Origin of the sequence: Bordetella genomosp. 6 (assembly GCF_002119705.1) — a bacterium.
Taxonomy (GTDB): domain Bacteria; phylum Pseudomonadota; class Gammaproteobacteria; order Burkholderiales; family Burkholderiaceae_B; genus Bordetella; species Bordetella bronchiseptica_F.
The window spans coordinates 282,076-392,541 of record NZ_CP021107.1 but is presented as its reverse complement, the minus strand read 5'-3'; the positions used below and the strand labels follow the sequence as shown (position 1 = coordinate 392,541).

110 protein-coding genes (1 of these 110 only partly in view) are annotated in these 110,466 nt (G+C 69.5%); 54 read left to right on the top strand and 56 right to left on the bottom strand.

Annotation, left to right across the window (positions count from 1 at the left end; translation table 11 throughout):
• Window positions 1-96 precede the first annotated feature (96 nt).
• Both CAL11_RS01895 and CAL11_RS01890 read right to left on the bottom strand, forming a co-directional pair.
• Complete coding sequence (locus CAL11_RS01895; RefSeq protein WP_086091999.1) at window positions 97-1,605, bottom strand: DUF1254 domain-containing protein; 1,509 nt, start codon at window positions 1,603-1,605, stop codon at window positions 97-99.
• A 296-nt stretch (window positions 1,606-1,901) separates the two neighbouring features.
• Window positions 1,902-2,678, bottom strand: coding sequence for an enoyl-CoA hydratase (locus CAL11_RS01890; protein WP_033459762.1), 777 nt, complete (start codon window positions 2,676-2,678; stop codon window positions 1,902-1,904).
• 34 nt (window positions 2,679-2,712) lie between these two features.
• Between CAL11_RS01890 and CAL11_RS01885 the strand changes: the two genes are divergently transcribed.
• On the top strand, window positions 2,713-4,485 hold the full coding sequence (locus tag CAL11_RS01885) for a M61 family metallopeptidase (RefSeq protein ID WP_086091998.1): 1,773 nt from the start codon (window positions 2,713-2,715) through the stop codon (window positions 4,483-4,485).
• A 1-nt stretch (window position 4,486) separates the two neighbouring features.
• Here the strand turns inward: CAL11_RS01885 and CAL11_RS01880 are convergent, their stop codons facing one another.
• Entirely contained in the window at window positions 4,487-5,389 is a 903-nt protein-coding gene (locus CAL11_RS01880) for an NAD(P)/FAD-dependent oxidoreductase (RefSeq protein ID WP_086091997.1), read from the bottom strand.
• A gap of 124 nt (window positions 5,390-5,513) precedes the next feature.
• On the opposite strand from CAL11_RS01880, the gene folB reads away from it, so the two are divergent.
• On the top strand, window positions 5,514-5,873 hold the full coding sequence (gene folB / locus CAL11_RS01875; protein WP_033459768.1) for a dihydroneopterin aldolase: 360 nt from the start codon (window positions 5,514-5,516) through the stop codon (window positions 5,871-5,873).
• A gap of 31 nt (window positions 5,874-5,904) precedes the next feature.
• Window positions 5,905-6,867, top strand: a complete 963-nt coding sequence (gene ttcA / locus CAL11_RS01870; RefSeq protein WP_086091996.1) for a tRNA 2-thiocytidine(32) synthetase TtcA — start codon at window positions 5,905-5,907, stop codon at window positions 6,865-6,867.
• Window positions 6,868-6,879: 12 nt separating this feature from the next.
• Here the strand turns inward: ttcA and CAL11_RS01865 are convergent, their stop codons facing one another.
• The 5 genes from CAL11_RS01865 to apaG are packed head-to-tail and all read right to left on the bottom strand — an operon-like array spanning window position 6,880 to window position 11,584.
• Entirely contained in the window at window positions 6,880-7,848 is a 969-nt protein-coding gene (locus CAL11_RS01865; protein WP_086091995.1) for a D-2-hydroxyacid dehydrogenase family protein, read from the bottom strand.
• A 27-nt stretch (window positions 7,849-7,875) separates the two neighbouring features.
• Entirely contained in the window at window positions 7,876-8,715 is an 840-nt protein-coding gene (dsbC, locus tag CAL11_RS01860) for a thiol:disulfide interchange protein DsbC (RefSeq protein WP_086091994.1), read from the bottom strand.
• Window positions 8,712-9,881, bottom strand: a complete 1,170-nt coding sequence (locus tag CAL11_RS01855) for a UbiH/UbiF family hydroxylase (RefSeq protein WP_086091993.1) — start codon at window positions 9,879-9,881, stop codon at window positions 8,712-8,714. Before CAL11_RS01855 ends, dsbC begins: the two co-directional genes overlap by 4 nt.
• Complete coding sequence (gene mltA / locus CAL11_RS01850) at window positions 9,878-11,167, bottom strand: murein transglycosylase A (RefSeq protein WP_086091992.1); 1,290 nt, start codon at window positions 11,165-11,167, stop codon at window positions 9,878-9,880. The genes CAL11_RS01855 and mltA overlap by 4 nt, the downstream gene beginning before the upstream one ends.
• Before the next feature lie 42 nt (window positions 11,168-11,209).
• Window positions 11,210-11,584 carry a Co2+/Mg2+ efflux protein ApaG gene (apaG, locus tag CAL11_RS01845; protein ID WP_003815381.1) on the bottom strand — a complete coding sequence of 125 codons (375 nt, stop codon included), beginning with the start codon at window positions 11,582-11,584 and terminating at the stop codon, window positions 11,210-11,212.
• Window positions 11,585-11,698: 114 nt separating this feature from the next.
• On the opposite strand from apaG, the gene rpe reads away from it, so the two are divergent.
• The 6 genes from rpe to trpC all read left to right on the top strand — a co-directional run bounded on the left by rpe (window position 11,699) and on the right by trpC (window position 17,377).
• Window positions 11,699-12,427: a ribulose-phosphate 3-epimerase gene (gene rpe, locus CAL11_RS01840; protein ID WP_033463452.1), complete on the top strand. Its 729-nt coding sequence runs from the start codon at window positions 11,699-11,701 to the stop codon at window positions 12,425-12,427.
• Window positions 12,428-12,434: 7 nt separating this feature from the next.
• The gene (locus CAL11_RS01835; protein ID WP_033463454.1) at window positions 12,435-13,139 is read left to right on the top strand and encodes a phosphoglycolate phosphatase; all 705 of its coding nucleotides are present in this window, start codon (window positions 12,435-12,437) and stop codon (window positions 13,137-13,139) included.
• Window positions 13,140-13,402: 263 nt separating this feature from the next.
• The gene (gene trpE / locus CAL11_RS01830; protein ID WP_033463456.1) at window positions 13,403-14,923 is read left to right on the top strand and encodes an anthranilate synthase component I; all 1,521 of its coding nucleotides are present in this window, start codon (window positions 13,403-13,405) and stop codon (window positions 14,921-14,923) included.
• Between the two features lie 55 nt (window positions 14,924-14,978).
• On the top strand, window positions 14,979-15,542 hold the full coding sequence (locus CAL11_RS01825) for an aminodeoxychorismate/anthranilate synthase component II (RefSeq protein WP_003815390.1): 564 nt from the start codon (window positions 14,979-14,981) through the stop codon (window positions 15,540-15,542).
• Between the two features lie 18 nt (window positions 15,543-15,560).
• Window positions 15,561-16,592, top strand: a complete 1,032-nt coding sequence (trpD, locus tag CAL11_RS01820; protein ID WP_086091991.1) for an anthranilate phosphoribosyltransferase — start codon at window positions 15,561-15,563, stop codon at window positions 16,590-16,592.
• Window positions 16,589-17,377, top strand: a complete 789-nt coding sequence (gene trpC / locus CAL11_RS01815; protein ID WP_033463460.1) for an indole-3-glycerol phosphate synthase TrpC — start codon at window positions 16,589-16,591, stop codon at window positions 17,375-17,377. The genes trpD and trpC overlap by 4 nt, the downstream gene beginning before the upstream one ends.
• Before the next feature lie 16 nt (window positions 17,378-17,393).
• On the opposite strand, the gene CAL11_RS24455 is transcribed toward trpC, so the two are convergent.
• From CAL11_RS24455 to CAL11_RS01800, 4 genes are read right to left on the bottom strand one after another with little or no spacing between them, the layout of a single operon-like run.
• The gene (locus CAL11_RS24455; protein WP_167382429.1) at window positions 17,394-17,546 is read right to left on the bottom strand and encodes a hypothetical protein; all 153 of its coding nucleotides are present in this window, start codon (window positions 17,544-17,546) and stop codon (window positions 17,394-17,396) included.
• Window positions 17,543-18,307: an SDR family oxidoreductase gene (locus CAL11_RS01810; RefSeq protein ID WP_033463462.1), complete on the bottom strand. Its 765-nt coding sequence runs from the start codon at window positions 18,305-18,307 to the stop codon at window positions 17,543-17,545. Before CAL11_RS01810 ends, CAL11_RS24455 begins: the two co-directional genes overlap by 4 nt.
• 36 nt (window positions 18,308-18,343) lie before the next feature.
• Window positions 18,344-18,973, bottom strand: a complete 630-nt coding sequence (locus tag CAL11_RS01805) for a 2-hydroxychromene-2-carboxylate isomerase (RefSeq protein WP_086091990.1) — start codon at window positions 18,971-18,973, stop codon at window positions 18,344-18,346.
• Window positions 18,970-19,236, bottom strand: a complete 267-nt coding sequence (locus tag CAL11_RS01800) for a DUF2917 domain-containing protein (protein WP_086091989.1) — start codon at window positions 19,234-19,236, stop codon at window positions 18,970-18,972. The genes CAL11_RS01805 and CAL11_RS01800 overlap by 4 nt, the downstream gene beginning before the upstream one ends.
• Before the next feature lie 129 nt (window positions 19,237-19,365).
• Here CAL11_RS01800 and CAL11_RS01795 point away from each other — a divergent pair, with 129 nt between their 5' ends.
• From CAL11_RS01795 to CAL11_RS01780, 4 genes are all read left to right on the top strand, one after another.
• Entirely contained in the window at window positions 19,366-20,295 is a 930-nt protein-coding gene (locus CAL11_RS01795) for a LysR substrate-binding domain-containing protein (RefSeq protein WP_086091988.1), read from the top strand.
• A gap of 40 nt (window positions 20,296-20,335) precedes the next feature.
• Complete coding sequence (locus CAL11_RS01790; protein ID WP_080705660.1) at window positions 20,336-21,322, top strand: MBL fold metallo-hydrolase; 987 nt, start codon at window positions 20,336-20,338, stop codon at window positions 21,320-21,322.
• A 149-nt stretch (window positions 21,323-21,471) separates the two neighbouring features.
• Window positions 21,472-22,890 (top strand): DUF1254 domain-containing protein, encoded by a 1,419-nt coding sequence (locus tag CAL11_RS01785; RefSeq protein ID WP_086091987.1) that lies wholly within the window; start codon window positions 21,472-21,474, stop codon window positions 22,888-22,890.
• A gap of 67 nt (window positions 22,891-22,957) precedes the next feature.
• Window positions 22,958-23,473 (top strand): acyl-CoA thioesterase, encoded by a 516-nt coding sequence (locus CAL11_RS01780; RefSeq protein WP_033463472.1) that lies wholly within the window; start codon window positions 22,958-22,960, stop codon window positions 23,471-23,473.
• Here the strand turns inward: CAL11_RS01780 and CAL11_RS01775 are convergent.
• The 9 genes from CAL11_RS01775 to CAL11_RS01735 form a co-directional block, all read right to left on the bottom strand.
• Complete coding sequence (locus tag CAL11_RS01775; protein WP_086091986.1) at window positions 23,470-24,471, bottom strand: sterol desaturase family protein; 1,002 nt, start codon at window positions 24,469-24,471, stop codon at window positions 23,470-23,472. The two genes, CAL11_RS01780 and CAL11_RS01775, sit on opposite strands and share 4 nt — an antisense overlap.
• A gap of 2 nt (window positions 24,472-24,473) precedes the next feature.
• Entirely contained in the window at window positions 24,474-25,280 is an 807-nt protein-coding gene (locus tag CAL11_RS01770; protein WP_167382428.1) for a polysaccharide deacetylase family protein, read from the bottom strand.
• The gene (locus CAL11_RS01765) at window positions 25,264-26,253 is read right to left on the bottom strand and encodes a beta-propeller fold lactonase family protein (protein WP_086091985.1); all 990 of its coding nucleotides are present in this window, start codon (window positions 26,251-26,253) and stop codon (window positions 25,264-25,266) included. Before CAL11_RS01765 ends, CAL11_RS01770 begins: the two co-directional genes overlap by 17 nt.
• Before the next feature lie 192 nt (window positions 26,254-26,445).
• The gene (locus CAL11_RS01760; protein WP_033463478.1) at window positions 26,446-27,186 is read right to left on the bottom strand and encodes an ABC transporter substrate-binding protein; all 741 of its coding nucleotides are present in this window, start codon (window positions 27,184-27,186) and stop codon (window positions 26,446-26,448) included.
• 237 nt (window positions 27,187-27,423) lie between these two features.
• Complete coding sequence (locus CAL11_RS01755; RefSeq protein WP_086091984.1) at window positions 27,424-28,434, bottom strand: 2Fe-2S iron-sulfur cluster-binding protein; 1,011 nt, start codon at window positions 28,432-28,434, stop codon at window positions 27,424-27,426.
• 18 nt (window positions 28,435-28,452) lie between these two features.
• Window positions 28,453-28,932: a GlcG/HbpS family heme-binding protein gene (locus CAL11_RS01750; RefSeq protein WP_086091983.1), complete on the bottom strand. Its 480-nt coding sequence runs from the start codon at window positions 28,930-28,932 to the stop codon at window positions 28,453-28,455.
• A 24-nt stretch (window positions 28,933-28,956) separates the two neighbouring features.
• Window positions 28,957-30,417: an aldehyde dehydrogenase family protein gene (locus tag CAL11_RS01745; protein ID WP_086091982.1), complete on the bottom strand. Its 1,461-nt coding sequence runs from the start codon at window positions 30,415-30,417 to the stop codon at window positions 28,957-28,959.
• Window positions 30,418-30,461: 44 nt separating this feature from the next.
• Window positions 30,462-31,193 carry a TenA family transcriptional regulator gene (locus CAL11_RS01740; protein WP_033463486.1) on the bottom strand — a complete coding sequence of 244 codons (732 nt, stop codon included), beginning with the start codon at window positions 31,191-31,193 and terminating at the stop codon, window positions 30,462-30,464.
• A 121-nt stretch (window positions 31,194-31,314) separates the two neighbouring features.
• The gene (locus tag CAL11_RS01735; protein ID WP_033463488.1) at window positions 31,315-32,823 is read right to left on the bottom strand and encodes a hypothetical protein; all 1,509 of its coding nucleotides are present in this window, start codon (window positions 32,821-32,823) and stop codon (window positions 31,315-31,317) included.
• 240 nt (window positions 32,824-33,063) lie between these two features.
• Between CAL11_RS01735 and CAL11_RS01730 the strand changes: the two genes are divergently transcribed.
• Window positions 33,064-33,807 (top strand): sulfite exporter TauE/SafE family protein, encoded by a 744-nt coding sequence (locus tag CAL11_RS01730; RefSeq protein WP_086091981.1) that lies wholly within the window; start codon window positions 33,064-33,066, stop codon window positions 33,805-33,807.
• Window positions 33,808-33,894: 87 nt separating this feature from the next.
• Entirely contained in the window at window positions 33,895-34,617 is a 723-nt protein-coding gene (locus CAL11_RS01725; protein WP_068927371.1) for a GntR family transcriptional regulator, read from the top strand.
• Window positions 34,618-34,625: 8 nt separating this feature from the next.
• On the opposite strand, the gene CAL11_RS01720 is transcribed toward CAL11_RS01725, so the two are convergent.
• From CAL11_RS01720 to CAL11_RS01705, 4 genes are read right to left on the bottom strand one after another with little or no spacing between them, the layout of a single operon-like run.
• Window positions 34,626-35,558: an ornithine cyclodeaminase family protein gene (locus CAL11_RS01720; protein WP_086091980.1), complete on the bottom strand. Its 933-nt coding sequence runs from the start codon at window positions 35,556-35,558 to the stop codon at window positions 34,626-34,628.
• Between the two features lie 10 nt (window positions 35,559-35,568).
• The gene (locus CAL11_RS01715) at window positions 35,569-35,874 is read right to left on the bottom strand and encodes a 2Fe-2S iron-sulfur cluster-binding protein (protein ID WP_003815425.1); all 306 of its coding nucleotides are present in this window, start codon (window positions 35,872-35,874) and stop codon (window positions 35,569-35,571) included.
• Between the two features lie 18 nt (window positions 35,875-35,892).
• On the bottom strand, window positions 35,893-36,192 hold the full coding sequence (locus CAL11_RS01710) for a hypothetical protein (RefSeq protein WP_004567880.1): 300 nt from the start codon (window positions 36,190-36,192) through the stop codon (window positions 35,893-35,895).
• Between the two features lies 1 nt (window position 36,193).
• On the bottom strand, window positions 36,194-36,511 hold the full coding sequence (locus CAL11_RS01705) for a 2Fe-2S iron-sulfur cluster-binding protein (RefSeq protein WP_033463498.1): 318 nt from the start codon (window positions 36,509-36,511) through the stop codon (window positions 36,194-36,196).
• A gap of 335 nt (window positions 36,512-36,846) precedes the next feature.
• Between CAL11_RS01705 and CAL11_RS01700 the strand changes: the two genes are divergently transcribed.
• From CAL11_RS01700 to CAL11_RS01665, 8 genes are all read left to right on the top strand, one after another.
• Window positions 36,847-37,017: a hypothetical protein gene (locus tag CAL11_RS01700; protein WP_244172899.1), complete on the top strand. Its 171-nt coding sequence runs from the start codon at window positions 36,847-36,849 to the stop codon at window positions 37,015-37,017.
• A 174-nt stretch (window positions 37,018-37,191) separates the two neighbouring features.
• Window positions 37,192-37,701: a sigma-70 family RNA polymerase sigma factor gene (locus tag CAL11_RS01695; protein WP_033463502.1), complete on the top strand. Its 510-nt coding sequence runs from the start codon at window positions 37,192-37,194 to the stop codon at window positions 37,699-37,701.
• 35 nt (window positions 37,702-37,736) lie between these two features.
• Window positions 37,737-38,654: a DUF4880 domain-containing protein gene (locus CAL11_RS01690; RefSeq protein ID WP_086094495.1), complete on the top strand. Its 918-nt coding sequence runs from the start codon at window positions 37,737-37,739 to the stop codon at window positions 38,652-38,654.
• 132 nt (window positions 38,655-38,786) lie between these two features.
• Entirely contained in the window at window positions 38,787-41,402 is a 2,616-nt protein-coding gene (locus CAL11_RS01685) for a TonB-dependent receptor (RefSeq protein ID WP_086091979.1), read from the top strand.
• 57 nt (window positions 41,403-41,459) lie between these two features.
• The gene (locus CAL11_RS01680) at window positions 41,460-42,506 is read left to right on the top strand and encodes a hemin-degrading factor (RefSeq protein WP_086091978.1); all 1,047 of its coding nucleotides are present in this window, start codon (window positions 41,460-41,462) and stop codon (window positions 42,504-42,506) included.
• On the top strand, window positions 42,503-43,366 hold the full coding sequence (locus CAL11_RS01675; protein ID WP_086091977.1) for a heme/hemin ABC transporter substrate-binding protein: 864 nt from the start codon (window positions 42,503-42,505) through the stop codon (window positions 43,364-43,366). Before CAL11_RS01680 ends, CAL11_RS01675 begins: the two co-directional genes overlap by 4 nt.
• 43 nt (window positions 43,367-43,409) lie before the next feature.
• Window positions 43,410-44,354 carry a FecCD family ABC transporter permease gene (locus CAL11_RS01670; RefSeq protein WP_086094494.1) on the top strand — a complete coding sequence of 315 codons (945 nt, stop codon included), beginning with the start codon at window positions 43,410-43,412 and terminating at the stop codon, window positions 44,352-44,354.
• A gap of 14 nt (window positions 44,355-44,368) precedes the next feature.
• Complete coding sequence (locus CAL11_RS01665; protein WP_086091976.1) at window positions 44,369-45,157, top strand: heme ABC transporter ATP-binding protein; 789 nt, start codon at window positions 44,369-44,371, stop codon at window positions 45,155-45,157.
• A gap of 3 nt (window positions 45,158-45,160) precedes the next feature.
• Here the strand turns inward: CAL11_RS01665 and CAL11_RS01660 are convergent, their stop codons facing one another.
• On the bottom strand, window positions 45,161-45,661 hold the full coding sequence (locus CAL11_RS01660; RefSeq protein WP_033468396.1) for a DUF523 domain-containing protein: 501 nt from the start codon (window positions 45,659-45,661) through the stop codon (window positions 45,161-45,163).
• A gap of 144 nt (window positions 45,662-45,805) precedes the next feature.
• Here CAL11_RS01660 and CAL11_RS01655 point away from each other — a divergent pair, with 144 nt between their 5' ends.
• The 4 genes from CAL11_RS01655 (at window position 45,806) to CAL11_RS01640 (ending at window position 49,035) form a co-directional block, all read left to right on the top strand.
• Window positions 45,806-46,528, top strand: a complete 723-nt coding sequence (locus CAL11_RS01655) for a 2OG-Fe(II) oxygenase (protein ID WP_033468398.1) — start codon at window positions 45,806-45,808, stop codon at window positions 46,526-46,528.
• 11 nt (window positions 46,529-46,539) lie between these two features.
• Window positions 46,540-47,190, top strand: coding sequence for a DNA oxidative demethylase AlkB (gene alkB, locus CAL11_RS01650; RefSeq protein WP_086091975.1), 651 nt, complete (start codon window positions 46,540-46,542; stop codon window positions 47,188-47,190).
• A gap of 20 nt (window positions 47,191-47,210) precedes the next feature.
• Window positions 47,211-47,798, top strand: a complete 588-nt coding sequence (locus CAL11_RS01645; RefSeq protein WP_086091974.1) for a methylated-DNA--[protein]-cysteine S-methyltransferase — start codon at window positions 47,211-47,213, stop codon at window positions 47,796-47,798.
• A 94-nt stretch (window positions 47,799-47,892) separates the two neighbouring features.
• Window positions 47,893-49,035: a GGDEF domain-containing protein gene (locus CAL11_RS01640; protein WP_086091973.1), complete on the top strand. Its 1,143-nt coding sequence runs from the start codon at window positions 47,893-47,895 to the stop codon at window positions 49,033-49,035.
• A gap of 12 nt (window positions 49,036-49,047) precedes the next feature.
• Here CAL11_RS01640 and CAL11_RS01635 read toward each other — a convergent pair whose 3' ends face one another.
• The 3 genes from CAL11_RS01635 to CAL11_RS01625 all read right to left on the bottom strand — a co-directional run bounded on the left by CAL11_RS01635 (window position 49,048) and on the right by CAL11_RS01625 (window position 52,261).
• A complete protein-coding gene (locus CAL11_RS01635) occupies window positions 49,048-49,878 on the bottom strand; it encodes a DUF2950 family protein (protein WP_086091972.1) in 831 nt (276 codons plus the stop codon).
• The gene (locus CAL11_RS01630) at window positions 49,875-51,194 is read right to left on the bottom strand and encodes a DUF3300 domain-containing protein (protein WP_086091971.1); all 1,320 of its coding nucleotides are present in this window, start codon (window positions 51,192-51,194) and stop codon (window positions 49,875-49,877) included. The genes CAL11_RS01635 and CAL11_RS01630 overlap by 4 nt, the downstream gene beginning before the upstream one ends.
• A 110-nt stretch (window positions 51,195-51,304) precedes the next feature.
• A complete protein-coding gene (locus CAL11_RS01625; RefSeq protein WP_086091970.1) occupies window positions 51,305-52,261 on the bottom strand; it encodes a LysR family transcriptional regulator in 957 nt (318 codons plus the stop codon).
• A gap of 104 nt (window positions 52,262-52,365) precedes the next feature.
• Here CAL11_RS01625 and CAL11_RS01620 point away from each other — a divergent pair, with 104 nt between their 5' ends.
• Together CAL11_RS01620 and CAL11_RS01615 are read left to right on the top strand one after the other, a co-directional pair.
• Entirely contained in the window at window positions 52,366-53,361 is a 996-nt protein-coding gene (locus CAL11_RS01620; RefSeq protein WP_086091969.1) for a tripartite tricarboxylate transporter substrate binding protein, read from the top strand.
• Window positions 53,362-53,373: 12 nt separating this feature from the next.
• Window positions 53,374-54,258, top strand: coding sequence for an MBL fold metallo-hydrolase (locus CAL11_RS01615; protein WP_086091968.1), 885 nt, complete (start codon window positions 53,374-53,376; stop codon window positions 54,256-54,258).
• Between the two features lie 61 nt (window positions 54,259-54,319).
• Here the strand turns inward: CAL11_RS01615 and CAL11_RS01610 are convergent, their stop codons facing one another.
• Entirely contained in the window at window positions 54,320-55,396 is a 1,077-nt protein-coding gene (locus CAL11_RS01610; protein ID WP_086094493.1) for a serine hydrolase domain-containing protein, read from the bottom strand.
• A 5-nt stretch (window positions 55,397-55,401) separates the two neighbouring features.
• Window positions 55,402-56,598 carry a pyridoxal-phosphate-dependent aminotransferase family protein gene (locus CAL11_RS01605; protein WP_086091967.1) on the bottom strand — a complete coding sequence of 399 codons (1,197 nt, stop codon included), beginning with the start codon at window positions 56,596-56,598 and terminating at the stop codon, window positions 55,402-55,404.
• Between the two features lie 198 nt (window positions 56,599-56,796).
• Here CAL11_RS01605 and CAL11_RS01600 point away from each other — a divergent pair, with 198 nt between their 5' ends.
• The 8 genes from CAL11_RS01600 to CAL11_RS01565 all read left to right on the top strand — a co-directional run bounded on the left by CAL11_RS01600 (window position 56,797) and on the right by CAL11_RS01565 (window position 64,643).
• Window positions 56,797-57,519, top strand: a complete 723-nt coding sequence (locus CAL11_RS01600; RefSeq protein WP_086091966.1) for a GntR family transcriptional regulator — start codon at window positions 56,797-56,799, stop codon at window positions 57,517-57,519.
• Between the two features lie 107 nt (window positions 57,520-57,626).
• On the top strand, window positions 57,627-58,223 hold the full coding sequence (locus tag CAL11_RS01595) for a helix-turn-helix domain-containing protein (RefSeq protein ID WP_086091965.1): 597 nt from the start codon (window positions 57,627-57,629) through the stop codon (window positions 58,221-58,223).
• Between the two features lie 41 nt (window positions 58,224-58,264).
• Window positions 58,265-59,317, top strand: coding sequence for an ABC transporter substrate-binding protein (locus tag CAL11_RS01590; RefSeq protein WP_157668838.1), 1,053 nt, complete (start codon window positions 58,265-58,267; stop codon window positions 59,315-59,317).
• Between the two features lie 13 nt (window positions 59,318-59,330).
• Window positions 59,331-60,404 (top strand): ABC transporter ATP-binding protein, encoded by a 1,074-nt coding sequence (locus CAL11_RS01585; protein WP_086091963.1) that lies wholly within the window; start codon window positions 59,331-59,333, stop codon window positions 60,402-60,404.
• A gap of 14 nt (window positions 60,405-60,418) precedes the next feature.
• On the top strand, window positions 60,419-61,264 hold the full coding sequence (locus tag CAL11_RS01580; protein WP_086091962.1) for an ABC transporter permease: 846 nt from the start codon (window positions 60,419-60,421) through the stop codon (window positions 61,262-61,264).
• The gene (locus CAL11_RS01575; protein WP_050458231.1) at window positions 61,261-62,088 is read left to right on the top strand and encodes an ABC transporter permease; all 828 of its coding nucleotides are present in this window, start codon (window positions 61,261-61,263) and stop codon (window positions 62,086-62,088) included. Before CAL11_RS01580 ends, CAL11_RS01575 begins: the two co-directional genes overlap by 4 nt.
• The gene (locus tag CAL11_RS01570; RefSeq protein WP_086091961.1) at window positions 62,085-63,302 is read left to right on the top strand and encodes an aminotransferase class I/II-fold pyridoxal phosphate-dependent enzyme; all 1,218 of its coding nucleotides are present in this window, start codon (window positions 62,085-62,087) and stop codon (window positions 63,300-63,302) included. The genes CAL11_RS01575 and CAL11_RS01570 overlap by 4 nt, the downstream gene beginning before the upstream one ends.
• Before the next feature lie 21 nt (window positions 63,303-63,323).
• Window positions 63,324-64,643, top strand: a complete 1,320-nt coding sequence (locus CAL11_RS01565) for an NAD(P)/FAD-dependent oxidoreductase (RefSeq protein ID WP_086091960.1) — start codon at window positions 63,324-63,326, stop codon at window positions 64,641-64,643.
• A gap of 90 nt (window positions 64,644-64,733) precedes the next feature.
• Here the strand turns inward: CAL11_RS01565 and CAL11_RS01560 are convergent, their stop codons facing one another.
• On the bottom strand, window positions 64,734-65,279 hold the full coding sequence (locus CAL11_RS01560; RefSeq protein WP_086091959.1) for a DUF2244 domain-containing protein: 546 nt from the start codon (window positions 65,277-65,279) through the stop codon (window positions 64,734-64,736).
• 23 nt (window positions 65,280-65,302) lie between these two features.
• Complete coding sequence (gene ctaD / locus CAL11_RS01555; protein ID WP_086091958.1) at window positions 65,303-66,898, bottom strand: cytochrome c oxidase subunit I; 1,596 nt, start codon at window positions 66,896-66,898, stop codon at window positions 65,303-65,305.
• A gap of 360 nt (window positions 66,899-67,258) precedes the next feature.
• On the opposite strand from ctaD, the gene CAL11_RS01550 reads away from it, so the two are divergent.
• Entirely contained in the window at window positions 67,259-68,224 is a 966-nt protein-coding gene (locus CAL11_RS01550) for a Bug family tripartite tricarboxylate transporter substrate binding protein (protein WP_033468452.1), read from the top strand.
• A 15-nt stretch (window positions 68,225-68,239) separates the two neighbouring features.
• Here CAL11_RS01550 and CAL11_RS01545 read toward each other — a convergent pair whose 3' ends face one another.
• Window positions 68,240-69,184, bottom strand: coding sequence for a LysR family transcriptional regulator (locus CAL11_RS01545; RefSeq protein WP_086091957.1), 945 nt, complete (start codon window positions 69,182-69,184; stop codon window positions 68,240-68,242).
• Between the two features lie 229 nt (window positions 69,185-69,413).
• On the opposite strand from CAL11_RS01545, the gene CAL11_RS01540 reads away from it, so the two are divergent.
• From CAL11_RS01540 to CAL11_RS01530, 3 genes are read left to right on the top strand one after another with little or no spacing between them, the layout of a single operon-like run.
• Complete coding sequence (locus CAL11_RS01540; RefSeq protein ID WP_086091956.1) at window positions 69,414-70,121, top strand: haloacid dehalogenase type II; 708 nt, start codon at window positions 69,414-69,416, stop codon at window positions 70,119-70,121.
• A 2-nt stretch (window positions 70,122-70,123) separates the two neighbouring features.
• Complete coding sequence (locus CAL11_RS01535; RefSeq protein WP_086091955.1) at window positions 70,124-71,332, top strand: CaiB/BaiF CoA transferase family protein; 1,209 nt, start codon at window positions 70,124-70,126, stop codon at window positions 71,330-71,332.
• Window positions 71,333-71,344: 12 nt separating this feature from the next.
• The gene (locus CAL11_RS01530) at window positions 71,345-71,800 is read left to right on the top strand and encodes a PaaI family thioesterase (protein WP_086091954.1); all 456 of its coding nucleotides are present in this window, start codon (window positions 71,345-71,347) and stop codon (window positions 71,798-71,800) included.
• 11 nt (window positions 71,801-71,811) lie between these two features.
• On the opposite strand, the gene CAL11_RS01525 is transcribed toward CAL11_RS01530, so the two are convergent.
• The 3 genes from CAL11_RS01525 to CAL11_RS01515 are packed head-to-tail and all read right to left on the bottom strand — an operon-like array spanning window position 71,812 to window position 75,645.
• Window positions 71,812-72,786: a Bug family tripartite tricarboxylate transporter substrate binding protein gene (locus tag CAL11_RS01525; RefSeq protein ID WP_086091953.1), complete on the bottom strand. Its 975-nt coding sequence runs from the start codon at window positions 72,784-72,786 to the stop codon at window positions 71,812-71,814.
• A 40-nt stretch (window positions 72,787-72,826) separates the two neighbouring features.
• Window positions 72,827-74,593 carry an acyclic terpene utilization AtuA family protein gene (locus CAL11_RS01520; protein WP_347876363.1) on the bottom strand — a complete coding sequence of 589 codons (1,767 nt, stop codon included), beginning with the start codon at window positions 74,591-74,593 and terminating at the stop codon, window positions 72,827-72,829.
• The gene (locus CAL11_RS01515) at window positions 74,590-75,645 is read right to left on the bottom strand and encodes a Bug family tripartite tricarboxylate transporter substrate binding protein (RefSeq protein ID WP_086094492.1); all 1,056 of its coding nucleotides are present in this window, start codon (window positions 75,643-75,645) and stop codon (window positions 74,590-74,592) included. The genes CAL11_RS01520 and CAL11_RS01515 overlap by 4 nt, the downstream gene beginning before the upstream one ends.
• A 111-nt stretch (window positions 75,646-75,756) precedes the next feature.
• Between CAL11_RS01515 and CAL11_RS01510 the strand changes: the two genes are divergently transcribed.
• Entirely contained in the window at window positions 75,757-76,752 is a 996-nt protein-coding gene (locus CAL11_RS01510) for a LysR family transcriptional regulator (protein WP_086091951.1), read from the top strand.
• A 90-nt stretch (window positions 76,753-76,842) separates the two neighbouring features.
• Here the strand turns inward: CAL11_RS01510 and CAL11_RS01505 are convergent, their stop codons facing one another.
• The gene (locus CAL11_RS01505; protein WP_244172897.1) at window positions 76,843-77,904 is read right to left on the bottom strand and encodes an Ldh family oxidoreductase; all 1,062 of its coding nucleotides are present in this window, start codon (window positions 77,902-77,904) and stop codon (window positions 76,843-76,845) included.
• 117 nt (window positions 77,905-78,021) lie between these two features.
• On the opposite strand from CAL11_RS01505, the gene CAL11_RS01500 reads away from it, so the two are divergent.
• The 5 genes from CAL11_RS01500 (at window position 78,022) to CAL11_RS01480 (ending at window position 82,217) form a co-directional block, all read left to right on the top strand.
• Window positions 78,022-78,714: a FadR/GntR family transcriptional regulator gene (locus CAL11_RS01500; protein WP_230590509.1), complete on the top strand. Its 693-nt coding sequence runs from the start codon at window positions 78,022-78,024 to the stop codon at window positions 78,712-78,714.
• 108 nt (window positions 78,715-78,822) lie between these two features.
• Entirely contained in the window at window positions 78,823-79,608 is a 786-nt protein-coding gene (locus tag CAL11_RS01495) for an SDR family oxidoreductase (protein ID WP_086091949.1), read from the top strand.
• Window positions 79,609-79,653: 45 nt separating this feature from the next.
• A complete protein-coding gene (locus tag CAL11_RS01490; protein WP_086091948.1) occupies window positions 79,654-80,817 on the top strand; it encodes a mandelate racemase/muconate lactonizing enzyme family protein in 1,164 nt (387 codons plus the stop codon).
• The gene (locus CAL11_RS01485) at window positions 80,814-81,182 is read left to right on the top strand and encodes a cupin domain-containing protein (RefSeq protein ID WP_033468489.1); all 369 of its coding nucleotides are present in this window, start codon (window positions 80,814-80,816) and stop codon (window positions 81,180-81,182) included. Before CAL11_RS01490 ends, CAL11_RS01485 begins: the two co-directional genes overlap by 4 nt.
• Window positions 81,183-81,239: 57 nt before the next feature.
• Window positions 81,240-82,217, top strand: a complete 978-nt coding sequence (locus CAL11_RS01480; protein ID WP_086091947.1) for a Bug family tripartite tricarboxylate transporter substrate binding protein — start codon at window positions 81,240-81,242, stop codon at window positions 82,215-82,217.
• 94 nt (window positions 82,218-82,311) lie between these two features.
• Here CAL11_RS01480 and CAL11_RS01475 read toward each other — a convergent pair whose 3' ends face one another.
• Window positions 82,312-83,118, bottom strand: a complete 807-nt coding sequence (locus tag CAL11_RS01475) for an IclR family transcriptional regulator (protein ID WP_086091946.1) — start codon at window positions 83,116-83,118, stop codon at window positions 82,312-82,314.
• 129 nt (window positions 83,119-83,247) lie between these two features.
• Here CAL11_RS01475 and CAL11_RS01470 point away from each other — a divergent pair, with 129 nt between their 5' ends.
• From CAL11_RS01470 to CAL11_RS01460, 3 genes are all read left to right on the top strand, one after another.
• Window positions 83,248-85,005: an FAD-dependent oxidoreductase gene (locus CAL11_RS01470; protein WP_086091945.1), complete on the top strand. Its 1,758-nt coding sequence runs from the start codon at window positions 83,248-83,250 to the stop codon at window positions 85,003-85,005.
• 75 nt (window positions 85,006-85,080) lie between these two features.
• Window positions 85,081-86,040: a Bug family tripartite tricarboxylate transporter substrate binding protein gene (locus CAL11_RS01465; RefSeq protein WP_086091944.1), complete on the top strand. Its 960-nt coding sequence runs from the start codon at window positions 85,081-85,083 to the stop codon at window positions 86,038-86,040.
• 47 nt (window positions 86,041-86,087) lie between these two features.
• Complete coding sequence (locus CAL11_RS01460) at window positions 86,088-86,933, top strand: amidohydrolase family protein (protein WP_003815505.1); 846 nt, start codon at window positions 86,088-86,090, stop codon at window positions 86,931-86,933.
• 55 nt (window positions 86,934-86,988) lie between these two features.
• On the opposite strand, the gene CAL11_RS01455 is transcribed toward CAL11_RS01460, so the two are convergent.
• The 17 genes from CAL11_RS01455 to CAL11_RS01375 form a co-directional block, all read right to left on the bottom strand.
• Complete coding sequence (locus CAL11_RS01455; RefSeq protein WP_233500469.1) at window positions 86,989-87,603, bottom strand: TetR/AcrR family transcriptional regulator; 615 nt, start codon at window positions 87,601-87,603, stop codon at window positions 86,989-86,991.
• 81 nt (window positions 87,604-87,684) lie between these two features.
• Window positions 87,685-89,094, bottom strand: a complete 1,410-nt coding sequence (lpdA, locus tag CAL11_RS01450) for a dihydrolipoyl dehydrogenase (protein ID WP_033468505.1) — start codon at window positions 89,092-89,094, stop codon at window positions 87,685-87,687.
• Window positions 89,095-89,110: 16 nt separating this feature from the next.
• Window positions 89,111-89,851 (bottom strand): ABC transporter ATP-binding protein, encoded by a 741-nt coding sequence (locus CAL11_RS01445; RefSeq protein ID WP_033468508.1) that lies wholly within the window; start codon window positions 89,849-89,851, stop codon window positions 89,111-89,113.
• Window positions 89,844-91,658, bottom strand: a complete 1,815-nt coding sequence (locus CAL11_RS01440) for a branched-chain amino acid ABC transporter ATP-binding protein/permease (protein WP_167382425.1) — start codon at window positions 91,656-91,658, stop codon at window positions 89,844-89,846. Before CAL11_RS01440 ends, CAL11_RS01445 begins: the two co-directional genes overlap by 8 nt.
• A gap of 5 nt (window positions 91,659-91,663) precedes the next feature.
• Entirely contained in the window at window positions 91,664-92,548 is an 885-nt protein-coding gene (locus tag CAL11_RS01435; RefSeq protein ID WP_086091942.1) for a branched-chain amino acid ABC transporter permease, read from the bottom strand.
• 69 nt (window positions 92,549-92,617) lie between these two features.
• Complete coding sequence (locus CAL11_RS01430; RefSeq protein ID WP_033468512.1) at window positions 92,618-93,826, bottom strand: ABC transporter substrate-binding protein; 1,209 nt, start codon at window positions 93,824-93,826, stop codon at window positions 92,618-92,620.
• A gap of 74 nt (window positions 93,827-93,900) precedes the next feature.
• Complete coding sequence (locus CAL11_RS01425; RefSeq protein WP_086091941.1) at window positions 93,901-95,298, bottom strand: MmgE/PrpD family protein; 1,398 nt, start codon at window positions 95,296-95,298, stop codon at window positions 93,901-93,903.
• A 20-nt stretch (window positions 95,299-95,318) separates the two neighbouring features.
• Window positions 95,319-96,812 carry an AMP-binding protein gene (locus tag CAL11_RS01420; protein WP_086091940.1) on the bottom strand — a complete coding sequence of 498 codons (1,494 nt, stop codon included), beginning with the start codon at window positions 96,810-96,812 and terminating at the stop codon, window positions 95,319-95,321.
• A gap of 79 nt (window positions 96,813-96,891) precedes the next feature.
• Window positions 96,892-98,067 carry an acyl-CoA dehydrogenase family protein gene (locus tag CAL11_RS01415; RefSeq protein ID WP_086091939.1) on the bottom strand — a complete coding sequence of 392 codons (1,176 nt, stop codon included), beginning with the start codon at window positions 98,065-98,067 and terminating at the stop codon, window positions 96,892-96,894.
• 5 nt (window positions 98,068-98,072) lie between these two features.
• Entirely contained in the window at window positions 98,073-99,323 is a 1,251-nt protein-coding gene (locus tag CAL11_RS01410) for a dihydrolipoamide acetyltransferase family protein (protein ID WP_086091938.1), read from the bottom strand.
• Window positions 99,324-99,326: 3 nt separating this feature from the next.
• The gene (locus tag CAL11_RS01405; RefSeq protein WP_086094491.1) at window positions 99,327-100,112 is read right to left on the bottom strand and encodes an enoyl-CoA hydratase/isomerase family protein; all 786 of its coding nucleotides are present in this window, start codon (window positions 100,110-100,112) and stop codon (window positions 99,327-99,329) included.
• A gap of 14 nt (window positions 100,113-100,126) precedes the next feature.
• Window positions 100,127-101,101 carry an alpha-ketoacid dehydrogenase subunit beta gene (locus CAL11_RS01400; protein WP_086091937.1) on the bottom strand — a complete coding sequence of 325 codons (975 nt, stop codon included), beginning with the start codon at window positions 101,099-101,101 and terminating at the stop codon, window positions 100,127-100,129.
• 1 nt (window position 101,102) lies between these two features.
• The gene (locus CAL11_RS01395) at window positions 101,103-102,074 is read right to left on the bottom strand and encodes a thiamine pyrophosphate-dependent dehydrogenase E1 component subunit alpha (RefSeq protein ID WP_033460973.1); all 972 of its coding nucleotides are present in this window, start codon (window positions 102,072-102,074) and stop codon (window positions 101,103-101,105) included.
• A 274-nt stretch (window positions 102,075-102,348) separates the two neighbouring features.
• Window positions 102,349-103,134: an IclR family transcriptional regulator gene (locus tag CAL11_RS01390; protein ID WP_086091936.1), complete on the bottom strand. Its 786-nt coding sequence runs from the start codon at window positions 103,132-103,134 to the stop codon at window positions 102,349-102,351.
• Window positions 103,135-103,210: 76 nt separating this feature from the next.
• The gene (locus tag CAL11_RS01385) at window positions 103,211-103,987 is read right to left on the bottom strand and encodes an enoyl-CoA hydratase/isomerase family protein (protein ID WP_086091935.1); all 777 of its coding nucleotides are present in this window, start codon (window positions 103,985-103,987) and stop codon (window positions 103,211-103,213) included.
• Window positions 103,984-106,116, bottom strand: coding sequence for an acetate--CoA ligase family protein (locus CAL11_RS01380; RefSeq protein WP_086091934.1), 2,133 nt, complete (start codon window positions 106,114-106,116; stop codon window positions 103,984-103,986). Before CAL11_RS01380 ends, CAL11_RS01385 begins: the two co-directional genes overlap by 4 nt.
• Before the next feature lies 1 nt (window position 106,117).
• Window positions 106,118-107,110: a tripartite tricarboxylate transporter substrate binding protein gene (locus tag CAL11_RS01375; RefSeq protein WP_086091933.1), complete on the bottom strand. Its 993-nt coding sequence runs from the start codon at window positions 107,108-107,110 to the stop codon at window positions 106,118-106,120.
• A 244-nt stretch (window positions 107,111-107,354) separates the two neighbouring features.
• Here CAL11_RS01375 and CAL11_RS01370 point away from each other — a divergent pair, with 244 nt between their 5' ends.
• The 4 genes in view from CAL11_RS01370 to CAL11_RS01355 are tightly spaced (at most 1 nt apart) and all read left to right on the top strand, a layout consistent with a single transcriptional unit that may run on beyond the window.
• Window positions 107,355-108,503, top strand: a complete 1,149-nt coding sequence (locus tag CAL11_RS01370) for an acyl-CoA dehydrogenase family protein (RefSeq protein WP_086091932.1) — start codon at window positions 107,355-107,357, stop codon at window positions 108,501-108,503.
• Complete coding sequence (locus CAL11_RS01365; protein ID WP_086091931.1) at window positions 108,500-109,312, top strand: enoyl-CoA hydratase/isomerase family protein; 813 nt, start codon at window positions 108,500-108,502, stop codon at window positions 109,310-109,312. The genes CAL11_RS01370 and CAL11_RS01365 overlap by 4 nt, the downstream gene beginning before the upstream one ends.
• Window positions 109,309-110,463, top strand: coding sequence for a thiolase family protein (locus tag CAL11_RS01360; RefSeq protein WP_086091930.1), 1,155 nt, complete (start codon window positions 109,309-109,311; stop codon window positions 110,461-110,463). The genes CAL11_RS01365 and CAL11_RS01360 overlap by 4 nt, the downstream gene beginning before the upstream one ends.
• A gap of 1 nt (window position 110,464) precedes the next feature.
• Window positions 110,465-110,466, top strand: a 2-nt sliver of a protein-coding gene (locus tag CAL11_RS01355; RefSeq protein WP_086091929.1) for a Zn-ribbon domain-containing OB-fold protein. The gene runs 400 nt beyond the window's last position; just 2 of its 402 coding nucleotides fall inside the window; its start codon straddles the right edge of the window (only 2 of its three bases are visible, at window positions 110,465-110,466); its stop codon lies beyond the right edge, outside the window.

Sequence of the window (110,466 nt, the reverse complement as noted above, 5' to 3'; positions counted from 1 at the left end):
ATAGCGTGATTTTTTAGGGGTCGCCAAATGAAAACGGCCCCCGCCGCCAAGTCGGAAACGGGGGCCGATCGGCGCCGCGGCGCCGGCGCCACAGACTCAGTCCTCGCGCACGGGCGGCGGCGCCCAGTGGCCGTCGAGCGCGATGTCGCGCGGCCAGTACAGGCGCAGGTTCAGCATGAAGTCGCCCTGGCGCGGCGCCGGCAGCCAGTTCGCCTGCCGCGTCTTGCGCGGCGGATCGCGCTGGATGTAGATATCCAGCGAGCCGTCGGCGTTGTAGACCAGCGGGTCGGTGCTGCGCAGCGCATAGCGGTCGATCGGGTTGTCCGCCAGCCCCTGGCGCGCGTCGTACAGGATCAGCGACCAGAAGGCATTGGCCGGCGGCAGCTGGTCCTTGTCGAAGTGCAGCACGTAGTCTTCGTCGCTGCGCAGCGCCTTGCCGCGCGCATCGACGGCCGTCACCGGGTAGAGCACGTCCTCGGGCGGATTGGCGCCCAGCCCCACGTAGGCCACCGCGGCGCGGCGCAGGTAGTCCGTGCCATAGGTGCCGATGCCGTGCAGCGCCGTGTTCCAGCCATTGGCCTGGGTGCCCAGGCGGCCGGCCGCGTCGGCGATGCGGCGCCCCGCCAGCGGCTGCGTCTCGATCAGCGCCTGCTGCACCGCCGGGTCGAGCCGCGCGAACGCATTGGGCTGGTCGCCCAGCCCAAGCCTGCGCAGGCGGTCGAGCATGGGATAGTCGTTGGCATGCGGCGGGTTGCTGCGCAGCAGATCGGCGAACAGGTTGAAGTAGCTGGCCGCGTCCATCGCCGCCACCTGTTCGGCCGGCGATTGCTGGGCGCTCCAGGCCGGATTGACCGTGGCGCTGCCCGTCATGCGGAAAGGCTTGCCCCACTGGGCCAGCGGCGTGACGGTCAGGGCGGCCTGGAACTGGTTGACGTTCTGGTAGTCGTCCGGCCCGCCCGTCTGCACGCGCGCGATCATCCAGCCCGAGCCGGTCGGGCTGCGCACCATGTCCACGCCGGGCGGCAGCGCGCCCTGCCAGTACGGCCCGACGATCGCGAAGGTCTGCGCGCCGCCGCCCGTCGTGCGGGTTCCGCGCGAGGCGTAGGCGTCAGTCCACATGTCGAGCAGCGACAGCAGGTAATAGCGTTCGCCGGCGGCCGGCACCTGCACGATCAGCGGCTCGCGCGATACGTCGTACCAGAGGCTGGACGACAGCGTGTCGGTGCTGGGCCAGGCCACATCCGTGGCGCGCGGATCGGGAAAGGCAGTGCGGTGGCCGAACTGGTTCATCGGCGCGCGTCCGGCGATGGGCGTCTGCACGTTGGTCGAGGCGCGCCGCGTCATTTCCATCAGCACCATCGGATAGGCGTAGACGTAGGCGTCGATGGCGGTGTCGCGCAATTGCTCGGCGGTCATCGCCGGCGCCTGGGCGGCGACGCCCTGGGCCGCATAGGGCGTTTCGGAAACCAGCCTGAGCGTGGACGTGGGCGCGCGGGCCGGCGCCTGGGCCTGAGCCTGGGCGGCGCCCGCCAGCCCGACGCCGATTACGCTGGCCGCCAGCGCGAGCTGCCAGCGCCGTCGCGGAAATCTTGCACATGTACGCATGAAGGGCTCCTTGCTTGTTGTTGGACAATGAGCCGCCGTCCCCGGCCGTGGCACGCCGCGCATGGCGCGAGGCGCCCGACGTTGCCGGACACGACACTCCGGACCTGCCGTCATTCCAGGATAGGCCCGCACAATGCAACAAAGTGCAATGCAAGCGTTTCAACGGGCAACCCGCGTAACGCCGCCGGGTCGCGCGCGTCCGCCACGCGCGCCAATGGAAACGCCGCGCAGGCGCGCGGCGTCGGCAATCGGGCGGGTCACGCAAGGTAACCGGATGCGACCGGTCCGGCGCGGGCCTACCTGTGCTTGAAGCCGGGCTTGCGCTTCTCGGTGAACGCCGCCATGCCCTCTTTCTGGTCTTCGGTGGCGAACAGCGAGTGGAACACGCGGCGCTCGAACAGCAGCCCGTCGTTGAGCGGCACTTCGTATGCGCGGTTGATGCACTCCTTGGCCATCATGGCCGACGGCAGCGACATCGAGGCGATGACGGTGGCCGCGTCGAGCGCCTCGTCCGCCAGCCTGTCGGCCGGCACCACGCGCGATACCAGGCCGGCGCGCTCGGCCTCCGCGGCATCCATCATGCGCGCCGTCAGCGCCAGGTCCATGGCCTTGGCCTTGCCCACCGCGCGCGGCAGGCGCTGCGTGCCGCCGGCGCCGGGAATCACGCCCAGCTTGATCTCGGGCTGGCCGAAGCGGGCCGAGTCGGCGGCGATGATGATGTCGCACATCATGGCCAGTTCGCAACCGCCGCCCAGCGCATAGCCGGCCACCGCGGCGACCACGGGCTTGCGTACGCGCTTGAGGGTTTCCCAGTTGCGGGTGATGTAGTCGCTGCGGTAGACGTCCATATAGGACCAGTCTTTCATGGCGCCGATATCCGCGCCCGCGGCGAAGGCTTTCTCGCTGCCGGTGATGACGATCGCGCCAATGCCGTCGTCGGCGTCGAACGCCAGCAAGGCCGCGCCCAGTTCCTCCATCAACTGGTCGTTCAGTGCATTCAATGCCTTGGGCCGGTTCAGCGTCAGCCACCCCACGCGGCCCCGGGTTTCGACCAGCACAAACGACTCGCTCATTGATTGCCTCCTGTCAGAGTATGAAATGTAAGATATGCGCATGAACGACACACCCGTAATTTACCGCCTGGAACCCCATGACCCGGCCGGACACCGCTACCGGATAACCCTAACCGTGGCCGACCCCGCGCCCGAAGGGCAGCGCCTGGCCTTGCCGGCATGGATTCCCGGCAGCTACCTGATACGCGATTTCTCCCGCCAGATCGAGACGCTGGCCGCGCGCGCCGGCGGCAGGCCGGTGGCGGTAAGCAAGGTCGACAACCACACCTGGCAGGTGGCGCCGTGCAGCGGCCCGCTGCAGGTCGACTATACGGTGTATGCGTGGGATCTCTCGGTGCGCGGCGCGCACCTGGACGAAAGCCACGGCTTTTTCAACGGCACCAGCGTGTTCCTGCGCGTGGACGGGCAGGAACACGCGCCCTGCATTCTCGAGCTGGCCCCGCCGCGCGGCATCGAAGGCTGGAAGGTCTACACCAGCCTGCCCGAGGCGCGGGGCCTGCCGGGCGCGGCCCGCCGCCATGGCTTCGGCCGCTATCGCGCGCCCGACTACGACGCGCTGATCGACCACCCGGTCGAGATGGGCACGCCGCAGGTCATCAGCTTCCAGGCGCACGGCGCCGAGCACGAGCTGGTATTCACCGGTGTGGCGCCGCGGCTGGACCTGGCGCGCATCGCCGCCGACGTGCAACGCATCTGCGAGACGCAGATCGCCTTCTTCGAACCGCGCAGCAAGCAGGCGCCCTTCCTGGACAGCGCCAGCCGCTACGTGTTCATGACCATGGTCACGGGCGACGGCTACGGCGGCCTGGAGCATCGCGCCAGCACCGCCCTGATGGCCTCGCGCAAGGATCTGCCGGTACTGGGCCAGCACGGCCAGGGCGACGGCTATCGCGGCTTTCTCGGCCTGGTCAGCCACGAGTACTTCCATACCTGGAACGTCAAGCGCATCAAGCCGGCCGCGTTCGCGCCGTACGACCTGGCACGGCCCGATCTGACGCGGCTGCTATGGGTGTTCGAGGGCTTCACGTCGTACTACGACGATCTGCTGCTGCTGCGCTCGCAGACCATCACCCGCAACGACTACCTGCGCCTGCTGGGCAAGACCATTTCGGGCGTGGCGCGCGCGCCGGGCCGCCACAAGCAATCGGTCGCGGAAAGTTCGTTCGACGCCTGGACGCGCTATTACAAGCAGGACGAGAACTCCCCCAACGCGCTGGCCAGCTACTACACCAAGGGTTCGCTGGTCGCGCTGGGCCTGGACCTGCTGATCCGCCGCGACAGCGGCGGCGTCCATTCGCTCGACGACGTGATGCGCCTGCTGTGGCGGCGCTACGGCCGCGATTTCTACCGCGGCCGCCCGCAGGGCCTGGCCGAGGATGCCCTGCCGGCGCTGATCCGCGAGGCCACCGGCGTGGATGCGCGGCGCTTCATCGCGCGCCATGCCCATGGCACGGCCGACGTGCCGCTGGCCGAGATGCTGGCGCCGCACGGCATCAGCCTGACCTGGCAGGCCGGCGCCAATATCCCGACGCTGGACGTGCGCACGCGCAAACAGGGCGAAACCCTGGCGCTGGCCACCGTGTACGAGGGCGGCGCGGCCCACAAGGGCGGCCTGTCGGCGGGCGATGTGCTGGTGGCCATCGACGGCCTGCGCGTCGATGCGCCGGCCGGCCTGGACGTGCTGCTGTCGCAGTACCGGCCCGGCGAACGGGTGACGGTGCACGTGTTCCGGCGCGATGAACTGCGCAGCTTCCAGGTGCGCCTGGCCGCGCCGGCGCCGCTGGACTGCGTGCTGGCGGCGGCCTGACTCAGCGCGGCGGCGCCGGACGCTCCCAGCGGCGCTGGATGGCCTTGGCCGCCACCACGCCGTCGGCCAGCGAGGTGACCACGCAGGGATGCATGCGGTGGGCCACCTCGCCAATCGCGTAGACGTCGGGCAGGCTGGTCTGGGCCGTGGCGAAATCGGTGCGCAGGTAGCCGCGCGAATCGCGCTCGAGATTCAGGCTGTCGGCAAAGGCGGCCTGCGGCTCCCAGCCATAGAACACCAGGATGAGGTCATAGGGCCGCCCGTCGACGGTGCGCGCGGCCGGATCGACGCGATACGGCCCCACCCGCACGCCGTCGACGCCGGCGCGCGCCACCCACTGCTGCTGGGCGCGCACCGTGCGCGCGTACAGGTCGACCCGACGCGCCCCGCGGTTGCGCACGTAGACGAAATTCTCGAAGGCATTGTCGCCCCCGCCCAGCACCGCGACCGACAGGCCGGCGTAGTCCTGGGCCACGATGGGCGAGCCCGGCCCGATCAGCACGCCCGGCCAGCGGGCCTGCTGCGGATGGCCGGGCAGGCCGCGCGCGCGCACGCCGGAGGCGATCACCAGCGACTTGCCGTAGACGGCGTCGCGCCCATCGCCGCCCAGCCGCACCTCCACCCCGCCCTTGCAGGGGCGCACGGCGGTTGCCGGCGCGCCCAGGCGCACCGGCACGCCGGCGGCCGCGACACTGGCGGCGATATTGGCCGCCGCCTGCTGCCCGGTCACATTGGGCAGCACGGCGATCCAGTCGTCGGTAAACGGATTGTCGTTGCCCAGGCCGCCCAGGCGCTCGCCGGCCTCGACCAGCAAGGGCGCCAATCCGAGGCGGGCCAGCCAGATCGCGCAGGACGCGCCGGCCGGCCCACCGCCTACAATTACCGCATCGTAGAACTGCCGCATTCCGTATTTTTCCTCCGGCGCCCTGCCTGGCGGACGCCTGTCGCCATGGCCGGATTGTAGTCAGGCCCGGCCGTCCACTCGCGCGCCGCCTTACAATCCCGCATCCGTCTTCCCCACTGCCATCATGCCTACACGCCGCATATTCATTTCCGGGCTGGCCCTGGACGCCCGCATCGGCATTCTCGAACACGAGCGCCGCGCCACCCAGCCGCTGCATATCGACGCCGAGTTCGACGTCGACATCATGCGCAACGTGGACGACCACGACATCCAGAGCGTGCTCGACTACCGGCGGCTGCGCGAGGCCATCGTCGAGGAATGCACGCAGGCCCACGTCAACCTGATCGAGACGCTGACCGAACAGGTCGCCGCGCGCCTGCTGGCGGATTTCGACGAGATCCGCTCGCTGCGCCTGCGCATTAGCAAGCCCATGGCCTTCTCGGATTGCGCGGCGGTCGGCGTGGAAATACAGATCAGCCGCTAACGCCAGGCAGGCCACCGGACATCGCTACGCCATGACACCCACCGCATCCCCCACCGCCGCGCGCACGCCCGCCGAGGAAAAGGCGCGCTTCGAAGGCAACAAGCTGGCCAAGCGCCTGGCCCGCGAAACCACCCGCGCGATCGCCGACTACAACATGATCGAGGCCGGCGACAAGGTCATGGTCTGCCTGTCCGGCGGCAAGGACTCGTACGCGCTGCTGGACATCCTGCTCAGCCTGCAGAAGCGCGCGCCGTTCGCCTTCGAGATCGTCGCGGTCAACCTGGACCAGAAGCAACCGGGCTTTCCGCCCGAGATCCTGCCCGATTACCTGCGCGGGCTGGGCGTACCGTTCCATATCGAGACGCAGGACACCTATTCGATCGTCACGCGCGTCATCCCGGAAGGCAAGACCATGTGCTCGCTGTGCTCACGCCTGCGCCGCGGCATCCTGTACCGGGTGGCCAGCGAGCTGGGCGCGACCAAGATCGCGCTGGGCCATCACCGCGACGACATCCTGGGCACCTTCTTCCTGAACCTGTTCTACGGCGGCAAGGCCAAGGGCATGCCGCCCAAGCTGGTCTCCGACGATGGACGCCACACGGTGATCCGGCCGCTGGCCTACGTGCCCGAAAGCGACCTGATCGCCTATGCGCAATTCAAGCAATTCCCGATCATCCCCTGCAACCTGTGCGGCTCGCAGGAAAACCTCAAGCGCAAGGAAGTCGGGCGGATGATCCAGGAATGGGACCGCAAGCATCCCGGCCGCTCGTGGAATGTCTTCAATGCGCTCTCGCGCGTGGTGCCCTCGCACCTGATGGACCGCGACCTGTTCGACTTCGCCGGCCTCAAGCCCACGGGCGTGGCCGATGCCGGCGGCGACACCGCCTTCGACCATATCGATCCCGAACCCGACGCGGCGGGCCCGGGCTGCGCCAGCGACACACCGGCCGGCCAGGCCGACGGCATGGCCGAACAGCGCGTGGTGTTCCGCTAGGACGCCAAGGGCTCAGCCCCGGGCGCCGCCCAGCACGTGCACCGGCGCGCCGGCGGCCCAGCCGCGCACGGCCTCCAGCGCATTGGCATAGAACGCCTGGAAGTTCTCCGCGCTCACATAACCCAGGTGCGGCGTCAGCAGCACGTTGTCGAGCGTGCGCCAGGGGTCGGTGGGCGGCAGCGGCTCGCTCTCGTAGACATCCAGCCCGGCGCCGGCCAGCCGGCCCTTGCGCAGGGCATCGAGCAGCGCGGCCTGGTCGACCAGGCCGGCGCGCGAAGTATTGACCAGGTAGGCGCTGGGCTTCATGGCCGCCAGCGCGGCCGCGTCGACGATATGGCGGGTGCTCTCGCCCAAGATCAGGTGCAGGCTGACCACGTCGGCGGTGGAAAACAGGGTGTGCTTGTCCACCCGCGTCGCGCCGGCCTGGGCGGCGCGCTCATCGGTGAGATTGGGGCTCCAGGCCACCACCTCCATGCCGAACGCGCGCCCCACCTGCGCCACCGCGCTGCCCAGCTTGCCCAGGCCCAGCACGCCCAGCCGCCTGCCTGCCAGCGGCTGCGGCATGCCGGTCTGCCACAGGCCGCGGCGCATGGCGGCATCTTCCTGCGGCAGGCGCTTGAACAGCGCCAGGATGTGGGCCCAGGCCAGCTCGGCCGTGGCGGCGCCGGCCTCGGCGCTGCCGGGCGCGCCACACACCAGGATGCCGCCCGCGGCGCAGGCCTGCATGTCGATGGCGTTGTTGCGCATGCCGGTCGTCACCAGCAGCCGCAGCGCGGGCAGCGCCTGGATCAGTTCGGCCGGAAACGGCGTGCGCTCGCGCATCGCCACGATGACATCGAAAGGCTGCAAGGCCACGGCGCGCGCGGCCCCCGCGGGCAGCGCGTCGCGAAATACCTGCACGCGCGCCTGGGCGCCCAGCGTGGTCCAGTCGGCATAGCGCTCGGCCACGCCGTGGTAGTCGTCCAGTATCGCAATATGCATCCCAGCCTCCCTGGCGCCGCCGGCAGCCTACAGGCGCGCTTCGAGTTCGTCGCGCGGCAGCGCGCCGCTGACGCGGCCGCCGCTCTTGAAGAAAATCGCGGGCGTGCCGCGCACCATCAGCTGGCGGCCCAGCGCCAGCCATTGTTCGACCGGCGCATCGCATTCGGCGGTGGGCGGACGCTGACCGCGCACCATCCAGTCTTTCCAGACCTTGGCGGGATCCGAGGCACACCAGATGTCGCGCACCTTGGTCGTCGAGTCCGGCGAGAGGATCGGATACAGGAAGGTGTAGACCGTGACGTTGTCCATGTCCTCCAGCGTGCGGTGCAATTGCTTGCAATAGCCGCAGTTCGGATCCTCGAATACGGCCATGACGCGCGAACCGTCGCCCTTGACCTGCTTGACCGCCAGTTCCAGCGGCAGCTCCTCGAATGGGACGCTGGACAGTTTTTCCTGGCGTTCGCGCGTGACATCGCGCCGGGTCAGGGCATCGATGAGCGGCCCCTCCATGACCCAGGTGACCTTTTCATCGGTGTACAGCAAATCCGTTCCGATCTGCACCTCGAACAGCCCGTACGGGGTGCGTCGCACCGCCGTCACGTCGAACCCCTCGAAGCGCTGCGCGAACCGCTCCTTGACCGCATCGGCCTGCGGATCGGGCGCCTGCACCGAACGGGTGGAATACACCTTGTCGCCCGGCTTGGCGGGCGCGCTCCCGGTGGTCGAGTAGACCTTGTCCGGCGTACCCGAGGCGGCCTGGCCGGCACCATCCTGCGCCAGGGCGCCCGCGCTCCACACCGCGGCGGCGGCGCACCAGACTGTCATCCGGAAATTCATACCTGCTCCTGAAAACGGCGGCCCGCTCAATTGCGCGAGGCCCCTTCGATGAGTTGCCGCTTGAGAAACGGCACGGCATCCACCCATTGCATGCCCGCATTGCGCAGCCAGGCCAGCGGCGCGCCGCGCGCGCCGAACAGGCGGTGCAGGCCGTCGGTGGCCATGCGCATGGCCAGCACGGGCTCGGCGCGGGCGCGCTGGTAGCGCCGCAATACCCGTAGATCGCCCGGACCGCGAAAGGGTTCCCGGCCGCCGACCGCGCGGGCCAGCGCCTCGACGTCGCCCAGGCCCAGGTTCAGCCCCTGGCCAGCCAACGGATGCAGCCGGTGCGCGGCGTCGCCGGCCAGCGCGATGCCGGGCGCCACCATCTGGGCGCGCTCCAGCGTAAGCGGGAAACCCAGCAGCGGGCTGCGTACCCGCAGCCGCCCCAGCCGCCCCTGCGACGCGAAAGCCAGCAGGCGCTCCAGCTCGGCCGCGCGGGCGGCCGGCTCCATGGCCTGCAGGGCCTGCGCCTGGGGAGTACGCATCGACCACACCATGGAGACCTGTGGCCCGTCGGCGGTATCCGGCATGGGCAGCAGGGCCAGCACGCCGTCGTCGCGAAACCATTGGAACGCCGTGCCGTGGTGGGCGCGCTCGGCGTCCAGGTGCGTCACCAGGCCGGTGTCGTCATATGGGGTGGCGTCATGCCGCAGGCCGGCCGCCTTGCGCAGCGGCGAGGCCGCGCCGTCGGCGCCGACGAACAGCTCGGCGCGCAGGCGCTGGCCGCCATCGGTCTCGACCTCGCCGGCACGCCAGCCGACGCAGCGTTCGGCGATCCAGGGGATGCCGAACATCTGCACCGCCTGCATCAGCACCCGTTCGATCTCGCCGGATTCGACGATCCAGGCCAATTGCGGCTGCGCCGCCTGCCAGGCGTTCAGGCGCACCAGGCCATCGCCGTCGCCATGGATTTCCATGGCCTGCACCGGTGTCAGGCGGGCCGCCGGCATGGCGTCCCACACGCCCAGCCCGGCCAGGAATTGCTGGCTGGCGGGCGAAATCGCATAGACGCGCGGATGATAGCGATCGGGCTCGGCCGCCGGCACCGGGGCGCGCGGCGCCAGTACCGTCACCCGCTGCCCGCGGCGCGCCAGCGCCAGGGCGCTGGCCAGGCCGACGATGCCGGCGCCGCAAATCACGATCTGGTGTTTCATCGCGCCGACGGCTCCCCGGCCTGCTTGGGCCACAGCAGCCACATCTGGCCGCGCTGCTTCATGCGCCCGGCCTGCTGGCCGGCTTCCTCGCCATAGCCCCAATAGAAGTCGGCGCGCGCCGCGCCGCGGATGGCCGTGCCGGTGTCCTGCGCGAACACGGTGCGCTGCAGGGGCCGGTCGGAGGCCGGCAGCGTGGTCGACAGGTAGACCGGCGTGCCCAGCGGCACGAAACCGGCATCGACCGCGATCGAGCGCTGCGGCGCCAGCGGAATGCCATAGGCGCCCTTGGGCCCTTGCTCGGGATCGACCACCGCCTCTTCGCGGAAGAAAACCACCGCCGGGTTGGCGTTGAGCATTTCCTGCACGCGGGCCGGATTGCGCTGCGCCCAGGCGCGGATGTTCTGCATCGATGCCTGGTCGGCGCGCAGCTCGCCCTTGTCGATGAGCCAGCGGCCGATGGAAGCATAGGGCTGGCCGTTGTGGTCGGCGTACGCGACGCGGATCGTGGTGCCGCGGTCGGGGCCGTCGGTCAGCTGCACCCGGCCCGAGCCCTGGACCTGCAGGAAGAAATTGTCGACCGGATCGTCCACCCAGACGATGACCGGCGGCTTGCGGTCGCCGGCCTCGATGGCGGCACGCGTGTCGTACGGCACGACCCGGCGGCCGTCGAGGCGGCCGCGCACGCGCTTGCCGGTCAGGTCGGGATAGACCGAACCCAGGTCGACGACCAGCAGATCGGCCGGCACGGCATACAGCGGCCACTGGTAGCGGCCGCCCTGGCGCCGCGAGCCGCGCACCAGCGGCTCGTAGTAGCCGGTGACGGTATTGGTGGCGGGCCGGCCGTCGGCGCCGGCGATGCGCCAGGGCTGCAGCCAGGTTTGCAGGAAGCGCCGCACCGCCGCGCTGTCGCCGGCGGCCGGCGCCCTGGACGGGTCGGCCGCCGCCGCGCACACGGGCTGCCAGGCGCGCGGCGTGGCGCGCGCCGGCGCCGCCAGGTTGCCGCTGGTCGGCCGCATCAGGCCCTTGCAATTGCGCAGGAACAGCGGCCACCAGCGCGACAGGTCGTCGCTCTCCCAGCTGGGCAGCTCGGTCCAGGCGGCGCGCTGGTAACGCCCGGCCAGCGCGCGCGGCGGCGTATCGGACAGCGCCGACAGCGGCGGCACGACCAGCGGGCCTTCGGCCGCCGGCGGCACGCCGCCGGGCGCCGTCTCGGGAGGGACCTGCGATGGGGTCGTGCACGCCGCCAGCAATACGGACAGCAGGGACAGACAGAGAAGTCGCTTCATGGAATGCGGATCGGAAAATCACCGTGCCGGGAGGAGCCCGGCTCAGTGCAGTGTACGCGGCATGGCCAGCAGGAACTCCGCGATCGGCACCTCGAACGGAATGCCGTTTTCGCCCACGCAATGGTAGGTGCCCCGCATCGTGCCGATGGGAGTCGGAAGCGGACAGCCGCTGGTGTATTCGAAGGTTTCGCCCGGCGCCAGCAGCGGTTGCTGGCCCACCACGCCGAGGCCGCGCACTTCCTGCACGCGCTCCTCGCCGTCGGTGATGATCCAGTGGCGGCTGATAACCTGGGCCGGGTGCGAACCGGTGTTGGTAATGCGCACCGTGTAGGCAAACACGTATTGCTGCTGACTGGGATCGGACTGCTCCGGCACATAACGCGGGGTCACGGATACGGTCAGATCATAGGGTTTCACAGGCCTTTCCCGGTTCGACACATGGAAGGCGCCCGCAGGCGCGCACGAGGTTGACGCGGCTGGCCGGCGCCGGAAAAACCGGTACGCCGCGCCAAGCTGCAATAATTGCACATTATGCCCCCGGAAATCGCGAACATCATGTCCACCCAGCCGGCCTCCACCCGCATCGCCCCCAGCATTCTATCCGCCGACTTCGCCCGCCTGGGCGAAGAGGTGCGCAACGTCGTCGCCGCGGGCGCCGACTGGATTCACTTCGACGTGATGGACAACCATTACGTGCCCAACCTGACCATCGGCCCGATGGTCTGCGCCGCGATCCGTCCCCATGTGCAGGCGCCGATCGACGTGCACCTGATGGTCGAGCCGGTCGACGAAATCGTGCCGCAATTCGCCAAGGCCGGCGCCAATATCATCACCTTCCATCCGGAAGCCTCGCGCCACGTCGACCGCACCCTGGCCCTGATCCGCGACCATGGCTGCAAGGCCGGCCTGGTGTTCAACCCGGCCACGCCGCTGCACTACATGGATTATGTGATGGACAAGCTGGACGTGGTGCTGCTGATGTCGGTGAACCCCGGCTTCGGCGGGCAGGCGTTCATCCCGGCCACGCTGGCCAAGCTGCGCGATGCGCGCGCGCGCATCGACCGCTGGCGCGCGGCCGGCGGCCAGCCCATCCTGCTGGAGGTCGACGGCGGGGTCAAGGTCGACAATATCGCCGAGATCCGCGCCGCCGGCGCGGACACCTTCGTGGCGGGCTCGGCCATTTTCGGCAAGCCCGACTACGCCCAGGTCATCGGCCAGCTGCGCGCCGAAATCGCGCGCGGCGAAACCATCGCTGTGTGAGGCCGCCATGCAGACCATCAACGCCGTACTGCTCGACCTCGACGGCACTCTGCTCGATTCGGTGCCCGATCTGGCCATCGCGGCCAATGCCATGCGCCGCGACCTGGGCATGGCCCAGCTGCCCGAAGCGCTGGTCGCGACCTTCGTCGGCAAGGGCGTGGACAACCTGGTGCGCCGCGCCCTGGCCGGCAGCCTGGACGGCGAGGCGCCCGACGAAGCGCTGTTCGCGCGCGGGCGCCTGTCGTTCTTCAAGCACTACCATGCGGTCAATGGCGAGCACGCCACCGTGTTCGATGGGGTGAAGGCCGGCCTGGCGGCGATGCGCGAACAGGGCCTGCCGCTGGCGGTGGTCACCAACAAGCCGACCGAGTTCACCCTGCCCCTGCTCGAACGCACCGGCCTGGCGGGGTTTTTCCGCGTGGTGGTGTGCGGCGACACCTGCGCGCGGCGCAAGCCCGATCCCGACCCGGTGCTGCATGCCTGCGACCGCCTCGGCGTGGCGCCGGCCCAGGCGGTCACCATCGGCGACTCGGTCAACGACGCCCTGGCCGGCCGCAGGGCCGGCACCGCGGTGCTGGCGGTGCCTTACGGCTACAACGAAGGAATGGACGTGCGTTCCCTGGATGTCGATGGTATAGTTGACACGCTTGTCGAAGCGGCCCACTGGATTTCCCAGCGCAACGCCAAGCCGCAGCGCGCCGCCACGGCCTGAACGCCCGCCCGGTACGCCCGTCGCCACCCAACCAGACACTGCCAGCTACATGAACGCTCGCCCCTCGAACCAAATGCGCAACGCCTCGTGGCGTTGGTGGCGTTTGTCTTCCGGGTGGCGATGATTCCCTTCCCGGCCCTGGACGTATCCATCGCCTAGAGCCGAAGCTGTGAAGTGCAGCGCCAAGCCCGGAACCCGTCACTGGACCGGGCTTTTTGCTGCATGCCCGGTCCGTACCAGAAAAACGCCGTACGAGACCCGACATGACTGAACTTGAATTCAAAGCGCTGGCCGCCCAAGGCTACAACCGCATTCCGCTGGTCGCGGAAACCTACGCCGACCTCGACACGCCGCTGGCCATCTACCTCAAGCTGGCCCACAGCGGCCCGCAAGGCGGCCGCATGAGCTGCCTGATGGAGTCGGTGGTGGGCGGCGAGCGCTTTGGCCGCTACTCGTTCATCGGCCTGCCGGCGCGCACCGTCATCCGCGCCAGCGGCTCGACCACCGAGGTGCTGCACGACGGCCACGTCACCGAAACCCACGAAGGCGACCCGCTGGCGTTCATCGAGGCGTACCAGGCCCGCTTCAAGGTGGCGCTGCGCCCCGGCATGCCGCGTTTCTGCGGCGGCCTGGCCGGGTACTTCGGCTACGACACCGTGCGCCACATCGAACAGCGCCTGGGCCCGGCGGTCAAGCCGTTTCCCGACGGCATGGAGGAAGGCACGCCCGACATCATGCTGCTGCATGTCGACGAGCTGGTCATCGTCGACAACCTGGCCGGCCGCACCTACCTGATGGTGTACGCCGACCCGGCCCGGCCCGAGGCCTACAGCCGCGCCCAGCAGCGCCTGCTGGAGCTGCGCGCGCGGCTGCGCCGCCCGGTCGAGATCCCGTACAGCCACGCCAGCATGCAGACCGAAGAACGGCGCGACTTCCAGAAGGCCGACTACCTGGCCGCGGTGGCGCGCGCCAAGGAATACATCGCCGCCGGCGACGTCATGCAGGTGCAGGTCGGCCAGGTCATCGCCAAGCCGTTTCGCGACGCGCCGCTGTCGCTGTACCGCGCGCTGCGTTCGCTGAACCCCTCGCCCTACATGTATTTCTGGAACTTCGGCGATTTCCAGGTGGTCGGCGCCTCGCCGGAAATCCTGGTGCGCCAGGAACAGATCGACGACCAGGGCGAAACCCGCTCGCAGATCACCATCCGGCCGCTGGCCGGCACCCGCAAGCGCGGCGGCACGCCGGAGGAAGACCTGGCGCTGGCCGCCGAACTGCAGGCCGATCCCAAGGAGCGCGCCGAACACGTGATGCTGATCGACCTGGCGCGCAACGACGTCGGCCGCGTGGCGGAAATCGGCTCGGTGCGCGTCAGCGACACCATGGTCATCGAGCGCTATTCGCATGTCATGCACCTGGTCTCCAACGTGGCGGGCAAGCTGCTGCCCGGCATGAGCAGCATGGACGTGCTGCGCGCCGCCTTCCCGGCCGGCACGCTGACCGGCGCCCCCAAGGTGCGGGCCATGGAAATCATCGACGAACTCGAGCCGGTGCGCCGCGGCATCTACGGCGGCGCCGCCGGCTACCTGAGCTACGGCGGCGAGATGGACGTGGCCATCGCCATCCGCACCGGGGTGATCAAGAACGGCACGCTGTACGTACAGGCGGCCGCGGGCATCGTGGCCGACTCCAGCCCCGAGGCCGAATGGGCCGAGACCGAGGCCAAGGCGCGCGCCGTGCTGCGCGCGGCCGAGCAGGTCCAGCACGGCCTGGACGAACCCATCTGAGACCACCCATTGCGCAGACCTACGCCAGGCCGCGAGCCTGGCCGGAGAACCGAACATGCTATTGATGATCGACAACTACGATTCCTTCACCTACAACCTGGTGCAGTATTTCGGCGAGCTGGGCGAAGAGGTGCGCGTGGCGCGCAACGACCAGATCACGCTGGACGAGATCGCCGCGATGCGGCCGGACCGCATCTGCGTCTCGCCCGGTCCCTGCTCGCCGGCCGAGGCGGGCATTTCGGTGCCGGTGATCCAGGCCTTCGCCGGCAAGCTGCCCATCCTGGGCGTGTGCCTGGGCCACCAGGCCATCGGCGCGGCCTACGGCGGCGACATCGTGCGGGCGCAGCAGATCATGCACGGCAAGACCATCGCCATCACGCACACGGGCACGGACATCTTCACCGGACTGCCCTCGCCCTGCACCGTCATCCGCTACAACTCGCTGACCATCGACCCGGCCACCCTGCCGGACTGCCTGGAGGTGACCGCGACCGCGCCCGATGGCGACATCATGGGCGTGCGCCACAAGACCCTGCCGCTGTACGGAGTACAGTTCCATCCCGAGTCCGTGCTGAGCGAGCACGGCCATGCGCTGATGCGCAACTTCCTGACCCGCTGAACCCCTAGGAGCATCGCCATGACCATTTCCGCCGCCGAAGCGCTGACCCGCTGCATCGAACACCGCGAGATCTTCCACGACGAAATGCTGCACCTGATGCGCCTGCTGATGCGCGGCGAGCTGTCGCCGCAGATCGCCAGCGCGCTGCTGATGGGGCTGCGCGTCAAGAAGGAAACCGTGGGCGAGATCACCGCCGCCGCGCAAGTGATGCGCGAATTCGCCACCCCTGTCGTCACGCCCAATCCGCAGGACCTGCTGGACATGTGCGGCACCGGCGGCGACGGCAGCCATACCTTCAACATTTCCACCACCGCCATGTTCGTGGCCGCCGCGGCCGGCGTGCCGATCGCCAAGCACGGCAACCGCAGCGCGTCCTCGTCGTCGGGCAGCGCCGACGTGCTGGAGGCCCTGGGCGCGAACCTGCAGCTCACGCCCGAGGAAGTGGCCGAGTGCGTGGCCGCCACCGGCATCGGCTTCATGTTCGCGCCGGCCCACCATGGCGCCATGAAGAACGTCGCGGCGGTGCGCAAGGAACTGGGGGTGCGCACCATCTTCAACATCCTGGGGCCGCTGACCAACCCCGCCGGCGCCGCCAACCAGCTGATGGGCGTGTTCCACCCCGACCTGGTGGGCATCCAGGTGCGGGTGCTGGAGCGCCTGGGTTCGCGCCACGTGCTGGTGGTGCACGGCAAGGACGGCATGGACGAAGCCTCGCTTGGCGCGGCGACCATGGTGGGCGAACTCAAAGACGGCATCGTACGCGAGTATGAGATCCATCCAGAGGATTACGGGCTATCCATGATGTCCAACCGTGGCATCAAGGTGTCCAATCGCGAGGAGTCTCGCGCACTTGTCATCGAAGCGTTGGATAATGTCGATGGCGTGGCCCGCGACATCGTGGCCCTGAATGCGGGCCTGGCCATCTACGCCGGCAACAAGGCGGATTCCATCCCCGAAGCGTTGGCCCTGGCATTTGAAACGATTTCTAACGGCTCGGCCCGCGCCAAGCTGGAAGAATTCTGCGCATATACCCGGAAATTCCAGAAATGAACGATATTCTTGCGAAAATCCTCGCCGTCAAGGCCGAGGAAGTGGCTACCGCACGGCAGATGCGCAGCGAAGCCGAATTGCTGCGCGAGGCCCAGGCGCGCCAGGATGTGCGCGGCTTTGCCCAGGCCATCGAGGACAAGATCGGCCAGGGCAAGGCAGGCGTCATCGCGGAAATCAAGAAAGCCTCGCCCTCCAAGGGCGTGCTGCGCGAAAACTTCGACCCGGCCGAAATCGCGGCCTCCTATGCCATGCACGGCGCGGCCTGCCTGTCGGTGCTGACCGACGTGCAGTTCTTCCAGGGCTCGCACGACAACCTGCGCCGCGCGCGCGCGGCCTGCTCGCTGCCCGTGCTGCGCAAGGATTTCATCGTCGATCCCTACCAGATCATTTCGGCGCGCGCCATGGGCGCGGACTGCGTGCTGCTCATCGTCGCGGCGCTGGCGCCGGCGCAGCTGCGCGACCTGGAGTCCCTGGCCATCGACCTGGGCATGGACGTGCTGGTGGAAGTGCACGACGCCAAGGAACTGGACGCCGCGCTGGCGCTGCGCACCCCGCTCATCGGCATCAACAACCGCAACCTGCGCACCTTCGAGACCACGCTGCAGACGACGCTGGACCTGCTGCCGATGATCCCGGCCGGCAAGCGCGTGGTCACCGAAAGCGGCATCCTCAAGCCCGAGGATGTCAGGCTGATGCGCGAGCACGACGTGCAGGCCTTCCTCGTCGGCGAGGCCTTCATGCGCGCCGACGACCCCGGCGTCGAACTGGCGCGGCTGGTGGCCTGAGCCGCCGCGCCCGGCCTCAGTTGCCGCGGGCCGGCGCCGGCGCGCCGCCCGCCTCTTCCTTGCGATGCCAGTGAAACGCGACGCGCCGGATGCGCGCGGCGCGGAACTGGACTTGCGAACGGCCGCCCGGCATGGGCGCGCCGCGCTGGGCACTGCTGCTGTTTTTCATTTGCCGCCTGAAACCTCGATGAACGACCCGGTCGTGTAGCCGGCCTCATCGGAACAAAACCACATCACCGCGCCTGCCACTTCCTCCACGGTGCCGCCGCGCCGCAGCGGAATGCCGTCCTTGAGCCGGTCGACGCGGCCCGGCTCGCCGCCGCTGGCGTGCATGTCGGTGTAGATGGTGCCCGGACGCACCGCGTTGACGCGGATCTCGTCGGCGGCCACCTCGCGCGACAGGCCGATGGTCAGCGTATCCAGCGCGCCCTTGGAGGCGGCGTAATCGACATACTCGCCCGGCGAGCCCAGCCGCGCGGCCACCGAAGAGACGTTGACGATGGCGCCGCCGCGCCCGCCATGGCGCGGCGCCATGCGGCGCACGGCTTCGCGGCAACAGACGAAGGCGCCCACCACGTTGGTGGCGAGTATGCGCGTGATGCGGGCCGCGTCCATCTCCTCGACCCGCATCTGCGCCTCGAGGATGCCGGCGTTGTTGACCAGCGCGTCGACCCGGCCCAGTTCTCGGTCGACGGTTTCGAACAGCCGCACGACCTGGGCCTCGTCGGCCACGTCGGCGGGCACCGCCAGGGCCCGCCCGCCCTCGTCGCGGATGGCCTGCACCACCTGCTCGGCGGCGTCGCCGCGCGACCGATAGTTGACGCAGACGGCATAGCCGCGGCGCGCCGCCAGCAGCGCCACGGCGGCGCCGATGCCGCGCGCCGCGCCCGTGACGATCATGACTTTGTTGGGAGACAGATGGTCGATCATGCGAGGGTTCTCCTTCGGCATGGAAAGCGGATGGGATCAGGCGTCGGCCGGCTGCGGGCGGACGGCCCAGGCCAGCGCGTCTTCGAGCCGGTCGTTGCCCCAGAACATCTCGCCATCGACCATGAAGGTCGGCGCGCCGAAAATGCCCAGCGCGCGGGCCCGATCGACCTGCTTGCGCAATGCCTCCTTGGTGGACTCCTGGCGCGCCTGCGCGATCAGCGCATCGGCGTCCAGGTCCTGGACCCGCAGCAGGTCGCGCACCACCTCCTCGGACTGGATCTCGCGGTCCTCAGCGAAATTGGCGCGAAACACGTTCAGGCAGAAATCGACGCCCCATTGCTGGCCCTGGCCCAGCAGCGCGATCCGCGCGGGCAGCACGCCCATGCGCGGAAACACCGCCGGGCGGCTGTACGGCACGCCGTACTTGTCGGCCAGGCGGGCAATGTCGCGCATCATGTACGCGCCCTTGCCCGGAAACAGCCGGAACGGCGAATCGTTCCATCCCTGCGCCTGGAAGATCGGCCCCAGCAGGAAAGGCCGCAGCGCCAGGCGCACGCCCGCCTCGCGCGCCAGCCCGCCTACCCTGGCCATGGCCAGGTAGCTGTAGGGACTGGCGAAGTCGAACCACATCTCGACGGGGGATGCGCTGGGCTGTGGGGCGTTCATCGGTCTGGCTCCGTGGAAGAAATTAGCGCGACCTGCCCATACGGCAGGCCGCTGAGTACGACGTCGTGATCGCTCTGCACCACCACCGAAGCGCCCGGCGCCAGGATGCTGTCCTGCGCGCAGCGGTACTCCGACAGCCACACCGTGCCCGACAGGCAGGCAATGCGCAGGCCGGCGGCGCGCCTCAACAGCATAGTCGAGCCGGCGCCGAGCGCAAATGACATTCCTTCTGTGCAAGAGAGTTCGATGCTGGGGCAAACCATGTCCGATACTCCGCGGCTCCGGGCAAAGCTGGAAAGAAGCGGTAAAAACCGCCGCCGTCATGCTATTTGACGCCCGCCGCGGTATATTGCTCAAGCGACTTCTACGCGGCTTTCGCATGAGCAACAGTCATGTCATTACCCTTGGCCAAACTTCCCCCGCTGGACCTGGTGCGCGGCTTCGTGGCGGTGGGCCGGCGCATGAGCATCACCCTGGCCGCGCAAGACCTGCACCTCACCCAGTCGGCCGTCAGCCGCCAGGTCCGCGCCCTCGAGGCGCACCTGGGCGTGGCGCTGCTGTCGCGCGGGTTCCGCTCGGTCTCGTTCACCTCCGAAGGCGCGCAGCTGTTCCGCACGGCCGACCGCTGGCTGATCGAACTGGGCGAACTGGCCGCGCAATGGCGCGCGCCCGAGCGGCGCACGCCCGTCACGGTGACGTCCACCATTGGCGTGGCGTCGCTGTGGCTGTTGCCGCGCCTGGGCCAGTTCCAGGAAGCGCACCCCAGCATCGACGTGCGCGTGGCGGCCGACAACCGCGTGCTGGACCTGGACCGCGAACAGGTCGATATCGCCATCCGCTACTGCCCGCGCGAGGCCGCGCCCGAAGGCGCGGCGTGGATGTTCGGCGAGACCGTCGTTCCGGTCGCCCATCCCGCGCTGAGCGTGGCCCGCCTGGATGCCGCGGCGCTGGCCGGCCAGGTGCTGCTGGAATTCGACGATCCCACCCGGCCATGGCTGCAATGGGCCGAATGGCTGGGCGCGCAGGGCCTTGGGCGGGCGCGCCCCAAGGGTATGCTGCGCTTCAACCAGTACGACCAGATCGTGCACGCGGCGCTGGCCGGCCACGGCATCGCGCTGGGCCGGCTGGCGCTGATCGCGCCCATGCTGGCCGACGGAAGGCTGGTGCCGCTGGGCGCCCAGCAGGCCAGCGCGGCGCAGTTGGGCTATTGGCTGGTCGTCAATGCGCGGCGCCCTTCGGCCGACGTCGGGACCGTGGCGCACTGGCTGCGGAAGCAGGCCGGCCAGACGGCGCGCGACCTGCCCGTATCCGCGCTATCCTGACACCCCCGGCGTCCCCGCCCTACTTTCTTCGGAGATTCCCATGTCGACCCCGGTCCGCCTCCTTCGCCGCCTCGCCCTGGCCGCCGCGCTGACCGCCGCCGGCGCGCAGCCCGCCCTGGCCACCGCCCCGGTGCTTACCGAGCAGGCTCCCGGCTTCCACCGCATGCAAGTCGGCGACTATGTCGTCACCGCCCTGTACGACGGCTATGTCGACCTGGATCCCAAGCTGCTCAAGGGCGCCAGCGCCCAGGATATCCAGACGCTGCTGGCCAGCATGTTCGCGTACCGCGCCAGCGGCATGCAGACGGCCGTCAACGGCTACCTGGTCCACACCGGCAAGCAGCTGGTACTGGTGGATACCGGCGCGGGCGCCTGCTTCGGCCCCACGCTGGGACGCCTGGACGCCAACCTGCGGGCGGCCGGCTACCGCGCGGACCAGGTAGACCTGGTGCTGCTGACCCACCTGCATCCGGACCACGCCTGCGGCCTGCTCGACGCCCAGGGCGGCAGGCTGTTCCCCAACGCCGACGTGTACGCGGCCCGCGCCGAAGCCGACTTCTGGCTGAGCGCGGCGGCCGCCGCGCAAGCCCCCGCCGATGCGCAGCCTTTCTTCAAGATGGCGCGCGACTCGGTGGCGCCCTACCAGGCCGAAGGCCGCTTCCTGACCTACGCCAATGGCGATGCGCTGCCGGCCGGCATCCAGGTCGTGCCCAGCCCTGGCCACACGCCGGGCCACACCTCGTACCTGTTCGAGTCGTCGCAGCACAGCCTGCTGGTCTGGGGCGATATCGTGCACAACCATGCGGTGCAGCTGGCCCGTCCGGAAGTCGCGCTCGAGTTCGACGTGGATGGCGCGCAGGCCGTGACCACCCGCAAGAAGATCTTCGCCGACGCGGCGCGCGACCGCCTGTGGGTGGCCGGCGCCCATATGCCGTTTCCGGGCCTGGGCCACGTCAACGTGGACGGCCAGGGCTACGCCTGGGTGCCGGCCGAGTACGGCCCGCTGCGCACGCCGCCCCGGCCCTGAGGCCAGCCCTAGCGGCGGATTAGGCGGCCGGAACTTCGCCTGTTCGGCGCTTGGGCCGCGGCGCGCCGCTGCTACGATGGCCGCCTTGTCCATCGTCCGCGCGGCGCGCCTCCACCGTACGGCGCCGCGCCGCCCTCGTGGAGCACCGCATGCGCCGCAACCGATTCCTGGCCGCCCTGCTGGCGGCCGCCAGCCTGCTGGCCACCGCGCCGGCGCACGGCCAGCCCGCGCCCGCCGCCGTCCTCGCCAGCGATGAGGCGCAGCGCATCGCGCTCGATGCCTATGTGTATTTCTACCCCCTGGTCGTGATGGACCTGAGCCGGCGCCAGGACACCGGCGGCAAGGGCCCCGGCCGCGCCCCCGCCAACACCTTCGCGCACGAGCGCCGCCTGCCGCAGGCCGACTTCCGCCGCCTGCCCCGGCCCAACTTCGACATGCTGCGCTCGTCGGCCTGGCTGGACCTGTCGACCGGCCCGGTCGTGATTTCGACGCCGGACACCCATGGCCGCCTGTACACGCTGTCGGTGCTGGACATGTGGACCGACGTATTCGCGGTGCTGGGCAAGCGCACCACCGGCACGACGCGCGGCAACCACGCCATCGTGCCGCCGGGATGGACGGGCGCGCTCCCGCGCGGCATGCACCGGATCGACGCCCCCACCGCGCAGGTCCGGGCCCAGCTGTACGTGCAGACCGGAGGCTCGTCCGAATACCCGGGCGTGCACGCCGTGCAGGACGGCTTCATCCTGACCCCGCTGGCCGAATGGAACCAGCAGGCGCAGTCGGTGCGACTGCGCTCCGATCCGGAGCTCGACGCGCTCACGCCGGCGCAGCGGCAAGTGGAAGGCATGAACGCCGAAGACTACTTCGGCTATGCCGCGGAACTGCTGCGCAAGCATGCGCCGCACGCCACCGACCAGCCGATGCTGGCGCGGCTGCGCCGCCTGGGGATCGTGCCGGGCCAGCAACTGGCCTTCGCCCGCCTGCCCAACACCGTCCAGCAGGCGTTGCGCCACGCCGTGCGCAACGGCCCCCAGGCCCTGCGCGACAGCCTGCCGGCGACGGGATCGCTGGCCAATGGCTGGCAGGCCAATGCGGACGGCATCGGGGCCTACGGCAATGCCTACCTGCGCCGCGCCATCACGGCGCAGACCCGCCTGGGCGCCGGCCTGCCGGAAGACGTAACGGCCATGCTGCTGCTGGCCGACGCCGCCGGCCGCCCGCTCGAGGGCGGGCAGCGCTACGTGCTGCGTTTCGAGGCCGACCAGCTGCCACCCGCCGGCGCGCTGTGGTCGCTGAGCGCATACGACGCCCAGGGCTACCCGGTGGGCAACGGTTTCAACCGCTACGCGCTGGGCGACCGCGACCCGGTGCGCTACAACCCGGACGGATCGCTGGAGCTGTACCTGCAGCGCGACCCGCCCGGCCCCGACGACCAGGCCAACTGGCTGCCCACCGGCGAAGGCGCGCCCGGCGTGATCCTGCGCATCTACCTGCCGCACGCCAGCGTGCTCGCCGGCCGCTGGACGCCGCCGGCGGCGCGCCGCGTCGAGGCGGCGGACGACTAGCCGCCGCCACACCGCGGGCGCCCCGGGCCTGAGATAATGGGATGTTTGCAACACACCCGGCCTTGCCATGGAAGACGCCTTCAGCCACCAATTGTCGATGACCATCCTGATGACGCCGGATATGGCGAACTTCTCGGGCAATGTGCACGGCGGCACCATTCTCAAGTACCTGGACCAGGTCGCCTATGCCTGTGCGAGCCGCTATGCGGGCCAGTATGTGGTCACGCTGTCGGTAGACCAGGTGGTCTTTCGCGAGCCCATCCATGTCGGCGAACTGGTGACCTTCCTCGCCTCGGTCAACTACACCGGCCGCACCTCGATGGAAATCGGCATCAAGGTGGTCACCGAGGATATCCGCCGCAAGCTGGTGCGCCATACCAATAGCTGCTACTTCACGATGGTGGCGGTCGACGACAACGGCCAGCCCACCGCCGTGCCGTCGCTGGAGCTGCGCAGCCTGGAAGAGAAGCAGCGTTTCGAGGCGGCCAAGCAGCGCCGCCTGCTGCGCCAGGAAATGGAAAAGCGCCACCACGCCATCAAGAAGCAGGCCCACGACGACCCGCACCCGGACACCACGCCCTAAGGCGTCTCAGGCCTGGCGTCGCGCGGCACCGGCGCCGGCGTATCGGCATGTCCGGCCATGCGCCGCAGGCCCAGCCACTGCTGCGCCCAGAAGCCGCGCCCGTAATCGCGCCCGCCGGCCTGCGGCAGCTGGTCGTGGATGCCCGTCGGCCCGTAGTCGCCGTCAAAGCGCGCCGTGCCGAACAGCAGGTCCCATAGCGGGAACAGGGCGGCGAAGTTGCAGCCCCCGGTGGGACCGGGCTCCGAGGCATCGTACGCGATGGAATGGTGCCGGCGATGAAAGCGCGGATCGACCAGCAGGCGCTGCCCCAGCGCACCGAAGCTGAGCCGCACGTTGGCGTGCGACAGGCTTTCGGCCAGCTGCGTGATCGCCACCACCGCCACGAACTGCGCGGGCGGGACGCCCACCAGCTGCGACACCAGCACGATGACGGCAGCGCGCAGGAAGTCGTCCAGCAGGTGGTTGCGGTTGTCGCTCCACATCGTCATCTGCCGCTGGCTGTGGTGCACGGCATGCAGCGCCCACAGCCAGCGCACGCGATGCTGGGCGCGATGCCAGGCGTAGTCGACGGCATCGAAGACCAGCAGATACAGGACCAGGCTGACCCAGGCCAGGTCGGTCACGCCGGGCCATATCTGGTCGAGGTGCCAGGTCGCCAGGCCCCAGGTGTGCATCTGGCCGAACAGGGCATCCCAGAGCGGATCGATGGTGAAGAACAGCGCCAGGCGGAACAGCCCCAGGCGATGCACCAGGGTGTAGAGCACGTCCACCGCCACCTGGCCGCGATCGCGCAGGGGCTCGACCGGCCGCCAGCGCTGCAGCGGCCCGAACACCGCGATCAGCACCAGCAGCTGCAACAGGCCCACCAGCAGCCACATCGTCGCGTCATAGGCGTCCTCGGTGAAGCTGGCCAGCCCGAGGTGGAACAGCGCCGGCTGCACCAGGGCCTCGAACAGCCATTGCTGGCATTGCGAGAACCATTGCGTCAAGGTGTCCATGGTCAGCGATGCGAGGCAATCCATGGCCGGTAGGCCGGATGGGTATCGAGCGTGGCGAAGCAGAACCCCTTGGCTTGCAGCCCGGTGATCAGCGGCTCCAGCACGGCGGGCGCCCAGGGATCCTTGCGCGACCAGATGCCCAGGTGCGCCAACAGGATATCGCCGGGACGGATATTTTGCAGCGCCTGGCGCAGCAGCGCCGCGTTGGAGTATTTGTCGCTGGGCAGTTCGTCGCCCAGGAAGCCCGCCGGCGCCCAGCCCACATGCGCGTAGCCGCAGGCGCGCGCGGCCCGCAGCAGCGCCGGCGAGGTCTTGCCGCCGGGCGCGCGAAACAGCGGCAGCATGGCCGCGCCCGCCATCTCGCGCAGGCGCCGCGCCGGCTGCCGCAGCGCTTCGCAGTACTGCGCCGCGCTCCAGTCCTGGCTCACGCCGGCCCGTGGGCCGGCGCTGGGCCGCACGCGGAACCCCCCATCGGGCAGGTCGCGCTGCCAATACGCGTGGTCGTAGGTGTGGGAGGCGAACACATGCCCTTCGGCGGCCCGGGCGCGCCACCACGCGGCCCATTGCCCGTCCAGGCTGCCGCCGCCATCCAGCGTGCGCTCGTTGGCCAGGAAAAAGGTGACGCGCACGCCATGGCGCGCCAGCACCTCGGCCACCAGATCGGCCACGCCCATGTGCCCGGTATCGAAAGTCAGGTACACCGGCCTGGCGCAGGCCGCGGCCGGCTCGCCGGCGGCAGGGGCCGTGCTGGCGGCCACCGCGCCAAGCGCGGCGGCCAGCCCGCCCAGGATGCTAGCGCGCCGCCGCATGGCCGAGCGTCCACACACCGTGCGGCGATCTGCCGACACGCACCTGCTGGCTCACCTTTTTGGTCTCCAGGTCTATCACCGTCAGCTTGCCTGCCCAGCGCGAGGTCACCAGCAGCGTCTTGCCGTCGGCCAGCACATCCATGCAGTCGGGGCCGCCCGGCGCCGGATAGCTGTCCACCACTTCCAGCGTCTGCATATCGATGCGGCTGATGGTGTTGGCGGCCCGGTTGCTGACGAACAGGTGGCGGCCGTCGCCCTGGGCGCGGAACGCGTGCGCGCCGGCGCCGGTCTTGATGCGCTTGAGCAGCCGCGCCGGACTGGCGGTCAGGTCATAGGCCTCGACGTAGCTGTCGCCTGTCAGCGCCACCAGCAGGGTCCTGTCGTCGCCGGTGACGAACACGTCGGCGGGCGTCTTGCCGACCGGGATGGTCCACAGCGGCGCCTGCGTGCCCAGGTCGATGGCGACCAGCTGGTCGCTGTCCTGCAACGTCACATAGGCGACGCGGCTGCCGCTGTCGATGGCGATATGGCTGGGCGTCTTGCCGGCCGGGATGCGGCGGGCCAGTTTCAGGTCGAAACCCTCGGGCCGCCGCTCCCAGCTGTAGATATCGATATGGTCGAGCCGGTTGGCCGCCGTGACGAACCACTTCATGTCCGGCGAGAAACGCAGATGGTAGGGATCGACGATGCCGGTCAGCGTGTGCTGCACCGCGCCGGTACGCGGGTCCAGCAGCGTGATGGTGTCGCTCATGGCGTTGGCCACCATCAGGGACTGCTCGTCCGGCGTCAGGTACAGGTGATGCGGTTCCTTGCCGGTCGGCACGCGGCGCATTTCGGCATAGGTCTGCGAATCGATGATGCTGACATCCGCATTGAGCGAATTGAGCACGAAAATCGGCGTCGCCGTCGCCGAGACACAGCAGGCCAACCCTGCGCCGGCGAGGGCGCAACGGACCATATGCAGGGGGTTCAAGATCGCTCGACCGCAAAAAGAATAATCGACGGGGCACGACCGGCTGCATCGTCAGGCGGTCCGGCGATATTGTGGCATAGCGGCATGCCGAAAAGCGCGCCGCCACGGGCCGCGCCGGCAAACCCCGCCGCTTGTTGCGGGCCGGCAACAGCGCGGCCGGCGCCGCCCCATTTTCCGGCCTGGCCAGGCGCCTCAGCCGTCCCGGCCGGGCGGCGCCACGGAAGCGCCCTGGATGCCATGGCGCGCCAGCGCCTGGGCCACGAACCCATTGCTCTTCATGCTCTCGACGAAGGCATCCAGGCAGGCGGCGGCCGCTTCGCCGCGCGCCTTGGGCAGGCCCATGGCCTGCCTGATCACCATGAAGCGTCCCGGCAGCAGCCGCACGCCGCCCACGCGCCGCGCATCGGCCTGCAACTGCTGCCTGACGCCGGCCGCCACGTCCAGCCGCCGGGCCAGGAAGGTGTCGACCACCGCCTGCGAGCTGGCCGCGCGCACGATCTCGGCATGCTGCAAGGCGCGCGTCAGGTGCAGGTCATAGGCGCTGCCCTTGCCGACGGTGACGCGCGTGCCGGCGCGGTCGACGTCTTCGTTGGCCCGCAGCGGGGAGTCGTCGCGCACCAGGTACGCCCCTTCGATCAAGACATACGGGCTGGTGAAGGCAATATCCGCGCCGCGCGCCGGATCGATGGCGAAAAAACCGATGTCGGCCTCTTCCCGGCTGACGGCATCGACCGACTGCCCGGCCGTGTCGAACACCCGCAGCTCGATGCCGGCGTTCAGGCGCCGGGCGAATTCCCGCGCCAGGTCGACCGACACGCCGACGGCCTGGCCCGCCGCATCGGTGCCGGCCAGGATGGGATTGCCCAGGTTGATGGCGGCGCGCAGCTTGCCGGCGGGCAGGAAAGCCGGGCGCAATTCGGGGTCGATCATCATGGCGGCGCTCGCAGGACGGGGCCGCGCCGCCAGGGCGCGGCCGGATTCGGGTCGAACGCCTATTCTATCTACTCGGGTGCCTGTCCCCGTAGGGGGACAGGCACCCGAAACTTCTGGCTGCCTCGTATGGGGACAGGCGCCCGCAAACTTCTGGCTGCCTGCCCCGCAGGAATCCAGGTGTCTGTCCCCACTGGGACAGGCCCCCCGGGCGCCCCACGGCCCCCCGGCGCCCGCCCCTCAGGCCGCGGCCGCCAGCGGATGCTGGAAGGTGAAGCTGTCGGCGTACAGATGGTCCAGGCTGGCGCCGCGCTCGGCGAAACGGCGCCTGGCCTGCGCGATCATGGTCGGCGACCCGCACAGGTACAGCGCGTGCTCGGAAAGGTCGTCGAAGTCCTGCAGCACCGCATCCTGCACATAGCCGCTGCGACCCAGCCAGCCGGCATCGGGGCGCGACAGCACCGGCACGAAATCGAACTCGTACAGCCGGCCCTGCCATGACGCGATGGTGTCGCGCAGGTACAGGTCGGCCTCGGTGCGCATGCCCCAGTACAGGCTTACCGGCGGGCAGTCGTCGTCATCCAGCAGGGATTCCAGCATGGCCTTGATCGGCGCCAGCCCGGTGCCGGTGGCCACCATCACCAGCGGCCGGTAATCCTGCTCGTGGTAGCAGAAGGTGCCCAGCGGCGCTTCGATCTCCAGCGGCGCGCCCGCCTGCGCGGCGGCCAGCCAGCGGTCGGTGAACCGCCCGCCGGCAATGCGGCGCACGTGGAAATCCAGCCGTCCGTGGCGCGGATCGGACGCCATCGAGAAGCTGCGCGTCTGCCCGTCGGGCAGCACGATATTCATGTATTGCCCGGCGCGGTAGTCCGGCCATTGTTCGGGATCGACGTCCAGCGCCAGGTGCGTCACATCGCTGCACAGCGGCGCGATGTGCGCCACGCGGGCGGCGATGCGGCGCGGCTCGGCGAAGGCCGGCCCGCTGGCCACGCTGATCGCCAGGTCGGAGCAGGCGCGTGCCTGGCATACCAGGGCGTAGCCGCATGCCGCTTCCTCCTCGCTCAGCGCCATGGGCTGCTCTTCGTATTCGACCCGGCCCTCCAGCAGCTTGACGCGGCACGTGCCGCAGCCGCCGAAGGTGCATTCGTGCGCCATCCGGACGTTGGCGCGCGTGGCGGCATCCAGCACCGACTCGCCGGGCTCGGCGCTGAACTGCTCGCCGGTTTCCATCAGATGAATGCGATAAGCCATGGCGGTTCCGTCGTGCGCCTACTTCTTGATGTCGGCGGCGACCATCACCTTCATGCCGCGCTCGGCCAGCATGTCGGCCAGCGCCTGCAGCGCCGCCACGCCGGCCTTGGTGTCCTGCTCGCCATTGCCGCCGCTCAGGCCGACGCCGCCTATGACCTCGTCATCGACCACGATGGGAAACCCACCCACGAACACGGCGAACTTGCCCTCGAAGCTCCACTGGATGCCGAAGGCTTCGTTGCCCGGCAAGGCCGGGCCGTTGGGCGGCGTGTTGAAAAGGTGGGTCGAGCGCTTGTGGCCGGCGGCGGTGAACGCCTTGTTCCAGGCAATCTGCGGGCCGGTGATGCGCGCGCCGTCCATGCGCTCGAGCGCGATGGGGTAGCCGCCGTCGTCGACGATGCAGATCGACTCCAGCACGCCGATCTCCTGCGACTTGGCAATCGCGGCCTGGATCATGACGCGTGCTTCTTCCAATTCCAATCGATAGATCTGTTTCATGTCGTCCCTTCAAACGTATGGGTTTCAGCCGGCGCGATAGACCGTCTTGATCTGCGTGTAGAACTCCAGCCCGATGCGGCCCGACTCGCGGAACGTCGAGGTGCTGGAGCGCTTCAGGCCGCCGAACGGCGCATTGATCAGGTTGCCCGTGGTGGTGCGGTTGATCTTCACCGTGCCGGCCTGGATATCGCGCGCGAAACGGTGCGCGTACTGCGCATTGGTGGTGGCGATGGCCGCGGCCAGGCCGTATTCGGTGTCGTTGGCCTTGGCGATGGCGTCTTCATAGCCATTGACCTCGATCAGCGCGATGACCGGCCCGAAGATCTCCTCGCGGGCGATGCGCATCTGCTGCGTGACATCGGTAAAGACCGCCGGGGTGAGGTAGTAGCCGCGCTCGTAGCCCGGGCCATCCAGCCGCTCGCCGCCACACAGCAGCCGCGCCTCCTGCTTGCCCACCTCGATGTAGCGCATCACCGAATCGAGCTGCTTGGCGGTGGCCAGCGGACCCAGGTCGAAACTGCCTTCCAGGCTGTTGCCCACTTTCAGGGTCTTGACCTTGGCCAGCAGCTTCTCGGTGAAGGCCGCCTTGACCGGCGCGTCCACCAGCACGCGGCTGGTTCCCGTGCAGGCCTGGCCGCTGAGCGAAAAACCGCCCTTGACGACCAGGTCCACCGCGCGGTCCAGGTCGGCGTCGGCCATGACGATCAACGGGTTCTTGCCGCCCAGCTCCATTTGGGTGCGGGTGGTCATGTCCACCGAGCGGTGGATCTGCTCGCCCGCCGCGGTCGAGCCTGTGAACGACACCGCCCGCACCTGCGGCGCCTGGGTGATCGCCGCGCCGATGGCCGAGGCGCTGCCGGTCACCAGGTTCAGCACCCCGGGCGGCAAGCCCGCCTGCTCGAACGCCTCGACCAGGCGCAGGCCGGACAACGGCGCGTCCGACGACGGCTTGAACACCACGGTATTGCCGGTGATGAGCGCCGGGGCGATCTTGCGCGCCGGGATCGACACCGGGAAGTTCCACGGCGAGATCACCGTCACCACGCCCAGCGGCTCGCGCTGGCTGTACACGACCATGTCCGGATCGTCGTTGACGAAGGTTTCGCCGGTGAACGACTGGCCCTCGGCCGCGTAGAAGCGGATGGTCTGCGCCGAGCGCAGGACTTCGTCCTTGGCCAGGTTCAGCGCCTTGCCTTCCTCGCGCGTGAGCTCGCGGCCGAACTGCTCGGCATGCGCCTCCAGGTAGTCGGCGGCGCGTTGCATCAGCGCGACGCGCTTGGACACGGCCAGGTTGCGCCAGCCGTCGAAGGCCGCCTGCGCGGCGGCCACCGCCGCGGCCGCATCCTCGGCCTGCGAGGCCTGGAAGCGCCCCACGATGTCGTCGGTGTCGGCCGGGTTCACGTTGGGGTAGGTCTTGCCCGCGGCGCAGGCGACCCATTGCCCGCCGATATAGTTCTTGAACTCGTGGTTCCGTAGATCTTCCACATCAGACCTTTCAGGTTGCGGGCGCCGCCTCCCGGCGGCGCGGTTCAGGCGGCCAGCTTCAGCTTGTCCAGCGACAGCTCGTGCTGCACATAGTCGGTGTACAGGGCGGTGGTGTAGAGCAGCCGCATCTGCGCGCCGACTTCGCAGATCCGCAGGCAGCGTTGCTGCAGCTCGGGCGTGTTAGCGTGCTCGAGCACGATCTGATAGCCGCGCTCGCCGTGGATCTCGTCCGAGACGATGTGCAGATCGAAGAACTCGACTTCCTCATCGGTGAAGCCGTACTTCTCGCGCAGCGTGGGCGTCTGCTTGCGATAGATCGACGGCACCTGCGACTCCAGGCCCACCACCAGGCCGGCCACCGCCACGATGGGGTCCTCGCGCATGGCGACGGCATAGCACCAGCTCTGCAGGCCGCGCGTGGTGGGCGACATGTTGTCGGGGCTGACCACGCGTTCGCGCGTGGTGCCGCAGGCTTCGGCGAAGCGGATCAGCAGGTCGGTGTGGCGGTCGCCGCCGATTTCCTCTTCATACATATTGGCCAGCAGGAAATCCTTGGCCTCGGTATAGGCGTCGGGCGTACGGCCGTAGATGTAGGCCAGGTAGTCGGCGAACGGGCCGACATAGTGATAGTGGTTCTCGGCCCAGCGCGCCAGGTGTTCGCGGCTGAGCTGGCCGCTGGCCCAGGCGATGCTGAACGGCGATGCGTTGGCGCTCTTGCCCTTGATGGCGTTTTCCAACGCGCTGCGGAATTCTTCTCGGCTCATCAAATCCGACATGGTCTGCTCCTTTGTAGATAGCGCTGGCGCAAAGCGCGCTGGCGAGAATGTTTGGATATTGTATACTGTAAGCACTAAATAAAAGCCCGGGAAAACCCGCATTCCCGGGCCCGCCGCCGCTTCAGGACCAGATCACGATGGCGGCAATCGTGGAAGCGCTCAGGGCCAGCAGTACCGGCAGCATCAGGGCGCGCACCATGTCGAGCACGTGCACGCGGGCAAAGCCGGCCACCGCGATCAGCGATGACCAGGCGATCAGCGTCCCGCCGCCGGTCCATACGGCGCCCATCTGGCCCACCGCGGCCAGGGTCGCCGGGTCGATGCCCACCACGGGGCCCAGGGCGCCGGACAGGGTGCCGGTCAGCGGCAGGCCGGCAAAACCCGAGCCGTCGATGCCGGTCACCATGCCCACCAGCAGCACGCCGAAGGCGACCAGGTAGTGGTTTTCGGGAATCAGGTGCTGGGCGGCGCTGATCAGGTCGAACAGCAGGCCCGGCGCATGCCCGGATTCCAGCCCCAGGATGGGCGCGGCGGTCTCGGCCGCGCCGATGAAGAAGAAACCGGCGATCGGCAGCACCGAGCCCATGGCGCGAAACGCGAACACGAAGCCGTCGGTGACGTGCTCGGGGCAGACGTCGAGCATGCGGCGCGGACCTTCGGCCGCCAGCGTGGCCAGCATCATCAGCATGAACGCCACCCCGCCCACCAGCGCGGCCGCGTCGCCGCCGCGCAGCGCCGGCAGGCCGGGCACCAGCCGCGGCAAGGCCATCAGCGCGATCACGCCCAGGAAAGCGATAGGCGTGATCAGCGCAAAAGCGCGCGACCAACCGGCCAGGCGCGCATCGGCCCCGCCCTTGACCGGCTGGCTGGCGCCACGCGCCAGCTCGGCCTTGTCGAACGAGCCCGAACCCTCGATGCGCGCGAGTTCGCCGTCCTGCGCGCGCGCCTGCCAGGCCGCCAGCAGCGCCGTATCGCCCGGCACGATGTGCTTGCGCATGAAAAGGTAGGTCATCACCAGGGCGATCGCGCCCGTGATGACCGATAGCACCAGTGCCCGGTCGGCCACCACCGCGGCGCTCACCGCCGCGCCCGCCGCCTTGGCGCTGATCCCCGGGGCCACGCCGATGACGTAGTCGGACGACAGGGCCATGCCCTGCCCGGCGATGGCGATCGCCATCGCGCCCGCCAGCGGCGGCAGGCCCGCCGCCACCGCCGCCGGCAGCAGGATGGCGCACACCAGCGGCACCGCCGGCGTCGGCCAGAAGAACAGCGACAGGCCATAGGTACAGCCGGCCAGGATCAGGAACGAGGCATGCCCGTTGGTCATGACGCGGCGCAAGGGTTGCACCATGCGCACGTCGGCCTGCAGCACCTTCAGCGCATTGAGCAGCGCCGTCATGAAGGTGATCACCAGGAAAATATTGAACAGTTCCTTGGCCGCCACGAAGCTGGCGGTGAAAATCCCCACCAGCGCCTGGATCGGGCTGCCCGTGAAAGCCAGCACGACCAGAAACGTGCCCAGCACCGACGGAACCACGACATTGGCCCGCAGGACCATCGTGAGAATGATGGCCACCACACTGAGCAGGTACACCCAATGGGCGGCGCCCAGCACGACATCAGACTGCATACCGCTTCCCCTTGTTCACGCACGGGCTGAAGCCCGCGCTCAAACTGTATACTATATTTAATTTGATTTTGATCAAAGCGGAAAGCCGGAAAACCTAGGGAATACCATAGCGGCCTGACGACGCCTGGCGCTGCCCTGGCGCCATTTCCTGAGGGATAACCCGCGAAAATCGCCATATCGGTTTGCTGGCGACACGCCTCGTCGCTATGATTGCATATCGTATACCAACAAACCTCAACCATGCCCTGGCTTGCCTACGCCCCCGACCCCTGGATGTTTGCCGCCATGGCTGCCACGGTTTTCGTTGCCGCGGTGGCGCAAGGCATAGGCGGCGTGGGCTTCGCCATGCTGGCCGCGCCGGTGGCGGGGATTTTCTTTCCGCAACTGGCGCCCGGCCCCCTGCTGACCCTGGGCGGCTTCGTGTCGCTGCTGACCGCCCTGCGCGAACGGGCGGCCATCGACTGGGCCACGGTCGGCTATACGCTGCTCGGACGGTTCGCCGGCACCCTGGTGGCGGTCTATGCCCTGACCCGCTTCGCCCCGCAGCTGCTCTCGGTGCTGTTCGCCGTGTCCATCCTGGCCGCGGTGGCCATCAGCGTGGCTGGCGTACGCATCAGCGCATCGCCCGCCCAGATGTCGGGGGCCGGCCTGGCCTCCGGCGTCATGGGCACCATTACCTCGGTCGGCGCGCCGCCGCTGGCCATCATGATGCAGCACGCGGCGCCGCCGCGCCTGCGCGCCACGCTGGGGCTGATCCTGTTCATCGGGGCGTCCTTCTCGCTGACCATGCTGTCGCTGGCCGACCGCTACGGCATCAACGAATTCCTGCTCAGCGTCGGCCTGCTGCCGTTCCTGCTGCTCGGTTTCTCCTGCTCCAGCCGCCTGAAGGAGCGCATGCGGCCGGCCACCGTGCGCCGCATCCTGCTGGGCATCTGCGCCATCGGCGCGCTGGTCGTGCTGGCGCGCGCCGCGCTGGGCGCCTGAGGGCGCGGCCGGGCCGTTTGCACGAACGGTGTAGCGGAGTAATACAATGGACACTGTATTCACTGTCCAATCTGCTCGCACACCGCCATGGCACTTCCTGGTTCCAGCACGTATCCGCTCGACGCCGGCCATTCCGCCCCTTCGCTGAAAATCGGCGAGCAGCACACGCCCTTGTTCGCCGTCATCCGCGACAAATTGCGCGAACGCATTCTCAGCGGTGAATTCACGCCCGGCGACCGGCTGATCGAAGGCCGTCTCTCCGACGACATGGGCGTGTCGCGCATCCCGGTGCGCGAAGCCCTGCGCGCCCTGGCCGCCGAAGGCCTGGTGACGATCGAGCCGCGCCGCGGCGCGTCGGTGGCGGTGCTGTCCGAAGCCATCGCCTACGACATGGTCGAAGTCCGTGCCACGCTCGAAGGCCTGAATGCCAAGCTGGCCGCGCAACGCCGCGACGACGCCACCGTGACGCGCCTGCGCAAGTTCCTCGACGATGGAACCGAAGCGGCGCGCAGCGACGACCTGCAGCAATTCCTGGCGCTCAATTCGCAGTTCCACGAAATGCTGGCCACCATCGCCGGCAACGTGGTGCTTACCGACCTGATGCGCTCGCTGCGCGATCGCACCGCCCTGCTGTTCGCGCCCAGCAACATGCGGCGCGCCAAGCAGAACTGGGACGAACACGCGCAGATCCTCAATGCCGTCATTGCCGGCAACGGCGAGCTGGCCTCGCTGCTGGCCACCCAGCACGTCCACAATGCGGCGCGCGCCTACACCGAGGCGCAGCAACAGAACCAGCCCTCGGCGGCCTGAGCGCCGTCCTAGGGCGCCGGCCAGCCTCGCTCGGCGGCCAGGCGGCGGTAGGCGTACCCCGCCAGGGCCACGTCCTCCAGCCCCACGCCCACCGACTTGTAGATCACGATATCTTCATCGGCCTGGCGCACCGCCGTCCGCCCGGCCAGCACATCGGCCAGTTCGACCACTTTGGCGTCCAGGCCCGTATCCGGCGCGGCCAGCACCAGGTCGCCGGCCTCCGGAAGCGTCTGCTCGCGCCACTCCACCACGACCGCGCGCGCACGGCGCAACGCCTCGTCGTCCAGTTCGCGCGTGTGCGGCAGGCTGGATCCGATCGCCCCCACGAACGCGCCCGCGCGCAGCGCCCGCCCGGCAAACAGCGGCGTGGTCGAACGCGACGCGGTCACCACGATGTCGGCCTGCGCGGCAATCTCGGCGGGCGCGGCCATGCGCACCGGAACGCCGCAGCGCTGGCCGATGCGCTCCAATACCTCGGGCGGCGCATAGGGATCATTGACCAGGATCGCCTCCAGGGCAAAGCGCGCGCTCAACTGCGCCGCATGCTCGACGCCCTGGGTACCGGCGCCGAACAGCCCCAGCACGCTGGAACGCGGACGGGCCAGCGCGCCGGCGGCCAGCACCGTGCAGGCGGCGGTGCGCTTGCGCGTCAACGCGCCCGCGTCGCAGGTGGCTAGCGGCCGGCCATCGGCGGCGGAGAACAGCAGGATCACGAACTGGAACTGCCCCTTGATCGTGGTGTACACCTTGGCGCCCGCCACGCCCTGGCCGGGAATCACCGCGCCCAGGGTCGACAGCTTCACGCCGCCAGCCTCGGTGCGCACGCGCCGCTGCATGGCGGCCGAGCCCCGGCCGAAGTCCAGGAACGCGGCGTGCAGCACCTCCTGCGCGGCCTGCGCGGTGACCGCGTCCTCGATCATCCTGTCGTCGATATGCAGCATGCGCGCTCCCTCAGACGGGCTTGGGTTTCTGCCACGACACCTTGATGTCGCCGTTGACGAACGTCTGGCACGCCATACGGTAGCCGCGCTCGAAGTCTTCCGGCGTCAGGTGCCGGCGCTCCTTGGGCTTGATGGCGTCGGTATGCTCCAGCCCCGACTCGATCAGGCACTTGCAGGTCCCGCACAGCCCGCCGCCGCACTTGAAGGGGATGCCGCCCTGCTCCTTGAGCGAGACGCGCAGCAGGTTGCTGTTCTCGGGCGCGGTGACGACCTTGCCGCCGTTGGTGATGAAAGTGATTTCGACCATGGTGTTCACGAATGGATTGTCGGCGGCTCAGGCGTCGCGCCGAACCAGTTCGGCCTGCATGCTGCCAAAGCGCGTCAGATCGGTGAGCGCGTCGCGCGCGCCCTGCAGCGATTCGAATTTCTCCAGGAACTTGGAAGGCACATGGTTGACCACCGCGCCCGGCCCTTCCTCGACGATGGCGACCTTGGCCTCGCCGCGCAGGGCGGCGATCTGGTAGATGGCCTTGCGCTGCCCGTAGAACAGGTAGTCGTACTCCTCCACCACCTCGAACTCGGGGCCCGCCTCGGTATGGAACTGGCCCGGCTTGTTGGTCAGGATCACGTACATGTCAGGCTCCGCCGCCGGCCGGGGCCGCCGCGTCCTGGCGCAGCTCGATATCGTGGGTAATCCACAGCTGGCAGGCCAGGCGGTAGCCCTGGGCCAGCCGGTCGCCCAGCTGCTTTTTCTCTTTCCAGTTCGGCTCGGGCAGGTGCTCGGCCCCGGCCAGGATGCGGCACGCGCAGGTGGCGCATTTGCCCATTCCGCACTGGTAGCGCAGGTTCGGGTAGGGAAACTGCTTGATCCCGGCGCGCACCACCAGATTGGTGTTGTCCTTCACCTCGTCGGTGAAGGTCTCGTCGCCCTTGTGGAATACAACGATAGGCATGGCTGGTTCGCGCTCACAATGTCCTGGAATGCCGGGCCGCCGTGGGCAACCCCGCTCGTACCGGCGCCGATATCTCGGCGACCGTTGTGAACATTGTATACCGTATGCAGTTTGTGCCGACCTAGGGAATTCACCGATAGGCGCACGGTGCCGCATCGCAAGCCTGCAAATCGCGCCAATTGCTTGATTGGCCTATCGAATCGCGCATATGCGGCGCAAAAATCCGCCCGATTGTTGTGCAGATCATGGCAGGGCTGCGTTAAAACGGTATTCGATGTACAATTGCTTGGTAGATAAAGCAATAGGTACTAACCATGAAATCCGTTACACCTCGTATGCAGCACGCCCGTATCGGCCAGCAATTGCTGCCGCACTTTGCCCAGCGCGCCGAACTGCGCCGCACGATCCCGCTGTTTCCGTTCACGCTGGCCGAACTGCTGGCCCCGCTGCGCCGCAAGACCCCCGGCAACCCCGGCTCCGACGAGCCCGCGCTCGACGCCCGCTGAACGCCGCGCCGGCCTGGCCCGGCGCCGTCGCCCATTTTCCTGGCATGACCTGGCCCGCGCCGCTTCCCGGCCGCGGGCTGCCGGCGCTGGCGCGCCGGCAGGCACGGGTTGCATGCGCGTGGTTTTTATCTAGAATGATAGTGGTTTGCATTATCATCCTCGCGCCCGCCTACCGTGCCCGTTACCTCCCTCGCCCCCCAGGACGCCGTCCACGCGCTGTACCGCGAACATCACGGCTGGCTGCAAAGCTGGCTGCGCAAGAAGCTGAATGACGCCTACGATGCCGCCGACCTGGCGCAGGACACCTTCGTGCGCGTGCTGCGTCACCGCGCCGAACTCGCCACGCTGCGCGAGCCTCGCGCCTACCTGCTGACCATCGCCGGCCGGCTGGTCGTCAACCACTACCGGCGCCGCTCGCTCGAACGGGCCTACCTGGAGGCCCTGGCCAGCCTGCCGCCGGCGCACGCTCCCTCGCCCGAACAACGCGCCCTGATCCTGGAAGCCCTGGACCAGATCGATGCGTTTCTCCACGGCCTGGCCCCGAAGGTGCGCCAGGCGTTCCTGCTGGCCCAGCTGGAACGCCTGCCATACGCGGACATCGCCCGACGCCTGCAGGTATCGGTGCGCACCGTGCAGCGCTACATCGCGCAGGGCTACGAGCAATGCATCCTGCTGGCCCCCTGAATCCGCCCGGAGACGACGCGCCGATCGAGCGCCGGGTGGCGCGCGAGGCCGCCCGCTGGCTCATGCGGCTGGACTCCGGCCAGGCCAGCGCCGACGAAATCCAGGCCTGCGACCATTGGCGCGCCAGCCACGCCGAGCACGAACGCGCCTGGCAGCGGGCTCGCCGGCTGACGAGCATGTTCGACCGCATCCCGCCGGCCGTGGGCCGGGCCGCCCTGGGCCGCGCGCAAGACCGCCGCACGATGCTGAAATCCCTGGTCGCGCTGCTGGTCGCGCCGCCGGCCGCCTGGGCCGCGCTGCGGGGCGCCCAGGCCGGCGGCTGGCTGGCCGACCTGCGCACCGGCACCGGCGAAACCCGCACGGTGGCATTGGACCCGCACACGCAGTTGCGCCTGAATACCGGCACCGCCGTCAGCGTGGACGACGGCCCCGGCATGCTCAGCCTGCGCCTGCACCGCGGCGAAATCTACCTCGAAGCCGGCCGCCCCTGCCGGGTGCTGACCCGCGGCGGCATGATCCGCACCGAGGCGGCGCACCTGTGGCTGCGCCAGGACGACGCCGACGGCCTGCTCGGCGTGGTGGCCGGGCTGGCCTTCTGGCGAGGCGCCGACAATCTTGTCCGCCCCGTCGCGGCCGGACAGCGCATCGCCTGGCGCGACGGCGCGCTGCAGGGCGCGGCGCAAACGCTGGATGGCTCGCCGGACTGGCTGCGCGGCGTGCTGCGCGCCGATGCCATGCGCCTGGACCGCTTCCTGCGCGAACTGGGTCGCTACCGGCCGGGCGCGCTGCGCTGCGACCCCGAGGTGGCCGGCCTGCGTATCTCCGGGGTGTTCCAGGTGGCCCACACGGACGACATCCTGCGCGCCCTGCCGGCGCTGCTGCCGGTGCAACTGTCCTACGTAACCCCGTACTGGGTCACCGTCGGCCCCCGGGCCGCCGGCGCGGCGACGTAATGAGGCGGCCCGCCATGACCGAGGAACGCCCCTCGACAAAAAAACTTCCCGTTTCCTGTCCGGTTTCGACGCGCCGGTGGTCATCGACAGCACAAGCACGCTCGTGCCTGCTCTCGATGGGAAAGGAAGATCATGGTTTACGCTTGCGACCAGGGCGCCCGCGGCGCCCGCCCCGCGCCGCCAAGGCGCCCCCACACGGCACTGGCCATGCGCGGCGCGCTGGCCGCATGCGCGCTGGCCGGCACGCTGGCGGCCGCTTCGGCCGCCGCGCAGCCGGCGACGGCGGCCTCCGCATCGGCGGACGCGCGCGCCTGGCACATCGAAGCCGGCCCCCTGGGCGAGGTCCTGGCGCGCTTTGCCAGCCAGGCCGGCATTACCCTGCTGTACGACCCCGCCGCGGTAAGCGGCCGCGCCAGCGCCGGCCTGCAAGGCGTGTACTCGGTGCCCGACGGGCTGGCGCGCCTGCTCGACGGCAGCGGCCTGGGCGCGCGCCAGCGCGGCGCCGGCACCTACGTCCTGCAGGCGCTGCCCGCCGGCCCGGTGGCGCAACTGGCGCCGGTCACCGTCGAGGCTGACGCCGTGCGCGCCGATCCCGCCTGGGCCCGCACCGCCACGCGCCGCGAGCTCGACGCGCGCCAGGTGCTCGACTGGAGCGACATCGGCAAGCGCGTCGATCCCGGCGTCAACTACAACCGCCGCACCCGGAGCATCAACATCCGCGGCCTGGACGAAAACCGCGTGGTCACGCGCATCGACGGCATCCGCCTGCCCTGGCTCGACGACGGCGCGCGCGGCATCCAGGGCGGACTGAACGCGGTGGACTTCAACACCCTGTCGCGCCTGGACGTGGTGCGCGGCGCCGACTCCAGCGCGGCCGGCTCCGGCGCGCTGGGCGGCCTGGCCGACCTGCGCACGCTCGAACCCACCGACCTGCTGCGCGACGGGCGCCGGTTCGGCGCGCTGGCCAAGTCCGACTATGACTCGGCCGACAGCAGCTGGGGCCTGAACGCCGCCCTGGCCGGACAGGTCCACGACGACACCAGCTGGCTGCTGCAGGCGGGCACCCGCAATGGCCACGACCTGGACAACCGCGCCGACACCGGCGGCTACGGCAGCAAGCGCAGCCGGCCCAGCCCCGAGGACTACGCGCAGAACAACTTCCTGTTCAAGCTGCAGCAGCGCCTCGAAGGCGGCCATCGCCTCGGCCTGACCGGCGAATACTTCAAGCGCCGCGCCGACCTCGACCAGATGTACCAGCAGGGCGCCGGCACCAGCTACCACTACGGCGCCAACCGCACCCACGAGGAAACCACGCGCAAGCGCGTCTCGCTGGACTACCAGTACAACGCCCCGCGGGCCGGCGCCGCGATCGACAGCGCGCGGGCCATGGTGTACTGGCAGCGGCTGCGGCTGGACAACTCGCAGGACGCCCGCCGCACGCGCGACGGACGCGCCTACGCCCGCCCCGGCGATCCATACTTCTATGGCTATCCCAGCGGCCCCTATGGGCGCAGCAACTCGATCCAGGAATCGATCTTCGGCGTCAACGGCGAGCTCTCCAGCCGCTTCGAAGGCGTGGTGTCGCAGCGCGTGACCATAGGCGGCGAGTGGTACGGCAACCGCACCGAGCAGTACTCGGACGGCTACGACAACTGCCCCGCCATCCCGCCCGGCACGCCGGCGCCGATGGGGCCGCGCCTGTGCGACATGCTGCATACCAACCAGGCCGACATGCCCCGCGTCAAGGGCAGCCAGTGGGCCCTCTGGGCGCAGGACGAAATCGCCTTCGCCGACGGCCGCTACACCCTGACCCCTTCGCTGCGCTACGACCATTACGAACAGAAGCCCCAGCAAGGCGGCGGCTACCAGAACAACCCCAACGCCGGCGCGCTGCCGCCGCCGTCGTCGGGAGGCCGCTTCTCGCCCAAGCTGCTGGGCACCTGGAAGGCGCGCGAGGCGTTGACGCTGTATGCGCAATACGGCTTCGGCTACCGGGCGCCGTCGGCCACCGAGCTCTACACCAACTACGGCGGCCCGGGAACCTACCTGCGCGTGGGCAATCCCTCTTTGAAGCCCGAGACCAGCAAGGGCTGGGAACTGGGCGCCCGCCTGGGCGACGACCAACTGGGAGGCGCCGTATCGCTGTTCGACAACCGCTACCAGAACTTCATCGACAAGAGCGTGCCGCTGGGCAAGAGCTCGCCGCAATGGCAGCCGGCCTGGGACGGCCAGTACCCGCTGGGCGTGACCGGGGTGGTCAACCGGGCGCGCGTGCGCATCTATGGCGCCGAAGCCTCGGCGCACTGGCGGTTCGCCCCCAACTGGCGCACCTGGGGCTCGCTGGCCTGGGCCGTGGGCAAGGACGAAAACACCGGCCAGTACCTGAATTCGGTGCCGCCGCTCAAGGCCATCCTGGGCCTGGGCTACCAGCGCGACGCATGGGGCATCGACGCCATGCTGACGGCCGCCACGCGCCGCGACGACGTGCAGTACCCCGAGGCCTCCGCCGGCACGCCCCACGCCGATTTCCAGGCCCCGGGCTACGGCGTGGTGGACCTGTCGGCCTACTGGCGGCCGGCCGCCGTCAAGGGCCTGCAGCTGCAGGCGGGCGTATTCAACCTGTTCGACAAGAAATACTGGGAAGCCATCAACGTGCCCACGGCGGGCGCCATCGCGATTCCGCGACCGGTAGACTGGTACACCGAGCCAGGCCGCAGCGTGCGCGTATCGTTGACCTACCAGTATTGAACCCGGCGCGCGGCGGCCGCCGGGCCGCCGCGCCAGAACCATACCCTGGAGAATGCAATGACCGAACCGACCTTTGCCACCCGCGCCGCGGCGCTGCGCCAGCGCAACGACGAGCTGGCCGCCAGCCAGCCCGGCCAGCGCGCCCGCAACCTGGCCCAGGCGCTCGGCGTCTCGGAAGCCGAATGGGTCGCGGCGGGCTGCAACGGCGCGCGCGTCACCGCGCTGCGCGGCAAGCCGCAAGCCATCTTCCGCGACCTGGGCGAGCTGGGCGAAGTCATGGCCCTCACCCGCAACGACTGGTGCGTGCATGAACGGCACGGCCGCTACCAGGACATCCAGGCCGAAGGGCCGGTGGGCCTGGTGCTGGGGCCGGACATCGACCTGCGCGTGTTCTTCAACTGTTGGGCCAGCGCCTGGGCCGTCGAACAGGACGGTCACACCAGCCTGCAGTTCTTCGACGGCGCGGGCGTGGCGGTGCACAAGGTCTACCGCACCGAGGCTACCGATGGCGCGGCCTGGGAAGCGCTGGTCGCGCGCTACGCGGGCGAGCCCGAATGGCCCGAGCCGCAGCCCTATCCGCCCGCCGACGAAGCCGCCGCCGTGGACGACCCGGCCGCGTTGCGGCGCGGCTGGCTGGCCATGCAGGACACGCACGAGTTCTTCCCGCTGCTGCGCAGGCTCAAGGTGGCGCGGCTGGCGGCCCTGAAGGCCGCCGGCGCCGACCTGGCGCAACAGGTGCCGGCCGCGACGGTCGAGCACATGCTGACGCGGGCCGCGGCCAGCGGCCTGTCCATCATGTGCTTCGTGGGCAACCGCGGCATGATCCAGATCCATACCGGCCCGGTCGAGAACCTGCGCCGCACCGGCCCCTGGTACAACGTGCTGGATCCGCGCTTCAACCTGCACCTGAACACCGAGACCATCGATTCGGCCTGGGTGGTCAGCAAACCCACCAGCGACGGCTGGGTCACCTCGCTGGAGCTGTACACGGCCGGCGGCGAGCTGATCGTGCAGTTCTTCGGCGAACGCAAGCCCGGCAAGCCCGAGCTGGCCGCCTGGCGCCAACTGCTGTCTGGCCTGTGCGGCCAGCCGCTGGCCCAGTGAGGCAGGCCATGAAGCGCCTGCTGGCATGGCTGTTGGCAATGGCCTGCGCCGGGGCCGCCGCGCAGGCCGCGCCGGCGCAGCGCGTCGTCACGCTGGGCGGCACCGTCACCGAAATCGTCTATGCGCTGGGACAGGGCGGCCGCCTGGTCGGCGACGACCTGTCCAGCCTGTATCCGCCGGAGGCCACGCGGCTGCCGCGCATCGGCTACTACCGGGCCGTGCCGGTCGAGGGGGTGCTGGCGCTCGAGCCCGATCTGGTGCTGGCCTCCGAACAGGCTGGCCCGCCCGAGGCCATCGCGCGCCTGAAAGCGGTGGGCGTCCCCGTCGCCATCGTGTCCGACGGCGCGTCGCTCCCGTCGCTGCACGCGCGCATACGCGCCATCGCCCAGGCACTGGATGCCGTCCCCGAGGGCGAGCGCCTGGCCGCCCGGCTCGACGCCGAGCTGGCCCGGGCCGAGGCGCTGCCGGCCTCGGGCGCGCGCGCGCTGCTGCTGATGAACCGCACCGGCACGCCCCTGGGCGCCGGGCGCGACACCGCGGCGGACCTGCTGCTGCGCCTGTCGGGGCTGGCCAACGCGCTGGCCGGCCAGCAAGGCTACAAGCCGCTGTCGGCCGAAGCGCTCGGGGCGCTGGCGCCCGAGGTCATCGTGGTGACCGCGGCCTCGCTGGCGGCATCGGGCGGCCTGGAGAAACTACGCGCGCAACCCGGAATCGCCGCCACGCCCGCCGCGCAACGCCAGTGCATCGTGGTGATGGACGACCTGCTGGCGCTGGGAACCGGCCCGCGCCTGCCGCAGGCGATCCGCCAACTCAAGGAGACGCCTTGTGTCGCTGGCCACGGCACCCCGCCCGCCCGCTAGCCGGCGCCATCCGGTCGCGCTGCTGCTGGCGCTGGGCGCAGCCTTGCTGGCGGTGGCCATTCTCGCCGCCGCCAGCGGCGCGGTGCATATCCCGCTGGCCGACCTGGCGCGCCTGGTCGGCGGCGACAGCACGCCGCGGGATGCGCTGTGGCGCAACGTGCTGTTCGACATCCGCCTGCCGCGCGTGCTGTTCGCGGCCACGGCGGGCGCGGCGCTGGCGATCTGCGGCGCGGCCATGCAGGCGCTGTTTCGCAATCCGCTGGCCGAGCCCGGGCTGGTAGGCATTTCGGCCGGCGGCGCGATGGGCGCGGTGCTGGCCATCGTGCTGACTTCCGGCGGCTTCGCCATCACGGCGCCCGCGGCCTTCGCCGGCAGCCTGCTGGCAACCGGCTGCGCCTACGTGCTGGGACGCCGCGCGCACGGCGTGGCGGGCCTCCTGCTGGCCGGCATCGCCATCAACACGGTGGCCGGCAGCGTGATCGGCCTGCTGACTTTCATGGCCTCGGACGCGCAGCTGCGCGACCTCACGTTCTGGAGCATGGGCAGCCTGGCCGGCGCGCGCTGGTCGCTGCTGGCGTTTCTGGCGCCCTGGACCCTGCTGTGGTCGTGGTGGCTGATGCGCCAGTGGCGCGCCATGAACGCCCTGCTGCTGGGCGAGCGCGAGGCGCACCACCTCGGTTTCGCGCTGCGCTCGGTACGGCGGCGGCTGGTGCTGGCCACCGCGCTGATCGTCGGCCCCCTGGTGGCGGCCACCGGCGGCATCGGCTTCGTCGGCCTGGTGGTGCCCCACCTGATACGCATGACGCTGGGCGCCGATCACCGCTGGCTGCTGCCGGCCTCGACGCTGGCCGGCGCCCTGGCCCTGACGCTGGCGGACTGGCTGGCGCGGGTGGTGATCGTGCCGGCGGAACTGCCCATCGGGCTGGTCACCAGCCTGGTGGGCGGCCCCTTCTTCCTGTGGCTGCTGGCGCGCGGCCGCCGTCTCTGAACGCAGCAACGCCCATGACCCTGCAAGCCCGCAATCTGACCCTGGCGCGTGGCGGCGCCCCCATCCTCGCCGACGTCTCGCTGACGCTGGCGCCCGGCGCGCTGGTGGGCCTGCTGGGCGCCAACGGCGCCGGCAAGTCCACCCTGCTGGCGGCGCTGGCCGGCGAACTGGCGCCACGCTCGGGCCAGGTCTTCCTGGGCGATACGGACCTGGCGGCTTTCAATGCGCGGCAGCTGGCGCGCCGCCGCGCCGTGCTGCCGCAGAAGCCCTCGCTGTCGTTCGACCTGGGCGTCAGCAACGTGGTCGGCATGGGCGCCTATCCGTTTCCGGAACTGGATCCGGCTGCCGTGCGCCAATTGGTGCGCGACGCGCTGGAGCAGGCGGGCGTGACCCATCTGGCGCAACGGCGCTATCCGCAGCTCTCCGGCGGCGAGCAGCAGCGCGTGCAATTCGCGCGCGTGCTGGCGCAATGCCATGCCATGCGCGCACCCGGCCAGACCCGCTACCTCATGCTGGACGAGCCCATTTCCAACCTGGACCCCAGGCACCAGATGGAATTGCTGGCCACGGCGCGCGCGCTGGCCCACGAGGCCGGCATGGGGGTGCTGGTGATCGTGCACGACATCAACCAGGCGGCGCGCTGGTGCGACACGCTGGCGCTGCTGGCCGACGGCCGGCTGGCCGCACTGGGGCCGCCCGACGAAGTGCTGACGCCGGACAACATGCGGCGCATCTACGGCATCGAGACCGACGTGCTGGCGCATCCCACCCTGCCCGGCCGCCTGCTGGTGCTAGCGCGCTGAACCTCAGGCGCCGGTTTCGAGCTGGCTCAGCCAGGCCTGGGCGGCGTCGAGCTCATGCTCGCTGAACACGCGCACGCCGGCGCGCGTCAGGCAGGCCGCCGTCACGCCTTCGCGCGCGATACGCGCGCCGCTGAAACTGCCATCGTATGTGAACCCGCTGCCGCACGACGGGCTGCCTTCCTTGAGCACGGCGACGCGGATGCCACGCTCGCGCACCAGCGCCAGCGCCTGCCGCGCACCCTCGACGAAGGCCGCGCTGACGTCGACGCCCGAGGCCTCGCGCACCTGCGCCAGACCGTCCAGCACCGCGGCGCCCCCGGCGCCGGCGGCGATTTCCGCCGGCGGGCGCGGCGTGGGCAGCCCGCCGGCGACTTCCGGGCAAACCGCCACCACGCGCCGCTCGGCCTGCCAGCGCGCCAGCACCGGATGTCCGGTGGCGGCATCGCGTCCGTCGTAGCGCACCGGCCGGCCCAGCAGGCAGGCACTGACCAAGACCCATTGCATCGCTGCTCTCCCGGCGCCCGGCGGGCGCCACTGCCGCTAATGTAGCGCTGTGGCGCCGCCTGCGGCGCGGACACGAGGGTGCGGCCGAATTCGACCGCAAGCCGCGGGAGGCCGGCGCGCCCGCGCGGCGCTAGACTGGCCGATATGGATACTTGCCCAGACACGGTGCAGGCGCGCATCGGCGCGCTGGACTGGCCTGCCCTGCAAGCCGCGCTCGATGCGCGCGGCGCCGCCGTCGCGCACGGCCTGCTGGACGCGCGCGAGTGCGGCGAACTGGCCTCCCTGTACACACAGCCGCGGCTGTTCCGCAGCCGCATCGTCATGGCCCGGCACGGCTTCGGCCGCGGCGAGTACCAGTATTTCGCCTATCCGCTGCCGCCGCTGGTGGCGCAGCTGCGCACCGCGTTCTATCCGCGGCTGGCGGCCGTGGCCAATCGCTGGAATGCGGCGCTGCGCGACCCCGTGCGCTATCCGGCGCGGCACGCCGACTGGCTGCACACCTGCCACCAGGCCGGCCAGACGCGCCCCACGCCGCTGCTGCTGAAGTATGGCCCGGGCGATTACAACTGCCTGCACCAGGACCTGTACGGCGAACGGGTTTTCCCCTTGCAAGTCGCCATCCTGCTGTCCCAGCCAGGCCGCGACTTCGACGGCGGCGAGTTCGTGATGACCGAGCAGCGCGCCGGGCACGCGGCGCGCGCCGAGGTCATGCCGCTGACGCAGGGCGACGCGCTGGTCTTCGCGGTCAACCGGCGGCCGGCGCAAGGCGCGCGCGGGCCGGTGCAGGCCAGCCTGCGCCATGGGGTAAGCGCACTGCGGGCCGGCCAACGCTATACGATAGGCATCATCTTCCACGACGCCACCTGAGACGCAGCGCCATGCAAGCCGACCTCTTCGACGCCGAGCAGACCGGCATCCGCACGCGCCTGGGCGAGCAGGCGTGGGTGTTGCGCGGCTTCGCCCTGCCCTGGCTGGACGCCTTGCTGCCCGCCCTGCGCGCGATCGTCGCGCAGGCGCCGCTGCGCCATATGGTCACGCCGGGCGGTTTCACCATGTCGGTGGCGCTGACCAATTGCGGCGCGCTGGGCTGGACCACCGACGCGCACGGCTACCGCTACCGGCCCGACGATCCGCAGACCGGCCTGCCCTGGCCGCCGATGCCGCGGGTGTTCGCGCAACTGGCGCGCGAGGCGGCGGCGCAAGCGGGGTTTGCCGGCTTCGATCCCGACGCCTGCCTGATCAACCGCTATGCGCCCGGCGCGCGCATGTCGCTGCACCAGGACAAGAACGAGCGCGACTTCGGCGCGCCCATCGTGTCGGTGTCGCTGGGCCTGCCCGCCATGTTCCTGTTCGGCGGCGCGCGGCGCGACGAACGCCCGGCGCGCGTGCCGCTGCTGCACGGCGACGTGGCCGTGTGGGGCGGCGTGGACCGGCTGCGCTACCACGGCGTGATGCCGTTGGCCGACGGCGAGCACGCGCTGCTGGGCCGCCAGCGCATCAACTTCACGCTGCGGCGCGCCGGCGCCTGAATTCGGCCGCAAGCGCCGGGATGCGCGGCGCGCGCGCGCCGCCTACAGTCAAGGCGCCATCAAACCAGGAGCGCATCATGCAATTCTTTCAGGCCCAACTCGAATCGCCCCTCGGCGCCCTGAGCCTGGTCACCGACGACCGGCAACAGGTGCGCGCGCTGGAGTTCGCCGACTCGCCGCAGCGCCTGCGGCGGCTGCTGCACCTGCACTACGGGACATACACCCTGCGCGAGGCGCCGGCCCCGGCGGCGATCGCCGCGGCGCTGGCGCGCTATTTCTCGGGACAGTGCGACGCGCTGGACGGCGTTGCCACCGCCACCGGCGGCAGCGCGCTGCAGCGGCGCGTATGGCAGGCGCTGCGCCAGATTCCGGCCGGCGCGGTCACCAGCTACGGCGCGCTGGCGCGGCAACTGGGACATGACGACCGCCAGGCCGCGCGCGCCATCGGCGGCGCCAACGCGGCCAACCCCATCGCCATCATCGTGCCCTGCCACCGTGTCATCGGCAAGGATGGCGCGCTCAAGGGCTACGCCTGGGGGCTGGAGCGCAAGCGCTGGCTGCTGGCGCACGAGAACGCCGCGGCGGCGCGGCCGGACAGCGCCGGCTGAGCCGTTCGCAACGCCGGCAACGGCGCCATATACAAGCGGGCAAGGACGTTGTACCGTCGCGAAACTTCCTCTCGCGCACCCAGGCGCCCGCCGCATGTACCGCACCGACCGCCTCTACAGCCCCCCTGCCTGGCCTGTGACTCGCTGGCTGGCCGATCCCGGACGGAACGTGCCGGACGATATCCGCCAGGCGCTGCTCGCAGGCCTGTTCGGCACGATTTCCATCTTCGTGGGCGGCGTGCTCAACAGCGTGCTGGTGGCGCTGATCATCGCCATCCGCCTGCCTCAGGCGCCGTTCATCGCCTGGCTCGCGTTCGAGCTGGCCTGCTGCCTGGCGCGCGCGGCCGTGCTGGTGTCGGCGCGCCGCGCCGCCGCGGCCGGCCGGCCCACCCATACCGACGCCTATATCGCGTTGACCGTGCTGTGGGCGTGCAGCGTGGGCTACGGCACGCTCATCAGCGTGGCCAGCGGCGACTGGGTCGCGGCGATCCTGGCCTGCCTGTCCGCCGCCGCCATGGTGGGCGGCATCTGTTTCCGCAATTTCAGCGCGCCGCGCCTGACCGCGCTGATGATCTGCGTGAGCCTGGGGCCTTGCACCACCCTGCCCTGGTTCACCGGCGAGCACAGCCTGTGGATCGTCAGCGTGCAACTGCCGCTCTACCTGGCCAGCATGACGGTGGCGGCCTACCGCTTCAATCGCATGCTGGTGGCGACCATGCAGGCCGAGCGCGACAGCGACCGGCTGGCGCGCTGCGACGCGCTGACCGGGCTGCTCAATCGCTTCGGGCTGGGCTTCGCGCTGGAACGCGCCGTGGCGGCGACGCGCCGCGACGGCAACGAGTTCGCCCTGCTGTACCTGGACCTCGACGGGTTCAAGGCGGTCAATGACACCCACGGCCATGCCGCCGGCGACCGCCTGCTGCGGGACGTGGCGGCGCGGCTGACGGAGCTCGCGCCGGCCGACGCGACGATCGCGCGCATCGGCGGCGACGAGTTCGTGCTGCTGGTGCGGGATTGCGACGAGGGCTGCGCCACCGCGCTGGGCGATCGCATCGTGGCGCGGATCTGCGAGCCTTACGACCTGGGAACGCCGCGCCCGGTCCACATCGGCGGCAGCGCGGGCATCGCGCTGGTGCCCCGCCATGGCCAGGAAATGACGGACATCCTCAAGGCGGCCGACCGGGCGCTGTACCTGGCCAAGTCGGCCGGCAAGTCGCGCACGGCGCTGGCCGCCTGAACGGCCAGGCTGCTACTGCGCGACCGGCTGCCAGCCGGCCAGGTCGGCGCGCATGCCCACCGCGCCCGCGCCGCCCAGGTCGCGCTGCAGCACCTGGCCGCTGGCATCGGCGGCAAAGGTGTACACGCCGCTGCGCCGGTATCGGGCCGGCCAGGCCACCACGCGGAAATCCTTGCCGTCGGGCGACGCCTCCACCCGGAACCGGTAGCCGGCATACGCCTGGTCGAGCGGCGTGTCCGCGCCCATGGCCAGGGCGTCGGGCCCGAAGGGCGGCGCGTCGGCCTGCCCGGCCGCCGGCCAGTACAGGCCGTCGCGATGCTCGGGCCGGCTGACCAGCCGGCTTGCGTAGCGCCCCTGTCCCGGGCCCTGCGCATAGCGCGCCTGCGCCTGCGCCAGCTGCCGCACGCCGTCGATGGCGGCCAGTTCGTTGCGCCCGATGGTGCGCCGGCGCATTTCGGCCACGCCCGCCTGCAGGTCGAAGCGCCATTGGCCCTGGCCGCCGCGCGCCATCGGAACCGGAAAGGTCCAGCCCGACTGCCCCACCGCCAGCCAGGCGCGGCGATCGCCCTCGCTCTGGATGTCGTGGCGGTCGGCCCAGGCGGCCAGGAAACGGTAGACCGCCTGCGTGTGATCGCCGGGCGGGAACACCTGGCGGTAATTGGCGCCCAGCACGCGGGCCAGCGCCGCGTCGTCGGACGTGGCGATGGCGTCGACCAGCGCATCGCCGGCGGCCTGGGCCGTGGGGTAAGGCGCCTGGGCCATGGCCGCGCCGGCGGCTGCCCAGGTCAGCGCCAGAGCGCCCAGGGCGCGCCGGACCATCGAAGGATTGTTGTGCATGCTCATCTCCGGCCGTGACCGAAATGGTGGGCGCCGCCGCCCATGCCGCCGCGGCCGCCAAAGCCGCCGCGCTGCTGCGCGAAGTCGCCGCGCTGGGTCTGCTGGCGCATGCGCGCGCCATCGCCGGCGTCGTGCAGCGCCGGCGTGCGGTTGAATTGCTCGGCCCGCTGTCGCGCCGCCGCCTGGTCGGCGCGTTGGCGCTGCATGCCGTCCGCGTGGGCCGGATTGTGCTGGCCTGCCTGGCGCTGTCCGGCGCCCGCCTGGCCCGGCCGGCTGGCCTGCGGCCGCGCGTCGCGCCCTGCCGCCCCGGCACGCTCGCCGCCATGCCCTGGGCCGCCGTAGCCGGCAATGGCATGGCCCGTATGCCCCTCGAACGCCTGCGCGGCGCGCTGCCGCTCGGCGTCGATCGCCCCCCCGCCCGCGCGCTGGCCGGCCTGCGCGCGGCGCTGCTGGCCGGCCTGGCGCTGCGCATCGAAGCGCTGGCGGCTGGCGCTGTCGGCGTACGGCGCGCTGCCGCGATTGGCGGCGTTGTGCTGCCAATCGACCCGCGTGTTGCTGGTGTCGATGCGGTGGTTGATGTTGACGTTGTTGTAGCGATTGACGTCGATATCGACGTCATTGTGGCCCCAGTTGAAACCGCCCCACATGGAATCGACCGCCGCCACGCCCAGGCCGAAGCCGATGCCGCCGATCAGGGCGGTCGCGAAGGCCGAACCGGGCGGCGGCGGATAGTAATAGGGCGGATAGGCCGGGTACGGCCAGGTGCCGTACACCACCGCAGGGTTGTAGCTGGGCACGTAGACCACCTGCGGATCGGCCGGCTCGACCACCACGACGGTCTTGCCGGCGCTTTCGGTGGTGGTGACTTTCTGCTGCTTGTTGCTGGTCAGCGTGCCGGCCTTCCTGGCCTCGGCGCGCAGCCGCTGCACGGAATTCATGACATCGTCGGGCTGCGCCAGGAAGGCATCGCCCAGCGACTTGACCCATTGCGGCTGGCGCCCCATCAGATCCATGACCGATGGAAACGCCACCAGCGACTTGACGCTGGGATCCCAGGACTGGTCCTCGGCGGCCTTGACGGCGGCGTCGCCCGAATCCTTGGGATGATCGGCGGACCATTTGGCCGCGGCGGCCACGTCGTCGGGATAGGTGGCGGCCATCAGCACCTGCGACAGCAGCGAATCCGGATACAGGGCCACCGGCGCCAGCAACTGGTCGAGCCGGGCGTTGTCCAGCTTGGCCTGCGCCTGCGCCTGCGCCGGCCCGGCCCAGATCACCCCCAGACACAGCAGACTCACAAGCAGATAGCGCAATCGCAACATATCCAACTCCCAGGAGTGTGCCCATCGGACAGCCGGCAGCCCACGGTCTGTGGCGGCGCCGTTTGCCAGCGTAACGGCTGGCGCGCAATTTGAGAAGCGGCGCGTGGCGCTCAGGCGTAGGCCGCCACCCGCGCAATGCAGCGATGCAACACATCGCGCACCACCCGGTTCATGGCCAGCGTGCGGCGTTCGGCCAGCACGATCAGGCCCACGGTCGGCATGCGGAACGGGACGGGGAACGCCATGCAGCGCACGCCGCCCCAGCGTTCGAGCTCCTGCCCGATATCGAGGGGCAGCAAGCCCAGCGACGCCATGTTGCTGCTGATGGCCGAATGGACCAGGCGCGCCGAGGTGGTTTCGATGCGCGCCACCGGCGCGACGGCATTGCGGCTGACGAAGGCCTCGACGAACGCCATGCGCGTCGGGCTGGACGCCGGCGGCAGCACCCACGGGTGGCCGTGCAGCGACGCCAGCGTCAGGCTGGCGCGCCGCTCGTACAGCGCCTCGCTCATCACGATCGACGCGGTCTGCGAGAACAGGCCCTCCTGCGCCAGCGTATCGGCGCCGGCGTCCGCCGAAAGCCGCCCGATCACGATGTCGAGCTCCTGGCGCCGCAGGGCCAGCACCAGCTGGTCAGTGGCGCCTTCGAAGGTGCTCACCGACATGCGCAACGGCTCGCCCGTGAGGGTCTTGAGCACTTCCTGCATCAGGGCGTTGGACACGAACGGGATGACTCCCAGGCGCAGGTGGGCGCCGCGCCCCTCCTCGAACGCGCGCAGCTCGCTGTGCAGCGCGCCGGCGTCGGCCATCAGCAGGTCCACGCGCGCCAGGACGTGCCGGCCCACCGCCGTGGGCGCCAGCCGCGCGCCCCGTTCGCGCGAGAACACCTGGGCGCCCAGCTCCGCCTCGATATCGCGCAAGGTGCGGCTGAGCGCCGGCTGCGTGAGCCCGCGCCGTTCGGCCACGGCGGTCAGCGAACGCGCCGCGGCGATCTCGCGCAGCAACTGCAGGTCGCGAAACCGCAGCCGGGCAAACGGCACCGGGTCGCTATGGGCAAGATCGTGCATTGCGGGTAAACCCTGGGCTTTACATAACAAAAATGGTATCACTTCAAACGCTTGAATCACACGAAAATCATGCAACTCAGCAAAACCACCATACGGGGAATGCCATGCAGCATGTAAACAGACCTTCGCGGCTCAGGGGCGCGATGGCCATCATCACCACCGCGTTCGCGCTGGCCGGCGTCGTGGCGCAGGCCGGCGCCGCGCCGTCCGACCAGCCGCTGCGCATCGTCGTGCCCTACGCGCCCGGCGGCACCGGCGACGTCATCGCCAGGCTGGTCGCAAAGAAACTGGGCGAGCAATCCGCGCAGGCCATCGTGGTCGAGAACAAGCCCGGCGCGGCCGGGTCGATCGGCGCGTCGACCGTGGCCCGCGCGGCGGCCGACGGCAATACCCTGCTGCTCGGCTACACGTCCGAGATGGTCATCAACCCCATCGTGCAGAAAGGCGTGAGCTACGACGTGGCGCGCGACTTCGCGCCCGTGGCGATGGCCGGCTCGACGCCGCTGCTGCTGGTGGCCAACCCGGCGGTCGGCGCCAGCTCGATCGCCGAACTGGTCGCGCTGGCCAAGGCCCGGCCCAACCGCCTTTCGTATGCCTCGGCAGGCCCCGGCAGCCCGGCCCATATCGCCGGCGCGCTGCTGGCGCGCGAGGCGGGCATCCAGCTGCTGCACGTCCCGTACAAGGGCGGCAGCCAGGCGGTCACCGATACGGTGGGCGGCGTGGTCAGCATCTACTTCTCGGGCATGCCGCCGGCGGTGCCATTCGTCAAGAACGGCAAGCTGACCGCGCTGGGCGTCACCGCCCGCCAGCCCAGCCCCGCCTTGCCGGAGGTGCCGGCGCTGGCCGCGCGGGACTACCCGCGGCTGGACCTGGCGGGCTGGTTCGGCTTTTTCGCGCCGCGCGACGTGCCGGCGCCGGTCCAGGCCGCGCTGCACGAGCGCATCACCGCGGCCCTGGCCTCCGACGACATCAGGCAGGCGCTGGCCAGGCAAGGCGTGGAAACCAAGCCGATGAGCGCGCAGGCCTTCGGCGATTTCGTGGCCGCCGAGCAGAAGAAGTACGCGCGCTTCATCGACGAACTCGGCATCGCGGCCGAATAACGAGGAACCAGCATGAATCTGTGGTTACTGGGCACCGGAACGCCCACGCCGTCGCTGCGGCGCATGTGTTCGGGCTATCTCGTGCGCGTCGGTGACGAATACCTGGTCTTCGACCACGGTTTCGGCGCGCACCATCGCATGCTCGAACTGGGCGTGCGCGCCACCCAGGTCTCGCACGCCTTCTTCAGCCACCACCATTACGATCACATGGGCGATTATCCGCGCCTGCTGCTCACCCGCTGGGACCAGGGCGTGGGCAGGATCGACGACATGGACGTCTACGGACCGCCGCCGCTGAAGCTGATCACCGAGCGCCTGATCGGCGACGACGGCGCCTTCGGCCCGGACCTGATCTCGCGCACCGAGAACCAGTGCAGCATCGACGTGTACCAGGCGCGCGGCGGCACGGGCAGGCGCGCCCGCCCGCAGCCTCGCCTGCACGAGCTGGCCGCGGACGCGGTGGTGCGCACGCCGGGCTGGACCGTGCGCGTGGCGCCCGTGAACCATTTCGCGCCGCACCTGGTGTCGTATGGCTACCGCCTGGACGCGGACGGCCAATCCTTCGTCTATTCCGGCGATACCGGCCCCAGCCGCGCGCTGCGCGAGCTGGCCCAGGATTGCGACGTCCTCGTCCATATGTGCCACTACGTCTCGGGCACCGCCCCAAGCAAGACCTTCGCCGCGTTCACGATGGGGCACCGCGAACTGGCCGAGCTGGCCGCCGAGGCCAACGTGCGCAACCTGGTCATCTCGCACGTGACAGAACAGTTCGACCACCCCGGCATGCGCGAGCGGATCGTGCGCGAAGTCGGGGAGATCTACCGGGGCAATATCTTCTTCGGCGAGGACGGCATGGAGATTCCGTTCGCCGGCCCGCGCCAGACCCGGCTGGATTGAACCGGCGCGCCTGGCGCGCGGACCGGCATCATCGCTTTCCCGGGTGGTCCACCGCGCGCGCCTAGCCGGCCCGATGGGCGTCGACCGCCGCCAGGATCCTGCCGAACAGCGCGTCCGCGTAGGCTGCGTCCAGCCAGCGCACGATGACCACCATGCGCCGCTCGGGCTCGACCCAGGTGAACGAGCTGCCCGCGCCGATGCCGAAGAAGCTGGACGCCGGCACGCTGGGAAACACCTGCCGTTCGTGGTTGAGCCAGATCAGGTAGCCGTAGTAAGGCGCGATATCGCAGGGCGTGCGCATCGCCTGGATCCAGGCCGGCGAGAGCACCTGCCGGCCATCGGCCGCGCGGCCTTCGTCGAGCAGCATGCGGCCGATCAGCGCCTGGTCGCGCGCACTGATCGACATGCCGCCGCCCCAGTGCGTGCCGCCCGGCACCGACGGCATGCGCACGCCGTCGATCTCCACCCAGGCATTGTCGTAGCCCACCCACTGCCAGTCCTCGCTGGCGCCCAGCGGCCGCGTGACCGCCTCGCGAAACACCTCGGGCAGGGGCCGGCGAAACAGGTGCAACAGCGCATATGACAGCTGGTTGATGCGTACGTCGTTGTATTCCCAGTAGGTGCCGGGCTCTTGCAGCGGCCGCGCGTCGCCCTTCCTGCCGTCGGGCGGGATGCCGAAGGCCACCGCCCGGTAGCGGTCGGCCTGGTCGGGCACGCCGAAGCGCTCGCCCTCCCATTCGCTGGTCTGCTGCAGCAAATGGCGCCAGGTGATGCGCGCATTGCGCCCGGCGTCGAAGCCGATGCCCGGCACGCGCCGGCCCACCGGCTCGTCCACGTCCGGCAGCAGCCCGCGGTCGTGCGCCACGCCGGCCAGGATGGACAGGTACAGCTTGGCCACGCTGAAGGTCAGGTCGGCGCGCTCGGGCTCGCCCCACGACGCCAGCGTCCGGCCGTCGACCACGACCACGCCCGAGACCGGGCCGCGATCGTGCACCGGACCCAGCAGGCGGTTCCAGGGCGGCGGATCCTCGAGATGCACGCCGAAGTTGCCCTGGGCGCTGCGGTCCCAGGCGGTTTCGTGGTCGTTGGCGAACTGGATCGCCTGTTGCATGAGGGGGTTCATCGCTATCCTTTCGATGCGGTTCAGACCGGCTGCCCGGCCGGGGTCTGGGCCAGGAACGCCATGGCGGCCTGCACGCCGCCGGCGCGGTGCGGCACGCCCGCGGCCGCCAGGCCCATCTCGACGCCGGCCAGCGTGCCGCACAGCATCAAGTCGTTGAAATAACCCAGGTGGCCGATGCGGAATACGCGGTCGGCCAGCTTGCCCAGGCCCTGCCCCAGCGAGATATCGAAGCGCTCCAGCGCCCGCTGGCGGAATGCATCGGCGCTATGGCCGCCCGGCATCAGTACCGCCGTGAGCGCCGGGCTGCATTGCGCCGGATCCAGGCACAGCAGCTCCAGCTCCCAGGCGGCCACCGCCAGCCGCGTCGCGTGCGCGTGGCGGCGATGGCGCGCGTAGACCTGCGGCAGCCCTTCCTCGCGCAGCATCGCCAGCGCTTCGTGCAAGCCATAAAGCAGGTTGGTGGCGGGCGTGTACGGAAAGTAGCCGCGCTCGTTGGCCGCCAGCATCTCGCGCCAGTCCCAGTACGAACGCGGCAGGCGGGCCTGCCCGGCGGCGGCCAGCGCACGCGGGCCGATGGCGTTGAACGACAGCCCGGGCGGCAGCATCAGGCCTTTCTGCGAGCCGGCCACGGTTACGTCCACGCCCCATTCGTCGTGGCGATAATCGATCGAGCCGAGCGAGGAAATCGTATCGACCATCAGCAAGGCGGGATGCCCGGCCTGGTCGATGGCCGCGCGCACCGCCGCGATGTCGCTGGTGACGCCGGTGGAGGTTTCGTTGTGCACCACGCACACGGCCTTGATGCGGTGTTGCGCGTCCTGCGCCAGCCTGGCGCCGATGGCCTGCGGGTCGGCCGGATGGCGCCAGTCGCTTTCCAGGCAATCGACCTCCAGGCCCAGGCGGCCGGCCAGCCGGCGCCACAGGCTGGCGAAATGGCCCGTCTCGGCCATCAGCACGGTATCGCCCGGCGACAGCGTATTGACCAATGCGGCCTCCCAGGCGCCGGTGCCGGACGCGGGAAAGATGAGCACCGGCGAGTCGGTGCGAAACACGTGCTTCAGCCCGGCCAGCACCGCCAGCCCCAACTGGCCGAACGCGGGGCCGCGATGGTCGATGGTGGGCTGGTCGATGGCGCGCAGCACGCGATCCGGCACGTTGGTGGGACCGGGAATCTGCAGGAAGTGACGACCGGACGGATGCGGGTTCAGGGCAAGCATGCAAGGCCTCGCATTGGATTATTGGTATACCAACTCAAGCCGCGACGCGGGCGGGCGATACAGGCCCGGCCATCCCGCGCCGGGCTCATGCCACTCTAGCCTATTGAATCGGCACGATGACCTAGGGTATTCACGCATGATCGGGGCGCGATCGACCCACGTATAGTCGCAGGCAGATTTCCGAAATCCGGTATACCAATGAGCCTCGAAGCCAGCCTGATGCCCTCCGGCAACGCCTGCGCCGGCGCCACGAGCAGCGGCACCCTGCCCGCCACCGTGGCCGCTCGCCTGCGCGAACGCATCATCCAGGGTGATTTCCCGCCCGGCGCGCGGCTCAACGAACGCGCGCTGTGCGACCAGCTCGGCGTGTCGCGCACGCCGCTGCGCGAGGCGCTGCGCGCGCTGGCGGCCGAGGGCCTGGTGCGCATCGAACCGAAACGCGGCGCCCAGGTGGTGGCCCTGTCCGCCGCCGATGTCCGCGAAGCCTTCGAAGTCATCGGCGGGCTGGAGGAAATGTCGTGCCGCCTGGCCTGCGCGCGCGCCACCGACCAGGAGATCGCCGAGATCCGCGCGCTGACCTACGAGATGATGGCCAGCCACGCGCGGCGCGACCTGCCGTCGTACTTCCGCACCAACCGCGCCATCCACGAGCGCATCGGCCTGGCCGCGCACAACGCCCTGCTCAAGCAGCTGTACGACGCGCAGAACGCGCGCATCCAGAACCTGCGCTTCGTTTCCAACGAAGACCGCCACAAGTGGGACCAGGCGATGCGCGAGCACATGGCGATGGCCGACGCCCTGCAGGCGCGCGACGCCGAACGGCTGGCCGACCTCATGCGCGGCCACCTGCGGCGCAAATGCGAGGCGGCGCTGCGCAGCCTGGCGGGGTCCGCACCGGACATGGCCACGGAAGATTTTTAGGATTATTTTTTAGAATTATGAAGTTAGCGCCGTCCCAGGGTTATTACCACTAGCGAGCCGGTTGGCTGGGCAGGCAGAATTTTCAGAATTTTGAAAATTCGACCACGATGACCGACGCTCTCAGCACCGCCAGCATCAACGCCGACGACCTCGCCCTGGGCGTACGCCTGCGCGAAACACGCAAGCGCCTGGGCATCACCATGCAGGAGCTGGCGGCGCGTTCCGACCTGTCGCTGGGCACGCTCAGCAACATCGAGCGCGGCATCAACTCGCCATCGGTGCGCACCCTGCGCACCATCTGCCAGGCCATGGGCATCGACGGCGCCGAGCTGTTCTTCAACGGCCCGCAACACGAAGACGCCAGCGGCATGGTGGTGCGCGAAGCGGCGCGCAAGCGCCTGAACTTCCGCGACCAGCGGGTCACGAAATACCGCATCACGCCGCCGACCTGCGAGCACATGGAAGGCTACCTGCTGGAACTGGGCGCGCAGGGCGGATCGGGCGAGGAGTTCTATTCCTCGCCCGGCGAAAAAATCCTGCACGTCATCACCGGCAAGTTCCAGGTCGATGTAGAGGGCAACTCGTTCCAGCTCAGCGCCGGCGACACCTTCGGCTGCCGCCGCAACGTGCTGCACCGATGGCGCAACGGCTGGGACAGACCCACCACCGTATTGCTGATCAACAACTCGCATTTCTACGTCTGACGGCGCGCCGCGCCGCCGGACCGGACACAGGGGGAACAACGATGAAACCAGCAAGCAAGCATTGTTTCGCGCGCGCGATGGTCGCCGCGCTGGCCTGCGCCGCGGGCGGCGCCTGGGCCGCCGACAAGGGGCCGCTGACGGTGGCCGTCTACGGCGGCATCGGCGAGAAAACGATTACCGAATGCGTGATCAAGCCGTTCACCGCGGCCACGGGCGTGAAAGTGATCACCGATCCCGGCGCCTCGGCGCTGACCATGACCAAGCTGAACCAGCAGAAATCCGCGCCGGTCATCGACGTGGCGTGGATGGACGGCGGCATCTCCGAGCTGGCCTGGAAGGCGGGCCTGCTCGAACCGCTGGACCCGGCCCGCATGCCCAACCTCGAGAACGCCATCCCGCAGGCCAGGTACCAGGACGACGGCAAGATCTACGCCGCCAGCACCGGCTACTACGCGCTGGGCATCCTGTACAACACCGAGCTGGTCAAGACGCCGCCGACCAGCTGGAAAGACCTCTGGAAGGACGAGTACGCCGACCTGGTGGCCCTGCCCTCGCCGGACAACGCCATGGGTATTCCGCTGCTGGCGCACCTGGCCAAGCTGTATGGCGGCGGGCTGGACAACCCCGCGCCGGCCATCGAGCAGATCCGCAAGCTGAAGGTCGCGGCGTTCTGGAACAGCTCCGGCACCGCCACCAACATGTTCCAGAACGAGGAAATCGCCGTCAGCCCGCACTTCTCGACCAGCGCCTGGACGCTGATCAAGAACGGCCAGCCGCTGAAATACGTGGCGCCGTCCGATGGCGCGGTGGCCAACGATATCCGCGTGCACCTGGTGCACGGCACGCCGCGCCGCGAACTGGCCGAGCAATTCATCAACGGCATCTTCACGCAGGAAACCGCCAGCTGCCTGGCGCGCACCTTCTACGCCGGCCCGTACGTCAAGGACGTCAAGCTGCCCCCCGACGTGGCCCAGTACATGCCGTGGGGCGCGCAAGGGACGATCGACGACGTGGTGATCCCCGACTGGCTGGCGCTGAACGCCAGGCGCGAAGCGCTGACCGACGCCTGGAACAAGAACATCGGCCGCCGTTGAGCCGCGACGCACCATGACCGACTCCATCCTGAGCATCCGCGCCCTGACGCGCCGCTACGGCGCCGTCACGGCCCTGGACAACATCAACCTGGACGTGGCGCAGGGCGAGTTTCTCGCCTTGCTGGGCCCCAGCGGCTGCGGCAAGACCACGCTGCTGCGCTGCATCGCCGGTTTCGCGCAGCCCAGCAGCGGCGAGGTGCTGATCGAGTCGCGCGCCGTGCAGGGCGTGCCGGCGCACCGCCGGCCCGTCAATACCGTGTTCCAGAACTACGCGCTGTTTCCGCACATGACGGTGGCCGCCAACGTGGCCTACGGGCTGCAGCGCGCCGGCGTGGGCAAGGCCGAGACCGCCACGCGCGTGGCCGAGATGCTGGAACTTGTGGGCCTGCCCGACCACGGCGCGCGCTACCCGGCGCAATTGTCCGGCGGCCAGCAGCAGCGCGTGGCGCTGGCGCGCGCCATCGTGAACCGCCCCAAGGTGCTGCTGCTCGACGAACCCCTGGGCGCGCTGGACCTCAAGCTGCGCAAGCACATGCAGATCGAGCTCAAGCGCCTGCAGGAACAGCTGGGCATCACCTTCGTATTCGTCACGCACGACCAGGAAGAAGCGCTGGTCATGGCCAACCGCATCGCCGTGATGAACGCCGGCCGCATCGAGCAGATCGGCACCGGCGCCGACATCTATCGCACGCCCGCCAGCCTGTTCGTGGCGGACTTCATCGGCGAGGCCAACCTGATCGACGTGCGGGCCCACGCCGACGGCGCGCTCACCCTGGGCGCCGACGGCCAGCCGGTCGGCGTGTTGCCGCAGGCCGCGCAACCGGGGCGCTACCGCCTGCTGGCGCGCCCCGAGCAACTGGCCTTCCTGGGCCCGGACAGCGCCGCGCCGGCGCTTGCGTTCGACGCCACCGTGACGCGCACGATCTTCGTGGGCGACGCCTTGCGCGTGTACGCCAGGCTGGCCGACGCCAGCGAGGTCGCGATCAAGCTGCCCGACGGGCCGCGGCAGCGCGCGCCGCACAGCGGCGCGCAGGTCCGGGTGGGCTGGTTCGGCCAGTCGCCCACGCTGTTCGCGGCCGCGGCCTGAGGCGGAGCGGGCATATGCATCTGAGCCGTCTACACATCTTCTGCCTGTTGCTGATTCCGGTCACCTGCCTGTTCGCCTTTTGCGTGGTCCCGCTGGGCGTGGCGGGGCTGTCCAGCTTCGTGTCGGACACCGGGCAGTTCAGCCTGCAGACGTACTGGGAAATCCTGTCGACCGACATTTACCGCTCGACGCTGTGGGCCACCCTGCTCATCTCCGCGGTGGTGACCGCCATCGCGTTGCCGTTCGGTTTCCTGATCGCCTACTACACCGTCATGGTGGTGCGCGGCAGGCTGACCCGGCGGCTGATCTACATCGCCGTCATACTGCCGCTGTTCACCAGCAACATCGTGCGCGCGTTCGGCTTCATGGTGCTGCTGGGACGCAACGGCTTCGTCAACAACACCCTGCTGTGGCTGGGCGTCATCGACAAGCCGCTGCGCATTCTCTACTCGGACGTCGCCGTCGTCATCGGCCTGACCTATATCTTCGTGCCCTTCATGGTGCTGTCCATCGCCAGCGCCCTGCAAGGCATCGACCGTTCGCTGCTGCAGGCGTCTTCCGACCTGGGCGGCGGCCCCTGGGCCACGTTCCGCAAGGTGGTGCTGCCGCTGAGCCTGCCGGGCGTGCTGGCCGGCAGCGTGATCGTGTTCACTTTGAGCGTGAGCGCATTCGTCACCCCCAGCGTCATGCTGGGCGGGCGCGGCAAGGTCATGTCCATGCTGATCTACGAGCAGTACGTGTCGTTCATGAATTTCCCGTTCGGCGCCGCCCTGGCCATCACCCTGATGTTCGCCGCGTTCGTCGTCGTCGCGCTGTACTCGTACGTGTTCGAGCGCAAGCTGCAATGGAGCCGCACATGACCCCCGCCCGACCGGCCGCCCGCCTGCATCCGGGCAAGTGCCTGCTGCACGCCGCCGCGTGGATCGCCATCACCTACATGATGGTGCCCCTGGCGGTGATCATCGCCACCTCGTTCAACGAATCCAACCGCCTGGCGTTCCCGCCGCAAGGCTTCTCGCTGAAGTGGTACACCGCGTTCCTGAGCGACCCGACCTACATCGACTCCATCCTCAACAGCACCCAGCTGGCGCTGGGCGCCACCGTCATCGCCCTGGTGCTGGGCACGGCCGCGGCGCTGGCGATGGCGCGCGGCCAGTTCCCCGGCCGCTCCGCCTTGCTGACCCTGCTGATGTCGCCGCTGGTGCTGCCCAATATCGTCATCGGCGCGGCGCTGCTGCAGTTCGCCTCGATGCTGGGTTTCGCGCGCACCTTCACCAGCCTGCTGGCCGGCCACGTCATCCTGGTGCTGCCGTATGTGGTCAGGCTGGTGCTGTCGTCCTTCTCGGGCCTGAACCGCTCGCTGGAGGAAGCCAGCCAGGACCTGGGCGCTTCGCCATTCTCGACCTTCTTTCGCATCACGCTGCCGCAGATCAAGCCCGGCATCGTATCGGGCGGCCTGTTCGCCTTCGTGGTGTCATGGGTGAACGTGGAGCTGAGCATCTTCAACACCAGCCCGCAGCTCAGCCTGCTGCCGGTCAAGATCCTCAACTACGTCGAGTACACCGTGGATCCGCTGATCGCCGCGGTATCGGCCTCGACCATCTACGTCGCCATCGTGATGGTGCTGCTGATCGACGCCTTCATCGGCATCGACAAGTTCGCCAACGCCAGGGCCGAGTCATGAGCGCGGCCGGAGAAACGGGCATGGCGCGCATCGAGGCGCTGGCCGCGGGCTTTTCCGAACGGATGGCCCACGGCGCCATGGTGCTGTATGCCGGCATGAACCTGCCCAGCCCGCGCGCGGCGGCCTTGCTGGGCCTGCCGCTGGGCGCCATGCCGGCCATGGGCCAGGGCGCCGTGCGCGAGCAGCCCGGCGTGCAGGACATCGTCGAACTGGAGAACGTGGCCGAACAGGCCGCCTGCCGCGTCTTCCAGGGCGGCTGGGCCGAGGTCCGGCTGCAAAGCGGCACGCTGGCCAATCTGGCCGTCTACGCCGCGGCGTGCCGGCCCGGCGACCTGATCGCCATCACGCCGCGCCGCGCCGGCGGCCACGTCAGCCACCAGGAGCGGGGCGCGCCCTCGATCCTGGGCCTGCGCACCGTCGAACTGCCCTTTCTCGACGCGCAGCAGTGCCTGGACGACGCCGCCAGCGCCGCGTTGATACGCCGCGAACGGCCGCGACTGGTCATGCTGGGCGCCAGCTATGTGCCACGCGCCTTCGATTTCCCGGCCATCGCGCAGGCGGTGCGCGAGGCCGGCGCGCTGCTGGCCTACGACATCGCGCACGTCGCCGGCCTGGTGGCCGGCGGCGCCTTCCCCAATCCCCTGGCGGCCGGCGCGGACCTGCTGACCGCCTCGACCTACAAATCCCTGGCCGGGCCGCCGGGCGGCCTGATCGTCGGGCGCGCCGACGCCGCGCCATGGCAGGCGCGCGTGCGCGAAGCCGTGTTCCCGCGCATGACCGCCAACTACGACGCCGCGCGCGTGGCCGCGCTGGGCGTGAGCCTGCTGGAGTGCGAGCGGCACGCGGCCGGCTACGCCCGCGCCATGCTGTCCAATGCCCGCGCGCTGGCCGCAGCGCTGCGCGAGCGCGGCCTGCCGGTGCTGCCCACGCAGACCCATCACCTGGCCATCCCGCTGGCCGACGCCGACGCGCGCTCGCACGAGCTGGCTCGCGCCGGCATCGTCTGCGGCGCCATCTCGGTGGCCGGCCAGCATGCGCCGCGCGCCTTGCGGCTGGGCACGCAGCTACTGACCCGACGCGGCTTCGAAGCCGCCGACATGGCGCAAGTGGCCGACCTGCTGGCGCGCGCGCTGTCCGGCGAAGCGCCGGCCGACGCGCTGCGCGCCGAGGTCGCGGCCTTCATGCAGCGCCGCGCCACCCTGGCCTATTGCTAGCCGCTTTCATCCCGAGGCCCCATGAAGAACGCAGGCATCTTCCACCCCGACTTCATCAACGAACCCTATTGGTGGCGCGCCTTCCGGCCCGGCGCCGTGGCGGGCGATGACCCGCCGGCCAGCTGCGACGTCGCCATCGTGGGCGGGGGCTACACCGGCCTGGCCATGGCGCTGGAGTTGCGCCGCCAGGGGCGCACCGTCGCGGTCCTGGAGGCCGGCGATCTGGGCCAGGGCGCGAGCACGCGCAACGGCGGCGGCGTCAGCGGCGGCGTGAACGTGGGCAAGAGCCTGAGCGGACGCAAGATCCACTACGAACCCGAGATGCAGCGCGCCATCCTGGGCGACGCCGCCCAGGCCTATAGCTACATCGAACGCTTCATCGCCGAAGAAGGCATAGATTGCCACTGGAAGCGCACCGGCCGCTTCATCGGCGCCTGGACGCCGGCGCATTACGAAGCGCAGGCGCGCACGGTCGAAGCGCTGAACTCCGGCGCGGCGTCCGGTTCGTATATGGTGCCGCGCGAACGCCTGCGCGAGGAAATCGCCAACGATCTCTACTACGGCGGCCAAGTGGTCGAGCGCTCGGCCTTCCTGCACCCCGCGCTGCTCTACCAGGGCGTGCTGCGCGCCTGCCAGCGCGAAGGCGCCGCCGTCTGCGCCCAGGCCGCGGTGCGGCAGATGCGCCGCGACGGCCAGGGCTGGGTCGTCGACACCGCCAAGGGCCCGGTGCGGGCGAAGCAGGTAGCCATCGCCACCAACGGCTATACCGGCGACCTGACCCCGCAGTTCAAGCGCCGCGTGATTCCCATCGCCAGCCACATCATCGTCACCGAGCCGCTGCCGCCCGGGCTGGCCGAGCGCATCCTGCCCACCAACCGGATGATCAACGACACCTTGCGCATCCGCAGCTACTATCGCCTGACGCCCGACGGCACGCGGGTGCTGTTCGGCGGGCGCGGCAAGTTCGGCCAGGCGGACGTGCGCGGCAACAGCGAGGTGCTGTACCGCGCCATGCTGCAGCGCCTGCCGGACCTGGCCGGCATCCGCATCGAGCACGCCTGGTCGGGCAACGTGGCGTTCACCTTCGACGGCATCGCCCACATGGGCGAGCGCGACGGCCTGTATTACGCCATGGGGTGCAATGGCAGCGGCGTGGCGCTGCTGTCATACCTGGGCTACCAGACCGCCCGCAAGATGGTCCAGGCGGACGGCTACGCGTGCGCGTTCGACCGCGCCATGCCGGGCAACCCGCTGTATCGCGGCAACCCCTGGTTCCTGTCGTCCATCGGCCCGTGGTTCCGCCTGCGCGACCGCATCGACCGCGCGCTGGTACGCGACTGAGGGATACAAGGCACGCCATGCCGCAGGCGCCAGCCGCCCCCTCTTGCCGCAAGCGCCAGCCCCGCGCATCGGGGCGGGGCCGCCTTGCGCTCATTCGAACAGCGTGTCGGCCGCGCCCAGGCGCGGCGCCCTGGATGGGCCCGTGCCCAGCGCCTGGCGTATGTCGGTCTCGAACGCACAGGTCCGGCGCCGGTCCAGGTAGCGCGCCAGCCGCACCTGGCGGCGGCCGCAATGCAGCCAGAGCGACTCGTCCGCGGCCGACCAGGCGCGGTGGCGGATGACCCGCGCGCGGCCGCGGTCGAATACATGGCGCGACACCTGTTCGCCGTCGTGGACCTCGACGACCAGCGTGCCGTCGGCCCGCAGCTCGATATCCTCGCCATCGCGCGCGTGGCGCGCGAAATGCCAGCCGGCAAACGCGATGAACGCCAGCTCGACCACGCACCAGGCGGTGATCGCCCACAATCCGTAGGCCGCGCCCGCCAGGCCCACCAGCACGGCGATGGCCGCCATGATGCCCATGCCGGCCATGAACTGGGCCGGCGCCACGCTGCTGCGCCGCAGGCTCCAGCGACAGGGCGCGGCGCCCGGCGCGCCGGCCTGCGGCAAGAGAGGATGCGAAAGCGTGTTGCTCATGGCCTGACCGCGCGGTCCGGATCCTACTTGACCTCGGGCGGCGTCACGAACGTATGGTGCGGCGCGGGCGACGGCACGGTCCATTCCAACCCCTCGGCGCCCTCCCACGGCCTGGCGGTGGCCGCCTCGCCCTTGCCGCGGTAGCAACGCAGCGCCGCCCAGACGAAGATGAACTGCGACAGGCCGAACCATATCGCCCCGATGGTGGCCACCTGGTGGAAGGTGGTGAACTGCGCGGCATAGTCGGCGTAGCGGCGCGGCATGCCGGCCAGGCCCAGGAAGTGCATCGGGAAGAAGGTCACGTTGAACGAAATCATGGTGGACCAGAAGTGCAGCTTGCCCAGCTTCTCGTCGTACATGCGCCCGGTCCACTTGGGCAGCCAGTAATACGCGCCGGAGAACAGCGCGAACAGCGAGCCCGCCACCAGCACGTAGTGGAAGTGCGCCACCACGTAGTAGGTGTCGTGCACCTGGATATCGATCGGCGCCACCGCGAGGATGAGGCCGGTGAAGCCGCCGACCGTGAACACGAAGATGAAGCCCACCGCGAACAGCATCGGCGTCTCGAAGCTGAGCGAGCCGCGCCACATGGTGGCCACCCAGTTGAACACCTTCACCCCCGTCGGGATCGAGATCAGCATGGTGGCGTACATGAAGAACAGCTGGCCGACCACCGGCATGCCCGTGGTGAACATATGGTGCGCCCATACCAGGAACGACAGCACCGCGATCGACGCCGTGGCGTACACCATGGATGCATAGCCGAACAGCTTCTTGCGCGAGAACGCCGGCACCACGGCCGATACGATGCCGAAGGCCGGCAGGATCATGATGTAGACCTCGGGATGCCCGAAGAACCAGAACACGTGCTGGTACATCACCGGGTCGCCGCCGGCCGCCGCGTTGAAGAAACCGGTGCCGAAGTGGCGATCGGCCAGCAGCATGGTGATGCCGGCCGCCAGCACCGGCATCACGGCCAGCAGCAGGAACGCGGTGATCAGCCAGGTCCAGCAGAACAGCGGCATCTTCATCAGCGTCATGCCGGGCGCGCGCATGTTGAGGATGGTCACCATGATGTTGATCGCGCCCATGATGGACGAGGCGCCCATGATGTGCACCGCGAAGATGGTCAGGTCCATGCCCGGCCCCATCTGCAGCGACAGCGGCGCGTACAGCGTCCAGCCGGCGGCGGTGGCGCCGCCGTCGACCCAGAACGAACTGATCAGCAGCACCGAGGCCACCGGCAGCAGCCAGAAGCTGAAGTTGTTCATGCGCGCGAACGCCATGTCGGAGGCGCCGATCTGCAAGGGGATCATCCAGTTGGCGAAACCCACGAACGCCGGCATGATGGCCCCGAAAATCATGATCAGGCCGTGCATGGTGGTGAACTGGTTGAACAGTTCGGGGCGGAAGAACTGCAGGCCCGGCTCGAACAGCTCGGTGCGCACGGCCAGCGCCAGCACGCCGCCCACCATGAGCATCACCAGCGAGAAGATCAGGTACATCGTCCCGATGTCCTTGTGGTTGGTCGCGAACAGCCATCGTCGCCACCCGCTGGGCGCGGCGTGATGGTCGGCGTGGCCGGCCGAAGGGCTGTGATCGTGGACAATGGTACTCATGTCGCGCCTCCGGAAACATGGCGGCGCCACCGGCCGGGCATATGCTGCCGTGCCCGCCGCCAGGGTGGCGGCCGGGAGCCCGATCGGCTCCAGCGCTCAGTTGTACGCCTTATGGCGCCGCCACGCCACCGCAGGCACACCGCCAGCATGGTCTTTGATGCGGCCCCATAAGAGATGTCGCGCGGCCGCGCCGCGTCATTGACGCGGTCAATATATCCATACCAACTATCCATTAGTCGTATCTGCGCCGGCTACCTACCATTTTGTCAGGCCCGCCCGGACCGCCCCGCCAGCGCCAAGCGCGCGCGGGGCCGGGCCACCCCCTGCACACAAGCGGGCCGGCACAAAGGAGACAACGAAATGAAGAAGAAGGTATGCCAAGCGGCCGGCATCCTCGCGCTGGCCTGCGCCACGGCGGCGACGGCGGCCTGGCCCGACAAGCCCGTACAGGTCGTGGTGCCGTACAACCCGGGCGGCGGGGTCGATACGTTCACGCGGCCGGTGGCCGCCAAGCTGGGAGAGGAACTGGGCCAGACGGTGGTGGTGGACAACCGCCCCGGCGCCGGCGGCACCATCGGCGTGCAGCGCGCCGCCACGGCCCCGGCCGACGGCTATCACCTGCTGGCCGGCGGCGTGCACCAGATGATGGCCGAGGGCCTCTATCCGAACCGCGGCTACGACATGGACCGCGATTTCGTGCCGGTGGCGCTGGTGGCGAAGGTGCCCAACGTGCTGGTGGTCACCAACAAGGCGCCGTTTCGCAACGTCGAGGAGCTGATCGCATACGCCAGGCAGAACCCGGGCAAGCTGAACTATTGCTCCTCGGGCAGCGGAACGGCGCAGCACATCGTGGCGGCCACCTTCAGCCAGCTGGCCGGCGTTTCCATGACGCACATCCCGTACCGCGGCACCGCCCCCGCCATGCAGGACCTGATCGGCGGCCAGTGCGACCTGATGTTCGACGGGCTGGGCACCTCCGCCCCGCAGGTGAGGACCGGCAACATCCGGCTGCTGGCCGTCACCTCCAGCACCCGCAGCCCGGCCTTTCCCGACGCGCCCACGCTGAAGGAAGCCGGCGGCCCCGCCATGGATGCGTCGATCTGGTATGCCTGGTGGGCGCCGGCGAACACGCCGGCCGATGTGCTGGCGCGCCTGCGCGCCGGCATCGCGCAATCGCTGAAGGCGCCGGCGGTGCTGGAGGCCTGGCGCAGCCAGGGCGCCGAAGTCCCGCCAGCCATGGAGCCGGCCGCCCTGCAGGACTACGTGCGCGCCGAGAACCAGCGCTGGCAGAAGGCGGTGCGCGAACTGGGCATCAAGATCGGCTGAGCGTCCGCGGCCTGCTCACCCCGCCCCCGCGGGCGTGGCCAGGTCCTGGCCCGGCGGGACCACCGCCCGCACCTGCTCGCGCAGCCATTGATGGGCGCGGCTGTGCTCATAGCGCCGGTGCCAGTACAAGGTCCATTGAAAGCCGGGCGTGGCGAACGGCAAGGGCCGGATCATGGTGTCCGGCCCCGCGATGCGCCGCGCCGCCCGCTCGGACATCACCGCCAGCAGGTCCGTGTCGCGCAGCACGGCCGGCACCAGCAGCCAGTGCGTCACGTTCAGCGCCACCTCGCGGCGCAGCCCCTGGCCGGCCAGCACGCTGTCGACGAAGCGGATGTCGGTGGGGCTCATCGAAACGCGCACATGGCGGTACGCGAGGAACTGCTTGAGCGTCAGGCGGCGCCCGGCCAGCGGGTGCCCCTTGCGCAGCACGCACACCATCCTGTCGCTGAACAGGGCCTCGGCGCGGATCGCGCTGGTGTGCTGCAGCTCCATGCTGACGGCCAGGTCCAGGCGATCGGCCTCCAGCGCCTCGATGGTCTGCTCGGGCGAAAGATGCACGGTGTCGATGGCCAGGCCGGGCGCGGCCGCGCCCACCCGCGCCATCAGGGCCGGCAGGACCAGCGTTCCCACCAGGTCCGACATGCGCAGGCTGAACTGGCGCTGCGTGCTGGCCGGATCGAACTGGATGTCGCTGGTCATCAGGCGCGCGGCCTGCTGCAGCGTGGCGTGCACGCTTTCGCCCAGTTCCAGCGCGCGCGGCGTGGGCTCCATGCCCTTGGCCGTGCGCACGAACAACTCGTCCTTGAACACCATGCGCAGCCGCGACAACGCGTTGCTCATCGCCGGCTGGCTGACCGCGATGCGGTCGGCGGCGCGGGTGACATGGCGCTCGGTCATGAGCGCGTCGAAAAACACCAGCAGGTTCAGGTCGACCGATCGCAGATTGACGGCGGCGCGCATGACAGTTCCCGAAGCGGAAAAGACTGCCGAATTCTAATGCAGGCGCCGCCGCGGCGGCGCTTTTTTATCGCAATAAGTTCCCCTGACCGGCATTATTCCGGCTCGTCCAGAGCAATTATTGACATAAATAATAATTCCATAATGATTATCCATTGGACGAATACATGGAGGGACCCGAAGATGGCGGGGCCGCGACACACGCGCTTTCACGCCAACCAGGAGAAACCACATGGCGACCGCAGAGACTCTCAAGCAAAAGATCAAGGTAGTGATGTTCGACCAGTACGGAACGGTGGTCGACATGCAGAAAGGGCTGGTCGAGATCGCCACCCCCTACCTCAAGGAAAAGGGCTGGACCGGCAACCCCAACTCGTTCGTGACCTGGTGGCGCCGCACGCACTTCGAGAATTCGATGATCGACGCCTTGCTGCACAAGGAGCACACGCCCTACCGGGAAATCGGCCACCGCGCCGTGGCCTACACGCTGGAGCGCGCCGGCATCGCGCACACCGCCGACGAAGTGCGCTACCTGGTCGGCTGCATCGAACAGCTCAAGCCCTTTCCGGACGTGCCCGAGGCGTTGGCTCGCCTGCAGACCCGCTACCGCATCGTGGTGCTGTCCAACGGCGACCGCGACATGCTGGAAACGGCCAAGCGCCATCACGGCATTCCGTTCGACAACGTCATCTCGGTGGCCGAGGCCAACTCGTTCAAGCCGCATGTGGCCACCTACGCCAAGGCCGCCGAGATCGAAGGCGTGCGCATGGATGAAGTGCTGTTCGTGGCCAACCACGCGTTCGACTGCCTGGGCGCCAAAGCGGCCGGCATGCACAGCGCCTTCATCGACCGCCGCAAGCGCCCGTTCGGCGGCACGCCGCACCAGCCCGACCTGTGGGTCGACGACATGAAGTCGCTGGCCGACGCGATGGTGGGCTGACCATGTCGCCGCTGCGCGGAGTGCGCGTCCTGGACTTGACGCGCGTGGTGTCGGGCCCGTTCTGCACCATGCTGCTGGGCGACCTGGGCGCCGAAGTCATCAAGATAGAAGAGCCGGTCCATGGCGACGACAGCCGCGCCTTCGGGCCTCCGTTCAGCGGCGGCGAGAGCGCCTATTTCCTTTCGGTCAACCGCAACAAGCGCAGCTGCGCCATCGACCTCAAGCAACCCGAAGGCAAGGAACTGGTGCGCGCCCTGGCGCGCGCCAGCGACGTCATCATCGACAACTTCCGGCCCGGCACGATGGAGCGGCTCGGCCTCGGATACGAGGCGCTGCGGGCCGCCAACCCGCGCCTGGTCAGCTGCTCGATCACCGGCTTCGGCGACAGCGGCCCCGACGCGCAGCGGCCCGGCTACGACCTGATCATCCAGGGCGAATCGGGCATCATGGACATCACGGGCGACCCGGCCGGCCTGCCGACCAAGATCGGCACCTCCATCGCCGACCTGATCACCGGCCAGTTCGCGTCCCAGGCCATCACGGCGGCGCTGCTGGAACGCGCCACCAGCGGGCAAGGCCGCCATGTCGGCATCGCCATGCTCGACTGCATGGCATCGCTGCTGACGTTCAACGCCGGCATCTACTTCACCACCGGCGCCAGCCCCACGCGGCGCGGCAACGCGCACCCGACCATCGCCCCGTACGAGACGTTCCAGGCCGCCGACGGCTGGCTGAACATCGGCGTGGCCAACGACAAGTTCTGGCAATTGTTCTGCGGCGTGATCGCGCGCCCCGACCTGGCCGGCGACCCGCGCTATGCGCGCGCCGCCGACCGCGTCGCGCTGCGCGCGGAACTGGTGCCGCGCATCGCCGCCCTGATCGCCGAGAAGCCGCGCGCGTACTGGATCGCCGCGCTGCGCGAGGCCGGCGTGCCATGCGGCGACATACGCTCGGTGGCCGAGGTCTGCGAAGCCGAGCAGCTGGTGTCGCGCGGCATGGTGTTCGACATGCCGCACCCGAGCGCCGGCCAGGTGCGCAACATCGCCAGCCCGTTCCGCTTCGAGGGGGCCGGGGCGGCGGCGCATCGCGCGCCCCCGCTGCTGGGCGAGCATACGGCGGCCATCCTGTGCGAATATGCCGGCTTGCGGCCCGAACGCGTGGCGGAGCTGGCCGCGCGCGGCATCATACGCACCCACGCCACCAGCAACTGAGGAGAATCATCGATGGACGAAAGCGCCGCCCTGCGCGCCTTCCAGGACGCATTGCGCACCCAGCGCCCCGAGTTCGGGCAGTTCTTCCTGGCCCGCCTGCTGGGCCTGGACATCAGCTACCCCGACGGCCAGTGCCTGATCGTCTTCGAACCCCAGGATTTCCTGTTCAATCCGCAGGGCAGCCTGCACGGCGGCATCATCGCCACCGTGATGGACATTTCCATGGGACACCTGCTTCACCACACGCAGGGCGCCGGCCTGACGCTGGAAATGAAGACCCAATACCTGAAGGCGGTGCGCCAGGGCACGATGTACTGCCGCGGCGAATTCCTGCAGCGCGGGCGCAGCATCTCGTTCCTGAAGTCGACCCTGACCGACGCGCAAGGCGAGCCGCTGGCCATGGCCACCTCCACCTGGAAGGCGCTGCCGCCGGCGCGCGCGCCGGGCCCGGAGGCCGCGGCGCGCTGAGCGCCGGGGCGCTACTGCGCGGTCGCGCCCGAGGCCTGCACCAGCCGGGCCTGGCGCGGGATTTCCGAATCCAGGTACTGCGCCAGGGCCGCCGGCGCGCCCGCCCGGATCTGTATGCCCATGGCCTCGATCTTCGGCCGCGCGCCCGGATCCCGCAGCACCTCGTTGAGCGCCTTGTTCATCGCCGCCAGCGCGGCGGCGTCCACGCCCTTGGGCGCCAGCAGCGCGAAGCAGGTGTCGCTGATCAGGTCCGCGCGGCCCTGCTCGACCGTGGTGGGCGCATCCGGCAGCACCGAGGCGCGCTCCGTCGAGAACACGGCCAGCACCTTCATGTCGCCGGCCCGCACGTGCCCGACCGTCATCGGCACCACCGGGAAGATGGCGTCGAGCCGGCCGGCCTTCATGTCCGTCAACGCGGCGCCGGGGGTCTGGTAGGGAATGTGCACCAGGCCGTTGTCCATCTCGCGGCTGAGCATCTCGCCGGCGATGTGCCAGGAGCTGCCCACGCCGGTGGTGCCGTAGCTCAGCTTGCTCTTTTTCGTCTTGGCGTAGGCCTCGAACTCGGCCAGGCTGTTGGCCGGGAAGTCGCCGCTGACCGCCAGCACGTTGGGCGTGCAGCCCACCATGCCCACCGGTTCGAAGTCGGCGCGCGGGTCGTAGCCCACGTCCTTGTACAGCGCCAGGTTGGTCGCCAGCGGACCGGTCCACGAGATCACCATGGTGTAGCCGTCGGGCTGCGCCCGGGCCGCCTGGGCCATGCCCACGTTGCCGCCGGCGCCCGGCCGGTTCTGCACCACGATGGTCTGGCCCAGCCGCTGGCCCATTTCCAGCGCCAGCAGGCGGGCCAGCGGATCGGACGAGCCGCCGGCGCCGGCCGGCAGCACCATGGTCAGCGCCTTGCGGGCCGGCCAGCCGTCCTCGGCCGCGGCGCCCGCGCCGTGAAACGCCAGCAGGCCAAGTGCGAATGCAGCAGCGATGGGTCGCATGTTACGGATCCTCCCCGCCTCGGCAGGTAGTGGTTGATGATCAATAGAGGGTGACTTGCATGTCGACCTGTTCGCGCGGCACCAGGCAGGAGTTCAGCCCGATGACCGAGCGCACGCGCGAACCGCTGGCGCTGGTGGCCCATTTGCCGGTGCCCGACACGCCGTTGACGGCCAGCGGATCGATCTCCTTGCGCAGCTTCTCGGCCTCCTGCCGCTCGCGCGTCTTGAGCGCCACGCGCAGGATGACCTCATAGGGTTCGCAGGCCGGCGCGGGGGTGGCCTCGCGGTGCACGGCGTTCATGCCCAGGTAGTCGAAGCGCAGCTCCTGCGCTTCCAGGCCGATGGCCTGGAAGCGCCGCTCCAGGATGTCCTGCGTCATGCGGGCGCGCCGCAGCGCCCCCGGACCGGCGAAAATGACCATCTCCTCGGTCATGTAGCCTTCGCGCAGGCCCACCAGGGCCTTGAGCGTGGGCGGACGCGGCTGGCCCGCCTCGCCATGGATGAGCACGGCCACCTCGTCGGGCGCGGTCTGCACGAAATCCACCGCGCCCAGGTTGGTGACGCAATCCGGCGCCAGGTAGCGCGACGGGTCGGCCACTTCGTAGAGCAGCTGCTCCTTGCACGTGGCCGGCGTGAGCAGCCCGCCCGAGCCTGGCAGCTTGCTCAGCGTGATGCCGTGCTCCGACACCTCGGCGATAGGGTTGCCCAGGCGCTCCAGCCCGGGCACCTCCTTGTAACCGGGATCGGCGAAATAACCGCCCGACAGCTGCGCGCCGCACTCCATGAGATGGCCGATGATCATGCCGCGCGCCATCTGCTCGTGGTCGTCGAGCGACCAGCCGAACTCGAACGCCAGCGGCCCGAGGTACAGGCAGGCGTCGGCCACGCGCGTGGTCAGCACCACATCGGCGCCGTCGGCCAGCGCGCGCACGATGCCCTCGCATCCCAGATAGGCCTCGGCCGAAACGATGCGATCGCGGCTGCGTTCGACCGGCTCGCCGTCCTCGCTGTAGCGCAGCCCCAGGTCGGCGATGCATCCGCTCAGTTCGCCGCCGCTGACCGCCGCCACTTTCAGGTCGGCAATGCCCAGCTGCGCGGCCAGCTCCTTGATCCGGCGCGCCGCGCCGCGCGGATCCAGCCAGCCCTGGTTGCTGATGATGCGTATGCCCTTGGCCTTGCAGGCCGCCAGCACCGGCTCGAGCCGGGCCACCAGGTAGGGGTCGTAGGCGGCGGCGCTGTCCGCATCCAGGCGCGCGACCTGCGCCGCGCTCATCGTCACCTCGGACATGGTTTCGAAGCACAGGTAGTCCACCCCGCCGCGCTCGACCAGGTCCAGCGCCGGCTCGAAGCGGTCGCGCGACCACGCCGTGGCCGAGCCCAGCCGGACCGACCGGCCGCCGCGCGCGCCCGCGCCGGGCGCCGGCGCCGGCGGGCTGTCCTGGTCGCGCGCGGCGCGGCCGACGTAGCCGTCGGGCACCCGCACCGGCAGCGACAGCATCAGGGACGACAGGGCCTTGCCCGATTCCTCGAACGCCAGCGTGCGGGAACGGCCGCCTTCCAGCACTTCGTCCATGACGAAATTGAGCGCGCCGATGCGCGGCACCTCGTAGCGCGCGATGCCGCCCTTGACGATGGGGCCGTACAGCTCGCGCACGCGCTCCACCGTCACCTGTTCGCGCAGCAGTTCGTAGTCGGCCGGATCATAGGCGATGACCGACACCATGCTGCTGTTGCCCTTCTCGCCCGATCGCGAATGCGCGACCTCCCTCAACGCCATCGTCTGGTAGCCGGACAAAATCTGCCTCACTGGATGCTGGCGCCGGTCGCCTTGACGACCTCCGCCCATTTGTCGATATCCTTGCGCACGAAGGCGCGGAACTCCTCGGGGGAATTGCCCACCATCGTGAACCCTTGCGGCGCCAGCTGTTTTTGCAGCGCCGGATCGCGCGCCGCGGCGGCGACGGCCGCGTTGAGCCGCTGCACCACCGGCGCGGGCGTGCCGGCCGGGGCGAACAGCCCCATCCAGGCCGTGGCGTCGAAATCCGTAATGCCCTGTTCGGTGGAGGTCGGCACGTCCGGCAACAAGGGCGTGCGCTCGGGCGCCAGCACCGCCACCGCCTTGAGCTGGCCGCTCTGGATCTGCGAGACCAGCGCCGGCACCTGGTAGAACAGCAGCGGCACGTGGCCGGCCACCGTGTCGGCCACCGCCTGCCCCACTTCCTTGTAGGGCACATGGTTCAGCGGCGCGCCGGTGCGCAGCTTGAGCAGTTCGCCGCCCATCTGGCCCGACGAACCGATGCCGCCGGTGGCGAAGTTCAGGCCGCCGCGCTGCTTGGCCAGCTTCACCACGTCGGCCAGGTTCGAGACCGGCAGGTCGCGGTTGACGGCCAGCAGGTTGGGGAAATAGGCCACCAGGGAGATAGGCGCGAAGTCGCGCAGCACGTCGTACGGCAGGTTCTTCATCATCGACTGGTTGATCGAGTGCGACGAAATCGTTCCCATCACCAGTTGGTAGCCATCGGGCGCGGCATGCGCCACCTGCGCGCTGCCCACCGCCCCGCCCGCGCCCGCCTTGTTCTCGACGATGACCGGCTGGCCCAGCTGCGCCGAGACGTGCTTGGCCAGCACGCGGGTCAGGATGTCGGTGCTGGATCCCGCGCCATACGGAACGATGATCGTGACCGGCTTGGCCGGATATGCCGCGGCCTGGCCAGCCGCCTGCGCGCCCGGCCAGGCCAGCAGGCCCGCGGTGGCCAGCAGGAAGGCGCGCGCCACGCGGCGCCGCGCCAGGGAAAGCCCGCCTTGCAGGCGTCGCGTCGATACCGCCTGCGGGCGGCGTACGCCGTCACGGGATGTCATGGCCTCTGTCTCCTCGATGCGCGTCGATGCGCGCTGCGAAGGCATGTTAGGCACGCCCGCGGCATGCCCACAAACGGTATATTTGCAACGACTGATAACCGGAGACGATCAGTGGACGAAAGCTGGCTGGGCGTACTGCGGCGCATCAACCTGAATCAGCTGGCCAGTTTCGCGGCGGTCGCCGACCGCGGCAGCTTTCGCGCCGCCGCGGCGCAGCTGCATATTTCGCAATCGGCGCTGAGCGTGCAGGTGCAGCAGCTGGAGGCCGCGCTGGGGGTCAAGTTGCTGCACCGCGATACGCGCACCGTGCGGCTGACCGACGAAGGCCGGCGCCTGGAACAGGTGTTCTCGCTGTCCGGACGCGAGCTGGCGCGGGTGCTGGCGCAACTGCGCGACGAAGGCCGGCTGCAGAAAGGCGTCATCGTCCTGGCGGTGCTGCCCTCCCTGGCGGCGACTTTCCTGCCGCCGTTGATGCGGGCTTTCCAGGCGCGCTTTCCGGGCATCCGCATCCGCATGCACGACGCCGACTCGCGCCGCGCCCACGAACAGATACAGCAAGGCGCGGTGGACATAGCCGTCACCTCGCGCAGCCCCCGCAACGAGGACGTCGGGTTTCGTTCCCTGTTCGAGGAGCCGCTGCTGGCCGTCGTGCCCGCCGCCGATGCGCTGTTCCGTCGCCGCGCCAGCGCCAGCCTGCGATTGCTGGCGCGGCGGCCGCTGCTGCTCAACCCGCGCGGCGTCGACCTGCGCGAGCGGCTCGAAACCCTGTTTCGCGCCGCCGGCATCGCCGCCGCGCCGGCGCAGGAGCTGACCGGCACGGCCTCGCTGGTCGCGCTGGCCGCCTCCGGCATGGGCGTCAGCATCCAGCCGCGCAGTTCGCTCTATGGGCTGGACCTGGACGCCTGCCGCCTGTTGCCGCTGCGGCCGGCCGCGCTGCGCGAAATCGGCGTGATCACGCCGCCAGGGCGCACGCCCTCGCCCGCCACCGCCGCCTTCCACGACTACCTGGTCGAACATGCGGCATCGGTCGCCTGGCCGTTGCTCGGCGTGCCTGTTCCCCACGAGGGGACGGACACCGTCTTGACCGTCAACCGCTCCAGCCTATGACGGGGTGCCTGTCCCACATGAGGACTGGCACCTGCCCGTGCGTGTGCCTGTCCCCGCGGAGACAGGCACCCGGGTCGGGGGATGGCCTGTTCAGCCCCCCGCGCTCCACGGCGGCCGCACGCCCGCGCGCGCCGCATACTGGTCCAGCTCGGCCGCCAGGCCGGCGGCGATGCGCAACCCCTGCGCGCGCGCGGCCGCCAGGCGCGCCTGCGCCTGCTGGCCCGGCACGCGCACCGCCGATACGCCGGGCCGCGGCGGATTCGCCGTGCACGACGCCGCCATCCAGTCGGTTTCGCGCAGGAACGCGGCACGCCCGCCGAACGCCTCGGGATCGAGGATGTGCAGATAGATATTGGTCACGATGCCGGTGGGCCCCGCATGGCGCCCATAGCCCGACAGCCCCTGCGTCAGCGCCTCGACCATCAGCGCCATGGCATAGCCCTTGTGCCCGTGGTCCACCCCGCCCACCGGCAGCAGCGAACCGCCATGGTCGACGACCTGGCGCGGATCGTCGGTGGGTTCGCCTTCCCGGGTCAGCGCCCAGGCGGCCGGAAAGGCGCGCCCTTGCCTGGCCAGCTGGCGGGTGCGGTTGGTCGTGGTGATGGAGCAACTGATGTCCATCAGCATGGGCGCCTGCGAAGTGGGGATGCCGGCGGCCAGCGGGTTGGGCGAGAACAGCGCTTCGGTGCCGCCGAAAGGCGCCACCGCGCGCGAGGCCGGGCCGGAACAGGTCAGGATGGCCAGCAGGCCCTGCGCGGTCAGCTGCTCCAGGTACACGGCCAGCGCGCCCGCATGGAAGCTGTTGGCGATCGTGCAGGTGGCCGAGCCGTACGTGCGCACGCGCTCCACGCCCGCCTCCATCGCCCGCTCGATCAGCCACGCCCCCGGCAGGCGATTGCCGTTCCAGGCGAAGCAGGCGCCGCGGTCCGCGACCGTCCCGGGCGTGCCTTGGCTGCTCATCTGCCCATCGGCCAGTGCGTCAAGGTACCACGAAGCCAGCGCCAGGCCATGGCTGTCGTGGCCCATCATGTCGGCGCGCACCAGCGAGCGCGCCACCGCGGCGGCCTTGTCCGCTTCCAGGCCGTTGCGCTCGAACAGGCGGGCGGTGAAGTGCTGCGCGCTGTCGCAATCGATGTGGCGTGAATCCCGCATGCTCGTCATCCCGTGATCGTTCGTGTCCGGCCAGTATAGTCTTATAGTGTTTAGAACTCTAGCAATCCAGTGATTGCACACTACAATCCGACCATATTTTCTTGTTTGGCAGAACCCATGGAAAAAGTGCGCCGCGTCAGCGTCGTTGACGAAGTCGTCGAGCAGATCAGCCAGAAGATCCTTTCCGGCGAGTGGCCCCCCGATACGATGCTGCCGTCCCTGCGCAGCTTTGCGGCGTCGGCCGACGTCTCCATGATGACGGTGCGCGAGGCCATACGCATCCTGCAGGCGCGCGGCCTGCTCGAGACCCGCCACGGCGTGGGCACCTTCGTGCTGGCGCCGGACAGGCAGCACGGCACGCCGTGGACGCTGGCCGTGGACGATACCGAGGAATACGCCGACCTCATCGAGGCGCGCGAATACATCGAAAGCGCCATCCTGGACCTGGCCGCGCAGCGCGTCACGCGCGAACAGCTGGCCAGGCTGCGCGAGATCACGCGCGCCATGCGCGCGGCGCGCCTGGACAGCGGCGCATTCCTGGCCGCCGACGAGGCCTTCCACCTCACGCTGGCCGAGGCGGCCCACAACAATACCCTGCAGCACATGGTGCAGGCCCTGCGCGGGCCGATGCGCCGCATCATGGCCAACCGCAATCTCCAGCAGCTCAAGGAAAGCGGCAATCTCGACAGCGCCATCAAGGACCACGAAGACATCGTGGCCGCGCTGGCGCAGCGCGACAAGCGCAAGGGCCTCAAGGCGCTGCGCACCATCATCAAGCGGGGCAAGGATTACCTGGCGACGCTGGCCTGACGGCTGAGGCCGGGCCGGCCGCGCCCCCGCTTTTCATTTCGCCTGTTGCGCGCCAACTGTTTAGAACACTATAATTCCTAAACACTAGGTCTCAACACAGGACGAATCATGGACTTGAGGATCGAGGGCAAGACGGCGCTGGTGTTCGGCGCGGGCGGCGGGCTGGGCAGCGCGATCGGCCGCCAATTGCTCGACGAGGGCGCCAATGTGGTGTTCGCCGATATCGACCAGGACGCGCTGCGGCGCGTGTGCGCCAGCCTGGACGACGCCGGCCGGCGCGCGCTGCCCCTGCAATGGGACCTGGGCGAGCTGGGCATCATCGGCGAACGCCTGCAAGCCATCGCCGCGCGTTTCGGGGCGGTGGACATCCTGGTCAACAACACGGGCGGCCCGCCTCCCACGCCGGTCTCGGGCCAGGCGCCCGAACTGTGGGCGCGGAAGTTCCACGAAATGGTGCTGTCGGTCATCGCGATCACCGACAGCGTGCTGCCCGGCATGATCGGCCAGGGCTGGGGCCGGGTCATCACCTCGGCTTCCTCTGGCGTCATTGCGCCGATCCCGAACCTCGGCCTGTCCAACGCCCTGCGCATGACGCTGGTCGGCTGGTCCAAGACGCTGGCCCGCGAAGTGGGCCGCCATGGCATCACCGCCAACATCGTGGTCCCCGGGCGCATCGCCACCCCCCGTATCGCCTATCTGGACCAGCAGAAGGCCACTCGCGAAGCGCGCCGCGTCGAGGACGTGGCGGCCGAGAGCACGGCCGGCATCCCGGTCGGCCGCTATGGCCTGCCCGAGGAATACGCCGATGCCGTGGCCTTTCTGGCAAGCCGGCGCGCCGCCTTCATCACCGGGTCCGTCCTGCGCGTGGACGGCGGAATGATCAACAGCGTCTGAACTCCCTTCATCAACACCACACGGCCACCGTCGAGGACCCGCCACATGAAAATCACCGAAGTAAAGGCCCATGCACTGAGCACGCCGATTCCCGAGCGCATGCGCGTCGAGTCGGGCGCCGGATTGAAACTGAACCGCCAGATGATCCTGGTGGAGGTGCGCACCGACGAGGGCGTGACCGGCGTGGGCTCGCCGTCCGGCCCCTACGACCTGGCCGTGCTCAAGCGCGCCATCGAGGACGTCATCGGCCCGCAGCTCATCGGCGAAGACCCGGCCAACATCAATTATCTGTGGCACAAGGTCTTCCACGGCGAGGTATCGCGCAACCTGGGCCACCGCTCGGTAGGCATCGCCGCCATGTCGGGCGTGGACATCGCCTTGTGGGACCTCAAGGGCCGCGTCATGAACCAGCCCATCCACCAGTTGCTGGGCGGCAAGTTCCATACGCGCGGCGTGCGCGCCTACGCCAGCTCCATCTACTGGGACCTGACGCCCGAACAGGCGGCCGACGAACTGGCCGGCTGGGTCGAGCAAGGCTTTACCGCCGCCAAGCTGAAGGTCGGCCGCGCGCCGCGCAAGGACGCGGCCAACCTGCGCGCCATGCGCCAGCGCGTCGGCGCGGACGTGGAGATCCTGGTCGACGCCAACCAGAGCCTGGGCCGCCACGACGCGCTGGCCATGCTGCGCATTCTCGACGAAGCCGGCTGCTACTGGTTCGAGGAACCCCTGTCCATCGACGACATCGAAGGCCACCGCATCCTGCGCGCGCAGGGTACGCCGGTGCGCATCGCCACCGGCGAGAACCTCTACACGCGCAACGCCTTCAACGACTACATCCGCAACGACGCCATCGACGTGCTGCAGGCCGACGCCAGCCGCGCCGGCGGCATCACCGAGGCGCTGGCCATCGCGGCATCGGCCTCCTCCGCGCACCTGGCATGGAACCCGCACACCTTCAACGACATCATCACGGTGGCGGCCAACCTGCACCTGGTGGCGGCCTTGCCGCACCCGGCCATGTTCGAGTGGGACATCACCCACAACGACCTGATGACCAGGCTGGCCAGCTACGACCTGAAACTGGAAAACGGCCTGGTGCAGCCGCCGCAGGGCCCCGGGCTGGGCTTCGAGATCGACTGGGATTTCGTCGCCGCGCATGCCTGGAAGGGCGAACCCGCCATCGGCGCCGGACATGGGATGAAGAAATGAGCCTGATCGACTGGAATTCGCTGCCCAAGGCCGCGGGCATGCGCGCCGGCTCGGTGCGCCAGGCGGTCTGCGCCGAACAGATGTCCGCCGTGCGCGTCGAGACGGCGCCGGATGCGGTGTTCGACGGCAAGACGCATTGGCACGACAACGAACAGATGCTGGTCATGATCTCCGGCGAAGTCACGCTGGTGATCGACGAGCAGACCGTCGTGTGCCGGCCGGGCGACCTGGTGTTCTTTCCCCCCGGCTCGCGCCACGCCGCCACCGCGGTGGGGCCGCAAGGTGCGGTGTACTACGAGATATTCGCCCCGGCGCGCCGTGACCAGCTGCCGGGCTGGATAGGAAGCAGCGTCCTGCGTTACTAGCCCGGGCGGCGGCCGGTGGCAAGGACGCCGGCCGCGCGCCCCCCAAAGGAGACAACCATGCACAGGCTCATCAGAAGCACGCTACTTGCCGCAACCCTGGTCGCGCTCGGCCCGTCCCAGGCCCTGGCCGCGGATGCCGACGGCTATCCGCAGGGGCCTATCAGCTACGTCGTGCCGGCTCCGCCCGGCGGCCTGATCGACACCATGGCCAGGACCGTGGCCGAAACCATGGGGCGCGAACTCAAGCAGCCGGTCGTCATCGAGAACAAGCCCGGCGGCAACACCAACATCGGCATCGCCTACGTGGCGCGCGCCAAGCCCGACGGCCTGACCTGGCTGGCGGTATCGTCGACGCTGGCGGTCAACGCCACGCTGTTCAAGCAGTTGCCGTTCGACCCCGAGAAAGACCTGATCCCCGTCGCGCTGTTCGCCACCACGCCCATGGGCATGGCCGTACCCACCAACTCGCCCTACAACAACGTACAGGACATCATCAAGGCGGCGAAAGCGGGGAAAGTGCTCAACGTCGGATCCAGCGGTTTCGGCACTCCGCCGCACCTTGCCCTGGTGCTGTTCCAGCGCCTGACCGGCGCGAAGTTCAACCACATCCCCTACAAGGGCGGCGCGCCGTCGCTCAATGACCTGGTCGGCGGCCAGCTCGACCTGATCTTCACCACGCTGAGCGAGTCGCGCTCGTTCATCCATGCCGGCCGCCTGAAGCTGCTCGCGGTGAGTTCCAGCGAGCGGGTCAAGGAATTCCCCTCGGTGCCGACGACCGGCGAGCAGGGCCTGCCGGACATGCTGATCGCCGGCTGGACCGGGCTCATGATGCCGGCCGGCACGCCCGCCCCCATCGTCGACAGCATATCGGCCAGGCTCGTCGCGGAAGTGGCCAAGCCCGCCATGAAGCAGAAGCTGGAAGACATGGGCTACGTGGTCGCGCCGCAGGACCACGCCCAGTTCACCCGCTTCTACCGCGACGAGATCCGCAAGTGGGGCGACGTGATCATCCAGGAGAACATCGAGCGCATGTAATCCCGATACCCGGGTGCCTGTCCCCGCAGGGGACTGGCACCCGCTGATTTCCGGCGTGTCTGTCCCCGCTGGGACTGGCACCCGCTGACTTTCCTCAGCGCGCCGCCCTCGGGCTGGCGGGCGTGTCGATGTAGCCCAGCTTGCGCGAGATATCGTTGGCGCAGGCATGCAGCCGGGTGGCGACCTGCCCGTCCCAGTCGCTGTCGAACGTCGCCGACGGGCCCATTACCAGCAGGCCGGCGGCGATGTGTCCCATGGAATCGAAGACCGGCGCGCAAAAGGCGTCGATGCCCGGGATGGGGCTGCCCAGCGTGCGGGAGATGCCGCGGCCGCGGATCTCGGACAGCTGGCGCTCGTAGTCTTCGTGGGCCGGGCGGCTTTGGTGGCGCGACCCGAAATGCACGCCCATGGGGTCGGCCTCCAGCACGCGCGACACCACCTTGGCCGGCAGGTAGGCGGCGAACAGCCGCCCGGTGGCCGTATGCACCAGCGACATGACCGTGCCGATGCGCAAGTTCACGTGCAGCGGATGCGCCGGCTCTTCCAGCCGGATCAGCGTCGGCCCCAGGTTGCCCCACACGACCAGGCCGGTGCCATGGCCGGTTTCGGCCGTCAGGTCGGCAATGGCCTGCGAGGCTTCGCGCACCGGGTCGAGGCGATGCAGCTTGGCCAGCCCCAGCTCCAGCGCCAGGTGGCCCAGCTCGTACAGGCCGGAGGCGGGATCGCGCGCCACGAAACCCACCTTCATGAAACTCACCAGATAGGGATGGACCTTGCCGGGCGGCATGTCGCACTCCTGCGCCAGCTCGGTCAGCCCGGCGGGGCGGCCGAACTGGGCCAGGGTCTGCAGCATCCGGCTGCCCAGTTCCACCGACTGGATACCACGACGGTTCTTTTCCAATTCACGTCCTCTCGAAGACCGGGCTTCACGCGGCGCCCGGTGGCGGGGATCAAGGGTAAACGCCAATATTATCACTTTGACAATTATATATAGTTAGCGAATAACTAATTACTTAGACGTTAACTAAAAATGAGCGTACATCTCTCCGGGGCCGATCTGCCCACCGCCGCCGACGTGGTCGTCATCGGCTCGGGCGCCGCGGGCATGGCCACCGCCATCACCGCGGCCTTTCATGGCGCCCGGGTCGTGGTGCTGGAGAAGGCCGACAAGTTCGGCGGAACCACGGCGCGTTCCGGGGGATGGCTGTGGATACCCGGTACGCCGCTGGCGGCGGCGCTGGGTATCGACGAGCCGGCCGGCGCGGCGCGCGACTACATCGCGCACGAGGCGACCACCCATTTCGACGCTGAGCGCACGCAAGCCTTCCTGGAGAACGGCGCCCGGGCGGTCGAATTCTTCGCCCGCCATACCCAGGTGCAGTTCGACATGCCGCGCAGCTTTCCCGACTATCACGCAGAGGCGCGCGGCGGCCGGCCGGGCGGCCGGTCCATGGTCACGCGCCCCTACGACGGGCGCGAACTGGGCGACGCCATCGCGCACCTGGCGCCGGCGCTGCCCGAACTGATGGTGCTAGGCATGATGCTGGCCTCCGGCGACGAGATCCGCCATTTCACCCGGGCCTTCCGCTCGCTGGCGTCGTTTCGCTATGTCGCGGCGCGCCTGCTGCGCCAGGCGCGCGACGTGCTGCGCCACGGCCGGGGCATGACGCTTACCAACGGCAATGCCCTGGCGGCCCGGCTGGCCAGGTCGGCGCTGGACCTGGACGTGCCGATCCACCTGCGCTGCCGCGCGCGGTCGCTGCTGGTCGAGAACGGCCGGGTCGCGGGCGTGCGGGTCGATACCCCCGCGGGCGAACGCACGGTGCGCGCCCACCGCGGCGTGGTGCTGGCCTGCGGCGGATTTCCGCACGACCCCGCGCGCCAGCAGGCGCTGTTCCCGCATGTCGCGCGCGGCCAGGGGCATTACTCGCCGTCGCCCGCCACCAACACCGGCGACGGCCTGGCGCTGGCCGAGGCGCTGGGCGTGCGGGTGGACGCAACGATTCCGCACGCCGCCGCCTGGACGCCGGTGTCGCGCCCCACGCGCCGCAACGGGGAACAGGGCGTGATGCCGCACTTCATCGACCGCGCCAAGCCCGGGGTGATCGCCGTGACGCGGCAAGGCCGCCGCTTCGTCAATGAAAGCCTGTCGTACCACGACTTCGCCATCGCCATGATGCAGGCATGCCAGGACGACGACGAGGCCACGGTCTGGCTGCTGTGCGACCACGCCACGCTGCGGCGCTATGGCCTGGGCCGGGTGGCGCCGTTTCCGGTGCCCTACGGCAGCCACCTGCGCGCCGGCTACCTGCGCCGCGCGCCCACCATCGCCGCGCTGGCCGGCCAGATCGGCGTGGATCCGCGCGTGCTGGCCGCCGAGGTCGAGCGCTTCAACCGCGACGCCAGGAACGGCGCAGACACCGCTTTCGGCAAGGGCACCACCGCCTACAACCGTTTCCAGGGCGACGCGCTGCACGGCCCCAACCCCTGCCTGGCGCCGCTCGAACAGGCGCCGTACTACGCGATCCAGCTGTTTGTCGGCGACATCGGCACGTTCGCCGGGCTGCCCACCGACGCGCATGGCCAGGTGCTGTATCCGGACCGCCGCGCCGTCGACGGCCTGTACGCGGTCGGCAACGACGCGGCCAGCATCATGGGCGGCAATTATCCCGGCGCGGGCATCACCCTGGGGCCCGCGCTCACGTTCGGCTACGTGCTGGGCAGGCACCTGGGGCAGCGCCAGCCGGAGGCCCGGGCCGCCGAGCCTGCCATGCCGGCCATGGCCTAGGAGCCCGCGGTTCGCCGCCAACCGTCGCCATCACGATTTTCACGAGATGCCGGACCGACCGGCCCAGGAGGACACATGAGACACTCGCTACGCATCGCCGTGCTCGCGGCCAGCGCCTTGTTGGGCGCCGGCGGCCCCGCACACGCCTACCCCACCAAGCCCGTCACCATCGTGGTGCCATTCCCGGCGGGCAGCCAGACCGACATGGTGGCGCGCATCGCCGGCGCCGAGCTGGAGCGCCGGCTGGGCAAGCCGTTCGTGGTGGAGAACAAGCCGGGGGCATCGGGCTCGATCGCCGCCAAATACGTGGCCGACAGCGCGCCAGACGGCTCGACGCTGCTGCTCACGACCGCGGCGATCCAGGCCATGAACAAGAGCCTGTTCAAGCAGCCGTCCTACGACCCGGTCAAGGACTTCACGCCGGTGGCGCAGATCGCCACCACCTCCATGATGCTGATGACGCGGCCCGACTTCCCCGCCGACAGTGTCGAGGAGCTGGTCGCGCTGGCCAGGAAGGACGGCAACGCCATGTCGGCCGGGTACGGCTCGTCGGGTGCGCAGATCGCCCTGGCGCTGTTCCAGGCGCGCGCCGGCACGGATGTGCTGGCCGTGCCGTACAAGGGCATCCCCAACGCCGTGACCGACGTGATCGGCAAGACCATCACCTTTACCTTCGTGGACGTGGGCAACGCCCTGCGGTTCCAGCAGGGCAAGCAGCTCAAGCCCCTGGCCATCGCATCGGCCCAGCGCTCGCGCCTGGCGCCGTCGGTGCCGTCGCTGTCCGAATCCCTGAAGGACTACAACATCACCAGCTGGTATGGCCTGGTCGGCCCCAAGGCCATGCCCGACGGCGTGGCCCAGGCGCTGGCGCAGGCGCTGCAGGCCAGCCTGGCCGATGCCGCCACCGTGGAAAAGCTCGCGGTGGCCGGCGTCGAACCCGCATACATGCCGCCGGCGCCATTCGGCAAGCACATCGAGAACGAGGTCGACAACTGGGCCAGGCTGGTCCAGCTGGCCCGCATCGAGCCGCAATGATCGCCGGCCCCTTTCCTGCCCCAACCCTTCACCTTTCATAGAGCGCCATGAAAATCATCGACTTTCGCCTTCGTCCGCCTGCCATGGGCTTTCTCAATGCACGCATCTACACGCGTCCCGACATCCGCAACCGGTTCACGCGGCAACTGGGCTTCGAGCCGGCGCCTTCGGCCGAGGAAAAATCCCTGGAGCTGATGTTCGAGGAAATGGCCGCCGCCGGCATCGAGCAAGGCGTCTGCGTGGGCCGCAACTCCAGCGTGCTGGGCTCGGTATCCAACGCCGACGTGGCCGCCGTGGCCAAGGCGTATCCGGACAAGTTCCATCCGGTGGGCTCGATCGAGGCGGCCACGCGCAAGGAAGCCATGGCGCAGATGCAGGAAATCCTCGACCTGGGCATCCGCATCGTCAACCTGGAGCCGGGCGTCTGGGCCACGCCCATGCACGTGGACGACCGTCGCCTCTATCCGCTGTATGCCTTCTGCGAGGACAACGGCATCCCGGTCATCATGATGACCGGCGGCAACGCCGGCCCGGACATCACCTATACCAACCCCGAGCACATCGACCGGGTGCTGGGCGACTTTCCGGACCTGACCGTGGTCAGCTCGCACGGCAACTGGCCCTGGGTGCAGGAAATCATCCACGTGGCGTTCCGGCGCCCCAACCTGTACCTGTCGCCGGACATGTACCTGTACAACCTGCCCGGCCACGCCGACTTCATCCAGGCGGCCAATTCGTTCCTGGCCGACCGCATGCTGTTCGGCACGGCGTATCCGATGTGCCCGCTGAAGGAATACACGGAGTGGTTCCTGACGTTGCCGATCAAGCCCGACGCGATGGAGAAGATCCTGCACGGCAACGCCGAGCGGCTGCTGGCGCAGGCCGGCCGCTGAAATCAGGCCCCGCCCTTCCGTGCAAGCGCGCCGCCCTCGGGCGGCGCGCCGGCGTTCATTCGACCCGCATCTTGCCGATGTCCGGCGCGAACGCCTCGGCCGGGTTCCTGGCGATGGCGCGGCACAGCAGTTCGGACATGCCCTTGGCCAATTGCTTGTTGGACCAGTTGCCCGAATCCGAGAACCACTTCGGCACCCAGTTGACCGCGCCGAATATCGAGAAAATGGCCAGCTTGGGATCGCAGGGGATGACGCTGCCGTCCTCGATGCCCTCGCGCACGAAGCCGCGCAGCTTGGCCTCGAAGCGGTCGCGCTGCTCGACGATCTTGGCGCGGTCCTGCGGCTCGAGCGCGTGTTCCTCGGTGATGATGACGCAGCGGCTCATCTCGCTCAGCGTCACCTGCAGGTATTCGCGCACCGCCATCTGCAGCTTGTCCAGGCCGCTGCCGCCTTGCCGCTCGGCGGCCTCGATCGCCTCGAAGCCCACGCGCAGCGCCTCGGCGAACGCTTCGAACAGCAACGCGTGCTTGTTGGGAAAATAGTGATAAAGCGCGGCCTTGGTCACCCCAAGGCTGGTGGCGATGTCGCCCAGCGATGTCGCGTGGAACCCTTTCTGGTTGAACGCAGCAATGGCCTCGCGCAACAGCGCCTCGCGCTTCAGTTGATGCATGGCCTTGCGTGTAGGCACTGCGTTATTCCATGTCGCCACTGGTTGAGTCCTCCCGGTGAGTTACGTGGACCGGTCGCATATTTAACTTTTTTTCCTGGTCAGGTACAACTCGGTAAGCGTTCCCTCGTACGCCTCGGCCGCGAAGGCCAGGGTTTCGGACAAGGTCGGATGCGGGTGTATGGTCAGCGCGATGTCGCCCGGTTCGGCGCCCATTTCGATGGCCAGCGCGGCCTCGGCGATCAGGTCGCCGGCCTGCGGCCCAACCATGCCCACGCCCAGCAAGGCGTGCGTGGCCGGATCCACCAGGATCTTGGTCAGGCCCTCGCCACGCCCCAGGCTGAGCGCGCGGCCGCTGGCCGCCCACGGAAAAACGGCTTTCTCGTAGGCAATGCCGTCGCGCCGCGCCGCGGTTTCGGTCAGGCCTACCCAGGCCACCTCGGGGTCCGTGTACGCCACCGCCGGAATCACCCTCGCGTCGTTGGCCACGCGCATGCCCGCGGCGGTCTCGGCGGCCACCTTGCCTTCGTGGGCGGCCTTGTGCGCCAGCATCGGTTCGCCCACCACGTCGCCGATGGCGTAAATGTGACCGACATTGGTGCGCTGCTGCGCATCGACGCGGATGAAGCCGCGCTCGTCGACCCGCACGCCGGCGCGCCCGGCGTCGATGGCCGCGCCATTGGGCCGGCGGCCCGCGGCCACCAGCACCTGATCGTACACCCGCGATGCGGGCGCCCCCGGGCCGTCGAAGCTGACATGGATGCCATCGTCGCGCGCCTGGGCCGCGCTCACGCGCGTGCCCAGCAGGACGGCCTCGTAGCGGCCGGCCACGCGCTGCGCCAGCGGTTTGACCAGGTCGCGGTCGCAACCCGGCAGCAGGCCGTCGGTCAGCTCGACCACCGTCACGCGCGCACCCAGGGCCGCATAGACGGTGGCCAGCTCCATGCCGATGACGCCGCCGCCGATCACCAGCAGGCGCCGCGGAATCTCCTTGAGCTCCAGCGCGCCGGTCGAATCCATGATGCGCGGGTCGTCCGGCAGGAACGGCAGGCGCACCGGGTGCGAGCCGACCGCGATGACGGCCTGCTTGAACGCCACGCCGGTGCCATCGGATACCGCCAGGCTGTGCGGGCCGTCGAAACGTCCCGTGCCGGTCACCACCCGCACCTTGCGCTGGCGCGCCAACCCGCCCAGGCCGCCGCACAGCTTCGCCACCAGCGCCTCCTTGTGCGCGCGCAGCTTGTCCAGGCGTATACGCGGCTCGCTGAACTCGATGCCCAGCTCGGCCATGGCGCGCGCCTCGTCCAGCGCCTTGGCGCAATGCAGCAGCGCCTTGGAGGGAATGCAGCCCACGTTCAGGCAAACGCCGCCCAATGTCGGGCGCTGCTCCACCAGCACCACGGAAAGCCCCAGGTCGGCGGCGCGAAACGCGGCGGTATAGCCGCCGGGTCCGCCACCGAGCACGAGCAGGTCCGTTTCCATCGTCGAAGCCATGTGCCGCCTTTTCCTTCTATTGGGTTGGTACGGGACGGGACTTGCCCGCGCCCAGGTAAGCGCTGGAGAGATCCCCGCCCGCGCCGCTGGCCAGCTGCTCGCGCGTGCCCTCGAACACGGTCTGCCCGTGCTTGAGCACATAGCCGAAATCGGCCACGCGCAGCGCCAGGCTGGCCATCTGCTCGCTCAGCAGCACCACGCGTCCGCCCTGCGCGCAGTATTGCTTGATGAAGTCGAAGATCTGCGAGACGACGATGGGCGCCAGGCCCAGCGACGGCTCGTCCAGCAGGACGCAGCGCGGCTGGTGCAGCGTCGCCATGGACAGGATCAGCATCTGCTGCTGGCCGCCGCTCAGCGTGCCGGCCTTGGCGCCGCGCCGTTGCTCCAGGATGGGGAAATTGCCGTAGACGCTTTCCAGGGCCGCCTTGAAATTGCCCCTGGGCTTGCGGAAATGCCAGGCGGTGATCAGGTTTTCCTCGACCGTGTGCTGGTGGAAGATGCGCCGCCCCTCCATGGCGTGCGCGATCCCGTGGCGGGCGCGCTCGTGCGGCGGCATGCGGGTGATGTCGACGCCATCGAGCAGGATCTGGCCTGCCTTGGCCGGCGTCACGCCGGAAATGGCGCGCATCAGCGACGACTTGCCGGCGCCGTTGGCGCCGATGAGCGCGGTAATGCCGTCGGGTTGCGCCGTCAGGCTGACGCCGCGCACGGCGTCGATGGCGCCGTAGCTGACCTGCAGGTTGCGCACTTCAAGCATGAGCGGGTTCCTCCGCGCCAAGATAGGCCTGGATGACGGCCGGATCGGCGCGCATGCCGTCCATGTCGCCGCGGTAGATTTCGTCGCCGGCCTCGAACACCACGACGTCCTCGGCCAGCTCGGCCAGGAAATCCATGTGATGGTCGATCACCATGACGGCCACGCCATGATCGCGCGCCAGGCGCACCAGGCCGATCAGGTGGCCGGACTCCAGCTCCGACAGGCCGGCGGCCGGCTCGTCCAGCAGCAGCAGCTCGGGATCGCTGGCCAGCGCGCGGGCGACCTCGGCCAGGCGCTGGATGCCATACGGCAGCTCGCTCATGACAGCGTCGGCGTGCCCGGACAACCCGGCCGCCTGCATCAGGGCGTCGACCTGGCGCAGGAAAGCCGCCTCCTCGCGCCGGGCGCCGGCCGTATTGACCGCCGCGGCCAGCGCGCCGTGGCGGTAGCGGCGATGGGCACCCATCAGGATGTTCTCGCGCACCGTGAAGCTGGGCACGTTGCGCGGATCCTGGAAGGTGCGCGTGATGCCTGCCTGGGCCACCTTGTGGGCCGGCCAGCCCGCGATGTCCTGGCCCTTGTACAGGATGCTGCCCGAGGTCGGCCGGTAGATGCCGCTGATGACGTTGACCAGCGTGCTCTTGCCCGAGCCGTTGGGCCCGACCAGCGCGGTGATGCTGCCGGCGTGCAGGTCGAGCGAGACGCCCGCCAGCGCGCGCAGGCCTGCGAACTCCATGACCACCTGTTCGACCCGGATCAGGGGCTGGGCCGCGTCGCGCCGCGCATGCGCCGGCCGCTCGCCCAGCGGCGCCGCCGACTGGCCGGCGACGGCCCGGCGCAGCTGGTCGTACTTGCTGTAGCGCGTCTGCGTGCCCAGCAGCCCCGCCAGCCCGCGCGGCAGCAGCGTGAAGATGAACACCAGGATCAGGCCATAGACGATGTACTGGTAATCGTTGAAGGCCTGCAGCTTCTGCGGCAGATAGGTGAACAGCACGGCGCCGTACACCTGGCCGGCCAGCGAACCCAGTCCGCCGACGATGGACATCACCAGGATCTCGATCGAGCGCATCAGCCCGAAGCTCTCGGGCGTGAGATAGCCGATCATGTGGGCGTAGAAGCCGCCGGCCAGCCCCGCCAGGCCGCCGCTGATGGCGTAGGCGGCGCGCTTGACCGCGGCCTGCGAGATGCCCAGCGATCCGGCGGCGATTTCGCTGACGTGCACGGCGTAGAACGCCCGGCCATAATGGCTTTTGACGAAGTTGCGCAGCATCAGCATGACCACCAGCAGCACCGCCAGCAGGATGCGGAAATACGCCACCGTATCGATGCTCCAGCCGAAGATCTGCAGCGTGCCGATCTGGGAGGACGGAATGCCGCGCATGCCCATCACGCCGCCGGTCACGCCGCGCAGCTCGCGCGCCAGTTCGTAGACGATCAGGCCGAAGCCCAGGGACATCATCGCCAGGTAGAACTCGCGCACCCGGCCCGCCGGGCCGGCCAGCAGGAAGCCCACGCCCGAGGCCGCGATGGTGGCCATGGCCAGGGCCACCGGAAAGGGCACGCCCCAGGACTTCAGGGCGATGGCGCTGACGTAGGCGCCGATGGCGAAAAAGCCCGCGTGCCCCAGCGAGATCTGGCCGTTGATGCCGGTCAGCAGGTTGATGCCCTGGGCAAGCAGGATGTTGATGATGACGAAGCTCCACATCTGCACCGTGCCGGTGTCGGCATGGCCGGCGCCCACCGCCAGCGCGATGGCCAGCACGCCCAGCGTCCAGGAGTTCGTCAGGAGTTGTCCTAGCAGTTTCATCGGCCTCACACCTTCACGGTTTCACGCTTGCCGAACAAGCCCTGCGGGCGAATCGTCAGCACGCCTATCAAGAGCACGAACGCCACCACCTCGGCGGCGGCGGGCGAGACGTAGCCGCCCACCAATTTCTCCATGATCCCCAGGATCAGGCCGCCGACCAGCGAGCCGAACGCGCTGCCCATGCCGCCGACCACGGCGGCGACGAAGGCGAGGATCAGCAGGTGCAGGCCGAAGTTGGGGTCCACGGTGCCGGAAACCTGGGACACCAGGATGCCGGCGATGCCCGCCAGCACGCCGCTGACCAGGAACGAGAACACCACCACGCGGTACACCGGTATGCCCATCAGGGCCGCCAGGTCGCGATCGTGCGCCACCGCGCGCACCCCGTAGCCCCAGATGGAATGCCGCAGGAACAGCTCCATCAGGCAGACGATCATGACGCTGATGACGAACACGGCGATGTACTGCAGCGAGATATAGGCGCCCATGAACTCGACGGTGTCGGCGCTGCTGAACAGCACGTCGGGGAAAGCGACCGCCTGGGTGCCGAACAGCCAGCTGGCCATGCCCTGCAGGAAGATGCCGATGCCCAGCGTGGAGACCACCCAGCCCATGCTGCCGGACATGCGCCGCATGGGCCGTACGCCGACCAGCTCGACGATCCACAGGATGAAGGCGGTGGCGAGCAGTGAGACACCCACCGCGAGAAATACGTTGACGCCGGCGCCGACCATGACCGCGGTCAGCATGGCGCCTGCCATGAGGACGGACCCCTGCCCGAAATTGAGCACGCGGGTCGTCCAGAACGTCAGGTTCAGGCCCAGCCCGATCAGGGCATAGACCGCGCCGACGCTCAGTCCCGAAACTATCATCTGGATAAAGAAATCCATACCACCCTCATCCTTCTGGCGCTGTGGCTGGGTCCGGCGCGGCCCCGCGCCGGCCGGACCCGCCGCCGGTTATTGCGCGATCGGCTCGAGCCGGATCTTGTCGCCCTTCTTGACGTACTCGAACACCTTGACCCCGTCGGTCTCGATACCGTGGTGGCGGTCCTTCGAGAAGGTATAGGCCGTGTTGACGCCCTGGTAGTCCTTGATCGACTCGATGGCGGCGATGACGGCCTTGGGATCGGTCGAGTTGGCCAGGCGGATGCCCTCGAACAGAATGTTGGCCGCGTCGTAGCCGTTGGACACCGAGATCGCCATGAACAGCTGCGGATTCTCGGGGTCGTTGCCCCACCAGCGGTCGGTGCCGTACTTGGCCTTGTAGGCCTTGGCGAAGTCGGCCGCGGGCGCGCGCATCGGGTTGCCGAAGGCGCCGATCATGGTGCCCAGGGTGCCCAGCGTGAGTTCGCCGGCGCCTTCCTGGTACGGCTGGCCCAGCGCGCCGTTGGAGGCGACCAGGGGCACGTTCACGTTCAGGCGGGCCATGGTCCTGCGCAGCACGGCCAGGTCCTTGCCCAGGCCGATGGCCGCGATGGCATCCACGTTGGCGCGCTTCATGCGCGCCACCTGGGCCGTCATGTCCTGCGCGCCCTGGTTGTACGAATCGGTGGCCACCGGCTTGGCGCCGCCGTTCTTGGCGATGGAGGCGGCCAGGTAGTCGACGCCGGTCACGCCGTAGGCGGTGCTTTCGTGGACGATGCCCACGCGCTTGAATTTCTTGGCCAGGTACTCGCCCATGGCCACGGCCTCGACGTCGTTCTGCAGCGCGAACGAGAACACGTTGGGACGCGGCTTCTCGCCGGTCTTCTCACCCGGATAGGTCACCACCGGCGTCTGCGCGATGGGGTTCATGTAGGGTCGGCCATCGGCCTGGACCATGTCGATCACGGCCAGCGTGGGGCCGCTGCCGGCCGGGCCGATGATGCCGACGATTTCCTTGTTGTCGAGAATGGCGCGGATGTTCTGCACCGCGCGGTCGGGATTGAGCTGGTCGTCGAGCAGCATGGCGATCTCGATCTTCTTGCCATTGATGCCGCCCTTGGCGTTCCATTGCTCGACGGCGAGCTCGACGGCGCGCCGGTTGCCCTCGCCGAATTCGTTGTATGGGCCGGTCAGGGCCGAGGTCATGCCGATCTTGATGGTATCGGCGGCCAGGGCCGCGCCCGAAGCCAGCAGGGCGGCGGCGACCGCCAGGCAAGTCGTAGATTTCCTGTACCAAGACATAGTGTCTCCTCCTAGAGAGTTTCGAACATCGTTGCGTCGTGCCCCGTGTCCCCGGGGCTTGTTTCCCGACCCGCTCAACGGGCGGTCTGGATGCTGCTGAAAGCGGCCAGCACATCGCCCAGGTCGGCGTGCGGCAAGGCCTGGGCGAATTTCTCGATATGGTCGTAGGCCGCCGGCGCCACGCCGGTCTCTTCGCCGATGCGGCGCACCAGCGCCGACACGCCGGCCCTGTCGTAGCTGTATTCGGTGTGGTCCGTGTGCATCTGCACCACCACGGGCTCGGCCCGTCCGTCCACGTCGGCCTCGATGCGGCAGGCCAGCAGGCCCAGCGCCGGGTCGGCCAGCGGCCGGATGCGGGGAATCAGGCCCAGCACGCCGGCGTCGTCGAACGCCGTCATGTGGGCGATGGTGGGCGCGCCGTGCAGCAGCGTGGTGGCCACGCAGAACTGGATGCTCATCAGCGTGCCCGACACGCTTTCGAAGGGGCCTTCCTTGTCCATGCCGGCATAGCCGACCACCGTGGGGTTGAGGTGGATACGCACGGTCCGGACGGCGTCGGCCCGCGCGCCCAACTGCTCGCGCAGCGCCAGGCTGGCGCGCACCGGCGTCTGGTTGAGCGCGCAGACGGGGTAAGGCTTGAAGGTGACCTTGAGAATCGACCAGTCCTTGCCCAGCTGGCCGGCGAGGGCGTCGACGTCGCAATCGGTCCTGACGAAGGCGCGCACGAAGCCGCTGCGGCCCTCGAAGGCGCCGGCCGCCGAAACCGAGCCGCTGGCGGCCAGCGTGGCGGCCGCCAGGCCGTTGCGCCCCGCCATGCCGACCTGGTAGCGCCACTCGTCGGTGCCGTCGCCGAACGACTGCAGGATGCCGCCGGCGAAGGAGGCGGCGTTGGCCAGCGCGGCGGCGGTCCGGTCCTCGGGCAGGCGCCACAGGCGGGCAGCCGCCGCCGCCGCGGCGACGGTGCCGTACAGCGGCGAGGCGCGCAGGCCGGCGGCCGTGGTCAGCGGCGAATAGGCGGCCTCCAGCGCGCCGCCCACCTCATAGCCGGCCACCAGCGCGGGCAGGAAATCCTCGATACGGCCTTCGCCGCGCTCGACCAGCGCGGTCAGCAAGGGCAGCAGGATGGCGCCGAAGTGCGCCACGCCGCAGGTGTCTTCCTGCGCGCGGCCATGGAACAACGCCGCATTGGCCAGCGCCGCGCCGGCCACCGTGCTGCGGCGGCCGCTGCCCAGCAGCGTGGCGCCGTCTTCGCGCTCGCCGTCCATCGCCAGCACGGCGCGCTCGGCCACGCCGAAGAACGGCGTGGGGTGGGAACCCAGCGCGATGCCGTAGCCGTTGAGCACGCAGGCGCGCGCCTTGTCGAGCGCCGGCGCCGGGATGGTGTCGAGTTCCAGGTTCGCCGCAAACCGGGCGAATCGTTGTGCCAGGGTCATGGGATGTCTCCGTGTTCGGTGCGTTCGATGCGGCGGCATGGCGCCGCCTGCCCGTTGTCCTAACCGTTGTATTCGTCGCGCAGCACCCGCTTGAGCACCTTGCCCGACGGATTGCGCGGCAGCTCGGCCACCACCTTCAGTTCGCGCGGCACCTTGAAGCTGGCCAGGCGCTGGCGGCAGTGCCGGTCGATCTCTTCCAGGGTCAGGGTCTGGCCGGGATGGAGCACCACCACGGCGGTAATGCGTTCGCCCCATTTGTCGTCGTGCACGCCGATGACGGCCGCCTCGGCGATCTGCGGCAGCTCGTACAGCGCCGCCTCGACCTCGCTGGAGGCCACGTTCTCCGCGCCGGTCAGAATCATGTCCTTGGTGCGGTCGGTGACGAACAGAAAGCCTTCCTCGTCCAGGTAGCCCACGTCGCCGCTGCGCAGCCAGTCGCCGTGAAACGCCTCGGCGGTCTTCTCCGGCGCGTTCCAGTAGCCCTTGGTGACCTTGGGGCCGCGCATGCAGATCTCGCCCTTCTGGTTGGCCGGCAGCCAGCCGCCCGCGCCGTCGGCGATACGGATCTCCACGTGCGGCAGGGCGCGGCCGGTCGAGCCGATCTTCTCGATCTCGCGCCCGGCTTCCATCAGCGTGTCGCCGCTGCAGGTTTCCGTCATGCCGAAACCGTCGATGAAGCGGCCGCGCGTGAATACCCGCGTGAAATCGCGGATGCGCGACTCCGGCGTCTTCTCGCCGCCGGCGATGCACCAGGCAAAGGTATCCAGGTCGAAGCGGCCCGGATCGGGCACCGCCAGCACCCGGCTGAGCATGACCGGCGCCATCCAGCCGCAGGTCAGGCGATGGCGCTCGATCGAGGCCAGCACCGCCTCGGGGTCGAACTCGCGGTGCACGCACAGCGTCCCGCCCACCCACAGCACCGCGATGCCCGGCAGGTCGAACGCGCCGACGTGGTACAGCGGCCCCACCACCAGCAGCTTCTCGCTGGCCGTCAGGCCCAGCGCGATCACATGGTCTATGGATTTCCAGTGGAGGTTGCCGTAGGAGTGCATCACGCCCTTGGGCCGCGACGTGGTGCCCGACGTATACATCAGGCGCACCAGGTCGGTTTCCGCCACGGCGGCCTGCGGAGGGATATCCAGGCCGGGCTGGCCCAGCCGGCGCGAATCGGCCTGGGCCTGCGCGTCGATGACGATCTTGGGCGTCTCCAGCGCGACGATGGCGTCGAACTCCTCGTCCACCAGCAGCAGCTTGGCGCCGGCGTCGCCCAGGATGTAGGCGGCCTCGGGCGCGGCCAGCCGGTAGTTGACCGGCAGGAACACCGCCCCCAGGTAGCTGGCGGCGAAGGCCAGCTCCAGGAAGGCCGCGCTGTTCTTCATGAACAGCGCCACCACGTCGTTCTGGCCGATTCCGCGCGCCCGCAGCATGGCGGCCGCCTGGAGAATGCGCTGGTGGAAATCGGCGTAGCCGATCTCCTGGTCGCGGTATACGATGGCCGCCTTGTCGGGCGTGCGCCGGGCGTGGAAGGCGATCGAGGCGCTCAGATTGAACATGATGGGTGGTCTCCGTGGATGTGCGGATCGTTTGCGCGGGTGGCGGCCGGTGCCGGTCCCGCGTCGCGATTCTGGGTGTTCAGTATGACTTGGGCATGCCGAGGTCGTGTATGGCGATGTAGTTCAGGATCATCTCCTCGGACACCGGGGCGAACTTGAACAGGCGCGCATCGCGCCACAACCGTTCGACGTGGAATTCGCGCGCGTAGCCCATGCCGCCCATGGTCTGCATGCTGCGTTCGATGGCGTGGCTGGCCGCCTGCGACCCGATCAGCTTGGCGATGTTGGCCTCGGTGCCATAGGGCAGCCCCTGGTCGCACAGCGCCGCCGCCTTCAGGTTCATCAGACGCGCGCACTGCAGCTCGGCGTGCGACTGGGCCAGCGGAAACTGCAGGCCCTGGTACGAACTGATGGGCTTGCCGCCGAACACCTTGCGGTCGTTGGCGTACTGCACCGCCAGCCGCTTGGCCAGACGGCCCGCGCCGATCAGGCTGGCCGTGGTGACGATGCGCTCGGTGTTGAGCACGTCCAGCAGTTCGCGAAACCCCTTGTCCAGCGTGCCCACCAGCTCGTGCGGCTCGATGCGCACGTTGTCGAAGAACACCGAGCAGGCGCTCAGGGTCTGGGTGCCGACCTTGTCGATGGCCGAATGGCTCAGCCCTTCGCGCTCGACGTCGATGATGAACATCGAGATGCCGTCGCTGGGCCGCGCGCCCTCGGCCTGGCGCGAGGTGCGCGCCACCACCAGCATTTTCTGCGCGACGTCCACCGCGGTGATCCAGATCTTGCGGCCGTTCAGGCGCCAGCCGCCGCCGGGCTCGGCCTCGGCATGGCTTTTCATGGCCAGCGTGTTGGTGCCGGCGTCGGGCTCGGTCAGCGCCATGCAGAAATTCATCTTGCCGCCGACCAGGGCCGGCAGCAGCTCGCGCTTCATCTGTTCGCTGCCGAACTTCGAGATGGGCACGCCGCCGAAGATGGGGTTGATCATGAACAGCTGGCCGAGGGTCGCGCCGCCGCCGCCGGCCGACAGCTCTTCGACGATCAGGGCCAGGTCCAGCATGCCCAGGCCCGAGCCGCCGTGTTCCTGAGGCAGCGCCGCGCCCGCCAGGCCGGCGTCGCAGATGGCCTGCCAGCACTCCTGCGGAAACGCCTTCCTGCGGTCCAGGTCATGCCAGTAATCCACACCGTAGTCCTCGCCGATGCGGCGCGCGGTCTCGACGATCAGCTTCTGCTCGTCCGAAAGCGAAAAATCCATGGAATCTATCCTTTGGTATGGGGTCGGTTGCGCAACAGCCGGTACGGGTCTTGCAGCAGGTCGATGACGTGATTGAGGAACGCCAGCGCGCTGGCGCCGTCGTGCAGCCGGTGGTCGGCGGCCAGCACCAGGCCCATCTCGCGCCGCAGCGCCGGGGCGCCCTGCTCGTCGGGCCGGAACAGCTCGCGTATGCTGCCCACGCCGAGAATGGCCGATTGCGGCGGATTGATGATGGGGGCCATGTATGTCACGTTGAACATGCCGGCGTTGGAAATGGAAATCGCGCCCCCGCTCATGTCTTCGCGGGTGGCCTTGCCGGCGCGTACCCGGTCCAGCAGGGCGTCGGATTGCGCGGCGATGTCGTCCAGCGAGGCATGGTCCAGCCCGTGCAGCACCGGCGCCATCAGGCCACGCTCGGTCGACACCGCCACGCCCACGTCGATGCCCTGGAACTGGACGATATGGTCGTCGTTCCAGATGCGGTTCTGGTGCGGCATGGCCGCCAGCGCGCGCGCCACCGCCGCGATGACGAAGTGGTTGAGCGTCAGCCGCGGCGCGTCGGCCTGCGCGTTCAGGCGTTGGCGCAGCGCCAGCAGCGCGCTGACCTCGGCCTCGGCCGAGAGGTAGAAATGCGGCACCTGCTTAGCCTGCGTCATGCGCCGGGCCATGGACTGCACCAGCGCGCTGGCTTCGATGCGCTGTTCGCCGGCGGCCTGCGCCAGCGGCGCGCGCGCGGCCGGCGCCGGCGAAGCCGCATCCCGCGGCGCAACCGGCGCGGTCTGCGGCGCGCGCGCAGCCTGGCGCACGTCGGCGGCCTTGATGCGCCCGCCCGGCCCGGAACCGCCGACCTGCGCCAGGTCCAGGCTGGCTTCACGCGCCAGGCGCCGCGCCAGCGGCGTGGCCACGACACGTCCGCCGCGCGCAGGTTCGCGCGCCGCGGCCGGCGCCGTCTCGGCTACCGGCTGCGGAGCCGGCGCCAGCGGCGCGTCGGCCATGTCGTCCGCGCCCTGGCCAGGCCCGGTCCAGCGCGCCACCACGGTGCCCACCGGCACCGTCTCGCCGGCGGCGACCAGGATCTCGGCCAGCGTGCCGTCGGCCTGCGCGACGATTTCGTTGGCGACCTTGTCCGTCTCCACCACGAACAGCGAATCGCCCGCCTTGACCTCGGCGCCGCTGGCCACGCTCCACTCGATCAGCGTGCCTTCGGTCATGGTCAGGCCCAGCTTGGGCATGAGCAGGTCGTTCAACTGGCTCATGGCCTACTGTCCGGTAAAGCGCGCGGCGCGCTTTTCGAGGAAGGCGCCGATGCCTTCGTGGGCATCGCGCGTGTCCAGCACCAGGCCGATCATGGCCTGCTCATGCGCCAGCGCGTTGGCCAGCGGCATGTCGGCGCCGTCGCGCAGGGTGCGCTTGAGCAGCTTGAGCACCAGCGGCGACTTGGCGGCGATCTGCCCGGCCAGCGCCAGCGTTTCGGCCATCAGGTCGGCCGCGGGCACCGCGCGGTTGGCCAGGCCGATGCGCACGGCGTCGGCGGCGCTGATGCGCCCGCCGGTAAACATCATTTCCTTGGCCTGGCACGGCGAGATCTGGCGGATGATGCGCTGCGTGCCGCCCGCGCCCGGGAACAGGCCCAGGTTCACCTCGGTCAGCGCGATGGCGGCGTTCTCGGCCACGATGCGCAGGTCCAGGCACAGCAGCAGCTCGGTGCCGCCGCCCAGCGCCCAGCCGTTGACCGCGGCGATGGTGGGCTTGTCGCTGGTTTCGAAGCGGCGGAACACGCGATGGATGTCTTCGGCGAACTCCTGGTAGTGGGCCAGGCCCTGACGCGAATTCAGGTCGACCAGGTCGCCGCCGGCCACGAACGACTTCTCGCCCGCGCCGGTCACGACGATGACGCGGCATTCGGCGTCGGCCTCCAGCGTGGTCAGCGCGCGCTCCAGTTCCAGCAGGGTCGGCGTATCCAGCGCGTTGTGCAGCTTGGGCCGGTTAATGGTGATGATGCCGACGTGGTCGCGGACTTCGGTGAGTATGCTTTGTTCGCTCATGGTGTCTCCAGTATTCAGGCGCACAGCTTGCGGGCTGCGGCGATGATGTCGGCCTCCTGGGGCTGGTACTGCGCTTCCAGCGACGGCGCGAAGGGCACCGGCACGAAAGGCGCGGCGACGCGGACGATGGGCGCATCCAGTTCGTCGAAACCGATGTCGGCCATGCGCGCGGCGATCTCCGCGCCCACGCCGAAAGCCTCCACGGCCTCGTGCACGATCAGCAGGCGGTGCGTGCGGCCAAGCGAAGCCAGCACGGCCGCCTCGTCCCACGGCTGGATGCTGCGCAGGTCCAGCACCTCGGCCTCGATCCCTTCCTCGGCCAGGGACCGCGCGGCGCGCTCGGCCTTGTGCACCATGGCGCCGTAGCTCACCACGGTGAGGTCGCGGCCGGCGCGCGCGACGCGCGCCTGGCCCAGCGGGATCGGCCCGGCATCGTCGGGCACCTCGCCCTTGGCGGCGTACAACGCCTTGTTTTCCACGAACACCACGGGGTCGGGATCGCGGATGGCGGACTTCAACAGGCCATAGGCGTCGGCAGGATTGCTCGGGCAGACCACCTTCAGGCCGGGGACGTGCGCGAACCAGGCCTCCAGGCACTGCGAATGCTGGGGCCCGGCGCTGATGCCGCCGCCGTGCGGGGTGCGCACCACCATGGGCACCGAGGTCTGGCCGCCGAACATGAAGCGCGCCTTGGCGGCCTGGTTGACCAGCGCATCCATGGTCAGCGTCATGAAGTCCATGAACATGATTTCCAGCACCGGCTTCAGGCCCGACAGGGCGGCGCCGACCGCGGCGTTGGCCATGGCGGCTTCGGAGATCGGCGTGTCGCGGATGCGGTCGGAGCCGAACCTGGCGTGCAAGCCGCGGGTCACGCCGAACGGGCCGCCGGCCTCGGCGATGTCCTCGCCGAACAGGAAGACCATGGGATCCTCTTCCATGCACTCGGCCAGTGCGCGGTTGATGGCGTGGGCAAATCGGAGTTCGGCCATGTCAGCGAGCCTCGGCTTGGGTGTAGACATCGGCGCGGGCGGCTTCCCACGCCGGCGGGCGGCCCTTGCGGGCCCGCTCGACCGCCTGCTCGACCTGGGCCTGGACCGCGTCGCGCACTTTCTGGCGTTGCGCCTGGCTCACGCCCTTGCTGTCGAGCACCGCCTCGAAGCGGGCCACCGGGTCGTGTTCGTCCAGGCCGGAAATCTCGTCGCTGTCGCGGTACTTCTGCGGGTCGCCCTCGTAGTGGCCGCGCCAGCGGTGGGTGATGCACTCGAGCACGCGCGGCCCCTTGCCGGCGCGGATATCGGCCACGGCGGCCCGCGCCGCGTCCATGACCGCCAGCACATCGTTGCCGTCGACCTTGGCGTGCGGAATCGAAAAGGCCGCCGACAGCTTGTCCAGCGGCGCCACGAATTGCTTGTGGGTGGGGGAAAACTCGGCCCAGCCGTTGTTCTCGCACAGGAAAAGCAGCGGCAGCTGCCACAGCGCCGCCAGGTTCAGGCTTTCGTGCAACACGCCCTCGGCCATCGCGCCATCGCCGAAGAAGGCCACCGCCAGGGCATCGGTCTTGCGCACCTGGTGCGCCAGCGCGCTGCCCAGGGCGATGGGAATGCTGGCGCCGACGATGGCGTTGGCGCCCAGCATGCCGATCGACATGTTGGCCACGTGCATCGAGCCGCCCCGCCCCTTGCAGATGCCCTCTTCGCGGGCCATCAGTTCGAGGAAGAAGTCGTCCATGTCGATGCCCTTGGCCAGCGCGTGACCGTGGCCGCGGTGGGTCGAGGCCACCGTGTCGTCCGGCCGCAGCACCATGCCCATCGCGGCCGCCACGGCCTCCTGGCCGACGCTGAGGTGGATGAAGCCGGGCACTTCGCCATCGGCGAACAAGCGTCCGAGCCGCAGCTCCACCAGCCGGATGCCCAGCATGCGCTGGTACGCATCGAGCAACTGTTCTTTATTGGCGCGTGCCACCTTGCCTCCCTTGTAACAATCGTGCCTGGCCTGGCCGCGAACGGCCTGGAATGGCGCCGTTCATGGAGAAATTCACTTAGTCAGTCAATTAACTAACCAGACGGTTAACAAAATAATAGAGAGGACACCTATTCACGTCAATCGGGTTTTTACCGAGGCGCTGGAGCGAACGAGGCGGAACCGGCCCCGCACGGGTGTGTCTGTCCCTACTGGGACAGGCATCAAAAAAAACCGCGCGGACGCGCGGCAGGAGGAAAGCGAAACGCGACGGGCGTCAGGCGGCGGCGTTGGCGCGGCCGCCTGACAAGGCGCGGGTGATGAGGCCGGCGCGCGCGCGCAGGTCCTCGCCCAGCCGTTCGAGCGCGTCGCCGGTGAACTGGGCGCTGAAGCCCACCGCGCTGATGGCCATCACCGGTTTGCCGAAGGCGTCCAGCACGGCGGCCGAAGCGGTGCTTACGCCTTTTACATAGTGGCCGGCGTCGGTCGCATAGCCGTTCTTCCTGGCTTCCTCCACGCCCGCCAGGTATTCGTCGAACGGCGGCTTGTCGTCCCAGCGCAAGGCGTCGAAACGCTGTTCGAGCTGGTCGCGGTCCAGCCCGGCATTGGCCGCCATGCAGCGGCCCAGGGCGGCGATGTACATGGGCAGGCGCTGGCCCACGCTCATGTGCACCCGCACGGAGCTGTCATTGTCGGCGCGGTCCACCAGCACCACCCGCTCGTTGCTGGTGCGCTGCCACAGCGTCGCCGTGACGCGATGCTCGCGCGCGATCTCCTCGAGATGCGGATGGATCAGGCGCACGTAGGCGCCCTGTTCCAGCACGCCCTTGGCCAGTTCGACCAGGCCCAGGGCAATCGAATAAGTCTTGGTCGACTCGTCGAACGTGACCAGGCCCTCATACACCAGGGTCTTGAGGAAGTTGTAGCAAGTGCTGGAATTGAGCTGGAGGTCGCGGGCCACACGGGTGACGCCCACGCCCGCCGGTGCTGCGCTGAGGTAGCGCAGCACGCGCAGGCCGCCCACCAGCGCGCCTACGAGTTTTTCGGGAGGTTCGGCTGCCATTCTTAAGACAGAGAAATTCTCTCGCTAGGAAAAATGAAAGTGTGGCACATAGCGGCTGCGCGGTACACCCCGCCGCTCAGCCCGCGCGCCGTGCGCGCAGGCCCGTCAGGTAGTCCTGGATCGTCTCCCGCACGCCCGGGATACGGAAGTTCTCGTGCATCAATGGCTCCAGCGCCCGCACCCTGGCCACCGTGGCATCGGGAGGCTCCATCGCCAGCCTGGCCTTGCGCGCGATGGCCAGCGCCGCCCGCCGTCCGGCGTAGTAGGCCAGCCGCCGCTCGGCCAGCGCCTCGAAGCCGTCGAGCCCGAGCACGTCGGTCACCAGTCCCAGGTCGCGGGCCGCCGCCGCGTCCAGCGCCTGGCCGCTCAGGCACAGCTGGCGCGCGCGCGCCGCGCTGATCTTGGTTTCCAGCGCAGCCTGCACGATGACCGGATACATGCTGAACGCCATTTCCGGACAGGCCAGCGACAAGTCCTGTCCGGCGATGACCAGATCGGTCATGGCCAGCAAGATGACGCCCGCCCCGGCCGCCTTGCCCCGCGCCACCGCCAGCAGCGGCAAGGGGCAACGGGCCATGGACGCCATCAGTTCGCGCAGCGCTGCGCCCTGCCTTTCCAGCGCCTGCTCGCCCAGCGCGAACTCCTCGATATCGCCGCCAGCGCAGAACAGGGCGGGCGCGGCGCTGCGCAGCACGAGCAGGTCCGCGCCGTCGCGCGGCGCGCCTTCGATGGCATGCCGGATGGCGTCCAGCATCGCGGCGCACAGGGCGTTGGCCTTGACGGCCCGGTCCAGCACGATGGCGCGCACGCCCCCCGCATCCTCGACCCGCACGTAGTTCGCGGCGGCGCTCATGCGTAGCGGCTCACGACGGCATCCAGCAGCCAGGCCCGGTCGCCGCGCACGGCCAACGGATTGATCTCCACCTCCGCCAGGTCGGACCGCTCCTGGAAGATGCGGCACAACTCGGCGATCTGGCTCGACAAGGCGGCCAGGTCCACCGCGCCGCGCCCGCGAAAACCCTGGAACAGGCGCGCCGCGCGCAGGGATTCGAGCATGGCCTGGATGGCCGCGGCCGAAAGCGGCAGCAGCTGGCTGACCACGTCGGCGTCCAGCTCGACCTCGACGCCGCCGCGCCCCAGCGTCAGGGTGGCGCCGAAGCGCGGGTCGCGCCGCAGCCCCAGCAGCAGTTCGTGGTCGAATGGCTGCATGGGTTCGATCAGCACCCCGCGAATCTCGATACCATGCGCCTGCGCGATGCCGGCCAGGCGCCGCGCGGCCTCGTGCAGTTGCTGGTCGCTGGCGATGCCCAGCGCCACGCCGCCGATATCGCTCTTGTGCAGCAGGCTGGCGGCCTGCAGCTTGGCCACCACCGGATACGCCAGCGGCGCGGGCAGCCGGTCGGGCGCCGGCCCGCTCACGAGCACGCCGGCGGGCACGCCGGCCACGCCCAGCTCGCGCAGCAGCGCCTTGCCGTCGCATTCGGCCAGCGCCTCGACACGGGCGCCGGGCGCCGCCGGCGGCTCGGCGGCCGGCAAGGCCATGGCCAAGGCCGCCTCGCGCAGCGCCCGCAGGCGTACCGCGGCGCCCAGCGCGGCGACAGCCGGCGGAATATCGCGGAACACCGGGATGCGCGCCCGCTCCAGCGCGGCCACCGACTCTTCCTTGGCGCCGATCCAGATCACGATGATGGGCCGCTGCGTACGCTGGCGCGCCTGCGCGAGGGCATCGGTGAAGGCGCTGGCAATGCTGTGCATCAGGCCGACGAACAGCACGATGGCGTCGTTGCCGGGGTCGCGGGCCACCGCCTCCAGCGCCTGGCCGATGCTGGCCGTGTCCTGCACGACGTTGCCGGTCAGGTCGAGCGGGTTGGCGGCCTGCACGAAGGACGGCAATACCGGCGCCAGCGCGCTGGCCGTGGCCTCGGCCAGCGGCGGCAGGACCAGCCCGCACCGCTCGGCCTCGTCGGCAATCAGCACGCCGGCCCCGCCGGAGACCGACATGACCGCGATGCGCCTGCCTTGCGGCACGCTGTCGAACAGGTACAGCCGGGCCGCGTCCATCATCTGGCCCAGCGAGTCCACGCGCAGCGCGCCGTGCTGGCGCAGGCAGGCGTCGTACAAGGCATCGTCGCCGGCCAGCGCGCCGGTATGCGAGGCGGCCGCCGCGGCGCCCGCCTGCGAGCGGCCCGCCTTGATCGCGATGACCGGTTTGCCGGCTTCGGCCGCAACGCGCAGCGCGCGGCGAAACGCCGCCGTATCGCGGATGTCCTCGATATACAGGCCGATGACGCGCGTGTCGGCGTCGCCTGCCAGGTAGGCGATGGCCGCGGCGGCGTCCATGTCGCATTCATTGCCGGTGGTGATCCACTTGCTGAACCCCAGCCCCGAGCGCAGGCAGATGTCCATCCAGTACGCGCCCAGCGCGCCGCTCTGGCTGACCAGCGCGAAGCCGCCCGGGCGGATGGGCGTTTCCTCCAGCGCAGTGGTGAAAGAAGCGATCAGCCCGGTCGCGCTGTTGGCCACGCCCAGGCAGTTGGGGCCGAGGATGGTCACGCCGTGGGCGCGCGCCAGCTCGCCCAGCCGGCGCTGCAGCGCGGCGCCGGCCTCGCCCGTCTCGGAAAAGCCGGAGGAAAACACCACGAAGGCCCGGACCCCGGCCGCAATCCCCTCGCGGATCACGCCCTCGACCAGCGCGGCGGGCGTGCCGACGATGGCCAGGTCCACCTGCTCGCCGATGGCCGCCAGCGACGGATAGCTTTTGACGCCCTGCACCTGGGCGCGGGTCGGATTGACCGGGAACAGTTTGCCGACGAACCCGCGCGACAACATATAGGCCAGCGGCCGGCCGGCGATCTTGCCCGGGTCGGCGGAAGCGCCGACGATGGCCACGCTGCGCGCCTCCAGCACCGCCGCCGCGCGCGCCGCGCCCTCCCATTGCGGCGCCGCCACGCTGCGCTCGGCCATATCCAGATCCTGCGTCATGTCAGTTCGCCTTGATGCCTGCCACTTTGATCACTTCCGCCCAGCGCTTCATTTCGCTGTCCAGGAACGCGCTGAATGCCTGCGGCGTCGAGGCTACCGGAATCACACCCTGGCTGAGCAGCCGCTTGCGCACGTCGGGGTCCTCGAACTCGGCGCGCACGGCGCCCTGCAGCTTGGCCACGATTTCCCGGGGCACGCCGGCCGGCGCGACCAGGCCCAGCCACGTGTTGCCGTTGAAGCCCGGCACGCCCGACTCGTTGAGCGTCGGATAATCGGGATAGGCCGGCGAACGGTTCAGGCCGGTGGCGGCGATCAGCTTCAGCTTGCCAGCCTTGACGTAGGGCTCGGCCGACAGGGCGTCGACGAACATGGCCGACACCGAGCCGCCTATCACGTCGGTCAGCGCCTGCGCGCTGCCGCGATAAGGCACGTGCACCAGCTTGATGCCGGCATCCTGCTGCAGCAACTCGCCAGACAGATGGTTCGACTGCCCGACCCCGGCCGAGCCATAGGTCAGGGTGCCCGGCTTGGCCTTGGCCAGCGCGATGAATTCCTTCAGGTTGGACGCCGGCACCGACGGATTGACCACCAGGAAATTGGTCAGCTCGACCAATTGCGTGATGTTGGTGAAGTCGCGCTGCGTGTCGTAGGCCAGCTTGTCGTAGATGCTGGGGTTGATGCCATGGCTGGTGGCGATCGCCCCCAGCGTGTAGCCGTCGCCCGGCATGCGCGCCACCGCGGCGGTGCCGATGGTGCCGCCGCCGCCCGGCAGGTTCTTGGCCACGGCCGGCTGGCCCAGCCGTTCCAGGCCATGCGCGGCGGCGCGGGCAATGGTATCCAGGATGCCCCCGGCCGACGAGGCGACGATGATCTCGATAGGCTTGGAAGGATAGGCCGGCTGGGCGTATGCCTGCATGGGCGCCACCACCAGGGTGGCCAGCAACGCGCCGGCCAGCCTGGACGAGACGCGCGAAAAAGACGTTCCGATGTTCACGTTGCCTCCTAGTTATTCTTTATAGAGAATATTTATCTGGATTGCGAATAAAGTCTAGGAGCGAGAAAAAGCCTTGTCAAGGAAAAAACTTGATGGCGCCCCCGTTGACGCCCGCACCGCGCATCGTTAAGATATTTTTTATTGAGAACTATATTCTCTATAAAGAATAACGACACGCACCCCCGGCCTACCCGGTTCGCCTGCCGAGCCGCCGCGCCGCGGTGCATCCCAAAGGAGCAGATCCGTGAGCTTGAGCTTTGCCTTTTCCAGCGAACACGAAGCCGTACGGGACACCGTGCGGCGGCTCTGCCAGGAGGAACTCGCCCCCCTGGTGTTCGAAGCCGAGGAGCAGGAGGCCTTTCCCCGGCGCGTATTCGAGCGCTGGGGCGAACTGGGCCTGCTGGGCGTGCGTTACCCGGAGGCCGACGGCGGCAGCGGCCTGGACAAGGTCAGCGACTGCATTGTGCGCGAAGAGCTCAGTTATTTGTCGCAGGCGTTCGCCTCGACCTGGTCGGCCCACACCCACCTCGGCATCTGGCCGATCTGGAAAGCCGGCACGCCGACGCAGAAGGCGCGCTTCCTCGCCCCCGCGCTGGCCGGCCGGAAGGTGGCCGGGTTCGGCCTGAGCGAGCCGGACGGCGGCTCCAACGTGCGCGCCATGAAGACCCGCGCCGAACGGGTCGAGGGCGGCTGGCGCCTGCATGGCAGCAAGCTGTACATCACCAACGCCCCCTTCGCGGACTTCCTGCTGGTGGCCGCGCGCACCAGCGCGGCGCTCAGACCGGAGTCGATCAGCCTGTTCATCGTGGAACTGCCCAATGCCGGCTTCGATATCGCCAAGCTGAAGAAGGAAGGCATCCGCGCATCCGAAACCGCGCTGATCCACATCGACGACGCCTTTGTGCCCGATGACTGCCTGCTGGGCGAAACCGAGGGCACCTATCCGCTGATCCTGGAATCGCTGAGCGAGAACCGGGTCGGCGTGGCGGCCAACGCGCTGGGCATGGCGCGCGCGGCGTTCGACGCGGCGGCCAGCTTCGCCAACGACCGCATCGTCGCCGGCAAGCGCGTGGGCGAATACCAGGCCATCGCGCACAAGCTGGCCGACATGTCGGCGCAGATCGAGGCGGCCCGCTGGCTGGTCTATTACGGCGCCTGGCGCGTGGACCAGGGCACGCTGGACGCGGCCACGGCGGCGCGCGTCAAGCTGGTCGCCAGCGAGACCGCGGTGGCGGTCAGCGAGCAGGCCATCCGCATCTTCGGCGGCGCCGGGATCATGCGCGAGTATCCCGTCGGACGCATTCACCGCGACGCGCTCGTCTATGTCATCGGCGAGGGCACCAGCGAAATCCAGAAGAACATCATTGCACGCAGCCTGGGATTCAAGCCATGAACGATTACGTATTGCGCGAGCGCCGCGGCGCCACGTTCGTCATCACCCTCAACCGCCCCGAGCGGCGCAATGCCTTCGACCTGGAGGTGCGCCAGAGCCTGGCCGAGGCCATCTTCGAAGCGCGCGACGACGACGCCGTCAAGGCGGTGGTCATCACCGGCACGCAGGGCGTGTTCTGCGCCGGCGGCGACCTCAAGTCGCTGTCGGACGGCAAGCGCCCGATCTACCAGGACCGCGACCGCATCCGCCGCCTGCACACCTGGTTCCACGAGCTGGTCAACCTCGAAAAGCCCGTCATCGCCGCGGTGGACGGCCCGGCCTTCGGCGCCGGATTCAACCTGGCGCTGGCCTGCGACTTCATCCTGGGCACGCCGGCGGCGCGCTTTTGCGCGGTGTTCGGGCGGATCGGCCTGGTGCCCGACCTGGGCGGCTTCTTCCTGTTGCCGCGCATCGTCGGCCTGCAGCAGGCCAAGGAACTGGTGTTCACCGCCCGCGAGGTGGATGCCGACGAGGCGCGCGCGCTTGGCATCCTGTACCGCGTGGTGCCCGCGCCCGGCCTGCTGGACGAAGCGCTGGCGCTGGCGGCGCGCTTTCACAGCGCCTCGACCCTGGCGCTGGGCATGTCCAAGAACATACTCAACCGCTCGTTCAACCTCGACCAGAACACCCTGGCCGAACTCGAATCCCACGCCCAGGCGCTGGCCATCCACAGCGAGTACCACGAGACGGCGGTGGCGCGTTTCCTGGACAAGCAACCGCTGCCGTTCAGCTGGCCCAGGCAGTCCGCCGACGAGGACGGCCAGCCATGAGCATGAACGCCTTCATCACCGGCGCCAGCGATACGCGCGTCGGCGAACTGCCGGGTTCGAGCTGCATGGGCCTGCATGCCGAGGCGGCATTCGGCGCCATCGCCGACGCCGGCCTGGAGCCGGGCGACATCGACGGCGTGCTGTGCGCCTATTCGTTCACCGAGCCGCACCTGATGCTGGGCTCGGTGTTCTGCGAACACACCGGCATCCATCCCGGTTTCTGCGCCGCCATCCAGGCCGGCGGCGCCAGCGCCTGCATCATGATCATGCAGGCGGCCGCCCTGGTGGCCAGCGGCCAGTGCCGCCACGTGCTGGTGGTGGCCGGCGACAACCGCCTGACCGGCCTGTCGCGCGACGGCGCGGTGGCGGCGCTGGCCGAAGTGGGCCACCCGCAGTTCGAGCGCCCCTTCGGCATCAGCGTGCCGGCTTCGTATGCGCTGGTGGCCCAGCGCTACATGCACGAGTACGGCGCCACCCCCGAGCACCTGGCGGCCATCGCGGTCGAGCACCGCCGCCACGCCGGCCGCCATCCCAAGGCGCACAAGCGCGAGCCCATCTCCATCGACGACGTGCTGAACTCGCGCGAAATCAGCACGCCGCTGCGCCTGCTCGACTGCTGCCTGATCTCCGACGGCGGCGCCGCGCTGGTGATCAGCAGCCGCGCCGCCAGCGCGGCCAGCGGCAGGCGGTCGGTCGAGATCCTGGGCGCCGGCCAGGGACATACCCACGAACACATCGTGGCCGCGCCCAGCCTGACCGACTTCGGCTGCAAGGCGTCGTCGGCGCGCGCCTTCGCCGCCGCGGGCGTCAGGCCGGCCGACATCGACGTGGCGCAGATCTACGACTCGTTCACCATCACGCTGCTGGTCGAGCTCGAATCCATCGGCTTTTTCGAGCGCGGCCAGGCCGGACCGGCGGCGCTGCAAGGCGAGCTCGGCCTGGGCGGCGCGCTGCCGTGCAACACCCACGGCGGCCTGCTCTCGTATGGCCACTCGGGCGCGGCAGGCGGCATGTTCCACGCCGTCGAGGCCGTGCACCAGTTGCGCGGCCAGGCCGACCAGCGCCAGGTCGACGGCGCCCGCCTCGCCTTCGTGCACGGCGACGGCGGCATTCTGTCCGCGCATTGCTCGCTCGTCCTTGGAGCCGCCTGATAT

What these genes read in the sequence shown, in the direction of transcription:
- CAL11_RS01790 (WP_080705660.1), top strand. Translation starts at nt 20,336, where the DNA reads ATGTCGACCCCGGTCCGCCTCCTTCGCCGCCTCGCCCTGGCCGCCGCG.
- CAL11_RS01685 (WP_086091979.1), top strand. Translation starts at nt 38,787, where the DNA reads ATGGTTTACGCTTGCGACCAGGGCGCCCGCGGCGCCCGCCCCGCGCCG.
- ttcA (WP_086091996.1), top strand. Translation starts at nt 5,905, where the DNA reads ATGACACCCACCGCATCCCCCACCGCCGCGCGCACGCCCGCCGAGGAA.
- CAL11_RS01575 (WP_050458231.1), top strand. Translation starts at nt 61,261, where the DNA reads ATGACCCCCGCCCGACCGGCCGCCCGCCTGCATCCGGGCAAGTGCCTG.
- CAL11_RS01430 (WP_033468512.1), bottom strand. Translation starts at nt 93,826, where the DNA reads ATGTCTTGGTACAGGAAATCTACGACTTGCCTGGCGGTCGCCGCCGCC.
- CAL11_RS01470 (WP_086091945.1), top strand. Translation starts at nt 83,248, where the DNA reads ATGAGCGTACATCTCTCCGGGGCCGATCTGCCCACCGCCGCCGACGTG.
- CAL11_RS01595 (WP_086091965.1), top strand. Translation starts at nt 57,627, where the DNA reads ATGACCGACGCTCTCAGCACCGCCAGCATCAACGCCGACGACCTCGCC.
- CAL11_RS01480 (WP_086091947.1), top strand. Translation starts at nt 81,240, where the DNA reads ATGCACAGGCTCATCAGAAGCACGCTACTTGCCGCAACCCTGGTCGCG.
- CAL11_RS01405 (WP_086094491.1), bottom strand. Translation starts at nt 100,112, where the DNA reads ATGAGCGAACAAAGCATACTCACCGAAGTCCGCGACCACGTCGGCATC.
- CAL11_RS01620 (WP_086091969.1), top strand. Translation starts at nt 52,366, where the DNA reads ATGCAGCATGTAAACAGACCTTCGCGGCTCAGGGGCGCGATGGCCATC.
- CAL11_RS24455 (WP_167382429.1), bottom strand. Translation starts at nt 17,546, where the DNA reads ATGAAAAACAGCAGCAGTGCCCAGCGCGGCGCGCCCATGCCGGGCGGC.
- CAL11_RS01565 (WP_086091960.1), top strand. Translation starts at nt 63,324, where the DNA reads ATGAAGAACGCAGGCATCTTCCACCCCGACTTCATCAACGAACCCTAT.
- CAL11_RS01890 (WP_033459762.1), bottom strand. Translation starts at nt 2,678, where the DNA reads ATGAGCGAGTCGTTTGTGCTGGTCGAAACCCGGGGCCGCGTGGGGTGG.
- CAL11_RS01515 (WP_086094492.1), bottom strand. Translation starts at nt 75,645, where the DNA reads ATGACATCCCGTGACGGCGTACGCCGCCCGCAGGCGGTATCGACGCGA.
- CAL11_RS01535 (WP_086091955.1), top strand. Translation starts at nt 70,124, where the DNA reads ATGTCGCCGCTGCGCGGAGTGCGCGTCCTGGACTTGACGCGCGTGGTG.
- CAL11_RS01455 (WP_233500469.1), bottom strand. Translation starts at nt 87,603, where the DNA reads ATGCATCAACTGAAGCGCGAGGCGCTGTTGCGCGAGGCCATTGCTGCG.
- CAL11_RS01755 (WP_086091984.1), bottom strand. Translation starts at nt 28,434, where the DNA reads ATGGCTTATCGCATTCATCTGATGGAAACCGGCGAGCAGTTCAGCGCC.
- CAL11_RS01410 (WP_086091938.1), bottom strand. Translation starts at nt 99,323, where the DNA reads ATGAGCCAGTTGAACGACCTGCTCATGCCCAAGCTGGGCCTGACCATG.
- CAL11_RS01825 (WP_003815390.1), top strand. Translation starts at nt 14,979, where the DNA reads ATGCTATTGATGATCGACAACTACGATTCCTTCACCTACAACCTGGTG.
- CAL11_RS01600 (WP_086091966.1), top strand. Translation starts at nt 56,797, where the DNA reads ATGAGCCTCGAAGCCAGCCTGATGCCCTCCGGCAACGCCTGCGCCGGC.
- CAL11_RS01530 (WP_086091954.1), top strand. Translation starts at nt 71,345, where the DNA reads ATGGACGAAAGCGCCGCCCTGCGCGCCTTCCAGGACGCATTGCGCACC.
- CAL11_RS01775 (WP_086091986.1), bottom strand. Translation starts at nt 24,471, where the DNA reads ATGGACACCTTGACGCAATGGTTCTCGCAATGCCAGCAATGGCTGTTC.
- CAL11_RS01500 (WP_230590509.1), top strand. Translation starts at nt 78,022, where the DNA reads ATGGAAAAAGTGCGCCGCGTCAGCGTCGTTGACGAAGTCGTCGAGCAG.
- CAL11_RS01760 (WP_033463478.1), bottom strand. Translation starts at nt 27,186, where the DNA reads ATGATGATCGACCCCGAATTGCGCCCGGCTTTCCTGCCCGCCGGCAAG.
- CAL11_RS01640 (WP_086091973.1), top strand. Translation starts at nt 47,893, where the DNA reads ATGTACCGCACCGACCGCCTCTACAGCCCCCCTGCCTGGCCTGTGACT.
- CAL11_RS01720 (WP_086091980.1), bottom strand. Translation starts at nt 35,558, where the DNA reads ATGCTGCATATCGACGACAGGATGATCGAGGACGCGGTCACCGCGCAG.
- CAL11_RS01880 (WP_086091997.1), bottom strand. Translation starts at nt 5,389, where the DNA reads ATGCGGCAGTTCTACGATGCGGTAATTGTAGGCGGTGGGCCGGCCGGC.
- CAL11_RS01570 (WP_086091961.1), top strand. Translation starts at nt 62,085, where the DNA reads ATGAGCGCGGCCGGAGAAACGGGCATGGCGCGCATCGAGGCGCTGGCC.
- alkB (WP_086091975.1), top strand. Translation starts at nt 46,540, where the DNA reads ATGCAAGCCGACCTCTTCGACGCCGAGCAGACCGGCATCCGCACGCGC.
- CAL11_RS01435 (WP_086091942.1), bottom strand. Translation starts at nt 92,548, where the DNA reads ATGGATTTCTTTATCCAGATGATAGTTTCGGGACTGAGCGTCGGCGCG.
- CAL11_RS01665 (WP_086091976.1), top strand. Translation starts at nt 44,369, where the DNA reads ATGACCCTGCAAGCCCGCAATCTGACCCTGGCGCGTGGCGGCGCCCCC.
- CAL11_RS01805 (WP_086091990.1), bottom strand. Translation starts at nt 18,973, where the DNA reads ATGAACGCCCCACAGCCCAGCGCATCCCCCGTCGAGATGTGGTTCGAC.
- CAL11_RS01865 (WP_086091995.1), bottom strand. Translation starts at nt 7,848, where the DNA reads ATGCATATTGCGATACTGGACGACTACCACGGCGTGGCCGAGCGCTAT.
- CAL11_RS01550 (WP_033468452.1), top strand. Translation starts at nt 67,259, where the DNA reads ATGAAGAAGAAGGTATGCCAAGCGGCCGGCATCCTCGCGCTGGCCTGC.
- CAL11_RS01415 (WP_086091939.1), bottom strand. Translation starts at nt 98,067, where the DNA reads ATGGATTTTTCGCTTTCGGACGAGCAGAAGCTGATCGTCGAGACCGCG.
- CAL11_RS01615 (WP_086091968.1), top strand. Translation starts at nt 53,374, where the DNA reads ATGAATCTGTGGTTACTGGGCACCGGAACGCCCACGCCGTCGCTGCGG.
- folB (WP_033459768.1), top strand. Translation starts at nt 5,514, where the DNA reads ATGCCTACACGCCGCATATTCATTTCCGGGCTGGCCCTGGACGCCCGC.
- CAL11_RS01585 (WP_086091963.1), top strand. Translation starts at nt 59,331, where the DNA reads ATGACCGACTCCATCCTGAGCATCCGCGCCCTGACGCGCCGCTACGGC.
- CAL11_RS01445 (WP_033468508.1), bottom strand. Translation starts at nt 89,851, where the DNA reads ATGCTTGAAGTGCGCAACCTGCAGGTCAGCTACGGCGCCATCGACGCC.
- CAL11_RS01460 (WP_003815505.1), top strand. Translation starts at nt 86,088, where the DNA reads ATGAAAATCATCGACTTTCGCCTTCGTCCGCCTGCCATGGGCTTTCTC.
- CAL11_RS01505 (WP_244172897.1), bottom strand. Translation starts at nt 77,904, where the DNA reads ATGCGGGATTCACGCCACATCGATTGCGACAGCGCGCAGCACTTCACC.
- CAL11_RS01365 (WP_086091931.1), top strand. Translation starts at nt 108,500, where the DNA reads ATGAACGATTACGTATTGCGCGAGCGCCGCGGCGCCACGTTCGTCATC.
- CAL11_RS01730 (WP_086091981.1), top strand. Translation starts at nt 33,064, where the DNA reads ATGCCCTGGCTTGCCTACGCCCCCGACCCCTGGATGTTTGCCGCCATG.
- ctaD (WP_086091958.1), bottom strand. Translation starts at nt 66,898, where the DNA reads ATGAGTACCATTGTCCACGATCACAGCCCTTCGGCCGGCCACGCCGAC.
- CAL11_RS01810 (WP_033463462.1), bottom strand. Translation starts at nt 18,307, where the DNA reads ATGATCGACCATCTGTCTCCCAACAAAGTCATGATCGTCACGGGCGCG.
- CAL11_RS01680 (WP_086091978.1), top strand. Translation starts at nt 41,460, where the DNA reads ATGACCGAACCGACCTTTGCCACCCGCGCCGCGGCGCTGCGCCAGCGC.
- CAL11_RS01540 (WP_086091956.1), top strand. Translation starts at nt 69,414, where the DNA reads ATGGCGACCGCAGAGACTCTCAAGCAAAAGATCAAGGTAGTGATGTTC.
- trpC (WP_033463460.1), top strand. Translation starts at nt 16,589, where the DNA reads ATGAACGATATTCTTGCGAAAATCCTCGCCGTCAAGGCCGAGGAAGTG.
- CAL11_RS01655 (WP_033468398.1), top strand. Translation starts at nt 45,806, where the DNA reads ATGGATACTTGCCCAGACACGGTGCAGGCGCGCATCGGCGCGCTGGAC.
- CAL11_RS01360 (WP_086091930.1), top strand. Translation starts at nt 109,309, where the DNA reads ATGAGCATGAACGCCTTCATCACCGGCGCCAGCGATACGCGCGTCGGC.
- CAL11_RS01590 (WP_157668838.1), top strand. Translation starts at nt 58,265, where the DNA reads ATGAAACCAGCAAGCAAGCATTGTTTCGCGCGCGCGATGGTCGCCGCG.
- CAL11_RS01465 (WP_086091944.1), top strand. Translation starts at nt 85,081, where the DNA reads ATGAGACACTCGCTACGCATCGCCGTGCTCGCGGCCAGCGCCTTGTTG.
- CAL11_RS01855 (WP_086091993.1), bottom strand. Translation starts at nt 9,881, where the DNA reads ATGAAACACCAGATCGTGATTTGCGGCGCCGGCATCGTCGGCCTGGCC.
- CAL11_RS01485 (WP_033468489.1), top strand. Translation starts at nt 80,814, where the DNA reads ATGAGCCTGATCGACTGGAATTCGCTGCCCAAGGCCGCGGGCATGCGC.
- CAL11_RS01800 (WP_086091989.1), bottom strand. Translation starts at nt 19,236, where the DNA reads ATGGTTTGCCCCAGCATCGAACTCTCTTGCACAGAAGGAATGTCATTT.
- CAL11_RS01630 (WP_086091971.1), bottom strand. Translation starts at nt 51,194, where the DNA reads ATGTTGCGATTGCGCTATCTGCTTGTGAGTCTGCTGTGTCTGGGGGTG.
- CAL11_RS01635 (WP_086091972.1), bottom strand. Translation starts at nt 49,878, where the DNA reads ATGAGCATGCACAACAATCCTTCGATGGTCCGGCGCGCCCTGGGCGCT.
- CAL11_RS01835 (WP_033463454.1), top strand. Translation starts at nt 12,435, where the DNA reads ATGCAGACCATCAACGCCGTACTGCTCGACCTCGACGGCACTCTGCTC.
- CAL11_RS01390 (WP_086091936.1), bottom strand. Translation starts at nt 103,134, where the DNA reads ATGGCAGCCGAACCTCCCGAAAAACTCGTAGGCGCGCTGGTGGGCGGC.
- trpD (WP_086091991.1), top strand. Translation starts at nt 15,561, where the DNA reads ATGACCATTTCCGCCGCCGAAGCGCTGACCCGCTGCATCGAACACCGC.
- CAL11_RS01895 (WP_086091999.1), bottom strand. Translation starts at nt 1,605, where the DNA reads ATGCGTACATGTGCAAGATTTCCGCGACGGCGCTGGCAGCTCGCGCTG.
- CAL11_RS01725 (WP_068927371.1), top strand. Translation starts at nt 33,895, where the DNA reads ATGGCACTTCCTGGTTCCAGCACGTATCCGCTCGACGCCGGCCATTCC.
- lpdA (WP_033468505.1), bottom strand. Translation starts at nt 89,094, where the DNA reads ATGGCTTCGACGATGGAAACGGACCTGCTCGTGCTCGGTGGCGGACCC.
- trpE (WP_033463456.1), top strand. Translation starts at nt 13,403, where the DNA reads ATGACTGAACTTGAATTCAAAGCGCTGGCCGCCCAAGGCTACAACCGC.
- CAL11_RS01785 (WP_086091987.1), top strand. Translation starts at nt 21,472, where the DNA reads ATGCGCCGCAACCGATTCCTGGCCGCCCTGCTGGCGGCCGCCAGCCTG.
- CAL11_RS01750 (WP_086091983.1), bottom strand. Translation starts at nt 28,932, where the DNA reads ATGAAACAGATCTATCGATTGGAATTGGAAGAAGCACGCGTCATGATC.
- CAL11_RS01560 (WP_086091959.1), bottom strand. Translation starts at nt 65,279, where the DNA reads ATGAGCAACACGCTTTCGCATCCTCTCTTGCCGCAGGCCGGCGCGCCG.
- CAL11_RS01700 (WP_244172899.1), top strand. Translation starts at nt 36,847, where the DNA reads ATGCAGCACGCCCGTATCGGCCAGCAATTGCTGCCGCACTTTGCCCAG.
- CAL11_RS01735 (WP_033463488.1), bottom strand. Translation starts at nt 32,823, where the DNA reads ATGCAGTCTGATGTCGTGCTGGGCGCCGCCCATTGGGTGTACCTGCTC.
- CAL11_RS01495 (WP_086091949.1), top strand. Translation starts at nt 78,823, where the DNA reads ATGGACTTGAGGATCGAGGGCAAGACGGCGCTGGTGTTCGGCGCGGGC.
- CAL11_RS01795 (WP_086091988.1), top strand. Translation starts at nt 19,366, where the DNA reads ATGTCATTACCCTTGGCCAAACTTCCCCCGCTGGACCTGGTGCGCGGC.
- CAL11_RS01710 (WP_004567880.1), bottom strand. Translation starts at nt 36,192, where the DNA reads ATGTACGTGATCCTGACCAACAAGCCGGGCCAGTTCCATACCGAGGCG.
- CAL11_RS01545 (WP_086091957.1), bottom strand. Translation starts at nt 69,184, where the DNA reads ATGCGCGCCGCCGTCAATCTGCGATCGGTCGACCTGAACCTGCTGGTG.
- CAL11_RS01705 (WP_033463498.1), bottom strand. Translation starts at nt 36,511, where the DNA reads ATGCCTATCGTTGTATTCCACAAGGGCGACGAGACCTTCACCGACGAG.
- CAL11_RS01885 (WP_086091998.1), top strand. Translation starts at nt 2,713, where the DNA reads ATGCGCATGAACGACACACCCGTAATTTACCGCCTGGAACCCCATGAC.
- CAL11_RS01420 (WP_086091940.1), bottom strand. Translation starts at nt 96,812, where the DNA reads ATGTTCAATCTGAGCGCCTCGATCGCCTTCCACGCCCGGCGCACGCCC.
- mltA (WP_086091992.1), bottom strand. Translation starts at nt 11,167, where the DNA reads ATGAAGCGACTTCTCTGTCTGTCCCTGCTGTCCGTATTGCTGGCGGCG.
- CAL11_RS01645 (WP_086091974.1), top strand. Translation starts at nt 47,211, where the DNA reads ATGCGCGGCGCGCGCGCGCCGCCTACAGTCAAGGCGCCATCAAACCAG.
- rpe (WP_033463452.1), top strand. Translation starts at nt 11,699, where the DNA reads ATGCCCCCGGAAATCGCGAACATCATGTCCACCCAGCCGGCCTCCACC.
- CAL11_RS01425 (WP_086091941.1), bottom strand. Translation starts at nt 95,298, where the DNA reads ATGCCGCCGCATCGAACGCACCGAACACGGAGACATCCCATGACCCTG.
- CAL11_RS01605 (WP_086091967.1), bottom strand. Translation starts at nt 56,598, where the DNA reads ATGCTTGCCCTGAACCCGCATCCGTCCGGTCGTCACTTCCTGCAGATT.
- CAL11_RS01440 (WP_167382425.1), bottom strand. Translation starts at nt 91,658, where the DNA reads ATGAAACTGCTAGGACAACTCCTGACGAACTCCTGGACGCTGGGCGTG.
- CAL11_RS01400 (WP_086091937.1), bottom strand. Translation starts at nt 101,101, where the DNA reads ATGGCCGAACTCCGATTTGCCCACGCCATCAACCGCGCACTGGCCGAG.
- CAL11_RS01770 (WP_167382428.1), bottom strand. Translation starts at nt 25,280, where the DNA reads ATGCGGCGGCGCGCTAGCATCCTGGGCGGGCTGGCCGCCGCGCTTGGC.
- CAL11_RS01525 (WP_086091953.1), bottom strand. Translation starts at nt 72,786, where the DNA reads ATGCGACCCATCGCTGCTGCATTCGCACTTGGCCTGCTGGCGTTTCAC.
- CAL11_RS01580 (WP_086091962.1), top strand. Translation starts at nt 60,419, where the DNA reads ATGCATCTGAGCCGTCTACACATCTTCTGCCTGTTGCTGATTCCGGTC.
- CAL11_RS01660 (WP_033468396.1), bottom strand. Translation starts at nt 45,661, where the DNA reads ATGCAATGGGTCTTGGTCAGTGCCTGCCTGCTGGGCCGGCCGGTGCGC.
- CAL11_RS01625 (WP_086091970.1), bottom strand. Translation starts at nt 52,261, where the DNA reads ATGCACGATCTTGCCCATAGCGACCCGGTGCCGTTTGCCCGGCTGCGG.
- CAL11_RS01780 (WP_033463472.1), top strand. Translation starts at nt 22,958, where the DNA reads ATGGAAGACGCCTTCAGCCACCAATTGTCGATGACCATCCTGATGACG.
- CAL11_RS01490 (WP_086091948.1), top strand. Translation starts at nt 79,654, where the DNA reads ATGAAAATCACCGAAGTAAAGGCCCATGCACTGAGCACGCCGATTCCC.
- CAL11_RS01740 (WP_033463486.1), bottom strand. Translation starts at nt 31,193, where the DNA reads ATGTCGGATTTGATGAGCCGAGAAGAATTCCGCAGCGCGTTGGAAAAC.
- CAL11_RS01380 (WP_086091934.1), bottom strand. Translation starts at nt 106,116, where the DNA reads ATGACGCAGGATCTGGATATGGCCGAGCGCAGCGTGGCGGCGCCGCAA.
- CAL11_RS01385 (WP_086091935.1), bottom strand. Translation starts at nt 103,987, where the DNA reads ATGAGCGCCGCCGCGAACTACGTGCGGGTCGAGGATGCGGGGGGCGTG.